A 111,426-nucleotide genomic window follows, 5' to 3' on the forward strand; every position below is an offset into this window, starting at 1 on the left:
CGCCTTGCCAACGTTGTCGACGAGCCCGACGATCTGCTGTGACGAAACTCCCAGCTCTTTCTGGGAAAGGGCAACACGACTGTACAGCGTGGCGAGGCCTTCAAGCGGCGCGGCGTTACGCTGGGCAGCCTCATACAGCGCGCCATAGGTCTTCGTCAGGTCTTCGCCGGCAAGGCCGGTGACCTTCAGGGCATTTTGAATTTTGGTGCCACTATCAAGCAGCGTTTTAACGCCCTGAGCGGAGAAGCCGGCTGCGACCGCACCACCGAAACCACGAATGAACGACCCGCCAGCCTGCTTGCCGATTACGTCGAGGTTTCTGTTCAGCTTACGGGCTCGAGCCTCGATCGCACCGAACTGACGGTTTGATACACCCTGTGCTCGAGCCAGGCCGCGCTCGAATGCCTTGAAGTCGGCCGAAAGGGAAACAACCAGCCTCTCCAGATCAGTGGCTGGCATCGGCGTCCCTCACTGCCGCCCAGGTGGCCAAAAGCGCCTTGGCGTCTGACAGACGGTCCGTAGCCGCAGCCCAACCGGCCAACGCCTGCGTGATCAGCGCATCAGCGACGTCATCGGCCGGAATGCCGGTGTCGAGCAGTTCGCGCACGAGCGCGTTCGCCGCAGAAGTCGCGGTGTCGAAGTTGTTCATTTTGTCTCCGTGAAAAGGAAAATGGCCGCGCAGGTGAAATTCTTGCAGCTTAGAATTATATGTGTTCGCGGGTGGTGGTGAGGGTTGGATGGCAGACTTCGTAGCGGTTCTGAAGAAGACGCTGGCCGGCATGGGCGACACCACGCCGGCCATGCGCGCGCGCGTCTACGACAAGGCGCGTTCAACTATTGCAGCGAAGCTCGCCGCGCTAAAACCGCAGCCGCCAGTCGCGATTGCCGAACGTCAGACATTGCTACTTGAAGAAGCCATCACGGCTGTCGAAGCGGAGTTCAATCCGCGGGTGGAAGACGATCTGCTGGCCGACCTGGAAACCGCCTTCGCGACGATCGACCGCGACACCGACCAGACTACATGGAGTCGGACTGCGGCTGAGCTAGACAAAGCTCTTTCTGAAATCGACGGGCGTGGCAAACTCCGGATCACATATCCTTCATCCAGGGTGGACACATTTGGCGGAACCACCCCGCGCGCATGGTTACTGACAGCGTCGGGAGCTAAGCCCCCCGAGCCAACCATCACCGAAGGCCCCAATTTCGAACTCAAAGGCAGTAAGCTTGCGGGCTCACATAGCTTTCCCAAGGCAAATGAGATCGAGAGGCAATCAAGGCTCCATGAGCAATTGAAACGGGCTGTTGTCGCCGCCGAGCCGATGCTGGCCAAGGTAGAGAACAAATTCCCCGAAATTGTTGGGGCCTACCGTGAGTACGCTGCAATACTCGATGAAAACACCGACGAGATAGATGTGGTCGCATTGTGGTCTGTTGGTGGAGCTCTACTGAGTTTTGCAGATTCCTATCGCGAGCAAAACCGAGACCGCACACTCGCTGAACCACTCGAACCCCAAACTGCCGGTGCGCTGCAAAGCATTACTCGTTTGCATGGTGCCTTCGTCATGGGCTTCGATGAGGGCCGCGATCTTGTTCTGAAGGCGGATGAGTTTCTGTTGAACACCGCCACTGTGGAAGCTGTCTCGGATCCAGGCAACGCTCTCCTAGAGGTATTTGCCGGCGACAAACGCCTGATCGAGTCACGGACGCTCAAGCAGAACAAGCCCGTCCGTGACTATGTTCACGAGTACGGGTGGACCACGACCCGAGTTGGGTACTCGGCTTACATTATTGTCAGAAATGGCGTTGTCTCCTTGCTAAAGCTTGTTGTCGGGACGGAAATCAACGTCACGACCGTCACGGGAGCTGCGTTGGCCGCCTCGGCAGTGAGCGGTGACCCGAACGCCGAATTCATTCGCGCGGCCTTGCCTGTCATTCATCAGAATGCAGCAAATATGCTTGCCTTCTTTGGGCATTCCCCCGAGTTCCGAGCATATATTGAGTGGGCGTTGGGTGTCCTGGGTGAAGACGACAAGGCGCGGGACTGACCCCCATATTTTGAATTGGGGAAATGCGCGCGTTGGGGGGCTGCCGGTCCGAGGAAAGGCACTCGGTTAGAGTCCGAAGTACCCCCCGGGGGCTATGCCTTGCCGAACACCCTGGCGCATTCCTCAAGCGCCGCAGAATCGACCACGCGCACGTTGACCGCTCGGGGCCGTCCATGGATCACGTCTATGTCATAGCGGACGTTTTCACCATGAACAGGCGTCCCATCTGCATCGCGCATGCGAAAGTAGATGGCTGGCTCGCCCTTGATGAACCCAAAGCCTTTCGGTGACGTCATCAGCACTTGACCAACCGGCATCAGGAGATACCCCGCAGGCGATGGGCTGCCTGGGCCTTCGAGCGAAGTCGTCGGGCCGCGTTGTCGGCATTGCGCAGGCTGGCGGAGGTGGTCGGGTATGCAGGGAAGGCTGTGAGGGTTACCTCCCACAAATCTACGTCTTCGATGATGCGCAGTGGCAATCTATCGCCGCCATCTTCCCATCGCTCGACGCGAACGTTGAAGCCAAAACTGCAGCCCTTTATGTCTTGCCGCCGCACCGTCCCCAGTGCCGTTTGCCCTTCAGGTGTCGTGGTGTCGACATCCAGGCTGAACCAGAGTCCAATGCGGTCTTCGCGGAGTGTCAGCGTGCCGGCAGACGCTCGGCCGATAACTCGACCACTATCGTGGTCGAGTAGGGCCACAACGTCCCGCTCCTTGAGCGTCCGGGCAAAAGTACCCGGAGCCAGCTTTTCGCGAAATGAATTGGCAATGATTGTCTCGTCGCCAAAGCGCGCCGCGTACCCAGATATCGTGTTATCGGGCATGCTTTCGTTCAGCCTCCGCCAGCTTCGCTTCACGCCTGCCCAGCCGTGAGCCGGCCCGAAGTTCGTTGGCTATCTCGACCGGATCGCGCGAACTGTACTGTGCGGTCCGGCCTGGCATCTGAATTCGCCTTGGGGCCTTCGTTCGCCGTTCGGTCGCCTTTTCCAGATCAGACATAGCCGGCCTCCGTGGCAGATCGGATGTAGCGGTCAATATGGCCGTCGCCGATGGTCCCCAGGAAGGTTGGCCGCAACGGTGGTAGGTACCCATATTGAACGTCTTCGCGTTCGAGGCCGTCCAGTATCTGCTCCGCATCAGCGCGAGCTGCTGCGACCGCCTCCAGGGCGGTGATGATGGCGCGAACGCGGCGACCGTATTCATCACGCACTGCCTTGCAAGCCGCGACCGACGCAATGGAGCGCCGATCAGCCATGCGCCTGCGGATGATTTCGATGGCAGCCTCAATGTCCGATGCCTTGCGACGCAGATCTTGGAGTCGTGCAGGCCGTCCATGAAGGCTGATGTCGACGGCGTCACCCAGAAGCTCAGCGACGCCGCTCCGGATTCCCGGTGCTGGTCGAGCGAGGATGTCCCGTTCCAATGACCGGTCTTCGGCCTTGGTTGCGGCAAGCTGGGCGTTCAACTCAGCCAGCTTCGCCTCCATGGCCGCATAGTCAGCATCAGCCTCGGCCAGCGTGGGGATGCGAAACGGTTCGGTCGCCGGGACAGATTTCTTCAGAAGGGCCATGTTCATTCCTTGGTGAAAAGTTCGCGAATGGCTTCGACTAGGGCCGCGCCATTGAGTGTGGTGGATTTACGGTGACCGGACGCCTGCCAGTGGCTTGCATTGGACCCGACCGGGACAAAGCGGCGGATGCCGTCTGGCGTGTGGATCGATATTTCGCTCCACGAGGAAACGATCTCGATCCTGTCCCAGCGCAACACGTCAGCATCGCCGTGGACAGCAATGGCCGCCCAGATTTCGAGCGCCATGCCGGCGGTGTCGATTGATCCTGGCGCGTTGGTCAGGTCGGCACCACCAGGTGTCAGAGCACGGTAGCCGCGTACGGCCGCAGGGACCAGCCGCAACGGCGCGTCGATAGCGACACCGATCAGCAGGTCAATGAAGTGCCTGATGTCGAGGGCTGGCGATTTGCCTGGGCCGCCGGACGGTAGCGTGCCTGCATCAGTAAGTGATCGCGCGACCGCTTTGGCGCGGCCAGGGTCGAAACCAAGACGCACGACGGCGCCAATGGCCTCATTGGTGGATGGCATTTTCAAACCTCGTTTTTGGGATTTGGCGAATTGAGGGGGCAAAAAGAAAAGCCCGGCCAAAGCCGGGCTGAGACGCGCGAGCGAACAGAGCGGAACTCTCGCGCGAATTGTCGGTGGATACTGCCCTTGGGTGTGTCCACCGTCATAGGCTAGCTCTGAAACAGAAAGGACAGCCTAAGCTGCCCTTGTTTATCTCTCTCCCCTACCCGTTGGGATTTGGAATTGGGTATACCCTACGATGCGCGGCGGGCTGGATTGGTCCAGAACGCGTCCACCGCTTGCAGGCCAAGATAGACGAGCGCTCGACCGCCGCCCTTTGCTCCAGCCTCGTTGCCAACACCGTGACGCCTGCCGATGGCCTCAAGGGTCTCGCCGTGGCAAACCGCGTCTTCAAAAGCTTCCCGTAAGAAGCCAAGCGCCGACTGGGCAGCGGCAAGCTCACGGCATGCGTCAATCTTGTTGAGCAGCGGCCAGTCGCCATTCCACTTTTTCGGCACAGGTGCGGCGCGCTTCTTTGTCTTGTCGGGGTCTGCCTTGACAGAGCGGGTGGCCGGCTCATCCAGCCTCGCCTTCTTCCCTGCGACCTTCTTGGTGCCTTTGTCGACAAGCTTCCCGGTGGACTCATCGAGGCGAAGGTCAGCCATGACATAAACGTTGTCGCTAGCATCGCGGCCGACAAGCTCTGTCGGGTCGGTGGCTGCGTCGAACAAGGCCCGGTAACGTTCGGCAAGGGCGAGGCAATGGTCGTTGCTCTCGGCACGTAGGAGCTTGGCGAGCGGCCAGTCCTTATTGTCGTTGGCCAGTTGCCCGCGATAATAGTGCGAAGAATACCATGCCTTTGCGGCTTCTTCTTGGCGGCTCTTGCCGCGTGGCTCAGTACATAAAAATCGGCTCGCCCCATTTCAGCAAGCGCGGAAGGCAATTTTTTCTGGCGGGTGGCCCTCGCGCGCTTGCGCGCGCACGCGAGGGATTCCTGTATTTGCACTAACGCGATGAGAGGGCGCCGGTCCGGGCAGCAGAGCGGCCTAGAGTGTGAGATACCCCTACGCCATGATCGTTGCTTCACGACATCTTGGCTGGCATGGTGGATTGGCGAGGGGCAAAATGCTGCAGACTTCATACCGCACCTGGTTTTTACGCGGCCTTCGTCTGGCCGTCCTTGTCGGCGTTGCCGCATCTGCTTGGCACGCTTGGGGTGTATACTCGAGGTATTTGGACGACCTCACACGGACTGCTGAGATGCAGTTGGGTTATGAATGTGCTGCCCGCGAAAGCGACGAACTTCTCCGCGCCCGAACGAACGAGTTCGGCAACATTAACATAAAGGATATCTGCTTCACCGGCCGCGACTTCTGGGTCTCTCCGCGAGAGATATCGGAGGTTCGCAGTGGCTCAATGAAATTTGAACCTAGCTTCCGCCCGTTTGATCTACCCAACTCATTGGTTGTCGGCACCCTGTGGGGACTAGCAACCGTGCTCGCCACGTTAGCATGCCTCGGCACAATTCGACTGACGCGATGGGTGTGGGGTTAGGCCGTCTACCTTCTCATTGTCGTTCCCAGCCTTAGGTGGCTTCCGATCGGTCAAGCGGTAGAACTCCTCCCAGGACATGCGTCGGCCGCGGTGGGGGCGGTTGGTGTCTGACGGGGCGGTGGTGGTCATGCTGCTTCCTCCGTATCGTCATCATCATCGTAGGCTGTCCCAATTTTTGACGCCCAGCCCTCGAACTTGGTCCGCGCCACAATGTCGGCGAAACGAGGCATGACGGGGCGTACCTTGGGTTTTGATGGCGCGTCGTCGACAATGACTGTGTCATTGAAAGGCCCGTTGTCATTGGCGGCAACCCGCTCGTATTCGAACTCAGCAAACTTGCTGCGCAGGACGCGGACGAACTTTGCGCCGACGAGATCGCCCGTGTCGTCGACGGTTGGTAGACCTGTTGCCGATACGATCCGGTCAAGCAGGTTTTGCCCTTTTTGTTGAGCGTTCTCATTGTGCGACTCGATGCAGATAGACATGTCGTCTTCGACGCCATTTTCACCGGTGAGGACAAGGTCGAGCCACTGCGATCCATCCTCACTGCTCACAGAAGCCTCGATGATTGTGAACGTCTCGCGTCGCTCGGTGAAGGCGCCAGGCTGGGAAGGTTTGTCATTCTTGATGGGCTCGTTCTGTTTGCGCTCGCCCTTTGGATCTTCCCGATAGCGCTCCTCGCGAATCCATCGCGCGAGGTGCATCCGCTCGATGCCACCTCCAGCCTGACGCCAGGACATGGCTGCCTTAACCATTTCGCGATGCAGTTCGTCAGAAGGTGCAAGTTTTTCGTATGCGGCCCGCGCAGCTGCGAATTCCTTGCGGACACCATAGGCGGTGTAGAGTTCGTCTATCCCACCTTGCACCGCCGCGGTGGCCGGCAGGCCATCCGCAGGCGGGGGGCAATCTTGTTCCTCCTTCCCTGTAACCGCGCCTGTCGGCGGGTACAGGTAGTCGGGTCTTTGTCCCGGCAGGTGGGACGCTAAATCGCTTTGTGTCCCGGTAGCGTGGGACAGTGCTGTCCCGGTAGCGTGGGACGCTACGGAATCGTCATTAGTGTCCCGGTGACGCGGGACGCTACCGGGTAAATGCCCCATCGCGGCAAGCTCAAGAACGTTTGCAACCGGCACATACCGAGAGCCGCGCCGGCCCTTCCCAAGTTCCTTGCGCGTAAGCCAATTGTTGTCGACGAGAAGGATAATCGCACGCTGGACGGCCGACCGCGACAGGTGCTTTGCACCTTCTGGTGCACGGCCGCGCATCGCGGCGACGATATGCCGGACCGACGCGAGCGCGTCGCCCTGGCTATTCATGTACCAGCCGACAAGAAATCTGTAGACCGTGCGGGCAGGTTCAGTCAGGCGGGGGTCGTAGTCGATAAGTTGGGACATTCGAAATTGCGCAACCGGATGCGGAAACGCATCCACCTTGTGCGTCCAATACTTCAGAGTGTCGGCAATCTTTTCAGGCTGGGTCACGGGCGACAGCCTCCCTGGCGAGTGCGGCGAGTTGGTCTGCGACGGCCGGCGGGAAGGTCACCGCAGCGCCTCCGAAATGCTGAGGGCCGAATACCCGCAAGCCGCCTTTGGTCCTTGACAGCTTGAGGTCGTAAAGCCGGATTCCGTTGTCGAGTTCGGCGTCAAATCGGGCGCAAACGCTCCCGCCACCCGGCGACGCCGGGCGAATACTGAGGATCTGCAATGGAAAAGATTCCCGTGGGTGGATTGGTGGCGGCCCTTGGCAGGCTCTTGTTACGTAACTAGCGGTGGGAGATGGCGGCCGAGGGATGGGTTACAAAAAATCGGGGTGTATCTCACCGACTATGCTGTGCGCCGCATAGACCGCTACTCTGACGCGCTTCTTGTATTCCTCCCATGTGACCGCCGCGTCCTGGCCGCTGATCTCCATTCGATATGCCTCAACCGCAAGAGGATAAGCGCCATCAGTACGGACTCACTTGGATTCATCGCGCTTACCCCGCCAATACGTTCCGGTATCCTCGCCGAGCAGCATGGCAATAGCGCGGTCCTCATCGAGTACGGCACTGCGGTGTATCGTCTTGGTTTCAGACCACTCTTTAACGCCCAGTGCGCGCCGATACACATTCACTTTCCGGCGAGACTCGATGTCATCGAACGGCTTCTCAGTGACGATGGTCTCTCCATATTCATGCGCCCGCGTACGCCCGACCGCGAAGGAGCGCAGGTCGAGCAGATTGTAGAAGATGACTGACCCTGTACTGCCGCTGATGAATGCTTCGCCCCAATGGAGCTTGGGGGCCACCTTTTTCACTGCCCGCAGTGCCGAGACGCGGTGCTTTTTCTCTGGTCTATTGATGCCCTGGTAGCACGCGAGCGTGACTTCTTCCCCGGTGAACGAGCGCCGTGGGTTCTCATGAAATAGAGCCTCCACGGCTCGCTCTATCTTGCCGGGCCCTCGGCTCATAAGTGTTTCCTCTTGGTCAAGTTGACCGACCGGAAACAGTTAAATTGTTTAACTGCTTCCCCTCTGCAATTATTGCGCACCGGAAACACTTACGCCGCCCTCATCTCAAACGCATCCGCGACGGCGATCTCTTCTGCGATCTCGAAAGCCCGGAAGAACTCCTCATTCGGGATGCCGGGGAAGCGATCACGGATCACTGAAAGCCGATGTTGAGTGGGGATGGCCCGGTATTCTTCGACGAGGAACCGGGCGAACTGTCCGGAGCGGTCGGTCATGCGGCCGCCCTCGCCGCGATGCGCTGGTTATCGTTGGATGGGACGACACGCCTGGAAGCGACCCATGTGTCTAGGTCATCAGTGGAGTAGACCACGCTCGCGCCAAGCTTTGCGAAGACCGGACCTGTGCCGGTGAGGCGAGCTTTGTCTAGGAATGACTTCGACAGGCCGATGTATTCGGCAGCCTGCCTGACTCTTAAATTTGCCATGGTAACTCCTCTGTGATGGTGGTGTTGCATGGCGTACTTAACTGTTTCACCGGCGGCGATTTAGGCAAACAAAACCCATTTATTCGCGGGGCGCATCTTCTTGAGCACTCTCGTATGTCGCGAGGCACGTGCGAACATGCGATTCAGACCGGCCGAACTTTTCAGCGGTGATGCGAAGAGCGTCCTCGTAGAGGAGGCCATCTTCTTCCCTCATTCGACGGAACTGGTCGGCTATGTCGAGCCAACGCCATGGCAATGCCTTCTGCCGACCGCGACTGCGCTTTGCGGGCTTGAGCAGATCTGCAGCCAGACCCTGCACGACAGCGTCGGCCTTACCGGTTCGCAGTATTTCGCAGATCATGGTCTTCGCGTCCTCTTTGCGATCCTCGGAGATAGCGGCACGAATTGGAATGGCTTGTAGGCTGAAACTCTTCGGAAGAGGTGCCATCACTTGCCCCCGATTGCGTCGGCGATCTGCCCCGCGATGGCGTCGGCCGCCCGGCGCGACGAATCGACATCGATGTGCGCGTACCGCTGCGTCGTCTTCGCATCAGTGTGGCCGAGCAACTTGCCTATAACGGGCAGTCCCAGACCAGACCACGCGCCAACGCTGGCAAACGAGTGGCGTAAATCATGTATGCGCAGCCCGTCGAGACCAGCCCGCTTCGTGATTGCCGCCCAGGGACGCTTGAGGTCGGCCCTCGGCTTCTCGTCCTCTAAGCCTGCGCTTTCGCCGGCGATTACGTAGACGCCAATGCGGGGCAGGGCGGTCAGCACCTCAACTGCCGCTGCGGACAGCACGACCGTCTTCCGTCCCGTCTTAGAGTCAGGAAGGAAAAGGAGACCGCGATCAAGGTCCACTTCCGTCCAGCGAAGATGCAGTATCTCGCGCAATCTGCAGCCGGTCAGCATGATCAAGCGAATGGCGCCTGTGACGCTAGGGTGCATTTTTACACGCTGCCCTTTCGGAGCGTGTTTCGCGTCACCCGCGTTCACCTTCAAGCCGACGGTCTCGGCCTCAACCATGGCCTCGCCCAGGCGCTTCATTTCGTCGATCGATAGGAATCGCTCGCGACCTTCTTCACGGTTTAGGTCAACACCGGATGCCGGGTTCATCCCATCCGGCACGTATCCGTTTTTCGCGCCCCATCCGTATGCGGCCGACAGCAGCTTCATTGCCCGGTTCGCCGATATGCGGGCAGTCTTGGACATTGCCGCATGCGCGCGCTGTACTTCGACGCGGGTGAGCGCAACCGCCTTTATGGTTCCGATCAGAGGATCAATGTGCTTGCGCAGCATGGTGCGGTAAAACTCGGCGGACGACTCCTTTTTGTTCATCGCGACAAAGTCTTCGATGTAAGTGTCGACCAGCGTCCTGACAGTGACGCTTGCTCTTTCGTCGGCGCGGTCCTTGGACAGATCCTTGCCGAGCCCGGCATGAGCGATCGCTTTGCGCGCGGCCTCGCGTGCCTCGTTTGCCTTTAGCGTTCCTACGCGCCCCAGCTTCAGTCGTTTTTTGGACCCGCCAGCGACGGGTCGGAATTCGGCGAAATAGGTGCCGGTGCCTGCCGTAGTTCGATAGAAGCCAAAGCCCGGCAAATCCGCATCGAAATAGTAGGTGGTTCGGTTCGGCTTGGCCGATGCCATGACCTCCGATACGCCCCCGGCTGTGATCTTGATTATAGCCACCCCAACCTCATTTATAGCCACAATATAGCCAGCATTTAGGTATGTGCATGAATTCAGTCAAGCGGGCATCGGTTTCAAGGCGTTGCATTTCTGCGGTTGTGATCGGTCGTGTGCATCGCAAGGAATGGCTATAAAACAGGTATAACAAGACTGGGGGTCAAGGGGTCGTCGGTTCGAATCCGGCCACTCCGACCATTAGAACAAAGACTTAACCGCCATCCCCCAGGTTGCGGTTTGCCGATTTCCCCAAGGTTTACATTACCATCTCGCTTCGATCTTTTCGGCGGCGTCGAGAATGGTTTGTCCGAGCCGTGCTGTCAGGCGCCGGGCCGTTGCAGCGGACGGTATTGCCGTCGACTGCGGTGGTGTAGGTGGTCGGCGATCAGGATTGGCTCTCGGCGTCTGTCAGCATTTGAAGTGCTTCGCGGTAGCGATCGAGATGTTGCTCCCCAAGCCCAGCGGCCCGCACGCGGTCGGGGTTGGTGTTGTCAAGGATGTCGGCGATCTTGACGCGTCGCGCGATCTCGTTGGCGCGCGCCCGCTTGATGAAGTCGACATAGGGCTCATCATCCCGGCGTGTGAGCGCGTCGACCGCTTGGACAACCACAACACCGAACCCCTTGCTCCGCAGTTCGTCCAAAGTGACATCAGTGTCTTCGACGACGTCATGCAGGATGGCGGCTATCCGTTCTTCGTCGCTGTTGACCGCAAGCATCACCCGGAGCGGATGCAGGATATAGGGCTGCCCCGCCTTGTCGACCTGGCCATGATGCGCGTTTGCCGCAACAAGGATCGCAGTAGTCAGGTCGCTCATGGCTTCTCCTGCCGGCGGGAATGGCGGTACCTTTGACCGTATCAGAGGGCGTGTGGGATTGCAGCAGGCCCCGGACTGGGCGGTTCGAATCCAGACACTGTGCCCATTTTTCGCTGCCCTGGATGGCACCTGAGGTTCGAATTGCCGATCGCGGCAAGGGCGGTGGCCCTTGATTCGTGGTCCGCACCTCTTGTCGAAAGGAAGAACGCCACGGACGCTGGCTGGCGTCCATGGCGTTGTCTGCTACCTGCGGGGTGGGAGGATGGGCCGGACGCTAGCTTGCCGCGCCCACCATGACGGATTCGATCTTGGCGCCGTTGTCATGTTGGTCGATGGCCACCCGCTTGCCGGGAGCCAGCTGCGGCGGGATCGCGACGTCGCGCGGGATGGTGAAGCTCTCGCCATTGGTGAGCGTGATGACGCGGACCGCCGGGTTGAACTTGGCAACGGTGCCATCGACCTCGGTGGCAAGGGCTGCGCCCGACATGAGGGCGAGGGCGGAGGCGGCAAGGATGAGCTTTCTCATTGTACTTCTCCTGTTGCTTGATGACCAAAGCTTGGATCCGGGAGGGAGACGCCAATTGCTTTGTGCAGAGAAGAAACGGCCTGCCGTTGGTTTGGTTCGGTAAACAACTAACACGAATAGCTCACGCGCTTTTGTCGCTGTCACGGTGTCGCACCGGCTTGAAGTTCCGATCGCCCGAGAACTTTCGGGCAGAGGTCGGCCGCGGCCGGGCCGGGCGCAACAGGCGTGACCGGGTGCAACAAAAAGCCATGGGCGTGGAGTGCGCCCATGGCTTCACTGTCGTCTTGCCGTGGCGGGCTTACATCATGTCAGGGCCGGCCAGCACGTTGCGGATCTGGTCGCCTTCGTCGTTGAAGAGGATCGAGATCTTGTCGCCGACCTTGACCGAGGGCAGGGCGACATCGCGCGGGATGGTGTAGCTGTCGCCGCCCTGGAGCGTGATGACGCGGGTGTCGGCGTTGAAGCGGGTGACGATGCCGCTGGCGTCGGAGGCGAGAGCCGAGCCGGAGAAGAGTGCGAATGCGGCGGCAGCCAAGATGAGCTTGTTCATGATCGTTCTCCTGATGGGGTTGTGCGAGGTGCTGCTTTTGCTGCGGGGCACCTTGCTGATACCGTCAACTACGATCAGCTGGCCGTGCTTGTTACACGCTGACAGGTAAACTCGAGACACGTTTCGATCACGCGAACGTGCCGCGGGATCGTTGAAACTCCGATGGCGAACGGCCGTTCGCGCGATTGTTTTCGCCTACGGACCCCGTGTCAGGCATGTCTTGAAGCGCAAAAAAAGCCATGGGTGGGAGGACCCATGGCTTTTTGCAGAAGTGGCCAGCTTGTGGGGCAAGTCAGGCCGTCAAGGCTGTTCCGCCTTAGCGGAGAACGGCATTGACCTTGTCGCCTTCGTCGTTGAGCTGGATCGATACCTTTTCGCCAGCCTGGATCGCCGGGATGGCGACGTCGCGCGGGACGGTGTAGCTCTGGCCGCTCTCGAGCGTAATGACGCGCGCCTGCTCGTTGAACTGAGAAACAACGCCGTTCGCGGAGGAAGCAAATGCGGCGCCTGACATCATTGCGACAGCCGAAGCGGCGAGGATGATCTTCTTCATTGTTTTAGTCCTTTCAATGTTCGGTAGCGGATCGACGGTTCGTTGTTTTGTCGTTTCGCTTACCACTGATAGATAGGCACCTAACTTTTGGATTTCCATAGCTGGAGCGGTCACTCTCGGTCACAAAGCAGTCACGCCGAGTTGAGCCGGCAAACCGGTGCCGGACCGTTCACAAATCGGCGCAGTTGTGCGCAACGACCCTGGGGCAACATCGAGTCTGGTTGCGCCGTTGTGCGGATGGCTGTGGTCGCAGCCAGGCCCTGCGTGTCCGGATTGTCGTGCGTGTGTGGATTGTGGAGGCTTGCGGAGCGAAACTGTGCGTCCGTGTATGCTGTGTGAGGCAAGGTAGCGGTCGATGGGGCGGACCTGCGCTTCGTGCCGCGAGCCAAGCGTCGCAAACGAAAAAAAGCCACGGGTGGGAGGGCCCGTGGCTTTTTCGGTGGTATCGGCAGTTCAGGGATATCGCGGTTTCCGCTTAGCGGAGCACGCCCTGTACCTTGTCGCCTTCGTCGTTGAGCTGGATCGAAACCTTCTCGCCGGTCTGGATCGACGGGATAGCAACGTCACGCGGAACCGAGTAGCTCTGGCCGCTTTCGAGCGTAATGACGCGAACGGCCGGGTCGAACTTGGCAACAACACCGTCTGCGGATGAAGCAAATGCCGAACCAGACATCAGAGTGATTGCCGAAGCGGCGAGGATGATCTTCTTCATGTGGGTATTCCTTTCTTTTTCGGTAGCAAAGCGGCGGTTGTTGTTTTTGCCGTCTCGCTGACCACTGTGAGATAGGCGCCTACCTTTCCGATTGCCATAGGCTGATCGGTCACTCTGATTCACAAAGCGGTCACGCTGAGTTGAGCCGGCAAAGCGGTGCCGGACCGTTCACAAAACGCGAATCTTGTGTGCAACGGGGCCCGTCGCCGGCGAGTCAGAAACCGGGCGAGGCGTCAGCAGGCGGGCGAGGTCTGGGCACGCTGGTGGCGGGCTTCGAGCGCGATCGAGCCCCAGATCAGGCCGAGCAGCAGGTAGAAGTGGCGCCAATGGTCGGTGTCGATGACGGTGCCGAGCGCGATATGGCCGAGGAAGACGACATAGGCCGACAGCAGATAGGGCTGCCAGGGCCGGTTGCGCAGCAGGATGCGGAACCCAGCGGCGACGGTCCAGACGATCAGCGAGAGGTAACTGGCAAAGCCGAGCCAGCCATAGTCCATCAGCGTCTTGAGCCAGATGTTGTGGGTGTCCTCGCCATAGATCTGGCCGAACACCAGCGGTCCGATGCCGAAGGGTTTCTCCGTCGCCAGGAGGAAGCCTATTGCGTAGCGGGCGAAGCGGCCGAGCCGCGCGCCGTCATAATCCTGGACGAGCTGGGCGCGCGTGGTGAACAGTTCTGCGATGCTGGGGATCTGCAGCACGATCAGCAGTGCGACGGTCAGCAGCGCGATGGCGGCAATGCTCATCACCACGATCCGCAGCCGGAACCTGCCGCTGTCGCTTTGCAGGAACAGGAAGCCGGTGAGCAGGATGGCCGAGGCGCCGAACAGCCCCCAGGCGCCGCGCGAGAACGACAGGAAGATGCCGCCGGTGACGATGAGCAGCGGCACCGCATAGATCGCCATCTTGAGCGGATTGCCGGTCAGCACGCGGTAGAGCAGGTAGATGCCGGGCAAGGTGAGGAAGGGCCCGAAGACGTTCGGGTCCTGGAAGGCGCCGGCGGCGCGGCCATATTTGGTGAACATCTCCGCCCCGGGCACGGCGCCGAAATAGCCGAGCATGCCGAGCACCGAGGTAACCACTGCCGACGCCACCCAGGACAGGAAGATCACCCTGAACAGCCTCGGATCGGCTTCGGTGACCGCGGCGAAGAAGATGGCGGTGAAGCCGAGGAACAGCGACACGGCGAGATAGAGCGGCGTGTTCATCAGCTCCGCCATCTGCGTCATCGCAATCATGCCGCCGATGTTGAAGGTCACGATCAGCACCAGCAACGGGGTGATGGCACGCGAAATGCGCAGGCCAAACAGCGACCACACCGCGATCAGCCCGGCCATGTAGAGTTCGTAAGGCGCCGGCTCGCGGATGACGAAACCTGACAGCAATACGCCCAGCGCAATGGCGCCGGTGGAGATGAGCCCGATCAGCTTGGCGTTGATCGCGGCCCGCGGCAGATCATAGCTGATCGCGCTCAATAGGCGTTTTCCGTGTCGAGCAGGCGGATCGGCGTCAGGAACAGGATCTTGATGTCGAACCAGAGCGACCAGTTCTCGATGTAGTAGAGGTCGAACTCGGTGCGCTTGCGGATCTTCTCGTCGGTGTCCATCTCGCCGCGCCAGCCATTGATCTGGGCCCAGCCTGTGACGCCGGGCTTGACCTTGTGGCGGGCGAAGTAGCCGTCGACCACTTCATTGTAGAGAAGGTTGTGCGACTGCGCCGCAATCGCATGCGGGCGCGGGCCGACCAGGGACAGGCTGCCGAACAGCGAATTGAAGAACTGTGGCAGCTCGTCGATCGAGGTCTTGCGGATGATGCGGCCGACGCGGGTGACGCGCGGGTCGTTCTTGGTCACCGTCTTTTTCGCCGAGGGGTCGGACAGCTCGGTGAACATCGAGCGGAACTTGTAGACCTCGATCACCTCGTTGTTGAAGCCGTGGCGCTTCTGCTTGAACAGCACCGGGCCCTTGCTGTCGAGCTTGATGGCGATCGCGGTTGCCAGCATGACGGGCGAAAAGACGACGATGCCGAACAGGCTGAAGATGATGTCGAAGGCGCGCTTGGCGACCGAATCCCAGTCGTTGATCGGCTTGTCGAAAATGTCGAGCATCGGCACCGCGCCGATATAGGAATAGGAGCGCGGCCGGAACTGCAACTGGTTGGAGTGCGCCGACAGGCGGATGTCGACGGGCAGCACCCAGAGCTTCTTGAGCAGCTGCAGAACCCGGGTTTCGGCCGTCAGCGGCAGCGACACGATCAGCATGTCGATGCGCGCGATGCGGGCGAATTCCAACAGTTCCGAGACGGTGCCGAGCTTGGGATAGCCGGCGACGATCGGCGGCGAGCGCCGGTCGTCGCGGTCGTCGAAGATGCCGCAAATGCGGATGTCGTTGTAGGGGTGCTGCTCGATCGAGCGGATCAGCACTTCGGCTGCCTTGCCGCCGCCGACGATGACTGCCCGCCGCTCCATGCGGCCGTTGCGGGCCCAGCGCCGGATGACCCGTGCCATGATCAGGCGTTGGACGACGAGCAGCGCCAGCCCGATGACGAACCAGCTGCCGAACAGCAGGCGCGAAAACTCCGCCGAAACCTTCATGAAGAAGGCGGTGACCGCCATCAGGGCGAAGGTGGTGGCCCAGCACAGCGCCATCCGTCCCAGCGAGACGCCCGGCCGCATCAGCGACTGCAGCTGGTAGCAGTCCATGATCTCGAAAAGGACGATCGCGGCCAGCGAGGCGGCGAGGATGACCAGCGGATATTGCCAGCTCAGATGGCCGAGGAATCCGACGTGATAGGCATAGAGTGCCAAGCCCGTGACGAAAAGCATGCCGAATTCGGTCAGGCGCAGGATGCCGCTGAGCATGACCGGGGACATGGTGTCGCGACGGTACTGCGCTGCCACCTCTTGCGCGACATTGCTCAGCTTGGCCTTGTCGGTCGATTTGCCGTCGCCGTCAGCCGCCTTCACGGCTTCCGGGGTGAAGCGGCGCTTTGGGTCGAAGTTGTTCATCGTCGTCGATCTGTTGGCCGGTCGCCCGTTTGCCAGATTGACATATCAAAGATGAGCTAAGAAACCCTTGAGCAACAAAATTGTCTTGTAGCGTATTTCAGGCGCGTTTTTTCGGCAGCGCGGAGAAGTAGGCTTTCTCGACTTCGCGGGCCATCACGTCGACGCCGAAACGGGCCTTGAGCTCGGCGGTGTCGGGCATCGCGGCGGCATAGGCAGCAGGCGACCGGAAGGCCTCGATCATCTTCAGGCTGATTTCGCCAGCGTCCGGATTGACCAGCGCCGGCGACCGGGCTCCGAGAATCTCCGGAATGCCGCCCACGGCGGTCGCCACGATCGGCTTTGCGGCGGCAAGTGTCTCGAGCACGATGTAAGGCATCGCCTCGGCGCGCGACGGCACGACGACGAAGCGGGCAAGCGCAAATGCCTGGCGCGCCGGCATCGGCGCAAGGAAGCGGATCTTGCCGTCGAGCTCAAGCCTTTCGACCTGCGCGTGGTAGCGCGGCAGATCCTCGCCGTCGCCGACCATGACAGCGGTGACGTCCTTGTCGAGTTCCTGCCTTGCCGCCTTCACCGCGTCGATGAACATGTCGGGACCCTTCAGGTCGCGCATCATGCCGATGTAGAGAAAGTCGGCGGCATCGGGCTGAGCCGCTACCGGTTCGAATTCCGCGTCGCGCAGGCCGTTATAGACCAGGCTGTTGGGCACGCGCGGCTCACCGACCTTGCGGATGAAGGTGCGGCGTTCGTAGTCGGAGACGAACAGCAGATGATCGGTGAAACGCTCCATCAGGCGTTCGAGCCCGAAGAACAGCTTTCCGGTCATCGTCCTTTCGTCATAGTGCAGAGTGCCGCCATGCGGCGAATAGAGGCGGGCCACGCAATACCTTGAAACCCGCAACAGTGAGCCGAACGCACGCGCATAGGCACCACCCTTGGCGCCATGCCCGTGCAGCACGTCCGGCCGCAATTCCTTGATGATCTTGTAGGTGCGCCAGCCCGCCGCGATGTCGCCTGGCCCGATATGACGCTGCATCGACGTGCGCCTGATGCCGAGCGCCAGCATCGGCCGGATCGCCTCGAACAGGCGCTCCTCATGCTCGCCGCCGGTGGTCGAGTCGCAGATGATGCCGACCTGGTGGCCGGCGGCCACCTGGGCTTCGGTCAGATCACGCACATGCCTGAAGATGCCGCCGACCGGCGACCTGAAGCAATGGACGATCCTGAGCTGGCGGGGCGGGGTCTGCTGCACGGCGGCTTAGAACAGCCGCTCGCGCACGTAGATCGTGTCGCCGGGCAGAAGCGGGTCCGTGGTCAGCACGCGGCCGGTCATCACCTTGCCGTTGATGTCGCGGGTGATGTCGACATTGCCCTGGTTGGCGCGGGCGCTGTAGCCGCCGGCCATGGCCACGGCCTTCTGGACGGTCAGGCCGGGAACATAGGAGTACTGGCCGGCCGCACCCACTTCGCCCATGACGAAGATCGGCCGGTAGCGATCGACCTCGACGGAAACGTCGGGATCGCGCAGATAGCCCTGGCGCAGCTTGGCGGCCAGCGCCTTTTCGACCTCTTGCGCAGTATAGCCGCGCGCCGGGACGCCGCCGACGAGCGGGAAGGAGATGTAGCCCGACTGGTCGACGCTGTAGGTGTTGGTCAGGCTTTCCTGCTCGAAGACGGTGACGCGGATGCGGTCGCCGGCGCCGAGACGGTAAGGCTGGTCGAGCACTTCATGAAAGGCAGCAGGCGCGGGGCGGTAGCTCGAGCAGCCGCTGACGACCAGCATGGCTGCGAGAAGCGCATGGCAAATGGGAAGGGAGCTTTTCATTTCTGCAGACACACCTTCGACGGCTTGCCGCCATGCAGCGGAGTATTGGTTCGCGCCAGTTATCGACTTGTTAGGGTTAATGCCCGGTAAAGGACGTGGCCCATCTTGCATGGCCTGGGTTGTATTTGAGGTTGCGCCGTTAACGCATGGGTTACCATGTTTGTTTACCGTGCAGTCTGCTCAGCCTCGGAGTAGGAACTGCATGTCTGGCGTCCAATCCACTGCCGGTGATGTCGATGTCGATCTGCGTCAGCTCTTCGCCAGTCTTGCGAGGAACTGGCTGCGCCTGCTGCTGTTTTCGGTTGCCGTCACTGCTCTTGCCTTCGTGCTGACTTCGCTGGCGACGCCGAAATACCGCGCCGAGACCCGACTTCTGATCGAAACGCGCGAGTCCGTCTTCACCCGGCCCGACGGCAGCGGCGACAACGAACGTCCGATCCTCGACGAGGAGGGGGTGACGAGCCAGGTCGAGGTCATCGGTTCGACCGACATCCTCAAGCAGGTTGCCAGGAAGCTCGACCTCGCCAGCCTGCCGGAGTTCGACGCCGCTTCGGAGATGTCGACGATATCGCGCCTGCTGGTCATTGCCGGGCTGACGAGCGATCCCAGCGAGCTGCCGCCCGAAGAGCGCGTGCTCAAGGCATTCCGCGAACAGCTGACCGTCTATCGCGTCGAAAAATCGCGCGTCATCGTCATCCAGTTCTCTTCGGCCGATCCCAAGCTTGCGGCAGCGGTGCCCAATGCGATCGCAGAGGCCTATCTCGAATTCCAGCGCGGCTCGAAGCTCGAGTCGAGCACCGAGGCGACCGATTGGCTGAAGCCGGAGATCGCCGACCTCAACAAGCGCGTCAAGGATGCCGAGGCCAAGGTCGCCAGCTTCCGCTCGCAATCCGACCTGCTCGTCGGGCAGAACAATTCCGCACTTGCCACCCAGCAGCTGTCCGAACTTTCGAGCGAACTGTCGCGTGTCCGTGCCGGCCGTTCGGCCGCCGAGGCCACGGCGCAGAGCGTGCGCCAGGCCTTGAAGGGCGGCGGGTCGATCGACGCCATCCCGGAGGTGCTGTCATCTGGCCTGATCCAGCGCCTGCGCGAGCGCCAGATTCAGCTGCGCGCCGATATCGCCGATCTTTCGACATCGCTTTTGCCCAATCATCCGCGCATCCGGGCGCTGAATTCCCAGCTTTCGGACCTCGACGCGCAGATCCGCTCGCAGGCTGAAAAGGTGCTTGTCGGACTGGTCAACGAGGCCAGCAGCGCCGACCTGCGCGAAAAGCAGCTTGTCGCCGACCTCAACCGGCTGAAGGTCGAGTCGGCCCGCGTCTCCGAGGAGGAGGTCGAACTGCGCGCCTTGGAGCGCGAGGCCGCGGCCCAGCGCGCGCTGCTCGAATCCTATCTCACCCGCTATCGCGAGGCCGCATCGCGTCAGGACCGCAACTATCTGCCGGTCGACGCGCGCGTGTTTTCGACAGCGATCGTTCCGTCCGAATCCTACTTTCCCAAGGTCGTCCCGATCGTCGGCGCCGCCTTCGTCGGTTCGCTGCTGCTGATGGCGATCTTCACCCTGCTGCAGGAGTTGTTCTCCGGTCGCGCCATGCGCCCCGCCGCCGGCGCCCGCGTTACACCTGTGACGGTGGCGATGCCGGCGCGCCACGCCGCCGAGCTGCCGGAAGATGACGCGCCCAGGGCCTGGGTTGAAGCAGAAGAACCGGCGGCTGCAGCCCTGCTTGCCGACGTCGACGGCGAGCCGCAGGAGATGGTCGATACGCAGGACGATCTTGCCGTCGCCGATGAGCCCGCCGGGGAACCCATGCAAGCGCCGACCCATGGCGGCATCAGCATCGAGACGGCGGCGGAAAGGCTGATTGCCGGGGGTGCCGCGCGTGCCATCTTCGTTTCACCCGAGGGCGACGATGCGGCAGCAACGGCGGTACTGGTTGCCCGCGAAGTCGCCGATTCCGGCCTGCGCGTGCTGCTGCTCGATTTGACCGCTTCGGGTGCCGCGGCAGGGCCGATGCTCGATGGTGGCCGTTATCCCGGTATCACCAACCTGCTCGCCTCCGAAGCCCAGTTCACCGAAGTCATCCGCGCCGACCATTATTCCGATTGCGATGTCATGCCGGTCGGCACAGCCGATCCGGCGCGCGCCATGCGTGCCGCCGACCGTCTGCCGATCATCATGGACTCGCTGACGACCGCCTATGACCTCGTCGTCGTCGAATGCGGCCCGGCCGACGCCGGCGAAATCACGCGGCTGGTCGGCGACGGCACCGAGGTGCTGGTCAGCTTCCTCCGCCATGACGATGAGATTGCCTATGTCGCCGACGGCCTGCGCGCCGGCGGCTACGAGGACGTCATCCTGGTGACCCCGGTCGGCCATCACTTGCCGACGACGCCGCAGCCGACGCGGACGGCTGCCTGAGCTAATCTTCTTCGGGGGGCGCCGCCGCGGCCGGCTTGCCGCGCACGCCTGAACGCAAGCGTTTGATCAGCGCCCACATCCTGTCGTTGTTCTTGACGACGCTTTTGGCGCGCGACAGCGACCTCAGGCCAAGCGCATAGACGCGGCCCTTGGCCGTCAGCGGCGCCAGCACATCGGCATGCTGGATCTCGAGGTCGCACCACTGCCGCTTGTAAGGCTCGTCGCCGACGCTGAAATCGTAGACACCGAAGCCCTGGCCGCAGGCTTCTGATATGTTGTCGAAGAACAGGTATTCGCCTGGGCTGGCATGGGCCAGTTCGTCGTCTGATATGGCGCCGAACTCGCAGATCAGTCGATTTCCGGCACGGCTCGAGCCGGTCACCGCGCGATACTTGCCGCCGACCTCGAGCCCGTGCAGGACGAAGGATGGATGTTCGCTTGCCAGCGCGTCGACGAACAGCTTGCGGAAGAATGTGCGTACGTTGGTCTCGGCAAACACGTCGGTGATGCCCATCGCGCCAAAGCGCTGCTCTTTCATGGCGAAGAACGCGTCGAGCATGGCATTGGCCTCGACGGTCGTCGTTGCCATTGTGCGCCGTGCGCCGCCGAGAGCTTCGTATTTTCGCTCCTGGCTGCGATGCCGCTTGCGCTTCTTCTTGCCGCTGGTTCGCGTCAGCACGCGCTCGAAGCCGCCGTCGAGATCGACGGCAAGTGCGAGATTCGGGCTCGGCGCCGACGGCAGCCTCAGCAATGGATTGGGCAGGCCATCGAGGTCGCTGAACAGGCGGTCGAAGGCAACGAGGTCGATATCCGGCCGGGCCGTGCCGATTGCGCGGACGAGGACGCTGATGTCATCGGCACTGGCCGCCGCAAGCCAGTTCCTGTCGGCAGCCGGAAAGTTGCCGTTGGCATGTTTGCCGCCCAGGAACCTGGCAATGCGAAACGGCCCTTCGCGGACGACTTCAAGGGCAAGCGACATGACCGGCCGGCCATTGGCGTTCAAAGTGGCCAGGATGGCGTCGGGTTTGCTGGTCTCGATCCAGGCGGCAACCCATTCCGGGCTCTGGGCCGGCGCATGGATATTGGTGAACTTGCCGTAGGCGCTCAACGCATCGCACGAAGCCGCCAGCACAACTGCCGTCGTCGCGTTGCCGGTGGCGGCAGCATGACGGAGCAAGGCATTGTTTTCGCTGGGGGCAGTAGCGTCAACCATACTTCAATCCTTGCCGGCTATTGGTCGGCATATATGGAGCATTCCTCGGTATGCTCGACGCCACCGAGCCTAGGCGCCAAAGGTGAAGGAATGATCGACATAGCCAGAAAGCTGGCTTTCCTGCTGATCGGATATGGTGGGCTTGGCGCTCTGGCCAAGCCGCTGGTGGGCGGCGTCGGCGTTATCCTCATGCTGCACCGGGTCAGTGCGCTGCTCGACCGGCCCGACGGCCCCAATCGTCATCTGACCATAACGCCCGGCTTTCTCGACGTGCTTATCGGCGAGATGAAGCGGCTCGGTTATGCCTTCGTCTCCATGGATGAGGTTGTCGGCCGCCTGAGCTCCGGCCGCACGAAGGGGCCCTTCGCAGCGCTCACTGCCGACGACGCCTATCGCGACAATCTCATCGAGGCCTTGCCGGTTCTCGAGAGCCATGGCGCGCCCATCACCATCTATGTCGCGCCGGGGCTCACCTCGGGTGCTGCCGACCTGTGGTGGGAGGTTCTCGACGACATCGTCGAAGCCGGCAAGCCGGTGACGGCCACGGTCATGGGCGAGCAACGCACATTCGAATGCACCACGCCGCGTGACCGCAAAGGCGCTTTCCTTGAACTGTCCGACTGGCTGACGTCGGAAGTGTCGGAAGAAGATCAGCGGCAGGTGCTGCGCGGCCTGGCCGAGCAGGTTGGCGTCGACGCCTCGGCGCCGAACCGCGACCTGTTGATGGATTGGACCGAGATCAGGCGAGCCGCCAGCCACAAGCTGGTCACGATCGGGGCCCACACGGTCCATCACTGCAATCTCAAGCGCCTCGAAGCCGGCAAGGCGCTGCGCGAGATGCACCGCTCGCGCAGTCTGATCGAGGCCGAATTGGGCGAGGCACCGCAGCATTTCGCCTATCCTTACGGCTATGCGGCGGCGGCTGGCATGCGCGAGACCCATCTGGCGCGCCAGGCCGGCTTCGTGTCGGCGGTCACGACCCGGCACGGCGTTCTTGTACCCGGCCATGCCGCGCATATGCATGCTTTGCCGCGGATTTCGGTCAACGGCCGCTACCAGGATCTCGCATCGATGCGCGCCATGCTGTCGGGCGCGACGACATTGATCACCAATGGCGGTCGCAAGCTCGTGACTGTGTAGGTTCAGTGACCGGCGGTCTTGGATGGCTTGACCATCCATTTGATGATCAGCATCGCAGGCAGGATCCAGAGCAGGCCGCTGAGGAAGAAGAACAGCAGGTGGGTGACAGGGCCTGATTGCGACAGCTGGGCAACAGCCACCATGGTCGCGATCAGCGCGTAGACGACGACCAGCAGCACCAGCAGCACGGTTCCGATCAGCTTCTTGACGCGCACGGGCATTTCTTCATCCTTTGTCCAGGCTTCGCATAGTCGCTCTGGCCAGCCGGTGCAACCGGGTAGGGTGGCCGGCGCGACTGCGTGTCGCGTGGGCCGAACTTGCCAGCGGGGCCATCATGGTCCACCAGTCCCGCGGTTTCGATGAGCCGGGAACGATTGCCGGGAACGATTGCCGGGAAAGATTGTAATGTCAGCCATGACCAACACTGCCGCACCGCTTGCCGAGCGCAACAGGGAGCTGCACAACCGCACGCTGGTTCGCGGCTGGCTTTATCTCGTGCTGCTGGTGCTGTTTGCGCTTGTCATGGTCGGCGGCGCCACCCGCATGACCGGCTCCGGTCTCTCCATCACCGAATGGAAGCCGATCCACGGCGTCATTCCGCCGCTCAACCAGGCCGAATGGCAGGAGGAGTTCGAGAAGTATCAGCAGATCCCGCAATATGAGCAGATCAACAAGGGCATGACCGTTGACGAGTTCAAGGGCATTTTCTGGTGGGAATGGGCCCATCGCCTGCTCGCCCGCGGCGTCGGCTTCCTCGTTGCCATTCCGCTCGCCTTCTTCTGGATCTCGGGCCGCCTCGAGCGGCGGCTGAAACCGCGCCTCGTCGGCCTGCTGGCGCTCGGCGGGTTCCAGGGGTTCATCGGCTGGTGGATGGTCGCCTCGGGGTTGTCGGAGCGTGTCTCGGTCAGCCAGTACCGGCTGGCGATCCATCTCACCTTCGCCTGCATCATCGTCACCGCTGTCGCCTACATCGCGCGCGGCCTTGCGACCTATTCGGAGGCGCCGGCGGACCGGCGCATCCAGCGCTTCGCGGGCATCATGGTGCTGCTGGTGATGTTGCAGATCTATCTCGGCGCCCTGGTTGCCGGCCTGCATGCCGGCTTTTCCTACAACACCTGGCCGCTGATGGACGGCGCCATCATCCCCGGCGACCTTTTGGTCATCGAGCCCGTCTGGCGCAACTTCTTCGAAAGCCCGAAGACCGTGCAGTTCGTCCACCGCATGTTCGCCTATACGGTGCTGGTCGTGGCGTTCTGGCATGCGTTCACGACAATGACACAGGCGCCGCGCACGACCCATTCCCGCCGGGCCTGGGTGCTGGCTTTGCTGATCGTTGCGCAGGCGGCAATCGGCGTCGGCACCTTGCTGATGCAGGCGCATATGCACTGGGCGCTGCTGCATCAGGGTTTTGCGCTGATCGTGCTGATCTTTGCCACGGCGCATTGGCGCGCGACCAAGGGGGCATATCCCCTTGAAAACGACGTCGCGGTCAGAAGCTAGCGCGAACAGCTCTGACGGCTGCGACGACGGCGAGTTCGCTCGCCTCGTCCTCGTCGTTCTTGTCCTCGGCGTGCCAGGACGACGACAGGCAGCCCCAAGCGATGGCGTGATCCAGGATCGTGTCAGGGCGCTGCCCCAGCGTCCTGGCGAAGACCTCGGCCATGTAGGCGATGCGCTGAGGATCGACGCAGAGGTCGTCGTGCCGGTCAAGCGGGTTGTAGAAGAAGTTCGCCGCGTCGAAACCCGGATCGCCAAGGATGCCCTTGGGGTCGATGACCAGCCAGCCGCGCTCGCCGAAAAGGATGTTGTCGTGATGCAGGTCGCCATGCAGCACGCGCAGCTCGTGCGGATCGGACAGCAGACGCTCGGCAATGACTGATGCGTCCCGGTAGGGGCTTGCAAGCCCGGCGTCGCGATCGAGTTCGGCCTTCTTGAACAGGCTGTCGAAGCGCTGCCGCAGCGGCTGCAGATCGGCAGGAGGCGGGACGTCGGACGGCGAAAACAGCTGCGCCATCACCTCGTTGGCGATGTCGGTGGCGTGGCGGTCGCCGTGATCGTTCAGTTCATCGACGAGCAATCGCTCGCCGGCATATTCGAGCAGCATGTCGTGCCCCTCGAAGCCGAGCAGGCGCACGGCGCCGACGCCGTCGCGCCAGCTGAGATAATGTGCGCCGCGCAATTCGTCGGCGACATCGTCGAACGGCTTGAGCGCCTTGACCACGGCCGGTTTGCCGTCGGCCAGCCGCACCTTCCAGATGCGGCTGGAAAACGTCTCGGCAATCAGCTGGGGATCGCTGACATTCCAGTTCTTTGGCCACCGTTCCGGCCCGCGATCGGAAATGCCAGCCTGATCCATTCCTAGTGCTTGAGCCCGAGCATCAGGTCCATGTTCTGGACAGCGGCACCGGAAGCGCCCTTGCCGAGATTGTCGAGCAGCGCCACGAGGTTGACCTGGCCCTGGCCTTCGGTGCCGAAGACATAGAGCTTCATGCCGTCGGTGTCGGCAAGCTCGGTCGGGTCAAGCCGGTCGAGCTTGGCGCTGACCTCAAGCGGCACGACCTCGACGATTTCCTGTCCGGCATAGTGCGCGGCAAGCGTTGCGTGGATGTCGGCGATCGAGGCCGAGCCATTGAGGTCGGCGAGGTGCAGCGGCACCTGGACGATCATGCCCTGGGCAAAGCGGCCGACCGAGGGCGCAAAGATCGGGCGGCGCTCGAGCAGGCCATGCTGCTTCATCTCGGCAACGTGTTTGTGCATCAGCGGCAGGCCGTAGAGGAAGTGCGGCGCAGCGATGTGGTCGGGGCGCGAGGCGTCCTCCATCTGGCCGATCATCTGCTTGCCGCCGCCGGTGTAGCCGGAAACGGCGTTGACGCTGACAGGGTAGTCGGCCGGCAGGGTGCCGGCCGCGACCAGCGGACGGATCAGCGAGATCGCGCCGGTCGGATAGCAGCCCGGGTTGGCGACGAGCCGTGCATCGGCGATGCGCTTGCGCTGGGCAGCGTCCATCTCGGCAAAGCCATAGGCCCAGTCGGGGTGGACGCGATGCGCCGTCGACGTATCGATGATGCGGGTCGAGTTGTTGCCTTCGAGAATGCGGACGGCTTCCTTCGAGGCATCGTCGGGCAGGCACAGGATGGCGACATCCGCCTCGTGCAGGCGCTCGGCCCTGAGGTCGACGTTGCGGCGTTCGGCTTCCGGGATCGACAGCACGGCGAGGTCGTCGCGGGCGGCGAGGCGCGTGCGTATCTGGAGGCCCGTGGTGCCGTGTTCGCCGTCGATGAAGATTTTCGGTTTCATTGTCTGCCGTCCGTCGAAAAATTCGTTATTTCAGGTGGTTATGGCCAAATTCGGACTCTCGTCCGCAAGCCGTTGATTCAATGCCTCAGGCCTTGTCGCGCGCCTTCTTCTCGGCCAACAGGCCGAGATAATGCATGGCGACCGTCGAGCCGGCGATAGCCGTAATATCGGCATGGTCATAGGCCGGTGCAACCTCGACGATGTCGGCGCCGACGATGTCGATCTGGGTCATCTGGCGCAGCACCGACAGGATCTTGGCCGACGACGGGCCGCCGGCCACCGGCGTGCCGGTTCCGGGCGCAAAGGCCGGGTCGAGGCAGTCGATGTCGAAGGTGACATAGGTCTTCTTGCCGCCGGTGCGTTCGGCGATCGCATAGGCGATGTCGGCAGCGCGCATCTCCTCGACCTCGTGGCCGTAGAGGATCTTGATGCCGCAATCGTCGGGCGCGTGCGTACGGATGCCGATCTGGATCGAGCGATCGGGGTCGATGATGCCGTCCTTGACGGCGCGCGCCACGAACGATCCGTGATCGATGCGCTTGCCGTCGTCAGGCCAGGTGTCCTGGTGGGCATCGAACTGCACCAGCGCCATCGGGCCGTGGATCGCCGCATGCGCCTTCAGCACCGGCCAGGTGACGAAATGGTCGCCGCCGAGCGTCAAAAGGAAGGCGCCCGATCTCAGGATCTTGGCTGCTTCGCGCTCGATTGCAACAGGGGTCTTCTGGTGGTTGCCGCTGTCGAGCAGGCAGTCGCCATAGTCGATGACGGCGAGGTCGTCGAACAGGTCGCGGTTGAACGGGTATTGCGGGTCGCAATCGAAGATCGCCGAGGCGCGACGGATGGCCTGCGGGCCGAAGCGTGCGCCCGGCCGATTTGTGACGGCGGCGTCGAAGGGGATGCCCCAGACCACCGCCTCGGCCCCAGTGACATTCTTCGAATACTTGCGGCGCATGAAGGACAATGCCCCTGCATAGGTCGGATCACCCGAGCGACCCTTGGGGCCGCGTGCGGTAAAGGCGTGATCGATCGACGAAGAGGGCATGGGCAGTTTCCTTATTCGGTCTTTCGGAATTCGGTCGTTCAGAATTGCGAGGCGCAAGAACTACAGAAGCCTGAACCAACATGCCAGCCCCATGGCGAATTGCGTGTGACAGCTGCATTCATCGCCCTGTCATCTGTCTTTCACGCCCATGTCATCGCCGCCTTTTAGGTCGCTCCAGGCATATCAAGCCATGGAGCGATTCCCATGCGGACAGTTCTGGCAGGCGCAGTCTCGGTCTTGCTGACCCTCGCTCTGGCGACGTCTGGCCATGCCGGTTCTCGTTCCGAAGAGATCCTCGCGCGCTTCGAAAATGCCAATCAGTGGCGTGACCATGTGATGGTCGTGGCGCACAGGGCAGGCGGCCTGCAGGACGGCAAGCGGCGCTTTGCCGAAAACTCCATCGCCGCCCTGCGCGATGCGATCTCTCTCGGCGCCGAAATGGTCGAGATCGACATCCGCCGCTCCGCCGACGGCGAACTGATCGTCATGCATGACAGCTGGCTCGACCGTACCACCGACTGCACGGGCGAGGTCGTAACCCGCGCCATGGACGAGCTCAGGACATGCCGGCTCGTCGTCGAGGGCACCGGCACTGTCACCGCCGAAACAGTGCCGACGCTGCGGGAATATCTGTCGGTCGCCAAGGGCAGGATCCTGGTCAATCTCGACAACAAGCTCGACACCGCCGACCTCATCGACATGGTTGCGCTGGCGCGCGCCATGGAGATGGAAGAGCAGGTGGTGGTCAAGGCGAACCTGTGGAATGCCGAGCGTGTCGCCGCCGTGAAGGCGGTGATGGCGCGGGTGGGGCAAGGCTTCCAGTTCATGCCGATCATGGCTGACGACGCCGTGCGCGACCCCGCTTTCGTCGAGGCATCGGGCAAGGCTTTCGCCGCAAATGCCGTGGAGATGATTGCCTGGCGCGGCGACACCGAAACCATGACCGTATCTGGCGGGCCGCTGTTTTCGGCCAGGGTCAAGGCAGCGGCCATTCGCGGCAACTGGCACATCTGGGTCGACACTCATGCCATCGTCAACAAGCCGGGTGGCTATCTCGCCGGCGGCCGCGGCGACGAACTGGCGGTGGCCGCCGGGTTTCCCAACGAAGTGTTCGGCTTCTGGGCCGAACGCGGCGCGACGATGATCCAGACCGACGAGCCGCGTGCAGCCATCAACTGGCTGGCCGCCAATGGCTATCGTGTGCCTTATGCCGAATTGGAAAAACCCGTGGCCTCTGTCGCAGGCCAGGCGGGCGCGTCCCAGCCGCCGACCAACTGATGCCGCGGGAAGGGGCTAATACGCACTCGAGCCCCGAAGCGCCTTGCGCCGGTCCTTGAGCGAATATTTCGAGCCGCCCTCCTTGAGAAGCCTCTTGCCCTTTTTCTTGCAGTGGCTGTCGGCCTTGCCGGCGGCCTTTCGCGCGTCGGCACCCTTTTCGATCGCCTTGTCATAGGCGCGCATCCAGCAACTGTCGAACGAGGTTGCCCGCTTGAGAAACTTGTTCGACGCGGCCTCTGCTGGGCCAGCGGCAAAGGCTATGGCGACTGCCAGTGCGAGCATGCGGACCATGGTGATTTCCACCGGCGGCTTGAAGTTGCGCTTCCAAGCATAAGCCAGGCCGGCCGGAACAGCATGCGGAAAAGAAAAAGGCCGCCCGAAGGCGGCCTTTCCGAAATCCGGACTGCGAAACGCTTAGCGCTTCGAGAACTGGAACGAACGGCGGGCCTTGGCCTTGCCGTACTTCTTACGCTCGACGACACGGCTGTCGCGGGTCAGGAAGCCGCCCTTCTTGAGCACGCCGCGCAGCGTCGGCTCGTAGTAGGTCAGCGCCTTGGAGACGCCGTGACGAACAGCACCGGCCTGGCCCGACAGACCGCCGCCGACGACGGTGGCGATGACGTCGTACTGGCCGACGCGAGCAGCCGCGACGATCGGCTGGTTCAGGATCATCTGCAGCACCGGACGGGCGAAATAGGTCGCGAATTCCTTGCCGTTGACGATGATCTTGCCGGTGCCCGGCTTGATCCAGACGCGAGCAATGGCGTTCTTGCGCTTGCCGGTGGCATAGGCGCGGCCGCTCTTGTCGAGCTTCTGGACGTGGACCGGAGCTGCCGGCTGTGCGGCTGCAGCGACGGTGCCGAGTTCTGCGAGCGAGCTGAGATCAGCCATGATTACGAGGCCTTCTTGTTCTTGGCGTTCAGCGCGCCGACGTCGAGCGTCACAGGCTGCTGGGCGACATGCGGATGGTCGGCGCCTGCATAGACGCGGAGATTCTTCATCTGGCGACGACCGAGCGGGCCACGCGGGATCATGCGCTCAACGGCCTTCTCGAGCACGCGCTCAGGGAAACGGCCTTCGAGCAGCTGGCGCGCGGTGCGCTCCTTGATGCCGCCGGGGTGGCCGGTGTGCCAGTAGTACACCTTGTCGGTGAACTTCTTGCCGGTGAACGCGACCTTGTCGGCGTTGATGATGATGACATTGTCACCGTCGTCGACGTGCGGGGTGAAGGTCGGCTTGTTCTTGCCGCGGAGGATGTTGGCGACGATGGTGGCGAGACGGCCGACGACGAGACCTTCGGCGTCGATCAGCACCCACTTCTTCACCACGTCCGCAGGCTTCTGCGAAAAGGTTGTCATGGTCTTATGCTTTCGGTTCGGACCTTCAAGAGAAGGCGTTTCTTGTTGCTTTCATTGGCGTTCGGCCAGGGCCTGCCGCCAATAACAAAACGGCGGCCTTTGCGGACCGCTGCTTTGGATGGGCTTATAGGCGAGGGCTGATGGCCCGTCAAGCGAGCCAAAAAAGGCAGTCGTCTTGTAATATGAAGCAAAAACAATATGTTATGAGTGTGGTAATATTTTACCGCGTCGTTTGGCGCTTCGGCGGGATCGAATAGGTGCCGGTTGCGTGCGCCACCGTCTGCCGGTCCGGGCCGGCGACGATGTCGATGTCGAACACCATCAGGCTCTTGCCGAGCTTCAGAATTCGGCAGTGGCCGTCGATCGGGCCGGCTTCGGCCTTGCGCATGAAGCTGATGTTGAGATTCGTCGTCACCGACAAGGCGTCTGGTCCGGCGTGGCTCAGCACGCAGACATAGCCGCCGATGTCGGCAAGCGTGAACAGCGACGGGCCCGAGACGGTGCCGCCGGGCCGGAGATGGCGTTCGTCGGCGTTGAGGCGCACGGTGCATCCACCCGGGAAAACCTCCGTCACCCGGTAAAAGTCGTACTGTTCGTTGAGCTGAGGGTAGACCTGCTTGAGGAGATCGTTGACCTCGTTCGCCGTCATCGTCGGCGTCAGTCCGTGCTGCTCGGGCATATAGCTCTTTCCATCGACTTTCCCACCATGCGCCCCGGCCCCATTTCTAGGCTTGCCGGATGAACCGTCGAGTTCGCCACGTTCACATGGTTGGGAACCAAGTTTGTGTGCAAACGTATATGGCTGAGGCTCGACTTTGGCGATTCGTCTTTCGCCGCACTGAACTCGCTCAGGGGACACCATGGCAGAAATCGTCGCCATCAAACGTAGCACACCGGAAGGTCCGGTTTGGGCCAGTCTGGATAAGGGCGTGCTGCGTCTGGTGCTCTCCAATCCGCCGGCTAACGTGCTCTCGGTCGCGACCATGGCAGCACTTCAGGCCCAGCTGGATGGCGCCATGGACGACAAGGCGATCCGGGTGATCGTCATCGCCGCCCAGGGCGGCGTGTTTTCAGCCGGCCATGACCTCAAGGAACTGACGGCGCACCGAAGCGATGCCGATCGCGGCCGCGCCTTCTTCGAGCTCACAATGTCGCGCTGCTCGGCGCTGATGCAGTCGATCGTGCGCCACCCCAAGCCTGTCATCGCCGAGGTCGACGGCCTCGCCACCGCGGCCGGCCTGCAGCTCGTCGCCAGTTGCGATCTCGCCATTGCCTCCGAGCAGTCGACCTTCTGCACGCCCGGCGTCAATATCGGCCTGTTCTGCTCGACGCCGATGGTCGCGCTCTCGCGCAACGTCTCGCGCAAGCAGGCGATGGAGATGCTTTTGACCGGTGAGACCATCGACGCCACGACAGCGCGCGACTTCGGGCTGGTCAACCGTGTCGTGCCGCGTGAATACCTGAATCACATTGTTGGCAAATATACGCAAACCATTGTTTCGAAATCGCCTTTGACGCTGAAGATCGGCAAGGAGGCGTTCTACGCCCAGGCCGAGATGAGCCTTGCCGAAGCCTATGACCATGCGGCGAAGGTGATGGTCGACAACATGCTGGCAAAGGATGCCGAGGAGGGGATTGGCGCATTCATCGACAAGCGCCAGGCCGACTGGACAGGAGAATAGGTTTGGAACAACGCCTTTCGCTTGTGACACTTGGAGTGGACGATCTCGGCCGCGCCGTGCGCTTCTATGAAGCAATGGGGCTCAGGCGGAACCAGTCGATCACCGAGGGTGTCGCCTTCTTCCAGATGGGGGGCATCGTGCTCGGTCTCTGGAGCCGCGACCAGTTGGCTGCCGACGCCGGCGTTCCCGGCGGCAAGGGCGGTTTCTCCGGTGTGTCGATTGCCTACAACACGCGCTCCGAGGCGGAGGTCGACGAGATCCTGGCGACGGCCGAAAGGGCAGGCGGCCGCATCGTCAAGCCGGCGCAGCGCGCCTTCTGGGGCGGCTGGTACGGCTATTTCGCCGATACCGAAGGCCATTTGTGGGAAGTGGCCCACAATCCCGATTTCCCGATCGCCGAGGATGGCTCGATCTCGCTGCCGTGACGTTTGCGCTCGCTTTCGAAAGCCGGTATCCAGTGCCGTCGAACGAGGCGGCCATGAACAACGACAGATGAACCACGACAGCTACGACAACGCCTACATCGCCGGAATTCTGAATGCGGTGAAGACGATCGCCGTCGTCGGCGCGTCGGCCAATGACGTCAGGCCGAGCTACTTCGTCACCAAATATCTGATCGACAAGGGCTACGAGGTCTTTCCGGTCAATCCCGGACATGCCGGCAAGGACATCCTTGGCCGCATGACATATGCCAGCCTTGCCGACATCCCCGCGCCGATCGACATGGTCGATGTTTTCAGGGCGTCGCCTGCCGTGCCAGGCATCGTCGACGAGGTGCTCAAGCTCGATCCGCTGCCCAAGGTGATCTGGACGCAGTTGACCGTTCGCCATGACGAGGCCGCCGCGCGCGCTGAGGCCGCGGGCATCAAGGTCGTCATGAACCGCTGCCCCAAGATCGAATATGCGCGGCTTGCCGGCGAAATCGGCTGGAACGGCGTCAATTCCGGCGTGCTCTCCTCGAAGCGCCCTGTCATGCGCGAGGGTTTCCAGAGTTTCGGCATCCGCGCAAAATAGTCCGGCATTCGTCCGGGTTTTTGCAATGCCGCGCAAATAATCTCTGCCTGCCGCGGCAGATGTGAAATTTTCGTCTTTGCTTTCCGCCGCGGCCTTGGCCAAAGATGCCAGCTGATTTGACGAACCTATTCTTTGGAGGAAAAAGATGTCCCAGCGCGCACCTGGTTTCAACACGCTTGCCGTCCACGCCGGCGCCAAGCCCGATCCGGCAACCGGCGCACGCGCCACGCCGATCTACCAGACGACGTCCTATGTCTTCGACGATGCCGACCACGCAGCCTCGCTGTTCGGGCTCAAGGCCTTCGGCAACATCTACACCCGCATCATGAACCCGACCCAGGCCGTGCTCGAGGAGCGCATCGCAGCGCTTGAAGGCGGCACGGCGGCGCTTGCCACCGCCTCCGGTCACGCCGCCCAGCTTTTGGTGTTCCACAACCTGATGCGCCCGGGCGACAATTTCGTCGCCGCGACCCGCCTCTATGGCGGCTCGATCAACCAGTTCGGCCATGCCTTCAAGAATTTCGGCTGGGAAGCGCGCTGGGCCGACACCAACGACATCTCGAGCTTCGACAAGCAGATCGACGGCAAGACCAAGGCGATCTTCATCGAGAGCCTGGCCAATCCCGGCGGCACCTTCGTCGACATCGAGAAGATCGCCGACATCGCCCGCAAGCACGGCCTGCCGCTGATCGTCGACAACACGCTGGCAAGCCCCTACCTCATCCGCCCGATCGAGCATGGCGCCGACATCGTCGTCCATTCGCTGACCAAGTTCATCGGCGGCCATGGCAACTCGATCGGCGGCGTCATCGTCGACGGCGGCACCTTCGACTGGTCGAAGTCGGGCAAGTATCCGATGCTGTCGGAACCGCGGCCCGAATATGGCGGCGTCGTGCTGCACGAGACCTTTGGCAACTTCGCCTTCGCCATTGCCGCCCGCGTGCTCGGCCTGCGCGACCTCGGCCCCGCCATTTCGCCGTTCAACTCGTTCCTGATCCTCACCGGCCTCGAGACCCTGCCGCTGCGCATGCAGCGCCATTGCGACAATGCGCTGACCGTCGCCGGCTGGCTGTCCGACCACCCCAAGGTCGAATGGGTGGCCTATCCCGGCCTCAAGAGCGACAAGAACCATGCGTTGATGAAGAAGTATTCGCCCAATGGCGCCGGCGCGGTCTTCACCTTCGGCCTCAAGGGCGGCTACGAAGCGGGCGTCAAGTTCGTCGAGGGCCTGGAGCTGTTCTCGCACCTCGCCAATATCGGCGACACCAAGTCGCTGGTCATCCATCCCGCCTCGACAACCCATCGCCAGCTCTCCGACGAGCAGAAGATCGCCGCAGGCGCCGGACCCGACGTCGTCCGCCTCTCGGTCGGCATCGAGGATGTCAGCGACATCATCGCCGACCTCGAGCAGGCGCTGGCCAAGGCCTGACCGGCCGTGCAAGACTTGGCCCCGGCAGCGTGTGCTGCCGGGGTCTTTTGCTTTTTGCCGGGGCCCTTTGCTGTTTGGGAGTGCGATCTTGCCGCTGTTTCTGACCATCGACGTCAATGGCATCGAGCCGGAAGCAGGCGCGCCGGCAAGCGGCCGTCTGATTTCGGGAGACCCGAAATTCACCACCTGGAATGCCGAGGAGGCCGATGGCGGGCTCTATGCCGGCATCTGGCAGTCGACGCCGGGCAAATGGCGCATCGAATATGACGAATGGGAGTTCTGCCACATCCTATCGGGTGTCTCCGTCATCTCGGAGGAGGGCGGCGAGGCCCGCACGGTGCGGGCCGGCGACAGCTTCGTCCTCAGGCCCGGCTTCAAAGGAAGCTGGGAAGTGCTTGAAACGACTCGCAAGGAGTACGTGATCCGGCTCTGAGCGTCAGCTTCGCCCCGCATCGAATTTTTCCGACGCCGATGCCAGCGCGTCGATCTCGTTGGCGCATAGCAGCGGCTTCAGCGCCTCGAACTTCTCCGCGGGCCATTCGTAGACCTTGAGCGCCAGCAATCTGTCGACAACGGCCTGCGCAAAACGCGTCTTGATCGGCACGGCCGGATTTCCGGCAACGATCGTGTAGGGCGCCACGTCCTTGGTCACGATCGCGCCCGAGGCGATGATGGCGCCTTCACCGACGGTCACGCCCGGCATGATCATGGCGCGCATGCCGATCCAGGCGCCATCGCCGATGATCGTGTCGCCCTTGCCGGCATAGGCATCCAGAATGAACTCCGGGAACGGATAGAGACTGAACCAGTCGGTGCGGTGCGTGTGGTTGCCGCCCAGCAGGATCACCGCTTCTGCGCCGATGCAGACATAGTCGCCGATGTGGAACTGGTCGATCGGCCAGGCCGGCTGCCATGCCTTGAGGCTGTAGGCGTCGCCATAGAGATACCGCACCACGCTGTCCTCGAACGATCCCGACCAGGCATCGCTGTAGTAGCTGTGCGTGCCGCGAACATGGATGTTCGGATTGGTGACGGTCTCGTGCAGCAGTTCCACCTTGGACCAGTGCCTGGCGTCGTTTTTCATTGCTTTAGATCCTCGGGCGCACCCCAGCCACTCAGGCTTTGGTGGCGAATACATGAAGCCAGTCGGTTGGCTGGCGGTCGTAGCCGCTGCCTCTGCGGCTGGTGATTTCGATTTGCCCGTTCCAGCCGCGGTCGCCATATGCGCCTGCCAGCCATTCCGGGGAAGGGTAGTTATAGTACCTTCCGAAGCGGTCACGCCCCTCGGCCTCGCCCGCCTTGAAGCTTGCGTAAAACACCCCTCCGCGGACCAGTGCCCGCTGAACACGGGAAATGATTGCCGGTAGATGTTCGCGCGGCACATGCAGAAGGCAGGCATTGGCCCACACGCCGTCATAGGCGTTGATTTCGTCGATGTCGTCAAACAGAAGGACCTTGACGGTTCGGCCAAGGCGTCTCGCGGCCGCCGCCGCGATTGCCTCCGTACCATCTGACGGCGTTACGTCGAAGCCCTCGGCAAGCATGGCCTCGCTGTCTTGTCCCGCGCCGCATCCGAGTTCCAGCACGCGGCCGCCGGCGGGCAGGCGGGCCATGAAGTCGTGGAGGCGGTGCCTGCTCGCCGGCTGGCCCCTTGCCGTGTAGGTTTCTGCCTCGTTGGAGTAGAACCGGATCGTTTCCTGGTCGTTGGCTTCCCTCACGATCGCTCCGATAGCTGGTGTCCGCAAAACAGGCCATCGAGATCGTCATCAAGGCCGGATATCCGCTCAACCGACAGCCGAGCGTCATTTGAGAGGAGCCACTACCGCAGCAGGCATGGAAAGTTCCAGTGCCGAGCATTGAGCCAGCTGTCGCAGCGAAAGTTAGCAATAGCTGAAATCACGGGTGTTCACCGGCCTTGCGCAATGGTGAGGCGGCATCCTATTTACAGGGCAAAGCCTCTGAACCGATTCTGCCCGTCCGGCGCCGGAATCCCCTCACGATAAAGGGACAGTCGATGAAGAACCCCGTCGAAACATACATGAACCTCGTTCCGATGGTGGTCGAGCAGACCAATCGCGGCGAGCGCGCCTACGATATCTTCTCGCGCCTGCTCAAGGAGCGCATCATCTTCATCACCGGTCCGGTCGAGGACGGCATGGCGACGCTTGTCTGCGCGCAGTTGCTGTTCCTCGAGGCCGAGAACCCGAAGAAAGAGATCAACCTCTACATCAACTCGCCGGGCGGCGTGGTGACCTCGGGCATGGCGATCTACGACACCATGCAGTTCATCAAGCCGGCAGTATCGACGCTGTGCATCGGCCAGGCCGCCTCGATGGGCTCGCTGCTGCTCTGCGCCGGCCACAAGGACATGCGCTTCGCAACCCCGAACGCCCGCATCATGGTGCACCAGCCCTCCGGCGGTTTCTCCGGCCAGGCTTCGGACATCGAGCGCCACGCCCAGGACATCATCAAGCTCAAGCGTCGCCTCAACGAGGTCTACGTCAAGCACACCGGCAAGGACTATGACACCATTGAACGGACGCTCGACCGCGACCATTTCATGACTGCCGACGAGGCGCGTGACTTCGGTTTGATCGACAAGGTCATCGAAAGCCGCGACGTCGCTGAGGGTGCCACGGCTTCGTGATTGGACGCTGCGACCTGCCTGCAGGGCCACATCTCGCATTTTTGAGGTGCCCTGCGGCATTTCGGACACATTTTGCTGTTCCCTCGATGGAAGCGTCGGCCTACGTTAAGGTGGCGTTGAGCTTCGACGGCTTAGCGTTGTTCAAGGGTGCCGCGACTCGTTGCAGCGACTTCTGGAATGTGAGTGTACGGAAATCGTTGCGGCGGCCAGGGAATGGCGGTGGCGGCGTCCGTCGTTAGATTGCATATGCGCCCCGGAGCCAGACCTTCGGCCGGGCGGCAGTGAAAGGACTTGGACAAGATGAGCAAGGTCAGCAACGGCGGCGGCGACTCCAAGAACACGCTCTATTGCTCGTTCTGCGGCAAGAGCCAGCATGAGGTACGCAAACTCATCGCCGGCCCGACCGTCTTCATCTGCGACGAATGCGTCGAACTGTGCATGGACATCATCCGCGAGGAGAACAAGACCTCGATGGTGAAGTCGCGCGAGGGCGTGCCGACACCGCAGGAAATCCTCAAGGTTCTTGACGACTACGTCATTGGCCAGCCCCACGCCAAGCGCGTGCTGTCGGTGGCCGTCCACAATCACTACAAGCGTCTCGCGCACGCTTCGAAGAGCAACGACGTCGAATTGGCGAAGTCCAACATCCTGCTGATCGGCCCGACCGGCTGCGGCAAGACGCTGTTGGCCCAAACGCTCGCCCGCATCATCGACGTGCCGTTCACCATGGCGGATGCGACGACGCTGACCGAAGCCGGTTATGTCGGTGAGGACGTCGAGAACATCATTCTCAAGCTGCTGCAGTCGGCCGACTACAATGTCGAGCGCGCCCAGCGCGGCATCGTCTACATCGACGAAATCGACAAGATCAGCCGCAAGTCGGACAATCCCTCGATCACCCGCGACGTCTCGGGCGAGGGCGTCCAGCAGGCACTGCTGAAGATCATGGAAGGCACAGTCGCTTCCGTGCCGCCCCAGGGTGGCCGCAAGCACCCGCAGCAGGAGTTCCTGCAGGTCGACACCGCCAACATCCTGTTCATCTGCGGCGGCGCCTTCGCCGGCCTCGACCGCATCATCTCGGATCGCGGCCGCAAGACATCGATCGGCTTCGGCGCCAATGTCGCTTCGCCTGAGGACCGCCGCACCGGCGACCTGTTCCGCCAGGTTGAACCAGAGGATCTGCTGAAGTTCGGCCTGATCCCCGAATTCGTCGGCCGTCTGCCCGTGCTGGCGACGCTCGAGGACCTCGACGAGCCGGCGCTGATCCAGATCCTGACCGAGCCGAAGAACGCCCTGGTCAAGCAGTACCAGCGCCTGTTCGAGATGGAAAATGTCGACCTGACGTTCCACGAGAACGCACTCTCGGCGATCGCCAAGCGCGCCATCGAGCGCAAGACGGGCGCCCGCGGCCTGCGTTCGATCATGGAAGCGATCCTGCTCGACACCATGTTCGAGCTTCCGGCGCTGGAAGGCGTCCAGGAAGTCGTGATATCGGAAGAGGTGGTGACCGGCAGCGCGAGGCCGCTCTACATCTACTCCGAACAGAAGGAAAAGAAGGGCAGCGTCAGCGCCTGAGGCTTGGCGACCCAAGGCTTGGCGACCCAAGGCTTGGCGAATTGCCTGCCGCATGATGCGGCGATACGAACTACCGCTCCAGCGAACGGCGCCCCAGCGGCGCCGTTCCGCATTCTGGGGCTTCATTTTGGGACTTCAGGGAAACGTGTGCCATACCTGTTGGGGATTGGCCTTGATGTTTACCCGGCGAAGCTCCAACTAACGGAGAAGAGGCGATGGGTAGGTTTTCGTGCTGTAATGCCGCGCGGTAATCGGCGGTAGGCGGAACCGTCCATGGTCGTTAATATGAGATTCGCGGTTGGCGCTCGCGCGGCTGCGAAATGAAAGGTTGGACAATGGCCAAAATATCCCGCTCTTCCAGCGAAGGTACCTTCGCAGTCCTGCCGTTGCGCGACATCGTCGTGTTCCCGCACATGATCGTCCCGCTGTTCGTGGGCCGTGAAAAGTCGATCAAGGCCCTGGAAGAGGTGATGGGTCAGGAAAAGCAGATCCTGCTTGCGACCCAGATGAATGCCGCCGACGACGATCCCGAGCCCGATGCGATCTATGACATCGGCACGCTCGCCAATGTGCTGCAGCTGCTCAAGCTGCCGGACGGCACCGTCAAGGTGCTGGTCGAAGGCACGACGCGCGCCAAGATTCAGTCCTTCACCGACAAGTCCGACTTTCACGAGGCCCACGCGCTCATCCTGAGCGAGCCCGAGGAGGAAGAGGTCGAGGTCGAGGCGCTGGCGCGTTCGGTGGTTTCCGACTTCGAAAACTACGTCAAGCTGAACAAGAAGATTTCGCCCGAAGTGGTTGGCGCCGCCAGCCAGATCGAGGACTATTCCAAGCTCGCCGACACGGTGGCGTCGCACCTTGCGATCAAGATCACCGAGAAGCAGGAGATGCTCGGCACGCTGTCCGTCAAGGAGCGGCTCGAGAAGGCGATGGGCTTCATGGAAGCCGAAATCTCCGTCCTGCAGGTGGAAAAGCGCATCCGCAGCCGCGTCAAGCGGCAGATGGAGAAGACCCAGCGCGAGTACTATCTCAACGAGCAGATGAAGGCGATCCAGAAGGAGCTCGGCGAGGGCGAGGACGGCCGCGACGAGGCCGCCGAGATCGAGGCGCGCATCAAGAAGACCAAGCTGACGAAGGAGGCCCGCGAAAAGGCGGATGCCGAGCTCAAGAAGCTGCGGTCGATGTCGCCGATGTCGGCTGAGGCCACCGTCGTGCGCAACTATCTCGACTGGATCCTGTCGATCCCGTGGGGCAAGAACTCCAAGGTCAAGCAGGACCTGCACTTTGCCCAGGAGGTGCTCGACACCGACCACTACGGCCTCGACAAGGTCAAGGACCGCATCGTCGAGTATCTCGCCGTGCAGAGCCGCCAGAAGAAGCTGAAGGGGCCGATCCTGTGCCTCGTCGGTCCTCCCGGCGTCGGCAAGACCTCGCTCGGCAAGTCGATCGCCAAGGCGACCGGCCGTGAGTTCGTGCGCATGGCACTCGGCGGCGTGCGTGACGAGGCCGAGATCCGCGGCCACCGCCGCACCTATATCGGCTCGATGCCCGGCAAGGTCATCCAGTCGATGAAGAAGGCGAAGAAGTCCAACCCGCTCTTCCTGCTCGACGAGATCGACAAGATGGGCCAGGACTTCCGCGGCGATCCGTCGTCGGCGCTGCTCGAGGTGCTCGATCCGGAACAGAACGCAACGTTCATGGACCATTACCTCGAGGTCGAATACGACCTGTCGAGCGTGATGTTCGTGACGACGGCGAACACGCTGAACATCCCTGCGCCCTTGATGGACCGCATGGAGATCATCCGTATCGCCGGTTACACCGAGGACGAGAAGGTCGAGATCGCCAAGCGGCACCTGATGCCGAAGGTTGTCCGCGACCACGCGCTCCAGCCCAAGGAGTTCTCGGTCTCGGAAGATGCGATCCGTGCCGTGATCCAGCTCTACACCCGTGAAGCCGGCGTGCGCAGCCTCGAGCGCGAGCTGATGAAGCTCGGGCGCAAGGCCGTCACCGAGATCATCAAGACCAAGAAGAAGTCGGTGAAGGTCACCGCTGCCAATCTGGACGATTATCTCGGCGTGCAGCGCTATCGCTTCGGCCAGGTCGAAGGCGAGGATCAGGTCGGCGTGGTCACCGGGCTTGCCTGGACCGAGGTCGGCGGCGAACTGCTGACGATCGAAGGCGTGATGATGCCCGGCAAGGGCAAGATGACGGTCACCGGCAATCTGCGCGACGTCATGAAGGAGTCGATCTCGGCTGCGGCATCCTATGTCCGTAGCCGTGCCCTCGACTTCGGCGTCGAGCCGCCGCTGTTCGACAAGCGCGACATCCACGTGCACCTGCCCGAGGGCGCCACGCCTAAGGACGGTCCGTCCGCAGGTGCCGCCATGGCCACCGCGATCATTTCGATCCTGACCGGCATTCCTGTCAGGGCTGACGTCGCGATGACCGGCGAGATTACGCTGCGCGGCCGCATCCTGCCGATCGGCGGGCTGAAGGAGAAGCTGCTTGCAGCCCTGCGCGGCGGCATCAAGAAGGTGCTGATCCCGGAAGACAATGCCAAGGATCTGGCGGAGATTCCGGAAAACGTGAAGAGCGGCATGGAGATCATCCCGGTTTCGCGGGTTGGCGAAGTGTTGCGTCACGCACTCGTCAGGATGCCGGAGCCGATCGAGTGGACCGAACCGGTCGATGTTCCCGCGGCCAAGTCGGATGCCGGCGAGGATGCCGGCAAGGGCTTCGCTCATTAGTTGTATCTAAAGTCGCCGTCAAAACAAAAAGCCGGGCTCGCGCCCGGCTTTTTCATGTGAAAAAACCCCGGAATTCCGGGCTTTTTGCCCCTTTTCGACTTGGTTGTGCTCGAAGTTTTTCCTAAAGTCCGTGTCCTACCGGCTGAGTCTAATGTCCCGGTTTTCTCATGGAAGGGAATTTGAATGAACAAGAACGAACTAGTGTCCGCCGTCGCCGAAGCTTCCAAGCTTTCCAAGGGCGATGCGCAGTCCGCAGTTGATGCGGTGTTCTCCGTCATCACCGGCGAACTGAAGAATGGCGGCGATGTCCGGCTTGTCGGTTTCGGAAATTTCACCGTGTCAAAACGCGCGGAGTCGACCGGCCGCAACCCGCAGACCGGCGCAGAAGTGAAGATCCCGGCTCGCACCGTGCCGAAGTTCTCGGCCGGCAAGGGCCTCAAGGACGCGGTCAACTGATCGCTTTCCAGCCAAGATACTGATCGAAAAGCCGGGCTTGCCCGGCTTTTCTTTTGCCTGAAGCCAGGCGCGCAGCGGGTGGTCTCGCGCTTCAGTAGACCTGGGTTTTCGACCGGCTGATGAAGAAGCCATGGCCGTCATTGCGGCTGCAGCGCAGCCCGGATCTGTCCGACGTGCAGTTGAAGGGGCCCTTCCTCCAGCTGTTGCCATAGTCGAGCGTGTGCGAGCCGTCGCAGCATCCGCTGTCGCCAACATTCTGATAACGCTTGGCTTTTCCAGAATTCCCGAGGATGAACCTGAGATAGGTCGGCTCGATGCGGTCGCAGCCGAGTTCCGGCCCGCCGTCCTCTGGCTTGTAGACGTCCGAGCCGCCGGCCGGCGTGTACTGGCAGCCGACATTGCCAGAGGGCATGTTGAAGTAGACAAGGCCGCCGTCGGCCGGGAAGCTCTGTTCCGCAGCCTTTGCATCGATCGAGATCAGGGCGATCACCGCCACCAGCACAGAACGCATCGCCCCTCCAGCGCAACTCCAACGTCCCAAGGCGCAAGATTGCACCGGAACGCGGCAGGTCGACAATGGGGCGTTGATGGGGGGGCCGGGTTCAACAAAAAAGGGCCGCTGCGGCGGCCCTTTGCGAGTTCGGCTGTATTGGCAAGCGCTCAGGCCTTGACCAGGAATGCCTCGCGCGGCAGGTCCGACAGCACCTCGGCGCGGTTGCCGCGCAGGATGACGATCTCTTCCAGGCGCAGTCCGAAGCGGCCCTGCAGATAGATGCCGGGCTCGATCGAGAACACGTTGCCCTCCTGCAGGATCGTTTCCGACGTGCCGGTGATATAGGGCTGCTCGTGAATGTCGATGCCCAGGCCGTGGCCGGTGCGGTGCAGGAAGTTCGGGCCGTAGCCGGCGGCGGTGATGACGTCGCGGGCGGCCTTGTCGACCTCCTTGGCGGCAACGCCGGGCTTTGCGGCGGCGATTGCTGCCTGTACGGCACGCTCAAGCACGCCGTGCACCTCGTCAAAACCTTCCGGCTTGTCGCCGAACACGCCGACGCGGGTCATGTCGGAGGGATAACCGTCCTTGCGGCCGCCGATATCGATCAGCACGGCCTCGTTCGCCTTGAGCTTGCGGTCGCCGGTGTGATGGTGCGGGAAGGCGCCGTTCTCGCCGAAGCAGACGCTGACGAATTCTCCGGTCGCACCATTGGCTGCGTAGAAGTCACGGATGGCCTTGCCGACTTCGAGTTCGGTCACGCCTTCCCTGAGCGCGGCGAAGCCTGCCTTCATGGCACCGTCATTGAGCACTGCGTTCATCTTGAGCAGCGCATATTCGGCCTCGTCCTTCTTGCCGCGCAGGAAGCTCACCGTGTCGTTCAGGAAGCTGCGCGCAGCACCGGGCAGGGCATCGAGCGCAAGCAGCGCAAAATCGGCGCGCATGGTCTCGTCGAGGGCAACCGAGACGGTGGCGCCCCCAACGCCGCAATCGGCGAGAAGCTGCACCAGGGCCGCCTGCGGACCATCGGCATCGGCCCAGGGATAGAAGGGCAATTTGGTGAAGGGGCGCTGGCTGTCGGCATTCAGCGCCGGCATCAGGAAGCCGGCATGCGTCTGCGACACGATCAAAAGCACCGGGCGTTCGTCGCCATGCGGCGACATGCCTGCGAGCCAGACAAGGTGCGAGGAGGGACCAACGACCACCAGGTCGGTTCCCGTCTCAGCCATGCGCTCGCGCAGCCGCGCCATCCGCTCTTCGTACATCGTCTCTGCCTTCTTCGGATTTGGGGAGGGGGAATGTGAGGTGAGGGCGATGGGACCGCCCGCAATGGGCGGTCCCTGCCAGGCCGGCTCGTCAGTTCTTCTTGACGAGGCGGTAATAGACGAAGTCGGAGGTTGCGCCGTTGACATAGCCTTCGACGTTCTTGGCACGCGCCACCTGGGTCGCGGCCTGGAACATGACGACGATCGGCGACTTCTCCTGCACCTTCTTCTGCAGGTCGACATACATTGCGCTGCGCTTGGCCGGATCGGCCTCGGCGAGAGCTGCCTTGGTCTCGTTGTTCAGCTCTTCCGGAACCGCCCAGCTGTTACGCCAGGTGGTGGTCGACTGGTAGTTTCCGTCGGAGTTGTCGGTGTTGTAGGCAAAAGCCTTGGCGTTGGAGTGCGGGTCCATGAAATCGGGACCCCAGTACAGCAGCATCGCCTCATGTGTGCGTGCGCGGTACTTGGTGATCACCTGCGAGCCGGTGCCCGGCACGATGTCGAAGTTGATGCCGGCTTCGGCGAAGCTTGCCTGCAGCGACTGCGCCATGTCGGTGAACGGCGTCGAATTGATGACGTCGAGCGTCACCTTGATCGGCGTCTTGATGCCGGCGTCAGCCAGGATCTGCTTCGCCTTGGCCGGATCGTAGCTGTAGGGCGTCTCGTCGAGCGAACCCGGGAAGCCCTTCGGCCAGAAGGCCTGGTGCGTCTGCATCTGGCCCTTCAGGAACGTGTCGGTCATGCCCTTGTAGTTGACCAGGTAGCGGGCGGCGTCCCAGACGGCCGGCGGTGTCAGCGATTCCGTCTTCTGGTTGAACGACAGGAAGTGCACGGCCGCCTGCGGATAGGTCTCGGTGGTTACCTTGTCGCTGCCGGCAAGCGTTGCGATCTGGTCCGAGGTCAGGTTCTTGGCCATGTCGACGTCGCCCGACTGCAGCAGCAGTTGCTGGGTCGCGGCTTCGGCGACGTGGCGGATGATGACGCCCTTGATGGCTGGCGCGCCGTTGAAATAGTCGGGGTTGGCGGTCAGGTTGATCAGCTCGCCGGGGCGGAACGCCTTGAGCACGAACGGGCCGGTGCCGGCCGAGTTCGACTTCAGCCAGGCGTTGCCCATGTCGCCATTGGCCTCGTTGGCCTGCAGCGTCACCGCGTCGACGATCGAACCTGGACGGGCGGCCAGCACGTTGAGCACGAAGGCCGAAGCGAAGTCGCCGGCATATTTGATGACGACCTTGTTGCCGTCGGCCTTGACCATCGAATCGAAATTCTCGGGCGTCCAGCCGAGCTGGGTCAGGATGAAGGCCGGTGCCTTGTTCAGCACGATGACACGCTTGAACGAATAGACCACGTCCTCGGCGCGCAGCGGGTTGCCCGAGGTGAACTTGACGCCGTCGCGCAGCGTGAATGTGATGGTCTTGTTGGCGTCGTCGACGGCCCATTCCTTGGCGAGGCCGGCGGCAAGCGTCTTGGTGTCGGCAGCGTCGTATTGGACGAGGCGGTCATAGGTCTGGGAGACATATTCGCCCGACGAGAACTCGTAGGCCTCGGCCGGGTCGATGCTGACGATGTCGTCGATGTTCTGCGCCACCACGAGCACGCCTGCGGGCGTGGCTGCAAGGCTGATGGCGGGCGTCATCGGCATCGCCAGCGCCGCGGCGAGCAGCGCGGCTTTGAACAGTTTCATCATTTTCTCTCCTTTTTGGTTCCCGTTGTCTTCTCTTCGGCCCGCGAACCGCGCAGGGCCGGATGCTCCGTGCGCGACCTGAACATCGGCAAGGTGCCGGTCCACAGCATGCGCGCGAACTGTTGGGTGTCGTTCGACCAGGAATGCGGACGATTGCCGCGGAAATGCAGGCTGTCGCCGGCCGAAAGCACCATCTCTTCGTCCTCGAGGCGCTGGGTGATCGAGCCTTCGAGGATGAACAGGATTTCCTCGCCTTCATGGCTGACCGTCTCGGAGCGGTAACCCGGCGGGACATTGAGGACGAAGGACGAGAGCACGTTGCCGGTGAAGTCGGCGGCGATGCGCTCATAGACGATCGACGAGCCGTCGACCGAGAATCGGTTGCGCTCGGCCGCGCGGGTCAATCCGTCCTCGGCGCTGGGCGTGGCGATGAAATAATCCACACCCACGTCGAGGCTGCGGGCGATCTGGGCGAGGGTGCCGAGCGAGGGGGTGGCATGATCGCGTTCGACCTGACTGAGGTAACCGACCGAAATGCCTGCGGCGTCACACAATTCCTGCAATGTCATCGACAGCTGGCGGCGGCGGGCACGGATCAGCGCGCCAACCTTGGGCTGGCTCGACGGCGTGTTTTTGCTGGCCTCCGAGGACACGCTTTTTTGCTCCCATCAAAATTTTTTTGATCTAACCAAAATTTTTTGTATAGTCCAAGCAGAATTTTGCTCGACAGAAAACATCCGTGCCGCATCCGCGACGCGGCCAATGTGGTAGGAACAAAGACCGCGTGGCATCAGAAACCTCTACCGCCGCCAAGGCGCTTCCAACTGGGCCTGGCGGCTCGTCGCGCAATGCGCGGCACGCCTGGAAAACGGTGAAGGGCCTGCTCGGCGTCATCGTCGCCGTTGCCTTCACCTTCCTCGGCCTCCTTGCCATCACCTTCTTCATCGGCCGCGTCGTGCCGATCGACCCGGTTCTCGCCGTCGTCGGCGACCGCGCCCCGCGCGCCGTCTACGAGGCTGTGCGCATTGAGATGGGGCTGGACAAGCCGCTGATCGTCCAGTTCTTCCACTATGTCGGCAATGTGCTGACAGGTGATCTCGGCATGTCGGTGTCGACGGGCCGACCGGTCGCCGAGGATCTGGCCCGCGTCTTCCCGGCAACGCTGGAGATGGCGACGATCGGCATCATCATCGGCGTGCTGATGGGCGTGCCGATGGGCGTTTATGCCGCCAGCCGCCAGGGCAGCCTGCTCGACCAGGTCATCCGTGTCGTCGGCCTGCTCGGCTATTCGGTGCCGGCGTTCTGGCTCGGCCTCGTTGGTCTCGCGCTGTTCTATGCCAAGCTGCAATGGGTCGGCGGTCCCGGCCGCATCGACATCTTCTACGATGGCCTCGTCGAGCCGGTCACCGGCCTGCTTCTGATCGACAGCCTCATTGCCGGCGACACCGAGATCTTCGTCAACGCGCTGACCCATATCGCGCTGCCGGCTGCGGTGCTCGGCTTCTTCAGCCTGGCCTACATCGCCCGTATGACGCGCTCCTTCATGCTCGACCAGCTGGCGCAGGAATATGTCACCACCGCCCGCGTCAAGGGCGTGTCGGAGCGGCTGGTGCTGTGGCGCCATGCCTTCCGGCCGATCCTCGTGCCGCTGATCACCGTCATCGGCCTGTCCTATGCCGGCCTGCTCGAGGGCTCGGTCATGATCGAGACCGTGTTCTCGTGGCCGGGCATCGGCAACTACCTGACGACGGCGCTGCTCAATGCCGACATGAACGCCGTTCTGGGCGCGACGCTGGTCATCGGCGCCGTCTTCATCGGCATCAACAAGATTTCGGACGTGCTCTACCGCGTCCTCGACCCGAGGGCACGCTGATGGCTACTGGACGTGACTGGCTTCTCGACGATTCGCCGTCCTCGCGCCTGCAGGCCCGGCTTGGCCGCAGCTACCGGCTGAGCCGCGCGCTGGCGCGCAATCCGCTCGCCATGGTCGGCGCGGTCATCGTGCTGACGCTGATCCTGGTGGCGCTGTTCGCACCCTGGATCGCCACCCATTCGCCTGTCGGCCAGGATCTCGCCATGCGGCTCAAGCCGCCGAGCTGGGACAACTGGATGGGCACCGACGAGCTTGGCCGCGACATCTGGAGCCGTGTCGTCTACGGCGCGCGCATCACGCTGATGATCGTGGCGCTGGTGGCCGTGCTTGCCGCGCCCGTCGGGCTGATCATCGGCGCCGTCGCCGGCTATTTCGGCGGCTGGGTCGATCGCATCCTGATGGGCATCACCGACATCTTCCTGTCGATGCCGAAGCTGATCCTGGCACTGGCATTCGTCGCAGCCCTCGGGCCCGGCATCCAGAACGCCATCATCGCCATCGCGATTGCGACCTGGCCCGGCTATGCCCGCATCGCCCGCGCCGAAACCCTGACCATCCGCAATTCGGAGTTCGTTGCGGCCGTCGAGCTGCAGGGCGCTTCGTCGTTCCGCGTCATCGTCAACCACATCCTGCCGCTGTGCACCTCCTCGATGATCATCCGCGTCACGCTCGACATGGCCGGCATCATCCTGACCGCCGCCGGCCTCGGCTTCATCGGTCTCGGCGCCCAGCCGCCGCTGCCGGAATGGGGCGCGATGATCTCGCGCGGCCGCTCCTTCATCCTCGACCAGTGGTGGGTGGCGACGATGCCCGGCTTTGCCATCGTCATCGTCAGTCTCGGCTTCTGTTTCCTCGGCGACGGCCTGCGCGATGTGCTCGACCCCAAGCATGGAGATCGGCAATGAACGCGCTGCTTGAAATCCGCAACCTGAAGGTCACGTTCCCGACGGCGCGTGGTCCTGTCGACGTGGTCAAGGGCCTGTCGCTGACGCTCGGCCGTGAGCGCCTCGGCATCGTCGGCGAGAGCGGCTCCGGCAAGTCGATGACCGGCCGCTCGATCCTGCGGCTGATCCGCTCGCCCGGCCGGGTCACCGCAGATGAGATGACCTTCAACGGCACCGACCTCCTGTCGCTGTCGGAAAAGCAGATGCGCTCGATCCGCGGCGCGCGCATTTCTATGGTGATGCAGGACCCGAAATTCTCGCTCAACCCGGTCATGACCATCGGCGATCAGATCGCCGAGGCATTGCTGACCCACCAGAAGCTGGCGCGCAGCGACATCCGCAGCCGCACGCTTGCGATGCTGGAAGCGGTGCGCATCAACGATCCGGAGCGGGTGCTCGGCCTCTACCCGCACGAGGTCTCGGGCGGCATGGGCCAGCGCGTCATGATCGCGATGATGCTCATCCCGGAGCCCGATCTTCTGATTGCCGACGAGCCGACCTCGGCGCTCGACGTCTCGGTCCAGGCCCAGGTGCTCGAAATCATCGACGACCTGGTCAAGCGCAAGGGCATGGGGCTGATCCTGATCAGCCACGACCTCGACCTCGTCTCGGCCTATTGCGACCGCATCCTGGTGATGCGGAGCGGCGAGGTGGTCGAGGAGTGCGATGCCGGCGAGCTCAGGAACGCCAGGCATCCCTATACGCAGGGCTTGCTCGCCTCGATCCCGCGCCTCGACGAGAGCCGCGACGAGCTTCCTGTCCTCGAACGTACTGGGGCTTCGACATGACGGCGCTGGCCATCGACAATCTCGACATCTCCTATGGCGATTCGAAGGTCACCCACGGCATCGGCTTCGAAGTCGCCGAGGGCGAGAGCTTTGCGCTTGTCGGCGAGAGCGGCTCGGGCAAGACCACCGTGCTCAAGGCCATTGCCGGCATGGCCAAAAGCTGGACCGGCTCGATCTCGGTCTTTGGCGAGCCGCGCACCCATGGCATCGACCGTGCTTTTGCCAGGCAATGCCAGATGGTGTTCCAGGACCCCTATGGTTCGCTGCATCCGCGCAAGACTGTCGATGCGACGCTGAGCGAGCCGCTGACCATCCACGGCATCGGCAACAGCGGCGAGCGCGTCGACGAGGTGATGCAGTCGGTCGGCCTCGACCGCCGCTTCCGCTTCCGTTTTCCGCACCAGCTCTCGGGCGGCCAGCGCCAGCGCGTGGCGATTGCCCGTGCGCTGATCCTCAAGCCGAGGATGCTGTTGCTGGACGAGCCGACCTCGGCGCTCGACGTCTCGGTGCAGGCGGAAATCCTCAATTTGCTCAAGCGCCTGCGCCGCGAGCAGGGGCTGACCTATCTGATGGTCACGCACAATCTGCCCGTCGTGTCGTTCCTGTGCGACCGCCTTGCCGTGATGCGCCATGGCCGGGTCGTCGAGGTAGCTGATGTCGACCAGCTCAAGCGCGGCGAACTCGTCGATCCCTATTCGCGCGAACTGACCAGGTTCAGCGCGTCTCTTCCCAAGACTTGAAATAGAGGTACACCATGACAGAGACCAATTTCGCCGGGGCGCTGGCCGCCTTCGATGCCGCCATTGCGACCACATCAGAGGTCGAGGGCGTGTGGGCGGCGCTGCAGGCTCTGGCCGACGTGATCGTCGGCGCCAAGCTGTTCACCGTGATGAAGCTCGACTGGGCGACCGAAGTTTCGGGCCGCACCTACACCAGCCATCCCGATGCCTATCCCGTCTCGGGCACCAAGCCGATCAACCGCACCCACTGGTTCGAGACGATCCACGTCCAGCGTAAGCCCTTCGTCGCCAACACCATCAAGGACATTGCCGACGTCTTCCCCGATCACGAGCTGATCTGGTCGCTCGGCTGCGGTTCGGTGCTCAACTGGCCGGTCTTTGTCGGCGACGTCATGCTGGGCACCGTCAACATGCTGCATGAAGAGCATTATTACACGCCGGCGCGCGTCGAGGCCGCGAGGCAGCTGTCGCTGGCCGCCAAGGCTGCCTTCCTCGCCGTCGAGCATCTCGAACGCCGCTAGAACCAGATTGATGCCGGGCCGTCTGTCGGCCCGGCTCCAAGGCATGATCCCGAAGAGCGGGACCGGTTTTCGGAAAAGATCATGCGACGGCAAGAAGACAGAGCCCCGTTCCGGTTCATCGGAATGGAACAGGCTCTAATGACTGCTGACCAGTGCCGGGATCGGAAGCCTGGCACTGGCTTCGTCAAGGATCGAGAAGCTGTAGCGGCCGGCCTGGTCGCGCTCGACCGAATAGGTCAGCCGGTCGGCGATGCGGTTGTCCTTGTCGAAGGTCAGGACGCGCGGCTTGAGCGCGGTGATCTCGCTTTCGTTCAGATAGACGGAATTGCAGATGATGACCTGGTCGCCAGCCTGGCATGTGCGGGCGGCAGCGCCATTGAGGATGCAGCAGCGTGAGCCGCGCTCGCCGAGGATGACATAGGTCGAGATCCGCGCGCCGGAGCTCTTGTTCCAGATCTCGACGAACTCCATCGGCAGAATGCCGGCTTCTTCGCAATGATCGGGGTCGAGCGTGATCGAGCCGTGATAATTGAGGTTGGCTTCTGTTACATGGATGCCGTGCAGCTTGCCGGCGACGATCTTGCGCATTGTTCCTCCCTGATCCGCCAGCCGGCGCGACGCTACATTCCAACCACCAACGCACCGCCGGTCATGCCAGCGCCTGCCGCCGAGAGCAAAAGCGTCTCGCCCGGCCGGAACGGCATTGTCCGATGCGCCACCGCCAGCGACAGCGGGATCGTCGCCGCCGACGAATTGCCGTAGTCGGCGATCGTCTTGACGATCCTGTCGTCGGCGATGCCGAGCGACTTGCCCACCGCATTGAAGATGCGGGCATTGGCCTGGTGCGGCACGAAGCGGCTGACGGCTGATGTCTCCAGGCCTGCCGCAGCAAGCGCCTCCGTGGAGCAACGGCTCATCATCTCGACCGCCTTGGCGAACACCGCGCGTCCATCTGCGATGGTCATGCGCGTCTCTGTGATGTCGAGTTCGTCCGAGAAGGGCCGGTTGCTGCCGCCGGCGGGGATCTGGATCAAGCCGTAGCCGCCGCCATCGGCGGAAACGGACGCACCCAGAATGCCGTGGCCCGCGTCGTCGGAAGGCGTCAGCACGACCGCTCCGGCAGCGTCCGCAAACAGCACGCTACTTGCCCGCTCGGCCGGATTGATGCGGCGGCTCAGGATGTTGGCGGCGATGACGATCGCCGGCTTGTTATGCAGCCGCACGAAACCGTCGGCGAAGGTCAGCGCATAGATGAAACCGGCGCAGGCGCCGGCGAGGTCGATGCCGCCCGACCTGGCGAGGCCAAGCTTATGCGCCACCAGAGGTGCGCTCGGCGGCAACAGGTGGTCGGGCGTCGAGGTGGCGAGCAAAAGCAGGCCGACATCCTCGCGCGCGATTTCAGCCTGCTGCAGCGCCATCTCCCCGGCATGTGCCGCGAGGTCGGACAAAGTGTCCCCAGGCTCGGCCCAGTAGCGCGAGCGGATGCCGGTGCGGCCTTCGATCCAGCCGGCATCGAGGCCGAGGCTCGCCTCGATTTCGGCGTTCTCGACCTTGCGGCCCGGCACATGGTGGCCGAAGGCTGAAATGCGCGCGGTCCGGCTCATCCGCTCTTCGCCAGCTCGGCGGCCTCGTCGACGGCGTCATAGAGCCGGTCGAGCTCGGCTGCGGTGACGCAATAGGGCGGCAGTACGTAGATGACGTTGCCGAGCGGGCGGACCAGGTGGCCGCGCTCGAGGAAGAATGCGCGCAGCTTCGGCCCGACTTCGGCGAGATAACCTGCCTTGCCGACAAGCAGGTCGACGGCGGCGATGGTGCCGGCCGTCCGAACATTCTCAAAACGTGCATCGCCGTTGAAGCGCGCGATCTTCTCCGCCTGCATCTTCGACAAGGCCGCCACACGCTCAGTCACCGGCTCGTCGCGCCAGATCCCGACATTGGCGAGGGCCGCAGCACAGGCGATGGGGTTCGCGGTGTAGGAGCTCGAATGAAAGAAGGTCTTGGCGCGATCGGTGGAGAAATGCGCCCGGAAGATCGCGTCAGTGGCGAGCGTCGCCGCCAGCGGCACCGAGCCGCCGGTCAGGCCCTTCGATGTGCAGAGAATGTCGGGCGAGATGCCAGCCTGTTCGCAGGCGAACATGGTTCCGGTGCGGCCCCATCCGGTCATCACCTCGTCGGCGATGAACAGCGTGCCGGACTTTTCGGCGATGCGCTTGAGCTCGGTCAGCACCCGGGCCGGATAGATCAGCATGCCGCCGGCGCCGAGCACCAGGGGTTCGACGATGACGGCAGCAGCCTTGCCGTCGCGGGTCAAAGCTTCGAAGCGGTCGAGCGTCTCCTGTTCGCGGCCGGCTGCGGGGAAGGGGATGGTGTCGACCTCGAACAGCAGCGGGTCGTAGGCGGCGTTGAACACGCCGCGTTCGCCGACGCTCATCGTGCCGATGGTGTCGCCATGATAGCTGTGCTCCATCACGACGAGGCGCGAGCGCGGAGAACCATTGTTGCGGTGGAAACCGAGCGCCATCTTCAGCGCCACCTCGACGCTGGTCGAGCCGCTGTCGGAAAAAAACACCCAGTCGAGGCCTGAGGGCGCCATCTCGACAAGTGCCGAGGCCAATTTTTCCGCTGGCTCGTGGGTCAGGCCGGCGAAGATGACCTGATCGAGTGTTTCGGTGGCATTTCGGATCGCCTCGACGATTTTCGGATGGCGGTGGCCATGGGTGATGACCCACCAGGAGGAGATCGCGTCGAGGATGCGCTTGCCCTCTGTCGTTTCGACATAGGCGCCCTCGGTGCGCGCGATGACGGGCGGCACGGGCTCGGCGGCGTGCTGGGTGAAGGGATGCCAGACGGCGGAACGGCTCATGGCTTTGCCTGCAAGAACTGGGCCTCCAGGAAGTCGGCCGCGTTGAAGCTCGTCCGCATGGCCTCGGCGAGCGTTTCATTTGTCAGCGGGTCGAGCCGGGGCAGGCGGCCAAGCACACGCACATTGCCCATCTCGGCGATGGTGCGCTGGGTGTCTGCCATCTCGTCGCCGATGAAGGCTATGCCCAGCAGCGGCACCGAGCGGGCGCGCAACGCCTCGATGGACAAAAGCGTGTGGTTGATGGTGCCGAGGCCGGTGCGGGCGCAGAGCACCACAGGTGCCGCCCAGCGCGCGAAGACGTCGATGTAGAGCGTGCGCCGGTTGACCGGCACCATCAGCCCGCCGGCGCCTTCAACGACCAGTGGCCGTGCGGTGGCGGGCAGGGCGAGCGCGTCGGTGTCGATCTCGACGCCGTCGAGTTCGGCAGCGCGGTGCGGCGACAGCGGCTCCTTCAGCCGCCACGCCTCAGGCAGCACCCGTTCAGGCGCAAGGCCGGCGAGGCGGGTCACGATCTCGCTGTCGGTCTCTTCCTTGATGCCCGACTGCACCGGCTTCCAGTAGACGCCGTCGAGCAGGGCGGTCAGGCCCGCGGCGAACACGGTCTTGCCGATGCCGGTGTCGGTGCCGGTGACCACGATCGTGGGCTGCGCCGTCATTGCGAGCATTCCTCTTGAAGGGCTGCAAACAGCGAGGAAACATCGTCCTCGCCGATATTGAGCGTCAGCGAGATCCTCAGCCGCGCCGTGCCCTCGGGCACTGTCGGCGGGCGTATGCCGCGGACGTCGAAGCCGCGCGCCTGCAGCGCTTCGGCAAGCTGCATGGCGCGCGCGTTGTCGCCGATGAGGATGGGCAGAATCTGCGATCCGCTCGGCACAAAGCCAAGCGTCTCCGCCTTGTCGCCGGCGAGCTTCACCAGCCGGGCCAGCCGCTCGCGCCGCTCTGGTTCGTCGGCGACGATGTCGAGTGCCGTGGCAGACGCCACCGCCATCAACGGCGAGGGCGCCGTGGCATAGATGAAGGGCCGGCAGCGGTTGACGAGATAGTCGCACAAAACCGCCGAGGCCGTGACCAGCGCGCCCGATGCGCCCAGCGCCTTGCCGCATGTGTGCAGCACGACGACACTGTCGCGGCCTTCGAGATGGTGCGCCAGCCCGCGCCCCTCGGGGCCATAGACGCCCGTCGCATGCGCCTCGTCGACGAACAGGAAGGCCTCGTGCCGGTCGGCGACGGCGGCGAGGTCGTCGAGCGGGGCGAAATCGCCATCCATCGAATAAAGGCTTTCGGTGACGATCCAGGCACGTCCGCTGCCGCCGCCCGTGCGCCAGCTCCGGATGGCGTCGTCCACAGCGCTGGCGTCATTGTGCTTTGCTTCCACCACCTCGGCGCGGCCGGCGCGCGCGCCTTCATGGGCGCTGGCATGGATCAGCTCGTCGAGCACGATCAGATCGCCTTTTTGCGGCAAGGTGGTGAGCACGGCGAAATTGGCGACATAACCGCCGCCGAAGAACAGCGCCCGTTCGGCGCCGAAGAAGCTCGCGGCCTTCTCTTCCAGTGCCTCATGCTCGGGGTCGTTGCCGCGCAACAGCCGCGAGCCGGTGGCGCCGACCGATGTACCGTTGGCGAGGGCAGTGGCAACCGCATCGGCCATGCGCTTGCTGCCGGCCAGCCCGAGATAGTCGTTGGAAGCGAAATCGAGCCCGGCTCGGCCGCTCAGCGCACGCAGCCGACTCTTGCGGGCCAGCCCGCGCAGGCTGGCCTCGTAGCGGTCGAGCAAAGCCCGCCCTGTCACCCCGCGTCGAGCTCCATCGGCTGGATGCCGAGACGACGGAACAACGCCGTGTCCTTGTCTTCGCCGGGGTTTTCGGCGGTCAAAAGCGTGTCGCCGACGAAGATCGAGTTGGCACCGGCAAAGAAACACAGCGCCTGCATCTCGTCGCTCATCGCCGTGCGGCCGGCCGACAGGCGCACATGCGACTTCGGCATCATGATGCGGGCAAGTGCGATGGTGCGGACGAATTCGATCGGCTCGATCGGATCAGCTTCGCCGAGCGGCGTGCCCTCGATCGGGATCAGCATGTTGATCGGCACCGAGTCGGGATGCTCGGGCAGGTTGGCGAGCGTCAACAGCATGTCGACGCGGTCGGCCTTCTCTTCGCCCATGCCGACGATGCCGCCGCAGCAGACCTTGATGCCGCTGTCGCGGACATTGGCCAGCGTATCCAGCCGGTCGGCGAAGGTGCGGGTGGTGATGATCTCGTTGTAGTAGCGCTCGGAGGTGTCGATGTTGTGGTTGTAATAGTCGAGTCCGGCCTGCTTCAGGCGCTGGGCCTGGCCGAGATCGAGCATGCCGAGCGTCATGCAGGTCTCCATGCCGAGTTCCTTGACGCCTTCGATCATGGCGACGACGGCATCCATGTCGCGCTCCTTGGGGCTGCGCCAGGCTGCACCCATGCAATAGCGCGTGGCGCCGCCGTCCTTGGCCTTCTTCGCCTCGGCCAAAACACGCTGCACCTCCATCAGCTTGGAGGCCTTGAGGCCGGATTCATGCCGCGACGACTGGCTGCAATAGCCGCAATCCTCGGGGCAGCCGCCTGTCTTGATCGACAGCAGGCGCGACATCTGCACCCGGTTGGGGTCGAAATTCTCGCGATGGACGGTCTGTGCCCGAAACAGCAGGTCGTTGAAGGGCGAATCGTAGATCGCCTGGGCTTCCGCGCGGCTCCACTGCGGACGCGCGGCATTGATCTCGGTTGCGGCTGCGTTCAGGTGCAAATCGGCGTTCATGCGCTCTCCATTGCCAAGACGTATCCTTGCCATCCCCACCCGGGGCGGGACCTTTGCCCCGGTCAGGGTGCCGTGTCCAGTCCTATATCGAGGATCGGTGCGCTGTGGGTCAGCCAACCTACGGAAATCAGGTCGACACCACTGGCGGCGATGGCGGGGGCGGTGGCGAGGTTGACCCGGCCCGAGGCTTCGGTGATCGCCCGTCCGGCGACCATCCTGACTGCCGTCGTCAGGGTTTCCGGTGACATGTTGTCGAGCAGAACGGCGTCGACACCGAGTTTCAGCACGTCGTCCAGCTGTTCCAGCGTGTCGACCTCGACCTCGATCTTCACCAGGTGGCCGACATTGGCCCGGGCGCGCTCGATGGCCGGGCGAACACCGCCCGAAATGGCGATGTGGTTGTCCTTGATCAGCACCGCGTCGTCGAGGCCGAAGCGATGGTTGGAGCCGCCGCCGCAGCGCACGGCGTATTTCTCCAGCGGGCGCAGGCCGGGCGTGGTTTTCCGGGTGCAGACGATGCGCGCTCTGTGGCCGGCAACCGCATCGACGATGCCTGCCGTGGCGGTGGCGATGCCGCTGAGATGGGACAGGAAGTTCAGCGCCACGCGTTCGCCGGTCAGCAAGCCACGCGCAGGCCCGCTGAGTGTGGCGATGACGTCGCCCGGAACCAGGCGGCTGCCGTCGGGTTTCTCGACCTTCATCTCGATTGCGGGCTCGATCAGGCTGAAGGCAAGCGCTGCCAGGTCGAGACCAGCCACGACGCCCTGCTGGCGCGAGGCGAGCACGACTGTCGCCCGGTGGTCCGCCGGCACGATGGCATCTGTGGTGATGTCGCCGGCGCGGCCGAGGTCTTCCAGCAGGGCGTCGCGCACCAGTGGCTCGAGCATGATCCGGGGCAGGGGGGTGAGGTGCATCGTCAGGCGCTCCGGGCAATGGGCAAGAAATCGAGCGAGGCCGCGGCCTGCTGTGCCGCGTCGAGCGTGATGCGCGATCGGCGCGCCGCGGCGCTGCGCAGGGGGAAGTCGCTGCGGCTATGGGCGCCGCGGCTTTCCTCGCGGCCGAGCGCCGAGACGGCCATCATCAGCGCCACGGCGGCGGGATCGGCTGCCGGCGAATTGCCGCTGGCAATCGGTAGCAGTGCCGCAACTGCCTCGCGCAGGCTTTCGCCGTCGCGCAAGACGCCCAGCGAGGACGAGACGATGTCGCATGCAAAAGCCGGATCGGGGCGTACAGGCACCGGCGGCAAGGCGTTTGCCACATGGTGCGTATCGGCGGAGGCGGCGACGCTGCGTGCCACCCAGCCGGCCACGACGACGGCTTCGGTCAGCGAGTTGCTGGCCAGCCGGTTGGCGCCATGCAGCCCGGATGAGGCGACCTCGCCGCAGGCCCACAGGCCAGGCACGGTGCTGCGGCCTTCGCGGTCCACCGCCACGCCGCCCATGTGATAATGCGCGGCGGGACGCACCGGGATCGGCTCGCGCGCGGGGTTGATCCCGGCGTCGTTGCAGTAGCCCGCAATCGTCGGAAAGCGGTCGGCAAAACCTGCGCCGAGGCATGCCCGGGCGTCGAGAAACACCCGGTGGCCGCGGGCGAGATGGCGATGGACGCCGCGCGCAACCGCATCGCGCGTGGCAAGCTCGGCGCCCGGCAGCTCGGCGAGGAAGCGCCGTCCGGTTTCGTCGATCAGTACAGCGCCTTCGCCGCGCACCGCCTCGCTGACCAGCCGCATCGGCCGCAGCACGCCGTCGAGCGCGGTCGGGTGGAACTGGACGAATTCGAGGTCGGCAAATGCCGCGCCGGCGCGCGCGGCGAGCGCCAGGCCCTGGCCGAAGCAGCCGAGCGGGTTCGTCGTGTCGCGAAACAATGCGCCGACCCCGCCCGTGGCGAGCACGACGCGGCCGGTGGCGAGCGCCATGCTGCCGGTGCCGCCGGCGGCGAGAACGCCTGCGATGACACCGTTTTCGACGAGCAGCCGGCGCGCCGCGAAGCCTTCGACGACTGATATCGACGCGGTGTTGCGGACAGCAGCCACAAGCGCGCGCATCAGTTCGCGTCCGGTCGCGGCCCCTGCAGCGTGCACGATGCGCCTGCGCGCGTGGGCGGCTTCGAGCCCAAGCTGCAGGGTGCCGCCGGCATCGCGATCGAAGGCGACGCCCAGCGCGGCGAGCCTGTCGATGGCCCGTGGCGCCGCCTCGACGATGCTGCGGACGATTGCCTCGTCGCACAGGCCGTCGCCGGCAGCCAGCGTGTCGGCGAGATGCAACTCCGGCGAGTCGTCGTCGCCCATCGCCGCCGCGAGCCCGCCTTGCGCGATCGCGCTCGAGGCGTCGCTGCCCAGTGGCGCGGCAGAGAGCAACACGACCGGCTCCGGCGCCAGCTCGAGCGCCGTCATCAGGCCGGCGAGCCCGCCGCCGATGATGACGGGGCGTCCGGCCAGGCGGGCGACGTCGGTCATACCGCAAGCATCCGTTCGACGGCGAGGCGGGCGCGCTCGGCGACGGCCGGGTCGATGGTCACGGCGTGTTCGTTGCGTTCGAGGGCGGAGCGGATATTGCCGAGCGTGATCAGCTTCATGTGCGGGCACAGATTGCACGGCCGGATGAACTCGACGTCGGGATGGTCGACGGCGACGTTGTCGCTCATCGAGCATTCCGTCACCAGGACGACGCGAGCCGGCTTCTCACGGCCGACATAGTCGGACATCGCGGCCGTCGAGCCGGCGAAATCGGCTTCGGCAACGACCTCGGGCGGGCATTCCGGGTGGGCCAGCACGGTAACGCCGGGATGGGCGGCGCGCATCTCGCGGATGTCTTCGGGCGTGAAGCGCTCATGCACCTCGCAATGGCCTTTCCAGGCAATGATCTCGACGTCGGTCTGGGCGGCGATGTTCTGCGCCAGATATTCGTCGGGCAGCATCAGCACGCGCGGCACGCCGAGCGATTCCACTACCGCTTTGGCATTGCCCGAAGTGCAGCAGATGTCCGACTCCGCCTTCACCGCGGCCGACGTGTTGACATAGGTGACAACAGGCACGCCGGGATAGCGCTGGCGCAGCAGGCGGATGTCTTCGGGCGTGATCGAATCGGCCAGCGAGCAGCCGGCGCCCATGTCGGGGATCAGCACCGTCTTGGACGGGTTCAGCAGCTTGGCGGTCTCGGCCATGAAATGCACGCCGGCGAGCACGATGACGTCGGCCTCGACCTCCATCGCCTTGCGCGCAAGCGCCAGGCTGTCGCCGACGATGTCAGCGACACAATGGAAAATTTCCGGTGTCTGGTAGTTGTGCGCCAGGATGACGGCGTTGCGCTCGCGTTTGAGGCGCAGGATGGCGTCGATGTCATCGGAAAAGACCGGCCACTCGATGGCGGGAATGACGCGCTGGACGCGGTCATAGAGCGAGGCGGCGGAAGGGGTCATGCCAGACATCGTTGCTCCTATTATGCTCGAACTGAGTATAATTGGGGCATATGCTTAGCATGAGCATAAGCTCTGTCAAGCCGCGAATTGGCTATTTGGTGCCGGCGACCAGACGTTCGTCGAGCACGGCGTGGCGGAAACGGAACAGTTTCGCCGGGCGTCCACCGGTGTCGGCGCTCATTTCGCCGGTTTCCTCGACCAGGTCCTGCTGCTCGATAAGGCGGCGGAAATTCTGCTTGTGCACGGTAACGCCTGCCAATGCTTCGACCGCGCGCTGCAACTGCAGCAGCGTGAAGGCCGGCGGCATCAGCTCGAACACGACGGGGCGATATTTGATCTTGGTCCGGAGGCGGCCGATGCCGGTGGCGAGGATTCGCCTGTGATCGCCGGTCATGGTCCGGCCCGGCACGGCAGGGGCATTCGTGTCGCCTTTCGCGCGCACCGCCTCTTCGACCAGACCTGCCTCGAACAGCAACTCGTAGCGCTGCAGCACCAGCTCTTCGTTCCAGTGACGGTCGTCGAAGCCGAAAGCGCCGGCGGCGCGGCGCAGCCGGTTCTGCCGCTTGTCCTGTTGCTCGGCAGCATCAGCCCACTGACGCAGGCGCGGCACGATGATGTCGTCGATAATTGCGGGCGCGCCCGTACGGTGGTCTTCCCAGGGGAAGAATTCGTACCAGTTGCGCCAGCTGCCCGGCGGCGTGCGGTGCGAGGGCTCTTCGCGCGTCAGGCCGAGATAGCTGATCGAAATCACCCGACGGGTGGCTTCCTCGATGCTGCGGTCGCGGTCGGCGAAGGTGTAGAGCTGCTCGATGTATCCAAGCGGGTGGCCGGTCTGCTGCTCCACCCAGTCGCGCAGTCCCGATTGCAGCGAACGATGGCCAAGCGCGAATGGGCCCGAGGGCAGGGTGGTGCCCTCCTTGACGGTGAGCACGACAGGATTTCCGTTGGGGGCCGCGACGAGCACCGCAATCAGATCCGCGCTGATCGCACGACGCTCAGCTGCACCTTCCTTGTCCGCCCCTGGTGTCTTCAGCATCTTGCCCTTCGTCGATTTCCGGCTGCAATCGGAAAGCCAGATGGACCAAAGGTCAACACCCAATTGCCTGCCGCCGACCTTCATCACATCAAGTGTTTGATGGTTATTGGCCTGCAAAGCCAAGAAAATCCACATGCCGAAGGGGATTACCGCGTGACGATGGGTAAAGCTGTCTCGCCGGGCTGACAAGAAGCTGACGCGTGTGTGGGGAAATGCTGAACAGCCCCGAAAGCAGCATCGATACCAAGGACATCGCTTTGCTTGGCCGAGAGGTCTTCTACGTCGGCAGCCACGCTGCAACTGCCTGAGGCCAGTCGCTCAGCGGAGAGCCTGGCCACTGCTGCCGGGGCTGCAGGCCCCGTCGCGCATCTTGGTCGAGTGCGCGTCCCGGGACCACCCGCCCCGGGACGCGTGTCTCCTTTGTCGATCAGTCCGTCGGCATCTTGCAGTCGGCGGCGTAGCTGTCGCTGTGCGCCGTCAGCACCTTGCTCTCGGTCTTGAGCACCATCTTGCCGTCAGCGCCCTTTTCCGCCTTGAGCGAATACCAGTCCTGCACCGGATGCTGGTTGGGGCCGAACTTGAACGAACCGCGGACCGACGGGATTTCAGACGTCAGCAGCGCCTTGCGGAAGGCCGGCAGGTCGTCGACATCAGACTTTTCCAGGCCGGTGCCGATCAGAAGTGCCGCGTCATAGCCCTGGGCGGCGTAGTAGGTGATCGGACGGTCGCCGAACTTGGCCTTCCAGGCCGTGACGAAGTCCTTGTTCACAGGATTGTCGAAGTCGTCGTTCCAGTGGCTGGTGACCTTCACGCCGAGCGCGGCGTCGCCGACGGCACCGACGATGACCTGGTCGAGGGACGCCGGATGGACGACCATCGGGATGTCCTTGAGCAGGCCGGCCTGCTGGTACTGGCGCATGAAGGCGATGCCGAGGCCGCCCGGCTCGAACTCGTAGACGACGTCGGGTTTGGCGGCTCGGATCTGCGCCATCTCGGCGGCGAAGTCGGTCTGGTCGAGGCCGGTGTAGGTCTCGCCGACGACCTCGCCCTTGTAGAAGCGCTTGAAGGCGCCCATCGTTTCCTTGCCGGCCTGGTAGTTCGGCGCGATCAGGAAGGCCTTCTTGTAACCGAGCGACTGGGCAAGGGCGCCGGCGCTTTCGCCCTGGCTGTCGTCCTGCCACGAACTGACGAAATAGTTCGGGTGGCATTCCTTGCCGGCGAAGGTGGCGGATGCGGTGTTGGCGCTGACATAGATCGCGTCGCCGTCGAGAATGTCGGGCAGGGCGGCGAAGGCGACGTTGGCGAACACCATGCCGGTGAACAGCTTGATGCCCTGCTCGGACAGCATCTTGTCGGCGATCTGCTTGGCATTGCCCGGCTTCAGGCTGTCGTCCTCGACCACCAGTTCGACCGCCTTGCCGCCGAGCTGGCCCTGGTTGGCATCGATGGCGAGCTGGAAGCCGTCGCGGATGTCCTGGCCGAGATAGCCGGCGGGACCCGAAAGCGTCGTGATCATGCCGATCTTGAGCGGGTCCTCGGCATAGGCCGCACTGACCGACAAAGCCAGGACGGCGGCCGACAAGATTCCCTTGAAATGCATCAGATTATTCCTCTTCCCCAAAATTCCCGACCGCTCGGGCAAAGCCTCCGCAATCCTCGATCGCGGGCTGTGCCGGCCGTCGCAGTGGACGCTTCAAAGGGAGGGGCAGCAGGGCAGGCGGACGCTGCCCGTCGCCGGCGCATCAGCTCGCCGGTCGTCGTCGGGCAGAAACCGCAGGCAACAGCTGCTCCTCCGCAGTGTTGTCCAATCGCCCAAGCTTGGCCCAACCAGCATTCCGGTAAATGGAAAACTCGTCATCCAGCCATGACGTCTGGGAATATCAATCGTCCAGCGATTACTTATACGTCATGGCGCGCCAGGTCGGCGGCGGTGCGGCGCAGCGTCTCCACCAGCACTTCGGCCGCCGGCGACAGCCGCGCATTGGTCCGGGTGGTGATGCCCATCGGCATGGCCGTGGCGCGCAAGGTCACCGGCAGGATGACGATGGCGCCGGCGGCAGCCTCGCGGCGCGCCACCTGGGCGGGGAACACGCCGAGATAGTCGGCATCGATCAAAAGCGCCCGATTGGTCAGAAGCGAAACGGAATCCACCGCATGCGACGGCGGCTCGAGGCCTTCCTCGCGAAAGGCGATGTCGATCTGGCGGCGCAGGCTGGTTTCCTGTGGCGGCAGGATCCACTCCCAGCCAATCAGGTCGGCGAGGCTGAGCGCGCTGCGCTCGGCCAGCGGATGACCGCGGCGCGCGACGACACAGGCAATGTCGTCCATCAGCGTCTCCTGCACGACATTCAGCCGGTCGCGCTGCTCGGACAGGCGCCCGACCACCATGTCCAGCTCGCCGGCGCGCAAGGCCGGGATCAGCACGTCGTTGGTGCCCTCGACGATCTTGACCACCAGCTTGGGCCGTTCCTTGCGCAGCCGGGCGATGGCCGTCGGCAGCAATTCGGCCGAGGCCGACAGCAAGGTGCCGATGGCGACGCGGCCGCCGGTGCCGTCGCGCAGGTCGGCGAGATGCTCTTCGGCATGCGCCAACTGGGTGATGACGAGGCGCGCGTGCTCGGCCAGCGTGTCGCCGAACATCGTTGGCACGACGCCGCGATTGGTGCGGTCGAACAGCCTCGCCTTGGTCAGCGCCTCGATTTCCTGCAGCGCCTTGGTCACCGCCGACTGGGTCATGTTCAGCCGCTTGGCGGCGCGCACCAGATTGCCCTCTTCGACGATCGCCACGACCATGCGCAAATGGCGGATGGTGAGACGGCTGGTGACGAGTTTCATCGGAGCCTCACTTTCAAGTCGTTATGCCAGATTGATATTCCAAATCCTCATAGGAATTTCCAGAGAATTCACTTGTCTGAATGTCCAATCGCTGGAAACTTGGCTGGAGGAGGCGTTGGCGGCGCAAGGCGTTGCCAGCGCGCGGAGGCATTTTCGGCCTGAGGCGCCCCATTGCGGCCAGGCCCCAGACGTCGGCAGGATCTGCCGCACGGGGAGGACAATCCAGACATGACCGACAAAACCGGAACCAGGCGCCATGCGGAGATCGCAGGCGCTGGAATTGGCGGGCTCACCACGGCTGCCGCACTCGCCCAGCGCGGCTGGTCGGTGACGGTGCACGAGCGCGCGCCGAACCTGCGCACCTTTGGCGCCGGCATCTACATCTGGAGCAACGGCCTGCGCGTGTTGAAGGCCATCGGCGCTTATGACCAGGCCGTCGTCGGCGCCCATATCGGCCCGCAGTTCCACACCCGTGACCATGACAACACGACGATGGAGGAAATCCCCATCAACGGCCAGGGCGACGCCAGGCTGATCACCATCCTGCGCGAGCAGCTCATCAATTCACTGGTCGATACCTGCCGCCGCAGCGGCGTCGAGATCCTGACCAATTCGGAAGCGGTCGGCGCGACGCCGGAGGGCGAGCTGCTGCTCGCCGACGGCACGCGACGCAAGGCCGACCTCGTCGTCGGCGCCGACGGCATCAACTCGAAGCTGCGCGACTCGCTCGACCTGATGATGTACCGCAAGCATCTCGGCTATGGCGCCATCCGCATGCTGATCGGCCGCGACGACGCCGACGTGCCGGCAGAGGACCGCGACCGCTACATCGAATATTTCACCGGCACCCGCCGCATACTCTACACGCCGGCCAGCGCCACCGATCTCTATGTCGCGCTGTGCTGCGCCGCCGACGATGCGGCAGCGCTCAAGGTTCCGGCCGACCGCGCGCTGTGGACCCAATCCTTCCCGCATCTCGCCCATCTGGTCTCGCGCTTCGGCGATGCCGGCCGCTGGGACGCCTTCGAGGTGGTCAAGCTCAAGAAGTGGAGCAAGGGCCGCACGGCGATCCTGGGTGACGCAGCACACGCCATGCCGCCATATCTCGGCCAGGGCGGCGGTTGCGCCCTGATGAACGGCCTCGGGCTTGCCGCCGCCGTGGCCGATGCGCCCGACATCGAGCAGGCGCTTGCTGCCTGGGAAGAGCGCGAACGCCCGATCACCGAACATACGCAAGACACCGCCGAGCGGCTCGGCGACATGAATTTCTGGCCCGACGAATTGCGCTCCGAGGTGATGAAGATCACCGGCAAGAGCCGCGAACTCGGCGCCGAGCGCATGAAGACGGCGCGGTATCAGCCGACCGCCACCGAGCCGCTCGCCTGACCAGCAAACATCGGGTGCTGTGCGCCCCAGACTTCGGAGACTTCAGATGAAATCCATCCAGATCGGCGCCAACACGCTGTCCTACGACGAGGCAGGCGAGGGCGAGGTTCTCTTGTTGCTGTCGGGCTGGTGCCAGGACCACCGCCTGTTCAAGACGCTGGCGCCCGAACTCGCCAAGACCCATCGCGTCATCCGCCTGGACTGGCGCGGCCATGGCGAGCATCGCGAGCATGACGGCGACTTCACCGTCGACGACCAGGCGTCCGACGTCGCAGCCTTCCTCGACAAGATGAACATCGACAGGCTGGTGCCGGTGTCGACCTCGCATGGCGGCTGGGCCAATATCGAGGTGACCGATCGTCTTGATGTGGCGCGCATCCCGCGCACCGTCGTCATCGACTGGATCCAGACCACGCCGAACGAAGACTTCTTCCGTATGATCGACCACATCCAGGATCGCACCAACTGGGAAAACGGCCGCGGCGATTTCTTCAACTACTGGATCGGCGACACCGAGAACCAGGACATCGTCAATCACGTCAACAACGAGATGGCCAAATACAGCTTCGAAATGTGGGCGCGGTCCGGCCGCGAGATCGGCAAGGCCTACCGCAAATGGGGCAACCCGATGCAGCGCATGGCGGCACTGAAGGACAAGCGTCCGATCACCCACATCTATTCGCAGCCTTTCGAGCCGGAATATGCTGAGGCGCAGCTCGATTTCGCTGCCGGCAACGACTGGTACAAGCCCAACAAGCTGCCCGGGAGAACGCACTTCCCTACGCTCGAGCAGCCCAAGGTGGTGGCCGACACCATCCGTGCCTTCGTCGCCTGACAGGAGGTGTGCATGAGCGTGCTTGCCGAAGAAGCCAACTGGCCGCGTGACGTCCTCGACCGCGACTATGGCGCGCGGGCGTCCGTGACGCCCGAGGTCTTCGGGGCGGCAATGCGTGACTACCGAAGCCGTTCCGAGGAGATGCGGGACCATGCCACGCATCTCGACGTCGTCTACGACGAAGAGAGCGGCCAGACGATCGACATCTACGGCACCTCAGGCGAGGCGCGGCCGGTGTTCGTGTTCATCCATGGCGGCTACTGGCGCATGCTCTCCAAGCACGATTCCGCCTTCATGGCTGATATGCTGGCGACGAACGGCATCGCCACCGCCGTGGTCGATTACCGGCTGGCGCCCGAGGCGTCGCTCGACGAGATCGTGCGCGAGGTCAGGGCGGCGATCAGCTTCCTGTGGAAGAATGGCCGTGCGTTCGGCATCGATCCTGCACGCATCCATGTCGGCGGCAGCTCGGCCGGCGGACATCTGACCGGAGCGGTGCTCTCGCGCGGCTGGCATGACGAGGCAGGTGTGCCGGAGAACGTCATCAAGGGCGCGCTGCCGATCAGCGGCCTGTTCCAGCTCGCGCCGATCTCGAGATCCTTCGTGCAGGACTGGATCAAGCTGGACGACGCGGCGGTGAAACGGCTGAGCCCCGCCGCCAACCTGCCCAGGGTCGGCTGCCCGATCGTCGTTGCCTATGCCGATGGCGAGCCCGACGGCTTCCGGCGGCAATCGACCGCATATGACCAGATGTGGCGCGAGGCTGGTTTTGCCTCCGAGCTGATGGAAATCCCCGGCCGAAATCATTTCGATGTCCTGCTCGACCTTGCCTCGGAGGACACGGTCCTGTCTCAGGCCTTGCTCCGCCTGATCAAGGGCTGAGCCTTAGCTGGCGTCGCGCGGCGTCAATTGCTGCGCGTAGCGGCGCACGACACTGGCAAAGGCCGAGACGGCAGGCGACACCGAGCGCCCGGTGGCGTGGATCAGCGACACCTCGCGCGAGATGGTCGGTTCGGCCAAGGGCTTGCCGGCGACCTTCCTGAACCGCGCCGCCGCCAGCGCATAGGTGGGCAGAACGGCGATGCCGAGGCCGGCTTCGACAAGCGCGATGGCCGTCGTCACCTGCGTCACCTCGAAGGCCGGCTTGAACGGCATCTGCGCCATCTCGAAGCCGACCTCGACCAAGAGCCGGATGCCGCTGTCGCGCGTCAGCGTGATCAGCGGCTGGTCCGCCAGGGCCGCCCATCTGACCGTCTCCGCGCCAAAGAACGGACTGCGGTGGTCGCAGAACAGCATCAGGCTGTCGCGCACCAAAGACAGCCTTTCTATGCCGTCCTCGGCCGGAGAAAAGGTGCCGAGGCCGCAATCGGCCTGGCCGCTGCGCACGCTGTCGACAATCTGCTCGGTGCCGACGTCGGCAAGTTGCACCGATATGCCGGGATAGCTCTTCTGGAACTCGGCAATCGCCTGCGGCAGCACCACCGAGGCGAGCAGCGGCGGCGCGGCAATGCGCAGGCGTCCGCGCCGGCGTTCGGCCAGCATGTGCACGCCTTCCACCGCATGCTCCAGTTCCTCGATCACCTTGGTTGCAGAGTTCTGGAACTCGCGGCCGGCATCGGTCAGCTCGACCCGCCGCGTGGTGCGGTCGAACAGGCGCACCGACAGTTCCGCCTCGAGATCGCGGATTGCCTGCGACAGCGCCGGCTGCGCCGTGCCCAGCCGCTTCGAGGCGCGCGAAAAGCTGCCGAGCTCGGCGACCGCCAGGAACTGCTGGATCTGCTTGATGGTGATCTTCACTGATGTCTCCGCGCACGGCTCCGGCGGCCGGCCTCTTGCGTCGCAAACTTATACAGAAAACAGTCTTAATTTATCAGATAAATCCATCTTGTCGATATAATGGTTTCCGTCGATGTTGGCACCAAGACGCACGGGCCGCTGCCCGGAACCGTCGAACTGATGCCAATTGCGAAGCCGAGGCGCCCGATGTCCAACTACCCCGATCTCCAGCTTTACATCGGCGGCGCCTGGCGGCGGACGGCGGAAACGCTGCCTGTCATCAACCCGGCTGACGAGAGCGTGATCGGCGCTGTTCCCGTCGCATCCACCGGAGATCTCGACGCTGCGCTCGAAGCCGCCGAGCGCGGTTTTGCCGTCTGGCGCAAGACCTCGCCCGCCCGCCGCGCCGAGGTGCTGCGCAAGGCGGCTGCACTTCTGCGCGAGCGCATCAACGAGGTTGCCACCGACATCACCCGCGAGCACGGCAAGCCGTTCCAGCAGGCGCGCCTCGAAGTCATTCGCGGCGCCGAGTTCTTCGAATGGGATGCCGGCGAAGCGCAGCGCACCTATGGTCGCGTTATCCCGAGCGAACCGGGCATCCGCTACATCGTCCATCACCAGCCGATCGGCACTGTGGCGGCGTTCTCGCCATGGAATTTCCCGATGAGCCAGCCGGCGCGCAAGATCGCCGGCGCCCTGGCCGCCGGCTGCTCGATCATCATCAAGGCCGCCGAGGAGACCCCGGCAGGCTGCCTGCACATCGCACGCGCCTTCCATGATGCTGGCCTGCCGGCTGGCGTGCTCAACCTCGTCTTCGGCATTCCGGCGCAGATTTCCGAATATCTCATCCCGCAGGAGCAGGTGCGCCTGATTGCCTTCACCGGCTCGACCGCCGTCGGCAGGACGCTGACCGGCCTTGCGTCCCGTTATGTCAAGCCGACGCTGATGGAGCTCGGCGGCCACGCCCCTGTCATCGTCTGCGACGACGCCGATCCGGTGAAGGCCGGCATTGCCTCGGCCATCCGAAAGGTGCGCAATTCCGGCCAGGTCTGCACCTCGCCGACGCGGTTCTTCGTCCATGAGAGCGTCTACAAGCCGTTCACCGAGGCCTTCATCGAGCGCGCCCGCGCCGTCAAGGTCGGCAACGGACTGGAAGAGGGTGTCGAAATGGGCCCGGTGGCCAACCATCGCCGCGTCGAGGCGATGGAAATGCTGGTCGCCGACGCCGTCTCGAAGGGCGCCAAGCTTCTGCTCGGCGGCGAGCGGCCGCGCAACAGCGGTTATTTCTATCCGCCGACGGTCCTCGCCGATCTGCCCGGCGAAGCCCGCGTCATGCGCGAGGAGCCGTTCGGCCCGCTGGCGGTGATCAATCCCGTCTCCTCGCTCGAAGAGGCGATCGAGAAGGCCAATGGCGTGCCTTTCGGCCTCGCCGCCTACGCCTTCACCAATTCGGCCGCCAATGTCGACCAGATCACCGACGATCTGGAAGCCGGCAACGTCTCGATCAACACGCTGGAGGCCTCGGTCGCCGAGACGCCGTTCGGCGGTGTCAAGGAGAGCGGTTTCGGTCGCGAAGGCGGCGCCGAAGGCATCCTGCACTACACCGTGATCAAGAACGTTTCGCACCGCATGGCAATCTAGCCGAAGCCCGCAATCGCCTCGTAAAGGTTCGCATTCGATGAAGTACGACAAGAAGACCGCCAAGGCCCATTCGAGGGCGACGATGAAGGGCATCTGGGCTGCCGCCCTGATGCCGTTCAAGGACGACCTCTCGATCGACGAGGACGGTTTCCGCAGCAATGTCGATCACTGGATCGGCGACCTCGGTATTGACGGCTTCTTCATTGCCGGCAAGCAGGGCGAGTTCTTCTCGATGTCGCTCGACGAGCGCAAGCGTTGCTTCGACCTCGCCGTCGACGCCTGCGCCGGCCGCGCCCAGACCATCATGTCCTGCTCCGACCAGAACATGGACGTCGTCATCGACCTCGCCAAGCACGCCCAGAAATGCGGCGCCGACTACATCGTCGTGCACGCGCCGATCCTGCATTTCTTCAAGGAGCAGGACGAGACGCTGCTCAACTACTATCGCACCATCGCCGACAAGGTGGACATCGGCATAGCCCTCTGGAGCCATCCCGACAGCGGCTATCTGATGAGCCCCGAACTGTGCAACAAGCTCGCCGACATCGAGAACGTGGTCGCCATCAAGTATTCGGTGCCGCGGCCGATGTATTCCGAACTGACCCGGCTTGCCGGCGACCGCATCCTCGTCAGCACCGCCTCAGAGGAGGAGTGGCTGGACAACATCCTCGAGCTCAACTGGCAGCTCTATCTCTGCTCGTCGCCGCCTTATCTGATCCAGACCAAGCACGACAGGCGCATGCGCGAATACACCGACCTTGCCTTGTCAGGCAAAGCCGAGGAAGCACGCCGCATCCGCGACAGCCTCGACCCGGTGCGCGCAGCACTCAAGAACACGCGCCCGGCCGAGAAGCCGCATTCGCACCAGAAGTACTGGCAGGAGCTTCTGGGGCAGGCAGGTGGATGCGTGCGCCCGCCGCTGCTCGAACTGACCGAGGACGAAAAGCGCGCCACCCGCGCCGCCTTCGAGGCATGTGGGCTGAAGACTTCAGCCTGACCGATCATTCCGACGCTCGCGCGCCGACCCAAAGGAGGAACGACAATGACCAGACGCCTTTCGGCCTTCAGCTTCTCGAAGTGGATCGACGAGCACGCCCACCTGCTCAAGCCGCCGGTCGGCAACCAGCAGATCTGGGAAGACGCCGACCTGATGGTTACTGTCGTCGGCGGCCCCAACAAGCGCACCGACTATCACGACGATCCGGTCGAGGAGTTCTTCTACCAGCTCAAGGGCGACATGATGCTCAAGGTGGTGGACAACGGCAATTTCTACGACGTGCCGATCCGCGAGGGCGAGATTTTCCTGCTGCCGCCGCATGTGCGCCACTCGCCGCAGCGTCCGCAGGAAGGCTCCATCGGCCTGGTCGTCGAGCCCAAGCGCAATGACGGCCTGCTCGACGCCTTCGAATGGTACTGCTTCGAGTGCAACGGGCTGGTCAAGCGCGTCGAGGTCACGCTGAAGAGCATCGTCCGCGACCTGCCGCCGATCTATCAGGCGTTCTACGCCGACGAGAAGGCGCGCACCTGCCCGCAATGCGGCGCGCTGCATCCGGGCAAGACCCCGCCGGAAGGCTGGGTGAAGCTCTAATCCGACAGCATTGTCACAACGGTTCGCCCAGGAGTGGGCCGCTCCAGCTCAGGATCCAGGCATGAAACTGAAGTCTTCGCTCATGGCCTTCGCGGCTGCGTCACTTTTCGCCCCGGGGGCACTTGCACAAGACCCGGTCAAGATCGGTATGATCACGACGCTTTCCGGACCGGCTGGCTATCTCGGCCAGGACGTGCGCGACGGTTTTCAGCTGGCGATCGACATGGAAGGCGGCAAGCTTGGTGGTGTGCCTGTCACCGTGCTGGTGGAGGACGACGGCCTCAAGCCAGGCAATGGCCGGCAGATCGCCGACAAGTTTCTGAACGACGAGGGCGTGAGGCTGTTCACCGGCATCGTCTTCTCGAACGTAGCTGGTGCGACGGTGCCCGAGATCGTCGACGCTGACGCGATCTTCGTCAGCCCCAATGCGGGCCCGTCCGAATTCGCCGGCAAGGGATGCCACCCCAACTACTTCGTTCTCTCGTGGCTGACCGACACGATGCAGGGCAGTGCAGGCCAGAATGCCACCGATCTCGGCTACACCAAGGCCTTCGTGCTGGCACCCAACTATCAGGCCGGCAAGGACGCCATCGCCGGTTTCAAGCGCTACTTCAAGGGCGAGATTTCGGGTGAGATCTATACGCGTCTCGACCAGACTGACTTTGCCGCCGAGATGGCGCAGATCAAGGCGGTTAATCCGGACGTTGTGTTCCAGTTCCAGCCTGGCGGCCTGGGTATCGCCTTCCTGCGTCAATACCAGCAGTCGGGTTTGCTCGGTGCCGTGCCAATGGTCATTGCCGAGCCGTCGATGGACCACGCCATCCTCAAGGCCGTGGGTGAGGCGGCTGCAGGTTTGAACGTATCGGGTTCATGGAACACCGACTTGGACAACGAGACCAATCGCGAGTTCGTCGCCAAGTTCGCAGACACCTACAAGCGCACGCCGACCATGTATGCGGCGCAGGGCTACGATACGGCGCTCGCCATCGCCTCGGCGCTCAAGCAGACGGAAGGCGATGTCGAGGACATCGAGGCCTTCCGTGCGGCGCTGCTCAAGACCGAGTTCAAAACTACACGCGGCAGCTTCAGCTTCGGCAAGAACCAGCATCCGGTTCAGGACTGGTACGCCATGCAGGTGGTCAAGGACGCCGCCGGCGAGATGACTCTCAAGACCCGCAAGAAGCTGATGAGCGCGCATGGCGATCCGTTCGCCGGCGAATGCGACCTTTGAGGCGGCTTGCGGCATGAAGGTCACGCGTCAGCGCATAGGTGAACTTGGCATCGAACTGGAACAGCTTCACGCTGGTCCAGTCACGGTGACCTGCATTCCCGACATGGCCAATGTCGCCTGGCCGGCAAAGGCGATCTTCGCGGGGCTTTCCCGCGAGGATCTGGAAGCCGCTGCCAGGCGCTCGCCCGCAGGCACTGTCGATCCGGAAGCCGAGACAGTGGCGCTCAGCTTCAACTGCTATGTCGTCGAGACGTCTGATTACGTCGCGCTGATCGACGGCGGCATCGGTGACGGCAAGGAGCGGCCGCACCGGCCGGCCTGGCATCGCCGCGAAACCCAGTTCCTCCAGACCTTGTCTGCGCTCGGCATTTCGCCCGAGCGCGTCGACATCGTCATCAACACGCATCTGCACGCCGACCATGTCGGCTGGAACACGAGGCGGGAAGGCGAAACCTGGCGGCCGACCTTTCCAAATGCGCGCTACGTCGTCGCCCAGACCGAACTAACCCACTGGACCAAGGTCCACGAGGCCTCGGTCGACGGCAATACGCTGCATGGCGCCTTCGCGGATAGCGTGTTGCCCATCATCCGGTCGGTCGGCTTCGAGGCGGTGGCTTCGGACGCCGAGGTGGCGGCAGGCCTGCGGCTGAAGCCGGCGCCGGGACATTCGCCCGGCATGGTGGTGGTCGCGCTCGACACTGAAGAGTGCGAGGTGCTGTTCCTGGCCGACGCCGTGCATCATCCGTTGCAGCTCGGTGACGACGGCATCGTCTGCAACTTCTGTGAGGATCCGGTCGAGGCGCGGACGACGCGGATCGGCCTGCTCACCGAGGCCGCCGCCAACGCGACCGTGCTTGCGCCCTACCACTTTCCCGCCCCTGTCTTCGGCCGGCTCAAGGCAGAGGCGGCTTCGTTCCTGTTCGTGCCTCTCGACATCGAGGCAACCGACCGGCTTGCGACCGACCTGGCAATCAACAATGCGCGCTGAAATGCGCCGATCAGAGGAGAACTGAGGATGAACGTGAGGACAACACTTCTTGCCGCATCGATCGCAGCCTTTGCGACGTTTCCGGCAATGGCTGCCGATCCCGTCAAGATTGGCATGATCACCACGCTGTCAGGCCCTGCCGGTTATCTCGGCCAGGACATCCGCGACGGCTTCATGCTGGCGCTGGAGGAGGGCAAGCTTGGTGGCGTGCCGGTCGAGCTGGTTGTCGAGGATGACGGGCTGAAGCCCGGCCAGGGCAAGCAGATCGCCGAGCGCTTCATGGGCGAGCAAGGCATCAAGCTGTTCACCGGCATCGTCTTCTCCAATGTCGCCGGCGCCACCGTTCCCGACATCGTCGACAACGACGCCTTCTATGTCAGCCCCAACGCCGCGCCGTCGAACATGGCCGGCAAGGAGTGCAACCCGAACTATTTCGTCGTCTCCTGGCAGAACGACAGCCTGCATGAGAGCGCCGGCCAGAACGCCACCAATCTCGGCTACAAGAAGGCCTTCGTGCTGGCCCCGAACTACCAGGCCGGCAAGGATGCCATCGCCGGCTTCAAGCGTTACTTCAAGGGCGAGATCGCGGGCGAAATCTACACCCGCCTCGACCAGACCGATTTCGCCGCTGAACTCGCGCAGGTTCGCGCCGCCAAGCCGGACGTGGTGTTCCAGTTCCACCCCGGCGGCCTCGGCATCACCTTCCTGCGCCAGTACGAGCAGTCGGGCCTGATGAAGGAAATCCCGATGGTCGTGGCCGAGCCGTCGATGGATGGCGTCACTCTTGCCGCCGTTGGCGATGCCGCCATCGGCCTCAACGTGACCAGCCACTGGAACGCGGACTTCGACAACGCCGCCAACAAGAAGTTCATGGACGCCTGGAACAAGGCCTACGACCGTCCCGTCACCTATTACGCATCGCAAGGCTACGATGCCGCCCTGGCTTACGCCTCGGCGCTGAAGGCCACCGGCGGCAGCCTCGATGATGCCGACGCCTTCCGCGATGCCCTGCGCAAGGCCGACTTCGAATCCGTGCGCGGCAAGTTCGCCTTCGGCCCCAACCAGCACCCGGTGCAGAACTGGTACGCGCTGAAGGTCGAGAAGGGCGATGACGGCAAGCCGATGCTGAAGACCGTCGGCGAGGTCCTCAAGGACCATGGCGACGCCTATGCCGCCGAGTGCAAGTTGTAACCTCTATCGGCTCGCGACGGCGGGCGGCAGCAGTGCCGTCCGCCAGTTTCCCCGTTTTTCCAATCGAAGCGACAGGCGATGACGCTCTTCCTCGAACAAATGCTGAATGGCGTGCAATTCGGCGTCATGCTTTTCCTGCTGGCAGCCGGCCTGACGCTGATCTTCGGCATCATGGGCGTGATCAATCTGGCGCATGGCTCGATCTACATGATCGGCGCCTATGCCGGCACATGGGCGGCCGCAGAGACCGGCTCATTCTGGCTCGGCATTCCGGCAGCGCTTGCGGCCGCAGCCGTCACCGGTGCCGCGATCGAATTCCTCGTCGTGCGCAGGCTTTACCAGCGCGACCATCTCGACCAGGTGCTGGCGACCTTCGGCCTGATCCTGATCTTCAACCAGACCATCACCATCCTGTTCGGGCGCCAGCCGCTGTTCGTGTCGATGCCCGAAATGCTCGGCGGGTCGGTCGAGCTTCTGCCCGGGCTGGTCTATCCGGTGTACCGCCTGGCGATCATCGCCGTCGGCCTGCTGGTGGCGCTCGGGCTCTATCTGCTGATCAACAAGACCCGCATCGGCATGCTGGTCCGCGCCGGCTCGACCAATCGCGAGATGGTGCGCGCGCTCGGCGTCGACATCCGTCTGCTCTACACGCTGGTCTTTGGCCTTGGCGCGCTTCTGGCCGGTCTCGCCGGCTTCATGGCCGGTCCGATCCTCGCCGTCCAGGTCGGCATGGGTGAGCAGATACTGATCACCACCTTCGTCGTCGTCGTCATCGGCGGTGTCGGCTCGATCCGCGGCGCCTTTTTCGCCAGCCTCATCCTCGGCGTCGTCGACACCGGCCTGCGCGCCTATCTGCCGGGCCTTTTGCGCCAGGTCATGGTCGGCCCGGAAGCCGATGCGCTCGGCGCGGGCATCTCGTCGATGGGCATCTATCTCTTGATGGCGATCGTCCTCCTCATCAGGCCGAAGGGCCTGTTCATCCGAAATTCCTGAACCAGGCGCCGACATGCCCATGGAAAAGTCACTCAAGCGACCCGCCTTGCTTGCCGGCGTGCTGATCGCACTGATCGCACTGCCCGCGGTCGCCGACGCAACCGGCTATGCCGCGCTGACGTCGCTCGCAACCCGCGTGCTGATCTACGGCATTGCCGCCGCCAGCCTCAATTTCGTGCTCGGCTATGGCGGTATGGTCAGCTTCGGCCACGCCGCGTTCTTCGGCATCGGCGGCTATGTCGTCGGCATCCTCTACCAGCATTATTCGCTGGGCGAGCCGCTGTTCGGCTTCATCCCCGGCACCAACCAGCTGTTGATCACCATTCCGGTCGCGCTGGTGATATCAGGCCTGATGGCAGCGCTCATCGGCGCACTTTCTCTGCGCACCGGCGGCGTGCAGTTCATCATGATCACGCTCGCCTTCGCGCAGATGCTGTTCTTCCTGTTCGTCTCGCTGAAAACCTATGGCGGCGACGACGGCCTGATCATCCGCCGGGCCAACGAACTGCCGGGCCTCAACATGCGCGACAAGCAGACCGTCTATTATGTCTGCCTTACGGTCACGGTGGCGTTCTTCTTCGTCCTGTGGCGCATCGTCAATTCGCGCTTCGGCAACGTCATCGTCGGCCTGCGCCAGAGCGAAAAGCGCATGGCCGCGATCGGCCTGCCGGCCTACCGCTACAAGCTGATGGCCTTCGTCATCTCGGGCATGGGCTGCGGCCTTGCCGGCGCGCTGATGGCCAATTTCCTGCGTTATGCCAGCCCCGACATGATTCACTGGACCAAGTCGGGCGAACTGATGGTGATGGTCATCCTCGGCGGCGTCGGCACGCTGTTCGGCCCGCTGCTCGGCGCCGCCGTGTTCATCGTGCTCGAATCGATCCTCGCCTCATGGACGGAGAACTGGCAGCTCGGCCTCGGCCTGATCCTGTTGTTCGTCGTGCTCTACACACAAGGCGGCGTCCAGGGGCTGGGCACCAGGCTTTTCGGGAGGCGCGCATGACTCCGGTCCTCAACGTCCAGGGCATGGTCAAGCGTTTCGGCGGCCTGCTTGCCACCGATCACGTCGACCTGACCGTCAAGCCGGGCGAGATCCACGCCCTGATCGGCCCCAATGGCGCCGGCAAGACGACGCTGATCTCGCAGCTGATGGGCGAGCTCAGGCAGAACGAGGGCACGATCGAGCTCGATGGTGTGCCGATCACCACGCTGCCGACTGCCAGGCGCGTGTCGATGGGCCTGGCGCGCACCTTCCAGATCACCTGCCTGCTGCCCGACTACACCGTGCTCGACAATGTCGCCATTGCCGTCCAGGTGCGGCAGGGCCACAGCTTCCGCTTCTGGGGCAACGTCCGCCACGAGCACCAGCTCGGTGAAAGCGCCCGCGGCTTCCTCGATGCTGCCGGTCTTGGCGACCGGGCCGGCGAACTTGTCGCAAACCTGTCGCATGGAGAGCAGAAGCAGCTCGAGCTTGCCGTGGCGCTGGCCACAAAGCCGCGCCTGTTGCTGCTCGACGAGCCGATGGCAGGCCTTGGCCATGTCGAGAGCCAGCAGATGATCGAGATGCTGCGGGGTCTCAGGAGCCAGGTCTCGATGCTGCTCGTCGAGCATGACATGGAGGCGGTGTTCGCGCTGGCCGACCGCATCTCGGTGCTGGTCTATGGCCGCATCATCGCCACCGGCACCGTCGACGAAATCAGGGACAATCCCGAGGTTCGCACTGCCTATCTGGGGGAGGGAGACGAGTTATGCTGAGCGTCGCCGGACTGCAGTCGGCCTATGGCCGCAGCCAGGTGCTTTTCGACGTCGCGCTCGAGATCGGCGATGGCGAGGTGGTGACGCTGCTCGGCCGCAACGGCATGGGCAAGACCACCACCGTCAAGTCGATCATGGGGCTGCTCAAGCCGCTGTCGGGCGAAGTACGATTCACCGGTCGCGACGTCTGCGGCGCCACGCCCGAGACGGTCGCCCGGCTCGGCGTCGGCCTGGTGCCCGAGGGGCGACAGACCTTCTCGACACTGACGGTCCGTGAAAATCTCGTTGCCACCGCCGCCAATCGTCTCGGCCGCAAGGACCCGTGGACGCTGGAACGCGTCTATGCGCTGTTTCCAAGGCTGAAGGAGCGCGCCGGGCAGGCTGCCGGAACCCTGTCGGGTGGCGAGCAGCAGATGCTTGTCGTCGGCCGCGCGCTGATGACCAATCCCAAGCTGCTCATCCTCGACGAGGCGACCGAGGGCCTGGCGCCGGTCATCCGTGCCGAAATCTGGGGCTGCATCGAGGCGCTCAAGGCGGAAGGGCAGTCGATCCTTTTGATCGACAAGAACCTCAACGTGCTGAAGCGCCTGGCCGACCGCCACTATATCCTCGAAAAGGGCCGCACCGTCTGGTCCGGCACCGGCGAGGACCTGACCAACAATGCCGAGCTGGTGCAGAGCTATGTCGGTCTCTGAGTCTCGCCGGTTGCGGCTGTGCTTCGTCGGTTGGGGGGCGATCGCCTCGCGGGTGGGCGAGCTGCTCGCCGAGCGGCAGCCGGCGGGCGTGGAGATCGTGGCGGTTGCCGTGCGCGATCCCCAGCGCCAGCGCACCGCGCTGCCGCAAGGTGCGCGCCTGATCGGCGGGCCGGACGAGCTCGCCGGGCTCGACGTCGACATGGTGATCGAGGTGGCCGGCCGCCCGGCGGTCGCCATCTGGGGCGAGGCGGCCTTGCGCCATGCGTCAAGTTTCGTCGTGTCCTCGGCAAGCGCATTCACCGATGACGCGCTGCTTGGCCTTCTCCTGGCTGTCGCCGAGAAAACGGGCAGCCGCATCGTCGTTCCCTCGGGCGCGCTCGGCGACCTTGGCGCGCTCGCTGCTGCCTCGGCGCTGCCGCTGGACGAGGTCAGGCACACGATCGTCAAGCCGCCGCTTGCCTGGAAGGGCACCCGGGCCGCCGAGATGATCGACCTGGACAGGCTGGCCAGACGCACCGAGTTCTTTGCCGGCACGGCGCGCCAGGCTGCGGAGGCATTTCCGCAGAATGCAAACGTCGCCGTCATCTCGGCCTTGTCGGGCATCGGCCTGGACCGTACGCGCGTCGTGCTGGTCGCCGATCCCTCGGCCGCGCGCAACATCCACGAGATCAGTGCCGCCGGCGCCTTCGGCAAGCTCGATCTGAGACTGGAGAACGAGCCGCTGAGGACCAATCCGAAGTCCTCCGAGATGACTGCGCTCAGCCTTGTGCGCCTGATCGAAAACGCGGTTGCGCCGTTGGTGCGCTGAGCGCCAAGCCAGGGTTCTGCCCGCGCGCCGAGGCGACGATTTCCTCTGCTGGTTGCCTTCTACCTGATGATGAGCGTGTTGCGCACCGGGATGGTGTCATCGAACGACATCTGGACGCCGGTGCCGGAGCCCGCATCGACGGCGTGGACGTGCAGATGCGGTTCGGTGCTGTTGCCGGAATTTCCGACCTGGCCGATCGGAGCGCCGGCAACGACCCTGTCGCCGGCCGCGACCGCAACGCTGCCCTTGCGCAGATGGGCAAGCTCGACATTGAGATCGCCGCAGGACACCACGACATGGTTGCCGGCGGCATTGTCGCGGTCGGCCGCCGGTGGTGCAAGGTCGGGTAGCCTGTCCACCGCGGCAAGGATCGTGCCTTCGCACGGGCTGACCACCGTCTTGCCGAAGACGACATAACGCGCGGGATCGTCCGGCAGCAGCCCCGACGCCCGGAACCCCAGTGCGTTGACGGCGGTGATGTCGAGGGCATGCCGTTGTGCGGCGTGATCGCTGTGATGGTTGAGCACGCCGATCGTGCCGCCGTGCGCGACCACGAAGTGCCCGCCCTCGAGCGGAAAAGTGAAGTCGCGCGGATCGTGCTGGTCGAAAACACCGATCATGACATAGGCGAGTGCGGTGCCGAAAACCACCACTGAGGCCAATGCCGGGATATGCCTGCTGGAGATCGGGGAGCCGTCCGCGGGCAGCCAGGGCTTGCGCAGGTGTCGCCAGGCCGAGACCGCAGCCACTGTCGCGAACAGGCCGACCAGCGCGATGCGGCTCCACATCCCGGCAATGTCCCATCGCGCCACGATCACGACCAAGGTCACCAGCACAGCACTTTCAACCAGCACCAGCAGCCAGCCCAGTCGGCTGGGCTCGTCGAGCCGCCACAATCGCCAGCAAAAGGCGAGCGGCACGGCGAGGGAGACGAAGGACATCACGGCGACGACAGCAAACATCGCCTAGAGATAGGAAGCGGGGGCAGCGTTGCGAGGGTGCATTGTGGGCGCGCGATCACGGCTATATGCGCGCTGGTTCCTGGGTCGCAGCAGTCATCAGGGCTCTGATGTCGCCTTGCTACAGGGCAACTGGTGCTGAAGTTCTAGCAAAGAACGCAACCAGCAGATCGCTGACCTCGCGAGGCTTGTCCACTGTCAGCGTATGTCCGGCCTGTGCCAGCAGCGAAACTTTGCAGGCTGGAGCATTGGCGCGGATACGCGCCGCTGCTTTGTTGACGTCGTAGAGCGCATCATCTTGCCCCAGCAGGAACAGGGTTCGCGCCGGCAAACGTTGCAGATCCTCTGCTGACAGCCTTGGCGGCGGCGGTGGGCTCTGCCGCTGCGACTGCCAGCGCGTGACGCGAAATCCTGCATGACCAGCCCAGTCGGTTGCGGCGCGTGCGGCGATGAGATCAGGCGATAAAAGCTGCGAATCCTGGAGTCTGTTGGAGCAATGGTCGCCACAACCGCCCTCAGCATGAAGCTCAAACGCAGCGGCTCGATATGGGGCGGCGCGAGCAATGCCAGTCCTGACACGCGTTCGGGGTGTTTGAGCGCAAAATCGGCGGCCAACCATGAGCCGAAAGACGCACCCGCCAGCGCCGTTTGTCCAAGACCGATGCCGTCGAGCACTTGCGCCAGCCAGCGGACATGGCCGCCCGATGCATAGGCTGGTCGCGCGCCTGTGCTCCTGCCGACGTCGCCGATGATGTCGAGAGCATAGACGCGGAACGTCGCAGCGAGCGCAGTGATGTTGTGAAACCACATCGTCGCGTTGCCACCCCCGCCATGCAGCAGCACCAGCGGAGACGCCGTCGGATTGCCGGAAGCGATGAGATGGGCCTTGCCGAATTCGGTATCGATGAAACGGCTTTCATAAGATACCGGCCATCGCGCCAGCAGTGCATCATAGTCATCAAGAACCCTGTCCCTGGCCGCGTCGGATTTGAAGGGCGACTGAACTGGCATCAGAAATTCTCCCAAAGCTTGCGGCGGCAGCCAAAGCTGCTTCATGCTGTCGAGTTGTTCGAGGGTGTAAAACAGCGTCAATTTGCTCATATGGCGCCATCAACATTGCGAGTTCATTGCGGTTCTTGCCTTGCCAACTGCCGATGCACACACCGTGGATTGTGAAATGCACCGTTCCGCGGACGAGGCGAATGCGCCCGGCCAAAATCAAGGATCTGCAGGGGCTATTGCGGAAGGCTGATTAATCAGACAGGCAGTCGCTTGGCAGACAAAGCCGCATTTCGAAGAGACGCGGCCTGTCTTTCCAATGTCGCGTCAACGGCTTTCGCTTCCGGCTATGACGCTGCCTTGCCCAGGGCCTTGCGTGCGTCCTCGACCAGCCAGGCCGGGGCGCTGACGCCGGGCTTTGCGGGCAGGTAGACAAGCTGGATCGGCCCACCTTCCTCAAGCTCTGCCCATTTGCTGCTGGCCACCGTGGCCGCCCGGCGATGCTCGACCCCGTCGGCTCCGACATAGGAAAAGGCGATCCGCCGCCCCATTGATCCGGCCTTGCCCGTCCCGGTGCGGAATTTCCTGACCACAATGCCTGTCACCGGCAGGCCATGACGCGCCAGCTCGCCAAACTGCATGCCGCGCCACACCAGCGCGCCGACAATGGCAAGCGTGATGATGATGACCGGCAGGAAGGCATAGAGTAGAAAGCCCATGGCGGCAGTCTAGCGCCGAGTTTGGGGGAGGCAACGTGGAGATGCCGATGTCGCCTGGGCGATGCCATGCCGGCAGTTGCCGCCTAGTCAGGTCCGGCACTTCGCACATTCAGCCGCGAGGCCAGAAATCATCGCAATATCAGAAGGAGAATGGTGGGCGATGACGGGCTCGAACCGCCGACATCTTCGGTGTAAACGAAGCGCTCTACCAACTGAGCTAATCGCCCCAACCGGGCGGACCAATAAGCGGTTCGCCTGTGATCCGCAAGTTCAAATGCATGCCGTTGCGGCAGGTCGAGGCGTCGGAAAGCCCGGCTTTGTGGACATCGAAAAATAGACGACAAAGTTTGTCGATTATCTCTTCGATGTCGCTTGACACTCCCCATCGAACCCCGTAATTCACCGCCAACGACGCGGCGCCCAGCGCCAACGTCCAGAGCGCGGGTGTAGCTCAGTCGGTTAGAGTGCCGGCCTGTCACGCCGGAGGTCGCGGGTTCGAGCCCCGTCACTCGCGCCAGTTTTTCAAAGGCTTAGCCTTTGCCGACTGATCCTCTAGATCAAGGTTTCAATGCCTTCCCTGAAGGTGCCGGGAACCGAGGATCCATCCCAATCTCCACACATATCCGCGCAGCCGCATGTCGTCGATATGCAGCTGCGAATCGCTTCGATGGAACGGTCCATCGCCGGCGATTCGTGCCGGCAGGAGAATCACCCTGTGGGCTGTTTTTTCGCTCGCGCCTTTTTGGGGAATGATTCTCTGCTTCGGGCAGATTCGCCGAGCACACCGCACGGGATGCACGAAGCGCGACAGGGGGATGCCTGAGCCCGGCGGCTGCCTCGGCTCAGAGATACTGGCCGAGCTTCTTGCCGATCTTGATGAAGCGCAGCGGGTCGACCGCCTCGCCGTCGCGCCGCACTTCGTAGTGCAGATGCGGGCCTGTCGAGCGGCCGCTGCTGCCGACCTCACCGATTTCGTCGCCAACCGCGATCTTTTGGTCGGGGGCGACGAGGATCTTGCTGAGATGGGCGTAGCGTGTGGTGAAGCCGCCGCCATGGTCGATCTCGACCATGCGGCCGTAGCCGCCGTTCCAGCCCGCCTTGGTGACGATACCTGCGGCCGTGGCGCGCGCGGGCGAGCCGTAGGGGGCGCGGAAGTCCATGCCGGAATGGAGGGCGGGCGTGCCGATCAGCGGGTCGGTGCGGACCCCGAAGGTGCTCGAGATCGAGCGGCCGGCGGCCGGATTGGCGAGCGGCAGCTTGCGTGCTTCCGTCTTGAGGCGGTCCAGCATGTCGAGCGCTGCGTCGAGCTCCTTGACCTTGCTTTCGAAGGCGATTGGGCTGTCGAAGGCCATCGGATTGTCGAGTGGCACCAGCGGGCCACCCACGCCCGTTTTGCCGAGTTCCCCCGATTTTTCCGTGGAGACGGGCAGGCCGGCATTCTCCAGTGCGTCGGTGATCGCACCTGCGGTCTGGTAGGCGTTTTCGGCAAGTGCGCCGATGCGCTTTGCCTGATCGTCCTCGATGCTGCGCAGCGACTTGTTGATGGCGACGAACAATTTGTCGGCCCGGTCGGCCCGGCTTTCGCCATCGGGCTCGGCGGTCCGTGTCGACCAGAACGAGAACGGGCGCACCGCAGCAGTGTCGGCCGCCGCGTAGGCGAGGGGGTGATCGATCGTGGGCGTGATGTCGGCGCGTTCGTCTGTCTTGCCGGCGGGCGCGGCGTCGGTCACCTCTGAGGCTGCCGCCTTGTCGAGGACCGGCCCAAGCCTGACATCGCGCTGGCTGAGCTGCGATTGTCGTTCGAGCAGCTCGCTGACCTTGGTTTCCATCAATTGCTGGTCGAGCAACTGGCGGCTGGTGATGCGGTCGACCTGGGCGCGCAGGGCCGAGATACGGTCTTCGTAAGCGTGCTGCATGCGCGCCTGGCGGGCGGTCGCGGCACCGATCAGGTCGTCGCGCAGCACGAGATAGGACGTGGCCGTGAGGTAGCCGATGGCGATCGCGGCGAGTGCCGAACCGGCTGCTGCGGCCACCCATGGGCGTATTGTGAAGTGCCGGATCTCGTTGCCGCGTGCAATGATGACGGTATGGGGCTCTTTGCGCCTGCCGAAAACGGCGGCCTGATTTGCTGCTTTCACCGGACCGAACTCTCATCACGAACAGCGACGATCCGATTACACATTATTAGGGTTAACAAAGCTTTGCCCGCATCGGCCCGGCGGCCTGCTTTCCGGATGGGCAAAGACAAGAAAAACCCGCCACAACAAGATATGGCGGGTTCCTGTCTGTCCAAGTCATGCGATGATAATCTTGCGCCGGATTTGATAAGGCGAGACTATACGCGACCGGACTTTATTCTGATATTGTCGACTGGCCCCGATCTAACGTAGGAAAAGCCAGAGCAGGATGATGATGGGGATGGGAATGCCAAGCATCCAGAGGATGACGCTGCGGAACATCTTTCTTCTCCCGTTGATGGTCGTCTGGATGAGAACGTCGGGAGCGGGCATCGGTTCCGCAGCGCGCGATTTTCGCTAGAGCGCCTTCACCGCCTCCAGCACTTCGGCGGCATGGCCTGATACCTTCACCTTGCGCCAGATCCTCGCGATCTTGCCGTCGGCACCGATCAGGAAGGTTGAGCGTTCGACGCCCATATACTTTCGGCCATACATGGATTTTTCGGTCCACACGCCATAGGCCTCGAGCGCCTTTCGCTCTTCGTCGGCAACCAGATCGATGCCAATTTGGTGCTTGGCCTTGAATTTGTCGTGTTTCTTGGCGCTGTCGGGCGAAACACCGATGACCACCGCTCCAGCCTTTTCGAACTGAGGCTTGAGTTGGGTGAAGTCGATCGCCTGGGCGGTGCAGCCCGAGGTATCGTCCTTGGGATAGAAATAGAGGACAACAGGTTTGCCGCCGAAGTCGGAAAGCGTCAGAATGCCCCCGCCGTCGCGCGGCAGCGTGAATTGCGGGGCGGTTAGGCCTGTCTCGAGTTCAGACATATCGATACCCTTGTTTGAAGTTACGGGGTGAGCCGGCAAGGATGTCAGGTTAAGAATGCCGGACTTGGATTCGTCCACGACCGAAACGACTACGGGACATAGCGTGGATCAGGAAGTGCCCCGGCACGAGAAAATCCGGTTCAGGCGCGATGAGATTACCGATCTCGGCGCCATGCCGTCGGCTGCGGGCCAGGAACCGCCGCGTCCACGTATCTCCGTGCGGCGGCGTGCCGGCCATTGCGTGCTTGCCGCGGTGGCTGTCCTTGGCTCGCTTGTGCTTCTGGCAATCATCGCCATCGAAGCGCTCGGCTACTCCGGTTTCGGCCAGGACAGGCTGCGTGCAGAGGCTGAACATGCCATCGAGGGCCTTGCCGGCGTCGATGTTGACGTCTCGATGGGGCAGGCGCGGCTGACGCTCGATGGCCTCAGGCTGATCGCGGTCGAGGTTCCCGACGTCAGGCTCACCCGCGCGGATGGCTCGCCCATGGCCGAAGCCGGCCTGATGCGCTTCGGCATCCGGCTCGTGCCGTTGCTCACCGGCAATGTCCGCCTCGGCAATGCCAGCATTTCCGATGCAAGGATCGTCGTCGATGCGATGCCGGCCGCCGGCGGTTCGGACTGGAGTTCCGTGCTGCGCAACGAACAGGGCCTCGTCGATCCGCAGAAGCTGCTGGACGAGACGTTCCGGGGCATTCGCCGCGGCTTTGACGCGGTCCAGTTCGATGCGATGCGCGAAATCGCGCTCGGCAATGTCGATTTCGTCCTGCCTTCCGGCGGTGAGGTCAAGGTCGTGCGCGTCATCGACGCTTCGCTCGCCAAGACCCGCTCTGGCGAGCTGCGTATCGCTGCCAATTTCGACGTCGATGGCCGCGATGTCGAATTGACCGCCGCGGCCCGGCGCGACAGCGCCGCCAATCGGGTCGCAGCCCTCGATGCGACCGTGTCGATGAGCGACCCCTTCGCCGGCAAGGCCGACATTCCGGCAGCCAAGGCAAGCCGCATCGGCTCTGCCGAACTGACGATCACCGGACAGGAGGGCATCGGCGGCGACGGTTCCGAACTGATCGCCAAAGGTTCGATCGGCAAATCCACATTGGATCTGCACGAACGCGGCCAGCTTGTCGGCGACGTCACCGTCGACCTTCGCCTTGCCGGTGGCGAAAACAAGCTCGACATCCGCAAGCTGCTGGTCTCGACCGGCCGCTCGACATTCGATTTCACCGGCGGCTTCGGCCCGCGCCCGGCGACCGGCAATGCTTCCGACAATCCAGCCTATCGCTTCGAGCTGATCAGCCGCGACTCGCGCCTGGCGCCTGATGAATCGCCCGAGCCGGCGCTCAGTTTCCTGGCGCGGATCGCCGGCACCTACGACGTGGTCACCAACACGCTCGCTGCCGAGCAGATCGGCCTGAAATCAGGACCGGGCGGCGAGGCGCTCGGCAAGGCGTCGGTGCAGTTCGTCGACGGCAAGGCGCCCGGCATCTTTGTCGCCTTCACCATCCATGACATGTCGGTCGCGCATGTGAAGCAGCTGTGGCCGTGGTTTTCGGCCCGCAATGCCCGGCTCTGGGTGCTGCACAATCTCTATGGCGGCCGTGTCGTCGACGGCAACGTGCAGTTCGACGTCAGGCCCGACCGTCTCGGCAACGGCGTGCCGCTCAACGCCCAGGAAGTGTTCGGTCGTTTCGAGATCGACGGCTCGCGCTTCGACGTCGCCGGCCGCATTCCGCCCATTCGCGATGCCAGGGGCATCGTCGAATTCCACGGCAACGACGTCGACGTGTCCTTGTCCCAGGGCACCGTCTTCATGCCCAGCGGCCGCACCGTCGCCGCCAGCAACGGCACGCTGAAGGTCGTCAAGGCCAATGTCATGCCGGTCATCGGCTCGCTCGATATCGATGTCGATGGCAGCGCCGATGCAATCGCGGAACTCGCTTCCTATGAGCCGATCAATGCCATGCGCCACGTCGGCATCCTGCCGGAGGAGCTGACGGGCGACGTCACCGGCAACGTCAAGGCCGACATTCCGCTCACCAGCGGCATCGACACCGACAAGCTCGATTGGAAGGTGGCGCTCGATTATGACGGCCTGGCTGTGGCCAAGGAGTTCGACGGCCAGAAGCTGTCCGACGCCGACGGCAACATCACCGTCACACCAGACAAGGCCGTCATCGTTGCCAAGGGCAAGCTCAATGGTGTTCCGGCGGAACTCGACCTTGTCGAGCCGCTGCGCGACAATGGCATCGATAAGCAACGCAATGTCCAGTTCGTGCTCGACGACAAGGCACGCAACGCGCTTGTTCCCGGCCTGTCCGACATGCTCTCGGGAACCATCAAGGTCGATGTCGAACAGCCCGAACCCGGCAAGCGCCACATCGTGGCCGACCTGACCGCGGCCAGGCTCGATCTGCCATGGGTCGGCTGGAGCAAGGGGCCGGGCATATCAGCCGAGGTGTCGTTCACCATGACGTCGGATGGCGACAGGTCGACGCTGTCCGACTTCAACCTCGACGGAAAGACATTCACCATCACGGGCGACGTCGCGCTCGCCAATGGCAGCCTGTCTTCGGCGCGCTTCAACAAGGTGCAGCTCAACCGCGGCGACGACGTCGCGGTCAACATCAAGCGCTCGGGCAAGGGTTTTGCGGTCCAGGTCAAGGGCAACTCGCTCGATGCGCGCGCGCTGATCAAGCAGTTCATGTCCGACGTCGACAGTGCGACGAAATCAGCCGGTTCAAACTCCATTTCGGTCACTGCCAATGTCGACACTCTGGTCGGCTTCAGCGGCGAGAAGCTTTCGGGCGTTACGCTCGAGTATTCGGGCTCCGGCTCAAAGGTCGGCGGGCTCAAGGTCGACGCGACAGCCAGTTCCGGTGGCCAGATCACCGTCAGCAACGTGCTTCAGGGCGGTGGCCGCCGCCTCGACGTGCGATCCGCTGACGCCGGCGCCATCCTGCGCTTCCTTGACGTCTATGCCCGCATGCAGGGCGGATCGCTGGCGCTCGCGCTGGAATCCTCAGGCGACGGGCCACTCAAGGGCCAGGTCGATGTGCGCGAATTCGTCGTCGTCGATGAACCGAGGCTGGCCTCGATCGTCGCCAGCAAGCCGGCCGGCGACAATCGCAGCCTTAACCAGGCGATGCGTAAGGACATCGACGTCTCCAAGGTGAGGTTCGAACGCGGTTTCGCCCAGATCGACAAGCGCTCGAAGTACCTGGCATTGGACAAAGGCGTCCTGCGCGGGCCGCTGATCGGGACGACGTTCCAGGGCACGCTCTACGACCAGCAGGGCCAGATGAACATGACCGGCACCTTCATGCCGGCCTATGGCCTCAACCGCATCTTTGGCGAGCTGCCGCTTGTCGGGGTCATTTTGGGCAACGGACGCGACGGCGGCCTGATTGGCGTTACCTACAAACTCTCGGGCGATGCCAACGCGCCCAAGCTGCACGTCAATCCGCTGTCCGCGATCGCGCCCGGTATCTTCCGGTCGATCTTCGAATACTGAGCACGCAGGCGGCACCTGTCCCCAGACATGAAAATGGCCGGCATTGCCGGCCATCTCGGTTCCTGCGGGGGGCGTTACGCCGGGCGTTGATTACGCCAGGCGTTGATTACGCCGGGCGCACCAGAATGTGCTTCTTCTTGCCGAGCGACAGCTTGACCACGCCTTCCGGCGTCAGGTCGGCGGTCGTCACCGCGCGACGCTCGTCGCTGACCGACTGGTCGTTGATGCGCACAGCACCGCCCTGGACGTGACGGCGTGCTTCGCCGTTCGAAGCGGCCAACCCGGCGCGAACGACAAGCGACAGCAGCCCGATGCCGGCCTTCAGCTCGTCGCCTGGCACCTCGACCGTCGGCAGCGTATCGGCGAGCGCGCCTTCCTCGAAGGTCTTCCGCGCCGTCTCGGCCGACTGTTCGGCTGCCGCGCGGCCGTGCAGCATCGCGGTCACCTCGGTCGCCAGCACCTTCTTGGCGTCGTTGATCTCCGAGCCGCCAAGGGCTGCCAGGCGCGCGATCTCGTCGAGCGGCATCGCCGTGTATAGCTTCAGGAAGCGCTCGACATCGGCGTCCTCGGTGTTGCGCCAGTACTGCCAGAAATCATAAGGCGACAGCATGTCGGCATTGAGCCAGACGGCTCCGTTCATCGACTTGCCCATCTTGGCGCCGGACGAGGTCGTCAAGAGCGGCGAGGTCAGCGCGTAGAGCTGCGGCGTACCGAGGCGGTGGCCCAGGTCGATGCCGTTGACGATGTTGCCCCACTGGTCGGAGCCGCCCATCTGCAGGCGCAGGCCGTAGCGCTTGTTGAGCTCGACGAAGTCGTAAGCCTGCAGGATCATGTAGTTGAATTCGAGGAACGACAGCGACTGCTCGCGGTCGAGGCGCTGCTTGACGGAATCGAAGCTCAGCATGCGGTTGACCGAGAAATGCTGGCCGACATCGCGCAGGAATTCGAGATAGTTGAGCGGCAGCAGCCACTCGGCGTTGTTGACCATCATCGCATCGCGCGGACCGTCGCCGAAGGTCAGGTAGTTCGAAAACACCTGCTTGATGCCGTCGATGTTGGACTGGATCAATTCGGGCGTCATCAGCTTGCGCGCCTCGTCCTTGAAGGACGGGTCGCCGACCATGCCGGTGCCGCCGCCCATCAGCGGCACGGGGCGATGGCCGGTCTTCTGCATCCAGTACAGCATCATGATCTGGATCAGGCCGCCGGCATGCAGGCTCGACGCCGTCGGATCGAAGCCGATATAGGCCGACACGGTTTCCTTGCGGAACAGATCGTCGAGGCCGGCGTCATCCGAGGTCTGGTGGATGAAGCCGCGCTCGGAAAGGGTGCGCAGGAAATCGGACTTGAAGGCGGACATGGTTTCTCTCTCGGCGGACGATTGGTACGGCAGATCCGGCTTTGGATCGGCGACGCCAGCGCTTTAGCATCTGAAGTGCCAGAATCACAAGGATTGCCAACCGTCAGCGGCGTCCCTTGTGGTGCCGGAAACGACTGCGGTGCATGGATGGACGCCAACATGACGGATGAAACGGTTCTCGAGACACCACGGCTGTTGCTCCGGACGTGGCGCGACACCGACCTGGACGATCTCGTCTGGCTGCATTCGCAGGTGCAGGCGTCGCGCTATCTGTCGATCACCGGCCAGCCCTGGACACGCGACGAGGCTGCCGGCCGCATGAGGGGCTGGGCCGAGGAATACCGGCTGCACGGCATCACCAAACTCAAGCTGCAGCGGCGCGAGGACGCGCGCTTCGTCGGTCGCGCCGGTTTCTCCATGTTCGCCGCTACCGGCCAGTTCGAACTCGGTTATGCCATTGCCCCGCAATTCTGGGGCAATGGCTACGCCACCGAGATAGCCGCAGCCCTGGCCAACTTCTTCTTCGACCGCAGGATAGGCGATCACTTCATCGCCTTTGCCCATGTCGACAACGCGACGTCGCTGAACGTGCTGGAAAAGATCGGCATGCGCTTCCAGCACACCGGACCGATGAACGGGCTTGAGGCCCACGTCTACACCATGAGCAGCACCGACCCGCGGAAGCGCTAGGCGGTCCTGCCGCCAGCGTCAGGGGACTTCATCAAAGTTTCACCGAGGCGTCACCTGCCCGACATGGCCCGGACCTAGCTGGAGGGCGTTCCTTCAACCAATCGGGGTCCAACATGCGACGCTCTCTCTATCTGGCTGCGGCTGTTCTCGCGCTTACCACCGCCTCCGCCTTCGCGGAGGAGACGGAATTCAAGGCAACGCTTGCCGGTCACGCCATCCTGCCGGCGAACACGATCATTGCTTCACCCGAAAACGCGCCGGAGCACCTGCGCAGCTCGGGCAAGTTCACCACGCCCGACCGCAAGCGCGCCGAAGGCCTCGGCACTGTGCCGGGCAAGGACGGCGTGCGCCCGACCGGCTTGTCGCTGCCTTTCGACGGCCAGCCCGTCCAGGGCTTCTCCGGCATCAAGGCCGTCGGCGACGGCACGTTCTGGTCGCTGTCGGACAACGGCTTCGGCAACAAGCTGAACTCCACCGACGCTGCTCTGATGCTGCACCACGTCTCATTCGATTGGGACAAGGGCACGATGAACCGCATCAAGACCCTGTTCCTGACCGATCCCGACCGCAAGGCGCCGTTCCCGATCGTGCTCGAAGGCTCCGACACCCGCTTCCTCACCGGTGGTGATTTCGACGTCGAATCGATCCAGCCGGTCGCTGATGGCTTCTGGGTCGGCGAGGAGTTCGGCCCGTATCTGCTGAAGTTCGATCTCGACGGCAAGCTGACCGACGTCATCGACACCGTTGCCGAAGGCGAGCCCGTCCGTTCGCCCGACCATCCGACGCTGACCCTGCCGGGCAATCCGGTCGCCAAGAATCCGGTCTTCAACCTCAAGCGTTCGGGTGGTTATGAAGGCCTTGCCATGTCCAAGGACGGCTCCAGGCTTTTCGGCATGCTCGAAGGGCCGCGCTACATGGCCGACGGCGAAGTCGAGAAGGTCGACGGCAAGACGGCGCTGCGCGTCATCGAGTTCGATGCCGCCAAGAAGGAATGGACCGGCCGTAGCTGGCTCTATCCGCTGGCCGACGGCGGCGAGGCGATCGGCGATTTCAACATGATCAGCGCCACCGACGCACTCGTCATCGAGCGCGACAACGGCGCCGGCACCGCCGACAAGGCCTGCGCAGACGCCAACGCCCCTAAGCCCGACTGCTTCGCTCGCGCGGCCAAGGTCAAGCGCATCTACAAGATCGAGATGACTGACGACAATGTCGGCAAGGCCGTGCGCAAGGTCGGCTACATCGACCTCATGAAGATTGCCGACCCCGACAACAAGAAGCGCCAGGGCGGCGGCGAGGGCTTTTATGATATGCCCTTCGTCACCATCGAGAATGTCGATCTCGTCGACGAGAGCCACATCGTCGTCGGCAACGACAACAACCTGCCGTTCTCGGCCGGCCGCTCGCTCGACAAGGCTGACGACAACGAATTCGTCCTGCTTGAAGTTGGCGACTTCCTGAAGGCCAAGTAAGGCAACATCCGGGCCGCCTTGGCGGCCCGGATTCATTCTATGAGATTCCGACCCCAAGTGGCTTTCGGTACAACAGGAATCCGTCGTCCGGCTTCTCGGCCTGACGGACAAAGCCGCAGCTTTCGACGCAGGCGATGGAGGCGAGATTGTCGTTTTCGATTTGGCCGTCGATATGGGTGTAACGGCCGCTGACATGCGCGACCAAGGCCGCCAGCACACGTTTGCCAAGCCCTCGGCCGCGTTGGCTGGGGTCGAGCACGATCAGCAGGCTGATGCCGCCGTCGTCCTGCTCGTCATATTGCAACACGGCAAGCGGAGTGTCGCTCGCACCATGCGTGGCCACGACAAGATGGGCCGGACTTGCCGGATCCGTGACATAGGCGAACCAGTCCGTGCCGGGGAAGTCGACGCGCCGTGCCACCTCGGCATCATCGAACCACGCCACATAAGCTGCTAGCTCGTAGCTGCGAAACGGCCGGAAGCTGATCCCGTTCATGCCTCAGGACGCCTGCGCCAGGTGCAGCAGAGGAAATGGCTTTCCCTGGCCGTCGCGTTCGGAGCGCCCGACCTGCCTGAAGCCGCATTTCAGATAGAAGGCGACGCCACCCGGGTTCTGCTCGTTCACGTCGACCGCAAGCGGCCCCTTCAGCCGGCCGACATGCTCGATCAGCGCCTTGCCGATGCCTTTGCCATGCTGGCTGGTGCTGACGAACAGCATTTCGACCTTTGGGCCGTCCAGGCCGATGAAGCCGACGGGCTTGCCATCGCTGTCCTCCGCCACCAGCATCTCGACGGCGGGCAGATAGTCGTCGCGGACGAGCGGACGGAAGAACTGAATGTCGTCTTCGCCGAGGAAGTGATGTGTGGCACGCACGGCATCCTCCCAGATGGCGACGAGCACGGCATTGTCGGCCGCGACGCGGGGACGGATGTTCATGAGAGGCTCCAGGTCGAAAGGGCTATTCGCCCGCGAGCCCGCCATACTGGCGGACCAGTTGCGCCATGCCGCCGGCCGGCTTCTGCTCGGCCTCTATGCCTTCAGCGACGCCGATGCGGTCGCCGACGGGCCGGTTCTGGCTGACCTTCCATTTGCCGTCGATGGCGGTGATGTCGATTTCGAGCCCGATGATGCCCTTCAGTTGGGCTGCGATGTAGGCATCAGGCGCGTCGGAGACCTGCCAGGGCTCGGTCCGCCCGGCTTCCTGGCTGGCGGTGAGCGCGGCGATCTGCCCGGCAAGCCAGTCCTTGTCGTCGATGACACGCGCCATGCCGCGCACCTGCACGGTCGCATAGTTCCAGGTCGGAACGACCTTGCCGGTTTCGCGCTTGGTTTCGTACCAGGATGGGGTGACGTATGCGTCCTCGCCCTGGAACACCACCAGCACCGGCATGTCAGGCGTTTCAGCCAACAACTGCCATTGCGGGTTGGCGCGGGCGAGATGCGCTCGCAGCCGTCCATTCGGGCCGATGTCGGCGTCGAGCAGAAATGGCAGCGGATTTGCCACCGGGCCTTCCGATCCGTTGCAGATCAGAAGGCCGAGCGGATGGTTGCGGATCAGCGCATGCAAAACGTCCAGCCTGGTCTCGCGAAACAGCGGCGGCTGGTACATGCGCGGAACTCCTCTTAGCGCAGGCGCTTCGGACGCGGGTCCGAAAGCTCGCCGGCGAGACGGCGGTCGAGATACTCGGCGCACTCGTCGATCACCAGTTCCGGGTCGTTGCCGAAGAAGTGGTTGGCGCCGGGGAGCGTCTTCTGGGTGATGGTGATGCCCTTCTGCGTGTGCAGCTTGTCGACAAGGCCCTGCACGTCCTTCGGCGGCGCCACCTTGTCGGCGTCGCCATGGATGATCAGGCCCGACGATGGGCAGGGTGCCAGGAACGAGAAATCATAGGTGTTGGGCTGCGGCGCCACCGAGATGAAACCTTCGATCTCCGGGCGGCGCATCAGAAGCTGCATGCCGATCCAGGCGCCGAAAGAATAACCGGCGACCCAGCAGCTCTTCGAGTCAGGATGCAGCGACTGCACCCAATCGAGTGCGGCAGCCGCATCCGACAGTTCGCCGGTGCCGTGGTCGAATTCGCCCTGGCTGCGGCCGATGCCGCGGAAGTTGAAGCGCAGCGTGGTGAAATCGCGCTTCTGGAACATGTAGAAGAGGTCGTACACGATCTTGTTGTTCATCGTGCCGCCAAACTGCGGGTGCGGATGCAGTATGATGGCAATCGGCGCGTTCTTTTCCTTGGACGGCTGATAGCGACCTTCCAGGCGACCCGCCGGACCGGTAAAAATGACCTCTGGCATAAACTACTCCACTTGACGCAAGGCCGATGAAACAATCCTGTGCCCAGCCTTGACGCGAGGGACGCGTCTTCTTAGAAGCTAGTTTAGAACTGTTCAAAACTGGGTGGCGAAACCGCCCATTTGGCAAAGCGGGTAGATAGGACGGCTGGCCTTGGAATTTCAAGGAAATTGCGCGTCCTCCCATCCGAACATGATTTGACAGGGCAAAAACCAGGAAAATGGCCGGACCGCGCGCCTATCTCGACTACAATGCCAGTGCGCCGCTGTTGCCCGCAGCGCGTGCGGCCGTGGTCGCGGCGCTCGAAGTCGGGGCCAACCCGTCGTCGGTTCACAGCGAGGGCAGGGCCGCCCGCAAGATCATCGAGGATGCCAGGCGCGATGTCGCCGCCCTCGTTGGCGCCAGGCCTGAACATGTCGTCTTTACCTCCGGTGCCACCGAAGCCGCGACAACGCTTTTGTCGCCCGACTGGCGCATGGGGCGCGGCGCAGTGCGCATGTCGCGTCTCTATGTCACCGAGGCCGATCATCCTTGCGTCCTGAATGGCGGCCGTTTCCCGGCGGAGCGGCTCACGCGACTTGGCGTGGATGGCGACGGCATCGTCGACCTCGTTGGCCTGGAAGCCGCACTCGCCGCCCACGACAAGTCGGAAGGCCTGCCACTGGTGGCGATCCACGCCGCCAACAACGAGACCGGCGTCATTCAGCCCATCCGCGCCATTGCTGAACTGGTGAAGGTGGCTGGCGGGGTGCTGGTGCTCGACGCCGTCCAGGCTGCGGGCCGCATTCCTCTCGATATGTCAGAGGGTTATGCCGACTATCTGATTCTTTCCTCGCACAAGATCGGCGGCCCCAAGGGTGCCGGCGCGATCGTCGCCCAAGCCGATCTGATGATGCCGGCACCTCTGGTGACGGGCGGCGGTCAGGAAAAGGGCCATCGCGGCGGCACCGAGAACCTGCCAGCGATATCTGGATTTGGCGCTGCCGCGCGCACCGCTCTGGACGGGCTGGCCGGGATCGGCGAGGTCCGGGCCCTGCGTGATCGCCTCGAAGAGACGGTTCTGCGGCTTGTTTCCGATGCGGAAATCTTCGGAAAGGCAGTCGAACGGCTTGCCAACACGACATTCTTCGCTATTCCGGGCGTCAAGGCTGAGACGGCACAGATCGCCTTCGATCTCGCAGGCGTTGCGCTCTCGGCAGGTTCCGCGTGCTCGTCGGGCAAGGTCGGCCCCAGCCATGTGCTGAAGGCGATGGGCTTTGCCGACAATCTGGGTGCGCTGCGCGTGTCGATTGGCCGGCAGACGTCCGAGGCGGACGTGGAGAAATTCGAAACGGCCCTGGCGGCGCTTCTTTCGCGCCGCACGGACCGTACCAAGGCCGCCTGATCGGCGGAAATTTGGCCCAACGGCCAGTGAACGGGTGTGTCAGGGACGCCAAAGGCATCCTTCCGGGTGAATTCCGGGCAAAAACACACTATATGGAACTTACGCCGCTCCAGCGGTGCCATAGTTTGAAAACTGTCGGGCCTTGACCCCGGCGTGGATGGAGAACGCTTATGCCTGCTGTGCAGGAAACGATCGAGCAGGTCCGCAAGATCGACGTCGACCAATACAAATACGGCTTCGAATCGTTCATCGAGATGGACAAGGCCCCCAAGGGCCTGAGCGAAGACATTGTCCGCTTCATCTCGGCCAAGAAGGGCGAACCGGAATGGATGCTCGAATGGCGCCTCGGTGCCTATCGCCGCTGGCTGACGCTTGAAGAGCCGAACTGGGCGCGCGTCGACTATCCCAAGATCGACTTCCAGGACATCTACTTCTATGCCGCTCCCAAGAGCACGCCCGGACCGACCTCGCTGGACGAAGTCGATCCCGAGATTCTGAAGGTCTACGAAAAGCTCGGCATTCCGCTCCGCGAGCAGGAAATCCTCGCCGGCGTGCAGAAGCAAGCGGCCCCGGTCGACGAACTGGCGGATGAAGAGGCTGGCGACAACGTCTACAAATCGGGCCGCGTCGCCGTCGACGCCGTGTTCGATTCGGTTTCCGTCGTCACCACCTTCAAGGACGAGTTGGCCAAGGCCGGCGTCATCTTCTGCTCGATCTCGGAAGCCATCCGCGAGCACCCGGAACTGGTGAAGAAGTATCTCGGTTCGGTCGTTCCGACCTCCGACAACTATTATGCGACGCTGAATTCGGCCGTCTTCACCGACGGATCGTTTGTGTTCGTGCCCAAGGGCGTGCGTTGCCCGATGGAGCTGTCGACCTATTTTCGCATCAACGAGAAGAACACCGGCCAGTTCGAGCGCACGCTGATCATTGCCGAGGAAGGGGCTTATGTCTCCTATCTCGAGGGCTGCACCGCACCCCAGCGCGACGAGAACCAGCTTCACGCCGCCGTGGTCGAACTGGTTGCGCTCGACGATGCCGAGATCAAATATTCGACCGTGCAGAACTGGTACCCGGGCGACGCCCAGGGCAAGGGCGGCATCTACAACTTCGTCACCAAGCGCGGCGACTGCCGTGGCGACCGTTCGAAGATCTCGTGGACCCAGGTCGAAACCGGTTCGGCCATCACCTGGAAGTACCCGTCCTGCATCCTGCGCGGCGATGACTCCCGCGGCGAGTTCTATTCGATCGCGGTGTCGAACGGCTACCAGCAGGTCGACAGCGGCACCAAGATGATTCATCTCGGCAAGAACACGTCGAGCCGCATCATCTCCAAGGGCATTGCCGCCGGTTTCTCGCAGAATACCTATCGCGGCCAGGTTTCGGCCCACCGCAAGGCGACCAACGCGCGCAACTTCACCCAGTGCGACAGCTTGCTGATCGGCAATCAGTGCGGCGCGCATACCGTGCCCTATATCGAGGCGAAGAACTCGTCGGCGCAGTTCGAGCACGAAGCGACCACCTCGAAGATTTCCGACGACCAGAAGTTCTACGTCATGCAGCGCGGCATTCCCGAGGAGGAGGCCATCGCGCTGATCGTCAACGGCTTCGTCAAGGAAGTCATCCAGGAACTGCCGATGGAATTCGCCGTCGAGGCGCAGAAGCTCATCGGCATCAGCTTGGAAGGAAGCGTCGGCTGATGGATCCGGTGTCGACGGTCTTCTACGCAGTTGTTTGCGGCGGGCTCGCCGCAATGGCACCGTCGTTCCAGTCGCGCGCCGCGCGGCTGGTCGTAGGCACCGTCACCGGCATCATCGCTGCAACTCTCTTGCCGTTGCTGCGGCGCGCATTCGGAATCTGACCGGCGCGCCGGCAACGTCTTTGACAGGAATTGCGCCGCCCGCCCGGCGCCTGAAGTGAAGAAAGCTGAACGAAATGCTTGAGATCAAGAACCTGCATGCCCGTATCGCCGACAGCGGCATCGAGATCATCCGCGGCCTGAACCTGACGGTGAAGGCAGGCGAAGTCGCAGCCATAATGGGCCCCAATGGCTCGGGCAAGTCGACACTGTCCTACATCCTCGCCGGCCGCGAGGACTATGAGGTGACCGAGGGCGAGATCCTCTACAACGGCGAGTCGATCCTGGAGATGGACCCGGCCGAGCGCGCCGCCAAGGGCATCTTCCTGGCCTTCCAGTATCCGATGGAGATACCGGGCGTTGCCACGATGGAGTTCCTCAAGGTGGCGATGAACTCGCAGCGCAAGGCGCGTGGCGAAGAGCCGCTGAAGATCCCGGACTTTCTCAAGCGCGTGAAGGAAGCCGCTGCCTCGCTCGACATGGACATCAACATGCTCAAGCGTCCGGTCAATGTCGGCTTCTCCGGCGGTGAGAAGAAGCGCGCCGAGATTCTGCAGATGAAGTTGCTCGAGCCGCAGCTCTGCGTGCTCGACGAGACCGACTCCGGGCTCGACATCGATGCGCTGAAGATCGTCTCCGACGGCGTCAACGCACTGCGTTCGCCCGACCGCGCGGTGGTCGTCATAACCCACTACCAGCGCCTGCTCGACCACATCGTTCCCGATACCGTCCATGTGCTCTACAAGGGCCAGGTCATCAAGTCGGGCGACAAGTCGCTGGCGCTCGAACTCGAAGAGAACGGCTACGCCGGGATCATCGAAGAGGCGGCTTGAGGTGTCGACCATGAACATGCGTGCTGAAATCCAGCGCACCCCCGCGGAGGCGGCGCTTGTCGACGCCTTCGGCGAGCGGCTGTCGCTGCTTCCCGGCGATGGCGCCATTATGGTCAAGCGCGACGACGCCATCGAGCAGGTCAAGGCCGGCCTGCCGACGCGCCGCGTCGAATCCTGGCACTACACCGATCTGCGCCGCCTTCTGGCTACCGTTCCCGCCTTCGACGCCAGCGTCAAGGCCAAGTCGGTCGCCCCGCTGATCGAAGGTTCGACCGTGCTGTCGCTTGCCAATGGCGTGTCGCAGGCGGTGTCGAGCATCGAGGGCGTTACCCTCCAGCGTCTTGCCGACAAGCTCACCGACGGCAGCTATGCCGCGGCGCTCGTCACCTACGGTACCGATGACGCCATCGGCGCCATCAACACCGCCTTTGTCGCTGACGGCTATTTCGTCGACATCGAAGCAGGCGTCCAGCTGGACAAGCCGGTCGAACTGCAGAACCTCCAGGCCGGCGGCCAGAGCCATGTGCGTCTACCGGTGCGTGTCGGTGCCGGCGCCAAGGCGACCATCGTCGAGCGCCAGACGGGCGAGGGCGCTGGCCTCGTCAGCTCCGTCAGCCAGCTTCTGGTCGGCGACGATGCCGAGGTGCTGTGGCTGATCGTCCAGGACCAGCCGGAGACGGCGACCCATCTCGCCCAGTTCAAGGCCGAACTCGGCAAGAACGCCAAGCTGACCCTGTTCGTGATGAATGCCGGCGGCAAGCTCGTCCGCCAGGAGGTCATCGTCAAGGCGTCAGGTGAAGGCGCCGACTTCAAGCTGCGCGGCGTCAACCTGCTCGCCGGCGACAGCCATGTCGACGTCACCATGGTGCTCGACCACGCCGTGCCGCACACCTCCTCGACCGAAGTGGTGCGCAATGTCGTCACCGGCCGCGCCAAGGGCGTGTTCCAGGGCCGTATCAACGTGCACCAGATCGCCCAGAAGACCGACGCCCGCATGGCCTGCAACACGCTGTTGTTGTCCGACGACGGCGAGTTTTCGACCAAGCCGGAGCTGGAGATCTTCGCCGACGACGTCGCCTGCGGTCATGGCGCCACCGTCACCGAGATCGACCACAACCATCTGTTCTATCTGATGGCGCGCGGCATCGACGAGAAGTCGGCCCGGGGCCTGCTGATCCGCGCCTTCCTGGCCGAGGTCATCGAGGAACTCGAGGACGAAAGCGTCGTCGATCCGCTGGAAGAGCTGCTGAGCAACTGGTTTGCGACGCATGGCTGAGGCCTGATCCTTCTCCCCTTGCCAGGGGAGAAGGTCCGGCACAGCTGATGACGGCAAGGGCATGAAGATGGACAACAAAGTCGAAGCCAGCACCTATGACGTAGAGGCGATCCGCCGGGACTTCCCGATCCTGTCGCGCGAAGTCTATGGCAAGCCGCTCGTCTATCTCGACAATGGTGCTTCGGCCCAGAAACCGCAGGTCGTCATCGACGCCATCACCCACGCCTATTCCAACGAATACGCCAACGTCCATCGCGGCCTGCATTTCCTCTCCAATGCCGCGACCGATGCCTATGAGAAGGCGCGCGAGAGCGTTCGCCGCTACCTCAACGCGCCCAATGTCGACCAGATCGTCTTCACCTCCAACGCCACCTCGGCGATCAACACCGTTGCCTATGGCTACGGCATGCCCAATATCGGTGAGGGCGACGAGATCGTGCTGTCGATCATGGAGCACCACTCCAACATCGTGCCCTGGCATTTCATCAGGGAACGCCAGGGCGCCAAGCTGGTTTGGGTGCCGGTCGACGACCTCGGCGCGTTCCATGTCGAGGAATTCGAGAAGCGCCTGACCGACCGGACCAAGCTGGTTGCGATCACCCATATGTCGAACGCGCTCGGCACGGTGACGCCGATCAAGGAGATCTGCCGCATCGCGCATGCGCGCGGCATCCCGGTTCTTGTCGACGGCAGCCAGAGTGCCGTCCACATGCCGATCGACGTGCAGGATCTCGACTGCGACTTCTTCGTCATGACTGGCCACAAGCTCTACGGCCCCTCTGGCATTGGCGTGCTCTACGGCAAGCGCGAGCTGCTCGAGCGCATGCGCCCGTTCCATGGCGGCGGCGAAATGATCGTCGAAGTGACCGAGGACATAGTTACCTACAACGAGCCGCCGCATCGCTTCGAGGCCGGCACGCCGCCGATCGTCCAGGCGATCGGCCTCGGTGCCGCGCTCGACTACATCGGCGGCATCGGCCGCGAGCGCATCGCAGCACACGAGGCGATGCTGCGCGATTACGCCCATGAGCGGCTGCGCTCGATCAACTCGCTGCGCATCTTCGGCGACGCGCCCGGCAAGGGCGCCATCGTTTCCTTCGAGCTGCAGGGCATCCACGCCCATGACGTGTCGATGGTCATCGACCGCCAGGGCGTTGCCGTGCGCGCCGGCACCCACTGCGCCCAGCCGCTGTTGAAACGCTTCGGCGTCACCTCCACATGCAGGGCATCCTTTGGCATGTACAACACCAAGGCCGAGATCGACGTCCTGGCCGAGGCGCTTGAAAAAGCACGGAAATTCTTCGGATGAGCACCATGGAAGACGTTATCGCAGCGACCACCGACGGGACCGCTCCCGAAACCGGCGGCAACGGCGTCGTGTCGGCCTCGGCCATTCCGGCGGACGAACTGGCGCGGCTGACCGACGACATCGTCTCGGCGCTGAAGACGGTCTATGACCCCGAAATCCCTGCCGACATCTACGAACTCGGCCTCGTCTACAAGATCGACATCGAGGACGACCGCACCGTCAAGATCGACATGACGCTGACCGCTCCGGGCTGCCCGGTGGCAGGCGAAATGCCCGGCTGGGTGCAGAACGCCGTCGGCGCCGTCGAGGGCGTGTCGGGCGTCGAGGTCAATATGACCTTCGATCCGCCATGGACGCCCGACCGCATGTCGGAGGAAGCCCAGGTCGCGGTGGGCTGGTATTGATGAGCGAGTTGGCAGCCGCGAACGGCGTGTTCGTCGGCTGCTATGTTCGTGTCTTGTCGCTGCCTGCTGACGGAATCCGCTATGGCTCTGACGAGGAAGCCTTTCGGAAAACTGCGATCGGTCGCATATGTCGAATCGTGGAGCCGTACGAAGGTACGTCGGACGATGGGCTTCGCATCCGTACGGGAGAGTTTCGCGCTCACTACGCCATTCTGTCTCGCCACGGGATAGAGGGGTACTCGCTCTATCTGGGCGCAGGCGACGTGCAAGTCGTCGCTCCGACCGAGGAGATGCTGCTCCTGTACAGCGATGACATTTGGCAGCTCGTCGCTCCACACGGCGAAACGCAAGACACGCATACTTACGACAAGCTGGTCGCCGCTTTCGGATTGGTGGACCTGTGACCTATGCCCGCAAGATCGTCTTGCAGCTGCCGGTCAGCCGACCACAGGCAATTGGGCCCTTTGTGGAGCAGTGCTTGCGAGACGGCGTCTCCCTCATCGCGGTCGTGGGAGAGAATGCAAAAGACGTAGAAGATCAGATCGACGCACTCGTTGTCGGCGATGGTTCAGATTCAAGTCGTTTCGTTGTGACCACGGCGCATCAGGGCGAAGCGGTAGAGGATGTGTTGGAGTTCGCATCACATTTTGGAACCGACGCCGATAAGGTGCAGCTTGTCAGAATCTAGCCGAACAACTGGAAATTGGATGCCTTGCATCACGCGAGACATTTCACCATCTTAAGGAAGAATCATCCGGCAGGCCTTGAACCTGCAAGGAATGGAGCAGGAAGAAACATGGGACGCTTCGCCGTCATCTCAATGACCGACCGGGCCGCCGACCGCGTGCGCGAGATCATGGCCACCCGTGAGAATGCCAAGGGCATCCGCCTCGGCATCAAGAAGGGCGGCTGCGCCGGCATGGAATATACGGTCGACCTAGTGACCGAGCCGAACCCCAAGGACGACCACATCGAGCGCGACGGCGCCCATGTCTATGTCGCTCCTGAAGCCGCGCTCTTCCTGTTCGGCACGCAGATGGACTTCGAGGTGACCACCCTGCGCACCGGCTTCACCTTCAACAATCCGAACCAGAGCTCGGCCTGCGGCTGCGGTGAGTCGGTCGAGCTGAAGCCCGCCGACCTGAAGGCGCTCGCCGAAGCGCGCGCGCAGGCCTGATCCGGGAGGTCTGCCGCCAATCCGAGAGGGCTGCGCCCAATCCGAGAGGTTTGCCAATGAGCGACGAAGCCATCCGCGAGACCTTCTCCGGCCTTGGCGATGTCACCATCCGCAAGATGTTCGGCGGCAAGGGCATCTATCACGACGGCCTGATCGTCGGCGTAGAGGTGCGTGGCGAAATCCTGCTCAAGGCCGATGCGGTGAGCGCGCCCGATTTCGAGGCGGCGGGGGCAACGCGCTGGACCGATGCCGGCGGGCGACCGGTCAATATGCCCTATTGGACAATCCCCGAAAGCGCCATCGACGATCCTGATGAAATGACCGTGTGGGCGCGCAAGGCGTTCGAGGCGGCACTGCGCAGCAAGAAATAACTTCACATCTCGCCGGGCGGCACGAAGAAGCAGTTCTCGTGCTCTTCGGTCGGATGCAGGCAGATGTGATAGTTGCCGTCGCTCGAGGGGATTTCCGAGCCATAGGGTACGAAATAGCGGTTATGGTGCGTCACCTTGCGGTGATCGCCGGGTTCCAGCACGATCGACCAGCCGCCGCCATTCTCCTTGACTGACTTCTCGGGAATGGCCTGGCACTCGCCATGTTCGATGTCGCCATGGCAGCAGGCCGGCGGATAGTTCCAGCCTGAAGCCGCCCGATGCGCCGAAGCCGGGGCGGTCATGACAGACAATGCCAGCAACGCAAACGCTACGGCAGCGCAGCAGCGCGCGAATGCCTGCATGCTGAGAAGTCGGCAACGCCCGCCACTGTCGGACATCACGCAAACCCCGATGATGCCGCCGGGCAATCCCGGACGGCAGGCTGGCCGCGCCGCATCTTAAGCCTGCTTGTTCGGAATGTATATTATGAAGCGCTAATATTGGCGTGGATGCGGTTCACGCCTTGGCCAGCGCGATCGCCACCTTGGCCGCCAGCCGCGCATTGTTCTCGACCAAGGCGACGTTGGTCTTCAAGCTGGCGCCGTTGGTCAGTTCGAGAATCTTGGCCAGCAGGAACGGCGTCACCGCCTTGCCCGAGATGTTTTGCGCCTCGGCCGCCTTCTGGGCCGCTTCGATGTAGCCGGCCATCGTTTCAGTCGGGATCTCGTCGCTCTCCGGCACCGGGTTGGCGACCAAAAGGCCGCCGTCGAGGCCGAGTGCTGCGCGCGTCGCATGCAGGCGGGCGATCTTGTCAGCTGTGTCGAGGCGCAGCGGTGCCGCATAGGGCGACTTGCGCGACCAGAAGGCCGGCACGATGTCGGAGCCGTAGGCGACAACAGGCACGCCGCGCGTCTCCAGCACTTCCAACGTCTTTTCGATGTCGAGGATCGCCTTGGCGCCGGCCGAGACCACGATGACAGGCGTGCGCGCCAGCTCGTCGAGGTCGGCCGAGATGTCAAAGCTCTTCTCGGCGCCCTTGTGCACGCCGCCGATGCCGCCGGTCGCGAACACCTTGATGCCGGCGAGATGGGCCGCGATCATCGTCGCCGCCACGGTCGTGCCGCCGGTGCGGCCTTCGGCAACCGCATAGGCGATGTCGGCGCGCGACAGCTTCATTGCGCCGCCGGTCATGGCCAGCGATTCGCGCTCGCCGTCCGACAGGCCGATCTTGATGCGGCCGCCGATGACGGCGATCGTTGCGGGCACCGCACCTTCGTCCGAGATGATCTTCTCGACATTGGCCGCCATAGCCGAATTGTCGGGATAGGGCATGCCGTGGGTGATGATGGTGCTTTCGAGCGCGACAACCGGCTTGCCGGCGGCAAGAGCTGCGGCGACGGGCGCGTGGATGTCGATGAAGGGGCGGGCGGTTTCAGGCGTCATGTTGGTCTCCTTGGTCCGCGTCATGCCATTTCCCGGGCTTGCGGCACAAGGGCCAGCGCCGCGTCAAAGTCTGCCTGGGCGAGATCGGGCACCGCCGAGGCACTCTCTATGGCCAGCACGGCTGCAGCAATGCCCTCGCGCAGCGCCCGCTCGAGCGGCAGGCCGCGCAGAAGCGCCACCGTCGTTGCCCCCGCCAGCGCGTCGCCGGCGCCGGTCACGTCGACGATCCAGCGTGGGGCAGGCGGTGTGATCTCGATCAGGCCGGCGGCGTCATAGGCAAAGACCGAGCTGCCGCCTGCCGTGACGACGCCGCGCATGAGCCCCGTGGCGCGCAGGCCGCGGGCGAAGGCGTCGGGCGTGGAATCGGCAGCGACATCAGCCAGCACCGCCGCCTCGCGCCGGTTCATGTAGAGGCAGGAGAGCTTGCCGAGGATCGGCGCCAGCCGCACCGCCTTGGCGGGCGAAATCGCAATGGCAAACAGCGGCTTGTCGGCAATCTCGCCGAGCCTGGCCAGCGCTGCTTCGGGCAGGTTGGCGTCGCACAGCACGGCATCCGTGCCGGCGACCGCCTCACGCGTCTTGGCGCGCCTGAGCTGCTTGGCGAAGGCAAGTTCGTAGAGGCTCATGTCTGCCAGTGCCGCGACCACGTCGCCGTCGCGGTCGAGCAGGGCGGTGTAGCTCGGCGTCGCCCGGTCGAGGAAGATGGCCGACAGGTCCTCGATGCCGTTGGCCGCGATCTCCGACGCCACGGCGTCGCCGGCCGCGTCGCCGCCGCGCACCGACATCAAGGCGCCGGTCGCCCCGCGACGCACTGCACCCCGCAACGCATTGAAAGCGCCGCCGCCAACCTCCTCGCTCATCGAGCCGGGGATCGAGGCGCCCGCCACGAACGGTGCCGTCATGCGGCCGCGCCGGTCGACATGTGCGCCTCCGATGGCAAGGATCTTGGGTGACGTCATGATGCAGGTGTCCGGCAGAGGTTTCGGGCGTGGAACTTAGTGTCTGGCGAGGCGGGCGGCAACCGAATCGCGGCGCGGGCGGATTTTCACGGCGGCGTGTCGCGCCATATGCGACATCGCATCACGTGCAGCTTTAAAACAAAAAAAGAACACGCATGTGATTAAACATAAATATCAGTAAGTTGACTGCTCTTGCCAAATGAGAACAAAACAGATACAAAATTATATCGGTACCGGATCTGCCGGCCTTCATTGACGACCACGGGGTGATGTATCATGGCTCAGAATTCATTGCGGCTTGTAGAGGATAATTCGGTGGACAAATCCAAGGCTCTGGACGCGGCGCTGTCGCAGATCGAACGCGCCTTCGGCAAGGGCTCGATCATGCGCCTGGGCGCCAATGAGCAGGTTGTCGAGATCGGAACGGTCTCCACCGGCTCGCTCGGCCTCGACATCGCTCTTGGCGTCGGCGGCCTGCCGCGCGGACGCATCATCGAAATCTACGGGCCGGAAAGCTCGGGCAAGACGACGCTCGCTTTGCACACCGTGGCCGAAGCCCAGAAGAAGGGCGGCATCTGCGCCTTCGTCGACGCCGAACACGCGCTCGACCCGGTCTATGCCCGCAAGCTCGGTGTCGATCTCGAGAACCTGCTGATCTCGCAGCCCGACACGGGCGAGCAGGCGCTGGAGATCTGCGATACGCTGGTGCGTTCCGGCGCCATCGACGTGCTGGTCGTCGACTCGGTTGCAGCGCTGACGCCGCGCGCCGAGATCGAGGGTGAAATGGGCGAGTCGCTGCCCGGCCTGCAGGCCCGCCTGATGAGCCAGGCGCTGCGCAAGCTGACGGCCTCGATCTCGCGCTCCAACACCATGGTCATCTTCATCAACCAGATCCGCATGAAGATCGGCGTCATGTACGGCTCGCCGGAGACCACCACCGGCGGCAACGCGCTCAAGTTCTATGCTTCGGTCCGCCTCGACATCCGCCGCATCGGCTCGGTCAAGGACCGCGACGAGGTCGTCGGCAACCAGACCCGCGTCAAGGTGGTCAAGAACAAGCTGGCCCCGCCCTTCAAGCAGGTCGAGTTTGACATCATGTATGGCGAAGGCGTGTCCAAGACCGGCGAGCTCGTCGATCTCGGCGTCAAGGCCGGCGTGGTTGAGAAGTCGGGTGCCTGGTTCTCCTACAATTCGCAGCGGCTCGGCCAGGGACGCGAGAACGCCAAGCTGTTCCTGCGCAACAATCCCGACGCGGCGCGTGAGATCGAACAGCTGCTCAGGCAGAATGCCGGACTGATCGCCGAGAAGTTCCTTGAGAACGGCTCGCGCGAGGAAGACGACGGCGACGAAGCTGGCGCGATGTAGGCGCATTCGGGGCCGGTCCGGCGAACGCTGGACCAGTCCCAAGACAGACGATCTGAGCGACCGCCGGCCATTGTGCCGGCGGTTTGCGTTTGTGAAGACGGCTTCGCTGATCGGGCGGCGGAATTGCGGGCTATTGCCGGTCCGGTGTTTCTGGACAGGGTTAAGGTGGGCGGCTAAAAGGCCAGTTCCAATTTCCGCCTGCAAAGGGCGGGGTGCATCTGTTCAGGGCGGCGATCAAAGGCGGCAATATGAGTGGCGTGAACGAGATCAGGTCGACATTTCTCGACTACTTCAAGAAGAACGGACACGAGGTCGTAGCCTCCAGTCCGCTCGTCCCGCGCAATGACCCGACCTTGATGTTCACCAATGCCGGCATGGTGCAGTTCAAGAATGTCTTCACCGGGCTCGAGACGCGCTCCTATTCGCGCGCCGCAACCGCGCAGAAGAGCGTGCGCGCCGGCGGCAAGCACAACGACCTCGACAATGTCGGCTACACCGCGCGCCATCTCACCTTCTTCGAGATGCTCGGCAACTTCTCCTTTGGCGACTATTTCAAGGAGCAGGCGATCGAGCTTGCCTGGAACCTGATCACCAAGGAGTACGGGCTCAAGAAGGACAAGCTGCTCGTCACCGTCTATCACACCGACGACGAGGCGGCCGACCACTGGAAGAAGATCGCCGGCTTCACCGACGACCGCATCATTCGCATCGCCACCTCGGACAATTTCTGGGCGATGGGCGATACCGGCCCGTGCGGCCCGTGCTCGGAAATCTTCATCGACCGCGGCGAGCACATCTGGGGCGGCCCTCCCGGCAGCCCCGAGGAGGATGGCGACCGCTTCCTCGAATTCTGGAACCTCGTCTTCATGCAATATGAGCAGGTGACGAAGGAAGAGCGCATCTCGCTGCCGCGCCCGTCCATCGACACCGGCATGGGCCTCGAGCGCATGGCCTCGATCCTGCAGGGCGTCGAGACCGTGTTCGAGACAGACCTGTTCCGCACCTTGATCGATGCCGCGTCCTCGGCGATCGGCCGTGGCCCGGATGACAGCAATGTCGCCTCCTACCGCGTCATGGCCGATCACCTGCGTTCGTCCTGCTTCCTCGTCGCCGATGGCGTGCTGCCCTCGAATGAGGGCCGTGGCTATGTGCTGCGCCGCATCATGCGCCGCGCCATGCGTCATGCGCAGCTTCTCGGCGCGCAGGAGCCGATGATGTGGAAACTGGTGCCCGCACTCATCCGCGAGATGGGGCAGGCCTATCCCGAGCTCGTCCGTGGCGAAGCACTCATCACCGAGACGCTCAAGCTCGAAGAGACCCGCTTCCGCAAGACGCTCGCCCGCGGCCTGGGCCTGCTGGCGGACGCCACCGAGACGCTGGGCTCGGGCGACATGCTCGACGGCGAAACCGCCTTCAAGCTTTACGACACCTACGGCTTCCCGCTCGACCTGACGCAGGACGCATTGCGCCAGCGCAGCATTTCGGTGGATCTCGCCGGCTTCACCGATGCGATGGAGCGGCAGAAGGCCGAGGCGCGCGCCAACTGGGCGGGCTCCGGCGAGGCTGCGACCGAGGTCGTCTGGTTCTCCGTCCGCGAAAAGACCGGCGCCACCGAATTCCTCGGCTATGAGACCGAGCAGGCCGAAGGCGTGATCCTGTCGCTGCTCAAGGACGGCGCCGTTGTCGATGCCGTGAACGAGGGCGACATCGTCGCCATCGTCGTCAACCAGACGCCGTTCTACGGCGAGTCGGGCGGCCAGATGGGCGACACCGGCACCATTTCAGGCGAAGGCTTCGCCGTCGAGGTGACCGACACCCAGAAGAAGGCCGACGGCCTGTTCGTTCATTACGGCAAGGTCACCAAGGGCAAGCTCAAGACGGGCGCTGCCGTCGAGCTCAAGGTCGACCACAACAGGCGGACGCGTTTGCGGTCGAACCACTCGGCAACCCACTTGATCCACGAGGCGCTGCGCGAGGTGCTCGGCACTCATGTCGCGCAGAAGGGCTCGCTGGTTGCGCCTGAGCGCCTGCGCTTCGACATCTCGCACAACAAGCCGATCTCGGCCGAGGAGCTCGAGGAAGTCGAGCGCATGTCGAACGAGATCGTGGTCCAGAACAGCCCCGTCACCACGCGCCTGATGAGCGTCGACGATGCCATTGCCGAGGGCGCGATGGCGCTGTTCGGCGAAAAATATGGCGACGAGGTTCGGGTCGTCTCGATGGGCACCGGCCTGCATGGTGCCAAGGCCAACCGTCCCTATTCGGTCGAGCTGTGCGGCGGCACCCATGTCCGCTCCACCGGCGACATCGGCCTGGTGCGCATCGTCTCCGACAGCGCCGTCGCTGCCGGCGTGCGTCGCATCGAGGCGCTGACCGGCGAGGCGGCGCGTCGTCACCTCGACGAGCAGGACCGCCGCCTGAAGACGGTCGCAGCAGCACTGAAGGTGTCGCCCGCCGACGTGCTGTCGCGTGTCGAAGCCCTGGTCGATGAACGCAAGAAGCTTGAACGCGAGCTGACCGAAGCGCGCAAGCGGCTCGCCATGGGTGGCGGGCAGGGCGGTTCCGCCGATGCGGTGCGCGAGATATCTGGCGTGAAGTATCTCGGCAAAGTTGTGTCAGGCGTCGACCCCAAGGACCTCAAGGGCTTGGCCGACGAAAGCAAGGCCGGCCTCGGTTCGGGCGTGGTGACGCTGATCGGCGTGTCGGAAGATGGCAAGGCCAGCGCTGTCGTGGCTGTCACGGCCGATCTCGTCGACCGCCTCAGTGCCGTCGACCTGGTTCGCGTCGCATCCGCAGCCCTTGGCGGCAAGGGCGGCGGCGGCCGTCCGGACATGGCCCAGGCCGGTGGCCCCGACGCCACCAAGGCCGACGAGGCTGTCGAGGCTGTCGCCCAGGCAATGGCCGGCTGATCCTGGATCAGGCTTAGGAATCGACAGGGCGGGAGCTTCGGCACCCGCCCTTTTCATTTGGCCGTCTCGACGTCCAGGTCGCTGGCCGGCGGATCAGTCTTCAAAAGCAGCGACAAATTCGACCTTGATCCGGTCGGGGTCCTCTATGAACAGTGCGTAATAGTCGCTGCCGCCATTGGCGAAGGGATAACGCTCGTCATAGAGGCAGGGAATGCCGTTGTCCCGGCAGACCTGCCTGAGCCTATCGACGGTCGTCCTGTCTTCCACGCGAAAGGCCAGATGATTGAGGCCAACGCCTGACCGGTGATAGGGCCGATGGGCGTGTTTCTCGGCCACCTGCACGAAGGTCAGATAGGCATGGTTGCCGTGGGCGAGCGTGAAGCCATCGTTCCAGCGCCCGGTTTCCTCATAGCCGATCTGCGCGAGAAGAGACGTCCAGAAGGCATGCGATCTCTCCAGGTTCGACACATAGATTTCGACGTGATGCAGCATCGGCTTGGCCCCTGAACGCTGTTTGCCTGCAATCTCAAGCTGTATCGCTTCCAGTCCTCATCCGCTATCCCACTGGCCTGGGGGATTGTCATGCGGCAGGCGTGCGGGACCTCCGGTTTGAACTCAGCAGGATTTGTCAAATCGGGCTATGTTTCTGTCCGGCCGATCGATTTGCAAAGGGTTTGGCATGAACGGTGAAACGGCATGGGCAGTCTACGAAACCCGCCTGAGAAGGGTCTCGGCTCACATCCACGCGCATCTCGACGAGGAGCTGGATATGGACTGCCTGGCCGACATCGCCTGCATGTCGAGCTACCACTGGCACAGGATCTACCGCGCCATCTACGGTGAAACGGCTGCCGCCACGGTCAAGCGCCTCAGGCTGCACCGCGCCGCCGGCGACATCGTGGGGACGGATCTGACTGTCCTGGAGATTGCGAAACGGTCCGGCTATCCCAACGTCCAGTCGTTCAACCGCATCTTCAAGGCCGTCTACGGCATGCCGCCGGCGCGCTACCGGAGGGAGGGAAGCCACAGGCTCTTTGAAACCCACAGAGGAAAGGCTTCCAACATGTTCGACGTTCAGATCCGTACCATATCCGACACCAGCCTCGTCGGCGTTCCCCATCAGGGCTCCTACATGCAGATCGGCAAGGCCTTCGAGCAGCTGTTCGGCACGCTCTACGCCCGCGGCCAGGCGCGGCCCGACATGCGCATGATCGGTATCTATCTCGACGACCCCGATCTCGTTGCCGAGGACAGACTGCGCTCGGTCGCCTGCGTCAGCGCCGATGCGTCGGCACCTGCCGCCGCACCGCTCGAGCGCCGCGCCATCCAGGGCGGCGAATACGCCGTGCTGCGCCACAAGGGGCCGTATGCCGAGATGCACATGGCCTACAAATGGCTCTATGCCGAATGGTTGCCGAAATCGGGTCGCCAACTGCGCGACGCGCTGATGTTCGAGGAATACCTCAACAACCCGCGCGACGTGGCGCCATCAGAGCTCCTGACCGACATCCACCTGCCGTTGGCCTGAGTTGGGGGCGCAGGGAAATCCGGCGGTCGTCAGATAAACTCGCGGCCACCGGTATATTGACGGCGAAGCCGCCGGATCACCCACTTGTGGAGTGGCAGGTTCCGCCGGCGATGGAGAAAGACTGTCTCGCCGAATGGCTGTTCGCCTGGCTCGTTCTGCCATGGACCAAACTGCGACGGATCGGGAAACAGCGCTGCGTTGTGTCTCTTCGCAAGGATCGTCAGCACCGACTGGTCATGTCGATGGTCGACGAAGCCAGGCAGGTTCGGAAGCCCGTGTATGTTCGGGGCATCAGTGAGACATGCCTCGCTTGTCATGGCTTCGGACAGGCGTGACACAAACTGCCTTGCTTCCGGCCCAGCCCGGTAAAGCTGAATGCCGCCTACGAGTTGCGGCAGCGACCAGAAATCATCGGTGTCGGCGTTCAGCTCGACAAAGCAATCGCGCTTTGTCCATGTCGACTGCAGCATCGCGCTGCCCATCTGGAAGAGACAAACAGGGTGTTTTTCAGCCAGCGCGATGAGCGGCGCGGGGTCGGCGATGAATGTCATGGCGATGTCGGTGTAGAGAACCAGCGTGCCATCCGGCACGCTGTTCAGTACATCCATGATGACAAATGGCTTCCAGAGCCAATAGCCCGCACCGCGTCGTGCGCTCATTATGGCCGGGTAACGTTGCGCCAAATCGCGCAGCACCGGATGGTCCGGTGTGTAGACAACGGTATCAAGGCCGAACCGGCATGCCGTCTTTGCTAGCAATTTGCTGGCCTGCGAATAGTTCGCGGTCGCAAACGTCACATGAACGGCATGCACTGGGTTCGGCCTGTCGTGTTGCAGATCAGCCCATCGCCTTCTGGAGGTTCTCGTCGATCTTGTCGAGGAAACCGGTGGTCGACAGCCAGGGCTGGTCGGGGCCAATCAGCAGCGACAGGTCTTTGGTCATGAAGCCGCTTTCAACCGTCTGGATGCAGACGCGTTCCAGCGTCTCGGAGAAACGCTTCAGATCGGCGTTGTCGTCGAGCTTGGCGCGGTGGGCGAGGCCACGGGTCCAGGCGAAGATCGAGGCGATCGAGTTGGTCGAGGTTTCCTCGCCCTTCTGGTGCTGACGGTAGTGGCGGGTGACGGTGCCGTGGGCAGCTTCAGCTTCCACCGTCTTGCCATCCGGGGTCATCAGCACCGAAGTCATCAGGCCGAGCGAGCCGAAGCCCTGGGCCACGGTGTCGGATTGCACGTCGCCGTCATAGTTCTTGCACGCCCAGACATAACCGCCCGACCACTTCAGGCTCGAAGCCACCATGTCGTCGATGAGGCGGTGTTCGTACCAGAGCTTGCGCGCCTTGAACTCGGTCTCGAATTCCTTCTCGTAGACCTCCTGGAAGATGTCCTTGAAGCGGCCGTCATAGGCCTTGAGAATGGTGTTCTTGGTCGACAGATAGACCGGATAGTTGCGCAGCAGGCCGTAGTTCAGCGAGGCGCGGGCGAATTCGCGGATCGACTCGTCGAGGTTGTACATGGCCATCGCCACGCCGGCGCCCGGGGCGTCGAACACGTCGTGCTCGATCACCTGGCCGTCGTCGCCGACGAATTTGATCGACAGCTTGCCCTTGCCCGGGAACTTGAAGTCGGTTGCCTTGTACTGGTCGCCGAAGGCATGACGGCCGACGATGATCGGCTTGGTCCAGCCCGGAACCAGGCGCGGCACGTTCTTCATGATGATCGGCTCGCGGAAGATCGTGCCGCCGAGGATGTTGCGGATCGTGCCGTTGGGCGACTTCCACATCTTCTTGAGCTTGAACTCCTCGACGCGCTGCTCGTCAGGCGTGATGGTGGCGCACTTCACGCCGACGCCGTGCTTGTTGATGGCGTTGGCAGCGTCGATGGTCACCTGGTCGTTGGTGGCGTCGC

Annotated in this window: 115 protein-coding genes and 2 tRNA genes (2 of these 117 only partly in view); 51 read left to right on the plus strand and 66 right to left on the minus strand. The window is 63.4% G+C overall.

The window, feature by feature from the left end; genetic code table 11:
* Positions 1-459 carry the 5' portion of a tape measure protein gene (locus tag Amn_RS12265; RefSeq protein WP_286297331.1) on the minus strand. The gene continues 1,281 nt to the left of window position 1, outside the view, so 459 of the gene's 1,740 nt are visible here — the first part of the coding sequence; the start codon lies at positions 457-459; its stop codon lies off the left edge, out of view.
* Positions 446-649, minus strand: coding sequence for a hypothetical protein (locus Amn_RS12270; RefSeq protein WP_286297335.1), 204 nt, complete (start codon positions 647-649; stop codon positions 446-448). The genes Amn_RS12265 and Amn_RS12270 overlap by 14 nt, the downstream gene beginning before the upstream one ends.
* 88 nt (positions 650-737) lie before the next feature.
* Here Amn_RS12270 and Amn_RS12275 point away from each other — a divergent pair, with 88 nt between their 5' ends.
* Positions 738-2,045: a hypothetical protein gene (locus Amn_RS12275; RefSeq protein ID WP_286297337.1), complete on the plus strand. Its 1,308-nt coding sequence runs from the start codon at positions 738-740 to the stop codon at positions 2,043-2,045.
* Between the two features lie 92 nt (positions 2,046-2,137).
* Here Amn_RS12275 and Amn_RS12280 read toward each other — a convergent pair whose 3' ends face one another.
* From Amn_RS12280 to Amn_RS12370, 19 genes are all read right to left on the minus strand, one after another.
* Positions 2,138-2,362: a S1 domain-containing protein gene (locus Amn_RS12280; protein WP_286297338.1), complete on the minus strand. Its 225-nt coding sequence runs from the start codon at positions 2,360-2,362 to the stop codon at positions 2,138-2,140.
* Positions 2,362-2,868 carry an HK97 family phage prohead protease gene (locus tag Amn_RS12285; protein WP_286297340.1) on the minus strand — a complete coding sequence of 169 codons (507 nt, stop codon included), beginning with the start codon at positions 2,866-2,868 and terminating at the stop codon, positions 2,362-2,364. The genes Amn_RS12280 and Amn_RS12285 overlap by 1 nt, the downstream gene beginning before the upstream one ends.
* A 167-nt stretch (positions 2,869-3,035) precedes the next feature.
* A complete protein-coding gene (locus Amn_RS12290; RefSeq protein WP_286297341.1) occupies positions 3,036-3,614 on the minus strand; it encodes a hypothetical protein in 579 nt (192 codons plus the stop codon).
* Between the two features lie 2 nt (positions 3,615-3,616).
* On the minus strand, positions 3,617-4,201 hold the full coding sequence (locus tag Amn_RS12295; protein ID WP_286297342.1) for a hypothetical protein: 585 nt from the start codon (positions 4,199-4,201) through the stop codon (positions 3,617-3,619).
* 173 nt (positions 4,202-4,374) lie between these two features.
* Positions 4,375-4,851, minus strand: a complete 477-nt coding sequence (locus tag Amn_RS12300) for a hypothetical protein (protein WP_286297344.1) — start codon at positions 4,849-4,851, stop codon at positions 4,375-4,377.
* A 948-nt stretch (positions 4,852-5,799) separates the two neighbouring features.
* Complete coding sequence (locus Amn_RS12305) at positions 5,800-7,152, minus strand: hypothetical protein (protein ID WP_286297346.1); 1,353 nt, start codon at positions 7,150-7,152, stop codon at positions 5,800-5,802.
* A gap of 475 nt (positions 7,153-7,627) precedes the next feature.
* Entirely contained in the window at positions 7,628-8,119 is a 492-nt protein-coding gene (locus Amn_RS12310) for a hypothetical protein (RefSeq protein ID WP_286297348.1), read from the minus strand.
* Positions 8,120-8,208: 89 nt separating this feature from the next.
* A complete protein-coding gene (locus tag Amn_RS12315) occupies positions 8,209-8,394 on the minus strand; it encodes a hypothetical protein (RefSeq protein ID WP_286297350.1) in 186 nt (61 codons plus the stop codon).
* Positions 8,395-8,682: 288 nt separating this feature from the next.
* On the minus strand, positions 8,683-9,051 hold the full coding sequence (locus Amn_RS12320) for a hypothetical protein (RefSeq protein ID WP_286297353.1): 369 nt from the start codon (positions 9,049-9,051) through the stop codon (positions 8,683-8,685).
* On the minus strand, positions 9,051-10,250 hold the full coding sequence (locus Amn_RS12325) for a tyrosine-type recombinase/integrase (protein WP_286297355.1): 1,200 nt from the start codon (positions 10,248-10,250) through the stop codon (positions 9,051-9,053). Before Amn_RS12325 ends, Amn_RS12320 begins: the two co-directional genes overlap by 1 nt.
* A gap of 424 nt (positions 10,251-10,674) precedes the next feature.
* Positions 10,675-11,106: an HD domain-containing protein gene (locus Amn_RS12330; RefSeq protein WP_286297358.1), complete on the minus strand. Its 432-nt coding sequence runs from the start codon at positions 11,104-11,106 to the stop codon at positions 10,675-10,677.
* A gap of 274 nt (positions 11,107-11,380) precedes the next feature.
* The gene (locus Amn_RS12335) at positions 11,381-11,632 is read right to left on the minus strand and encodes a hypothetical protein (RefSeq protein WP_182575610.1); all 252 of its coding nucleotides are present in this window, start codon (positions 11,630-11,632) and stop codon (positions 11,381-11,383) included.
* A 298-nt stretch (positions 11,633-11,930) separates the two neighbouring features.
* Positions 11,931-12,182: a DUF1344 domain-containing protein gene (locus Amn_RS12340; RefSeq protein ID WP_286297363.1), complete on the minus strand. Its 252-nt coding sequence runs from the start codon at positions 12,180-12,182 to the stop codon at positions 11,931-11,933.
* Between the two features lie 316 nt (positions 12,183-12,498).
* On the minus strand, positions 12,499-12,735 hold the full coding sequence (locus Amn_RS12345) for a DUF1344 domain-containing protein (protein ID WP_067962929.1): 237 nt from the start codon (positions 12,733-12,735) through the stop codon (positions 12,499-12,501).
* A 475-nt stretch (positions 12,736-13,210) separates the two neighbouring features.
* A complete protein-coding gene (locus tag Amn_RS12350) occupies positions 13,211-13,447 on the minus strand; it encodes a DUF1344 domain-containing protein (RefSeq protein WP_286297364.1) in 237 nt (78 codons plus the stop codon).
* A 233-nt stretch (positions 13,448-13,680) separates the two neighbouring features.
* Entirely contained in the window at positions 13,681-14,919 is a 1,239-nt protein-coding gene (locus tag Amn_RS12355) for an O-antigen ligase family protein (protein WP_286297366.1), read from the minus strand.
* Positions 14,916-16,451 (minus strand): undecaprenyl-phosphate glucose phosphotransferase, encoded by a 1,536-nt coding sequence (locus Amn_RS12360; RefSeq protein ID WP_067962920.1) that lies wholly within the window; start codon positions 16,449-16,451, stop codon positions 14,916-14,918. The genes Amn_RS12355 and Amn_RS12360 overlap by 4 nt, the downstream gene beginning before the upstream one ends.
* Before the next feature lie 97 nt (positions 16,452-16,548).
* Positions 16,549-17,700, minus strand: coding sequence for a glycosyltransferase family 4 protein (locus tag Amn_RS12365; RefSeq protein WP_067962917.1), 1,152 nt, complete (start codon positions 17,698-17,700; stop codon positions 16,549-16,551).
* Positions 17,701-17,706: 6 nt separating this feature from the next.
* The gene (locus tag Amn_RS12370; protein WP_067962914.1) at positions 17,707-18,273 is read right to left on the minus strand and encodes a polysaccharide biosynthesis/export family protein; all 567 of its coding nucleotides are present in this window, start codon (positions 18,271-18,273) and stop codon (positions 17,707-17,709) included.
* A 202-nt stretch (positions 18,274-18,475) separates the two neighbouring features.
* On the opposite strand from Amn_RS12370, the gene Amn_RS12375 reads away from it, so the two are divergent.
* On the plus strand, positions 18,476-20,692 hold the full coding sequence (locus Amn_RS12375) for a GumC family protein (protein WP_286297376.1): 2,217 nt from the start codon (positions 18,476-18,478) through the stop codon (positions 20,690-20,692).
* Between the two features lies 1 nt (position 20,693).
* Here the strand turns inward: Amn_RS12375 and Amn_RS12380 are convergent, their stop codons facing one another.
* On the minus strand, positions 20,694-21,905 hold the full coding sequence (locus Amn_RS12380; RefSeq protein ID WP_263007369.1) for a GNAT family N-acetyltransferase: 1,212 nt from the start codon (positions 21,903-21,905) through the stop codon (positions 20,694-20,696).
* Positions 21,906-21,995: 90 nt separating this feature from the next.
* Between Amn_RS12380 and Amn_RS12385 the strand changes: the two genes are divergently transcribed.
* Positions 21,996-23,045 (plus strand): polysaccharide deacetylase family protein, encoded by a 1,050-nt coding sequence (locus tag Amn_RS12385; protein WP_154385566.1) that lies wholly within the window; start codon positions 21,996-21,998, stop codon positions 23,043-23,045.
* A 2-nt stretch (positions 23,046-23,047) separates the two neighbouring features.
* Here the strand turns inward: Amn_RS12385 and Amn_RS12390 are convergent, their stop codons facing one another.
* Complete coding sequence (locus Amn_RS12390; protein ID WP_067962901.1) at positions 23,048-23,266, minus strand: DUF2842 domain-containing protein; 219 nt, start codon at positions 23,264-23,266, stop codon at positions 23,048-23,050.
* 184 nt (positions 23,267-23,450) lie between these two features.
* On the opposite strand from Amn_RS12390, the gene Amn_RS12395 reads away from it, so the two are divergent.
* Positions 23,451-24,545: a COX15/CtaA family protein gene (locus tag Amn_RS12395; protein WP_286297382.1), complete on the plus strand. Its 1,095-nt coding sequence runs from the start codon at positions 23,451-23,453 to the stop codon at positions 24,543-24,545.
* On the opposite strand, the gene Amn_RS12400 is transcribed toward Amn_RS12395, so the two are convergent.
* The 3 genes from Amn_RS12400 to speB all read right to left on the minus strand — a co-directional run bounded on the left by Amn_RS12400 (position 24,535) and on the right by speB (position 27,384).
* Positions 24,535-25,401, minus strand: a complete 867-nt coding sequence (locus tag Amn_RS12400; RefSeq protein ID WP_154385564.1) for an aminoglycoside phosphotransferase family protein — start codon at positions 25,399-25,401, stop codon at positions 24,535-24,537. The two genes, Amn_RS12395 and Amn_RS12400, sit on opposite strands and share 11 nt — an antisense overlap.
* A gap of 2 nt (positions 25,402-25,403) precedes the next feature.
* Positions 25,404-26,342: an N-acetyl-gamma-glutamyl-phosphate reductase gene (gene argC / locus Amn_RS12405; RefSeq protein ID WP_067962895.1), complete on the minus strand. Its 939-nt coding sequence runs from the start codon at positions 26,340-26,342 to the stop codon at positions 25,404-25,406.
* Positions 26,343-26,427: 85 nt separating this feature from the next.
* The gene (speB, locus tag Amn_RS12410) at positions 26,428-27,384 is read right to left on the minus strand and encodes an agmatinase (RefSeq protein ID WP_154385563.1); all 957 of its coding nucleotides are present in this window, start codon (positions 27,382-27,384) and stop codon (positions 26,428-26,430) included.
* Between the two features lie 204 nt (positions 27,385-27,588).
* Here speB and Amn_RS12415 point away from each other — a divergent pair, with 204 nt between their 5' ends.
* Positions 27,589-28,662 carry a glycerophosphodiester phosphodiesterase family protein gene (locus Amn_RS12415; protein ID WP_067962889.1) on the plus strand — a complete coding sequence of 358 codons (1,074 nt, stop codon included), beginning with the start codon at positions 27,589-27,591 and terminating at the stop codon, positions 28,660-28,662.
* 15 nt (positions 28,663-28,677) lie between these two features.
* Here the strand turns inward: Amn_RS12415 and Amn_RS12420 are convergent, their stop codons facing one another.
* The 4 genes from Amn_RS12420 to Amn_RS12435 form a co-directional block, all read right to left on the minus strand.
* Entirely contained in the window at positions 28,678-28,953 is a 276-nt protein-coding gene (locus Amn_RS12420) for a hypothetical protein (protein WP_067962885.1), read from the minus strand.
* Between the two features lie 123 nt (positions 28,954-29,076).
* Positions 29,077-29,553 carry a 30S ribosomal protein S9 gene (gene rpsI, locus Amn_RS12425; RefSeq protein WP_067962883.1) on the minus strand — a complete coding sequence of 159 codons (477 nt, stop codon included), beginning with the start codon at positions 29,551-29,553 and terminating at the stop codon, positions 29,077-29,079.
* A gap of 2 nt (positions 29,554-29,555) precedes the next feature.
* A complete protein-coding gene (gene rplM / locus Amn_RS12430; RefSeq protein ID WP_067962880.1) occupies positions 29,556-30,020 on the minus strand; it encodes a 50S ribosomal protein L13 in 465 nt (154 codons plus the stop codon).
* A 220-nt stretch (positions 30,021-30,240) separates the two neighbouring features.
* The gene (locus Amn_RS12435; protein ID WP_067962876.1) at positions 30,241-30,699 is read right to left on the minus strand and encodes a PaaI family thioesterase; all 459 of its coding nucleotides are present in this window, start codon (positions 30,697-30,699) and stop codon (positions 30,241-30,243) included.
* 181 nt (positions 30,700-30,880) lie between these two features.
* On the opposite strand from Amn_RS12435, the gene Amn_RS12440 reads away from it, so the two are divergent.
* The 5 genes from Amn_RS12440 (at position 30,881) to Amn_RS12460 (ending at position 34,578) form a co-directional block, all read left to right on the plus strand.
* Positions 30,881-31,702, plus strand: a complete 822-nt coding sequence (locus Amn_RS12440) for an enoyl-CoA hydratase (protein WP_182573821.1) — start codon at positions 30,881-30,883, stop codon at positions 31,700-31,702.
* A gap of 2 nt (positions 31,703-31,704) precedes the next feature.
* Entirely contained in the window at positions 31,705-32,127 is a 423-nt protein-coding gene (locus Amn_RS12445) for a VOC family protein (RefSeq protein ID WP_067962870.1), read from the plus strand.
* A gap of 67 nt (positions 32,128-32,194) precedes the next feature.
* A complete protein-coding gene (locus tag Amn_RS12450; RefSeq protein ID WP_067962867.1) occupies positions 32,195-32,716 on the plus strand; it encodes a CoA-binding protein in 522 nt (173 codons plus the stop codon).
* A gap of 145 nt (positions 32,717-32,861) precedes the next feature.
* A complete protein-coding gene (locus Amn_RS12455) occupies positions 32,862-34,145 on the plus strand; it encodes an O-acetylhomoserine aminocarboxypropyltransferase (RefSeq protein ID WP_067962865.1) in 1,284 nt (427 codons plus the stop codon).
* An 88-nt stretch (positions 34,146-34,233) separates the two neighbouring features.
* Complete coding sequence (locus Amn_RS12460; protein WP_154385561.1) at positions 34,234-34,578, plus strand: cupin domain-containing protein; 345 nt, start codon at positions 34,234-34,236, stop codon at positions 34,576-34,578.
* 3 nt (positions 34,579-34,581) lie between these two features.
* On the opposite strand, the gene Amn_RS12465 is transcribed toward Amn_RS12460, so the two are convergent.
* Both Amn_RS12465 and Amn_RS12470 read right to left on the minus strand, forming a co-directional pair.
* Positions 34,582-35,229, minus strand: a complete 648-nt coding sequence (locus tag Amn_RS12465; protein ID WP_286297400.1) for a CatB-related O-acetyltransferase — start codon at positions 35,227-35,229, stop codon at positions 34,582-34,584.
* A 31-nt stretch (positions 35,230-35,260) separates the two neighbouring features.
* Entirely contained in the window at positions 35,261-35,863 is a 603-nt protein-coding gene (locus tag Amn_RS12470) for a class I SAM-dependent methyltransferase (protein WP_263007361.1), read from the minus strand.
* 296 nt (positions 35,864-36,159) lie between these two features.
* On the opposite strand from Amn_RS12470, the gene Amn_RS12475 reads away from it, so the two are divergent.
* From Amn_RS12475 to Amn_RS12490, 4 genes are all read left to right on the plus strand, one after another.
* The gene (locus Amn_RS12475; protein WP_067962859.1) at positions 36,160-36,792 is read left to right on the plus strand and encodes an ATP-dependent Clp protease proteolytic subunit; all 633 of its coding nucleotides are present in this window, start codon (positions 36,160-36,162) and stop codon (positions 36,790-36,792) included.
* A gap of 300 nt (positions 36,793-37,092) precedes the next feature.
* Positions 37,093-38,367: an ATP-dependent Clp protease ATP-binding subunit ClpX gene (gene clpX, locus Amn_RS12480; RefSeq protein ID WP_067966693.1), complete on the plus strand. Its 1,275-nt coding sequence runs from the start codon at positions 37,093-37,095 to the stop codon at positions 38,365-38,367.
* A 335-nt stretch (positions 38,368-38,702) separates the two neighbouring features.
* On the plus strand, positions 38,703-41,117 hold the full coding sequence (gene lon / locus Amn_RS12485) for an endopeptidase La (protein ID WP_286297410.1): 2,415 nt from the start codon (positions 38,703-38,705) through the stop codon (positions 41,115-41,117).
* 183 nt (positions 41,118-41,300) lie between these two features.
* Positions 41,301-41,573 (plus strand): HU family DNA-binding protein, encoded by a 273-nt coding sequence (locus tag Amn_RS12490; protein ID WP_018427423.1) that lies wholly within the window; start codon positions 41,301-41,303, stop codon positions 41,571-41,573.
* A gap of 91 nt (positions 41,574-41,664) precedes the next feature.
* Here Amn_RS12490 and Amn_RS12495 read toward each other — a convergent pair whose 3' ends face one another.
* From Amn_RS12495 to Amn_RS12510, 4 genes are all read right to left on the minus strand, one after another.
* Positions 41,665-42,084: a DUF6636 domain-containing protein gene (locus Amn_RS12495; RefSeq protein WP_286297415.1), complete on the minus strand. Its 420-nt coding sequence runs from the start codon at positions 42,082-42,084 to the stop codon at positions 41,665-41,667.
* A gap of 149 nt (positions 42,085-42,233) precedes the next feature.
* Entirely contained in the window at positions 42,234-43,328 is a 1,095-nt protein-coding gene (locus Amn_RS12500; protein ID WP_263007359.1) for a M24 family metallopeptidase, read from the minus strand.
* A 91-nt stretch (positions 43,329-43,419) separates the two neighbouring features.
* On the minus strand, positions 43,420-45,012 hold the full coding sequence (locus Amn_RS12505) for an ABC transporter substrate-binding protein (protein ID WP_192319549.1): 1,593 nt from the start codon (positions 45,010-45,012) through the stop codon (positions 43,420-43,422).
* Positions 45,012-45,665, minus strand: coding sequence for a helix-turn-helix domain-containing protein (locus Amn_RS12510; protein WP_067962845.1), 654 nt, complete (start codon positions 45,663-45,665; stop codon positions 45,012-45,014). The genes Amn_RS12505 and Amn_RS12510 overlap by 1 nt, the downstream gene beginning before the upstream one ends.
* Before the next feature lie 227 nt (positions 45,666-45,892).
* Here Amn_RS12510 and Amn_RS12515 point away from each other — a divergent pair, with 227 nt between their 5' ends.
* The 5 genes from Amn_RS12515 to Amn_RS12535 are packed head-to-tail and all read left to right on the plus strand — an operon-like array spanning position 45,893 to position 49,878.
* A complete protein-coding gene (locus tag Amn_RS12515; RefSeq protein WP_067966690.1) occupies positions 45,893-46,885 on the plus strand; it encodes an ABC transporter permease in 993 nt (330 codons plus the stop codon).
* Complete coding sequence (locus Amn_RS12520; protein WP_067962843.1) at positions 46,885-47,790, plus strand: ABC transporter permease; 906 nt, start codon at positions 46,885-46,887, stop codon at positions 47,788-47,790. The genes Amn_RS12515 and Amn_RS12520 overlap by 1 nt, the downstream gene beginning before the upstream one ends.
* On the plus strand, positions 47,787-48,617 hold the full coding sequence (locus tag Amn_RS12525) for an ABC transporter ATP-binding protein (protein ID WP_263007358.1): 831 nt from the start codon (positions 47,787-47,789) through the stop codon (positions 48,615-48,617). Before Amn_RS12520 ends, Amn_RS12525 begins: the two co-directional genes overlap by 4 nt.
* On the plus strand, positions 48,614-49,357 hold the full coding sequence (locus tag Amn_RS12530) for an ABC transporter ATP-binding protein (protein WP_067962836.1): 744 nt from the start codon (positions 48,614-48,616) through the stop codon (positions 49,355-49,357). Before Amn_RS12525 ends, Amn_RS12530 begins: the two co-directional genes overlap by 4 nt.
* A gap of 14 nt (positions 49,358-49,371) precedes the next feature.
* A complete protein-coding gene (locus Amn_RS12535; RefSeq protein WP_286297425.1) occupies positions 49,372-49,878 on the plus strand; it encodes a GAF domain-containing protein in 507 nt (168 codons plus the stop codon).
* A gap of 135 nt (positions 49,879-50,013) precedes the next feature.
* On the opposite strand, the gene panD is transcribed toward Amn_RS12535, so the two are convergent.
* The 12 genes from panD to Amn_RS12595 form a co-directional block, all read right to left on the minus strand.
* Positions 50,014-50,466, minus strand: coding sequence for an aspartate 1-decarboxylase (gene panD, locus Amn_RS12540; RefSeq protein WP_067962830.1), 453 nt, complete (start codon positions 50,464-50,466; stop codon positions 50,014-50,016).
* Between the two features lie 32 nt (positions 50,467-50,498).
* Positions 50,499-51,482 (minus strand): 3-oxopimeloyl-[acyl-carrier-protein] synthase BioZ, encoded by a 984-nt coding sequence (gene bioZ / locus Amn_RS12545; protein WP_286297430.1) that lies wholly within the window; start codon positions 51,480-51,482, stop codon positions 50,499-50,501.
* Entirely contained in the window at positions 51,479-52,741 is a 1,263-nt protein-coding gene (locus Amn_RS12550) for an adenosylmethionine--8-amino-7-oxononanoate transaminase (RefSeq protein ID WP_067962824.1), read from the minus strand. Before Amn_RS12550 ends, bioZ begins: the two co-directional genes overlap by 4 nt.
* On the minus strand, positions 52,738-53,397 hold the full coding sequence (bioD, locus tag Amn_RS12555) for a dethiobiotin synthase (protein ID WP_286297435.1): 660 nt from the start codon (positions 53,395-53,397) through the stop codon (positions 52,738-52,740). The genes Amn_RS12550 and bioD overlap by 4 nt, the downstream gene beginning before the upstream one ends.
* Positions 53,394-54,530, minus strand: a complete 1,137-nt coding sequence (locus tag Amn_RS12560) for an 8-amino-7-oxononanoate synthase (RefSeq protein WP_286297438.1) — start codon at positions 54,528-54,530, stop codon at positions 53,394-53,396. Before Amn_RS12560 ends, bioD begins: the two co-directional genes overlap by 4 nt.
* Entirely contained in the window at positions 54,527-55,525 is a 999-nt protein-coding gene (gene bioB, locus Amn_RS12565) for a biotin synthase BioB (RefSeq protein ID WP_067962815.1), read from the minus strand. The genes Amn_RS12560 and bioB overlap by 4 nt, the downstream gene beginning before the upstream one ends.
* Positions 55,526-55,587: 62 nt before the next feature.
* Positions 55,588-56,439, minus strand: a complete 852-nt coding sequence (gene nadC / locus Amn_RS12570; protein ID WP_286297441.1) for a carboxylating nicotinate-nucleotide diphosphorylase — start codon at positions 56,437-56,439, stop codon at positions 55,588-55,590.
* A 2-nt stretch (positions 56,440-56,441) separates the two neighbouring features.
* Positions 56,442-57,980 (minus strand): L-aspartate oxidase, encoded by a 1,539-nt coding sequence (locus Amn_RS12575; protein ID WP_286297444.1) that lies wholly within the window; start codon positions 57,978-57,980, stop codon positions 56,442-56,444.
* Positions 57,977-58,951 (minus strand): quinolinate synthase NadA, encoded by a 975-nt coding sequence (gene nadA, locus Amn_RS12580; RefSeq protein ID WP_192316942.1) that lies wholly within the window; start codon positions 58,949-58,951, stop codon positions 57,977-57,979. Before nadA ends, Amn_RS12575 begins: the two co-directional genes overlap by 4 nt.
* 82 nt (positions 58,952-59,033) lie before the next feature.
* Positions 59,034-59,978, minus strand: coding sequence for an NUDIX hydrolase (locus Amn_RS12585; RefSeq protein ID WP_067966686.1), 945 nt, complete (start codon positions 59,976-59,978; stop codon positions 59,034-59,036).
* A 427-nt stretch (positions 59,979-60,405) separates the two neighbouring features.
* Entirely contained in the window at positions 60,406-61,578 is a 1,173-nt protein-coding gene (locus Amn_RS12590; protein WP_067962802.1) for an ABC transporter substrate-binding protein, read from the minus strand.
* Between the two features lie 299 nt (positions 61,579-61,877).
* A complete protein-coding gene (locus tag Amn_RS12595) occupies positions 61,878-62,813 on the minus strand; it encodes a LysR family transcriptional regulator (RefSeq protein WP_067962799.1) in 936 nt (311 codons plus the stop codon).
* A gap of 228 nt (positions 62,814-63,041) precedes the next feature.
* On the opposite strand from Amn_RS12595, the gene Amn_RS12600 reads away from it, so the two are divergent.
* The 3 genes from Amn_RS12600 to Amn_RS12610 are packed head-to-tail and all read left to right on the plus strand — an operon-like array spanning position 63,042 to position 65,916.
* Positions 63,042-64,199 (plus strand): FAD-dependent oxidoreductase, encoded by a 1,158-nt coding sequence (locus Amn_RS12600; RefSeq protein ID WP_154385556.1) that lies wholly within the window; start codon positions 63,042-63,044, stop codon positions 64,197-64,199.
* 46 nt (positions 64,200-64,245) lie between these two features.
* Positions 64,246-65,034 carry an alpha/beta fold hydrolase gene (locus Amn_RS12605; protein ID WP_182573826.1) on the plus strand — a complete coding sequence of 263 codons (789 nt, stop codon included), beginning with the start codon at positions 64,246-64,248 and terminating at the stop codon, positions 65,032-65,034.
* Between the two features lie 12 nt (positions 65,035-65,046).
* The gene (locus Amn_RS12610; RefSeq protein ID WP_286297451.1) at positions 65,047-65,916 is read left to right on the plus strand and encodes an alpha/beta hydrolase; all 870 of its coding nucleotides are present in this window, start codon (positions 65,047-65,049) and stop codon (positions 65,914-65,916) included.
* Positions 65,917-65,919: 3 nt separating this feature from the next.
* On the opposite strand, the gene Amn_RS12615 is transcribed toward Amn_RS12610, so the two are convergent.
* A complete protein-coding gene (locus Amn_RS12615) occupies positions 65,920-66,831 on the minus strand; it encodes a LysR family transcriptional regulator (RefSeq protein WP_067962785.1) in 912 nt (303 codons plus the stop codon).
* A 186-nt stretch (positions 66,832-67,017) separates the two neighbouring features.
* Between Amn_RS12615 and Amn_RS12620 the strand changes: the two genes are divergently transcribed.
* From Amn_RS12620 to Amn_RS12670, 11 genes are all read left to right on the plus strand, one after another.
* Positions 67,018-68,451: an NAD-dependent succinate-semialdehyde dehydrogenase gene (locus Amn_RS12620; RefSeq protein ID WP_286297456.1), complete on the plus strand. Its 1,434-nt coding sequence runs from the start codon at positions 67,018-67,020 to the stop codon at positions 68,449-68,451.
* Between the two features lie 37 nt (positions 68,452-68,488).
* The gene (locus Amn_RS12625; protein WP_067962782.1) at positions 68,489-69,448 is read left to right on the plus strand and encodes a dihydrodipicolinate synthase family protein; all 960 of its coding nucleotides are present in this window, start codon (positions 68,489-68,491) and stop codon (positions 69,446-69,448) included.
* A gap of 45 nt (positions 69,449-69,493) precedes the next feature.
* A complete protein-coding gene (locus Amn_RS12630) occupies positions 69,494-70,039 on the plus strand; it encodes a 3-hydroxyanthranilate 3,4-dioxygenase (RefSeq protein WP_067962779.1) in 546 nt (181 codons plus the stop codon).
* 61 nt (positions 70,040-70,100) lie between these two features.
* Complete coding sequence (locus Amn_RS12635; RefSeq protein WP_286297460.1) at positions 70,101-71,270, plus strand: ABC transporter substrate-binding protein; 1,170 nt, start codon at positions 70,101-70,103, stop codon at positions 71,268-71,270.
* Positions 71,271-71,283: 13 nt separating this feature from the next.
* A complete protein-coding gene (locus Amn_RS12640; protein WP_185910151.1) occupies positions 71,284-72,258 on the plus strand; it encodes an MBL fold metallo-hydrolase in 975 nt (324 codons plus the stop codon).
* 27 nt (positions 72,259-72,285) lie between these two features.
* Positions 72,286-73,449: an ABC transporter substrate-binding protein gene (locus Amn_RS12645; RefSeq protein ID WP_154385550.1), complete on the plus strand. Its 1,164-nt coding sequence runs from the start codon at positions 72,286-72,288 to the stop codon at positions 73,447-73,449.
* Positions 73,450-73,527: 78 nt separating this feature from the next.
* Positions 73,528-74,442, plus strand: a complete 915-nt coding sequence (locus Amn_RS12650; RefSeq protein WP_067962766.1) for a branched-chain amino acid ABC transporter permease — start codon at positions 73,528-73,530, stop codon at positions 74,440-74,442.
* 19 nt (positions 74,443-74,461) lie between these two features.
* Entirely contained in the window at positions 74,462-75,445 is a 984-nt protein-coding gene (locus Amn_RS12655) for a branched-chain amino acid ABC transporter permease (protein ID WP_182573828.1), read from the plus strand.
* Positions 75,442-76,197, plus strand: a complete 756-nt coding sequence (locus tag Amn_RS12660) for an ABC transporter ATP-binding protein (RefSeq protein ID WP_154385548.1) — start codon at positions 75,442-75,444, stop codon at positions 76,195-76,197. The genes Amn_RS12655 and Amn_RS12660 overlap by 4 nt, the downstream gene beginning before the upstream one ends.
* On the plus strand, positions 76,191-76,892 hold the full coding sequence (locus Amn_RS12665; protein ID WP_154385547.1) for an ABC transporter ATP-binding protein: 702 nt from the start codon (positions 76,191-76,193) through the stop codon (positions 76,890-76,892). Before Amn_RS12660 ends, Amn_RS12665 begins: the two co-directional genes overlap by 7 nt.
* The gene (locus tag Amn_RS12670; protein WP_286297472.1) at positions 76,879-77,700 is read left to right on the plus strand and encodes an aspartate dehydrogenase; all 822 of its coding nucleotides are present in this window, start codon (positions 76,879-76,881) and stop codon (positions 77,698-77,700) included. The genes Amn_RS12665 and Amn_RS12670 overlap by 14 nt, the downstream gene beginning before the upstream one ends.
* 59 nt (positions 77,701-77,759) lie before the next feature.
* Here the strand turns inward: Amn_RS12670 and Amn_RS12675 are convergent, their stop codons facing one another.
* From Amn_RS12675 to Amn_RS12690, 4 genes are all read right to left on the minus strand, one after another.
* A complete protein-coding gene (locus Amn_RS12675) occupies positions 77,760-78,641 on the minus strand; it encodes a M23 family metallopeptidase (protein ID WP_185910150.1) in 882 nt (293 codons plus the stop codon).
* A gap of 216 nt (positions 78,642-78,857) precedes the next feature.
* Positions 78,858-79,751 (minus strand): alpha/beta fold hydrolase, encoded by an 894-nt coding sequence (locus Amn_RS12680; RefSeq protein ID WP_286297477.1) that lies wholly within the window; start codon positions 79,749-79,751, stop codon positions 78,858-78,860.
* 254 nt (positions 79,752-80,005) lie between these two features.
* Positions 80,006-80,377, minus strand: a complete 372-nt coding sequence (locus tag Amn_RS12685; RefSeq protein ID WP_182573833.1) for a DUF3592 domain-containing protein — start codon at positions 80,375-80,377, stop codon at positions 80,006-80,008.
* A 151-nt stretch (positions 80,378-80,528) separates the two neighbouring features.
* A tRNA-Val gene (locus Amn_RS12690) sits at positions 80,529-80,604 on the minus strand.
* A 213-nt stretch (positions 80,605-80,817) separates the two neighbouring features.
* Between Amn_RS12690 and Amn_RS12695 the strand changes: the two genes are divergently transcribed.
* Positions 80,818-80,894, plus strand: a tRNA-Asp gene (locus tag Amn_RS12695).
* A 325-nt stretch (positions 80,895-81,219) separates the two neighbouring features.
* Here Amn_RS12695 and Amn_RS12700 read toward each other — a convergent pair.
* Positions 81,220-82,515: a M23 family metallopeptidase gene (locus Amn_RS12700; RefSeq protein WP_286297481.1), complete on the minus strand. Its 1,296-nt coding sequence runs from the start codon at positions 82,513-82,515 to the stop codon at positions 81,220-81,222.
* A gap of 396 nt (positions 82,516-82,911) precedes the next feature.
* A complete protein-coding gene (bcp, locus tag Amn_RS12705; protein ID WP_154385541.1) occupies positions 82,912-83,379 on the minus strand; it encodes a thioredoxin-dependent thiol peroxidase in 468 nt (155 codons plus the stop codon).
* Positions 83,380-83,482: 103 nt separating this feature from the next.
* Here bcp and Amn_RS12710 point away from each other — a divergent pair, with 103 nt between their 5' ends.
* On the plus strand, positions 83,483-86,887 hold the full coding sequence (locus Amn_RS12710; RefSeq protein ID WP_185910147.1) for a YhdP family protein: 3,405 nt from the start codon (positions 83,483-83,485) through the stop codon (positions 86,885-86,887).
* A 106-nt stretch (positions 86,888-86,993) separates the two neighbouring features.
* Here Amn_RS12710 and tyrS read toward each other — a convergent pair whose 3' ends face one another.
* The gene (gene tyrS, locus Amn_RS12715) at positions 86,994-88,247 is read right to left on the minus strand and encodes a tyrosine--tRNA ligase (RefSeq protein ID WP_154385539.1); all 1,254 of its coding nucleotides are present in this window, start codon (positions 88,245-88,247) and stop codon (positions 86,994-86,996) included.
* Between the two features lie 159 nt (positions 88,248-88,406).
* On the opposite strand from tyrS, the gene Amn_RS12720 reads away from it, so the two are divergent.
* Both Amn_RS12720 and Amn_RS12725 read left to right on the plus strand, forming a co-directional pair.
* On the plus strand, positions 88,407-88,937 hold the full coding sequence (locus Amn_RS12720; RefSeq protein ID WP_154385538.1) for a GNAT family N-acetyltransferase: 531 nt from the start codon (positions 88,407-88,409) through the stop codon (positions 88,935-88,937).
* Between the two features lie 113 nt (positions 88,938-89,050).
* Complete coding sequence (locus Amn_RS12725) at positions 89,051-90,409, plus strand: esterase-like activity of phytase family protein (RefSeq protein ID WP_154385537.1); 1,359 nt, start codon at positions 89,051-89,053, stop codon at positions 90,407-90,409.
* A gap of 37 nt (positions 90,410-90,446) precedes the next feature.
* On the opposite strand, the gene Amn_RS12730 is transcribed toward Amn_RS12725, so the two are convergent.
* The 4 genes from Amn_RS12730 to Amn_RS12745 are packed head-to-tail and all read right to left on the minus strand — an operon-like array spanning position 90,447 to position 92,708.
* Positions 90,447-90,905, minus strand: coding sequence for a GNAT family N-acetyltransferase (locus tag Amn_RS12730; protein WP_067962701.1), 459 nt, complete (start codon positions 90,903-90,905; stop codon positions 90,447-90,449).
* A gap of 3 nt (positions 90,906-90,908) precedes the next feature.
* Positions 90,909-91,346, minus strand: a complete 438-nt coding sequence (locus Amn_RS12735) for an acetyltransferase (RefSeq protein ID WP_286297489.1) — start codon at positions 91,344-91,346, stop codon at positions 90,909-90,911.
* 22 nt (positions 91,347-91,368) lie between these two features.
* Positions 91,369-92,019, minus strand: coding sequence for an FMN-binding negative transcriptional regulator (locus Amn_RS12740; protein WP_067962699.1), 651 nt, complete (start codon positions 92,017-92,019; stop codon positions 91,369-91,371).
* A gap of 14 nt (positions 92,020-92,033) precedes the next feature.
* Positions 92,034-92,708, minus strand: a complete 675-nt coding sequence (locus Amn_RS12745) for an alpha/beta hydrolase (protein ID WP_067962698.1) — start codon at positions 92,706-92,708, stop codon at positions 92,034-92,036.
* 218 nt (positions 92,709-92,926) lie between these two features.
* Here Amn_RS12745 and Amn_RS12750 point away from each other — a divergent pair, with 218 nt between their 5' ends.
* From Amn_RS12750 to Amn_RS12800, 11 genes are all read left to right on the plus strand, one after another.
* Complete coding sequence (locus Amn_RS12750; RefSeq protein ID WP_067962695.1) at positions 92,927-94,090, plus strand: cysteine desulfurase family protein; 1,164 nt, start codon at positions 92,927-92,929, stop codon at positions 94,088-94,090.
* Between the two features lie 170 nt (positions 94,091-94,260).
* Positions 94,261-95,790, plus strand: a complete 1,530-nt coding sequence (gene sufB / locus Amn_RS12755; protein WP_067962692.1) for a Fe-S cluster assembly protein SufB — start codon at positions 94,261-94,263, stop codon at positions 95,788-95,790.
* Positions 95,790-95,951, plus strand: a complete 162-nt coding sequence (locus Amn_RS12760) for a hypothetical protein (protein ID WP_154385534.1) — start codon at positions 95,790-95,792, stop codon at positions 95,949-95,951. The genes sufB and Amn_RS12760 overlap by 1 nt, the downstream gene beginning before the upstream one ends.
* Before the next feature lie 74 nt (positions 95,952-96,025).
* The gene (gene sufC, locus Amn_RS12765) at positions 96,026-96,781 is read left to right on the plus strand and encodes a Fe-S cluster assembly ATPase SufC (protein WP_154385533.1); all 756 of its coding nucleotides are present in this window, start codon (positions 96,026-96,028) and stop codon (positions 96,779-96,781) included.
* Positions 96,782-96,791: 10 nt separating this feature from the next.
* On the plus strand, positions 96,792-98,057 hold the full coding sequence (gene sufD, locus Amn_RS12770) for a Fe-S cluster assembly protein SufD (RefSeq protein ID WP_154385532.1): 1,266 nt from the start codon (positions 96,792-96,794) through the stop codon (positions 98,055-98,057).
* Positions 98,058-98,124: 67 nt separating this feature from the next.
* The gene (locus Amn_RS12775; RefSeq protein WP_067966665.1) at positions 98,125-99,366 is read left to right on the plus strand and encodes a cysteine desulfurase; all 1,242 of its coding nucleotides are present in this window, start codon (positions 98,125-98,127) and stop codon (positions 99,364-99,366) included.
* 5 nt (positions 99,367-99,371) lie between these two features.
* Entirely contained in the window at positions 99,372-99,770 is a 399-nt protein-coding gene (locus Amn_RS12780; RefSeq protein WP_067966668.1) for an SUF system Fe-S cluster assembly protein, read from the plus strand.
* On the plus strand, positions 99,770-100,174 hold the full coding sequence (locus tag Amn_RS12785) for a hypothetical protein (RefSeq protein WP_067962688.1): 405 nt from the start codon (positions 99,770-99,772) through the stop codon (positions 100,172-100,174). The genes Amn_RS12780 and Amn_RS12785 overlap by 1 nt, the downstream gene beginning before the upstream one ends.
* The gene (locus Amn_RS12790; RefSeq protein WP_157097096.1) at positions 100,171-100,458 is read left to right on the plus strand and encodes a DUF7684 family protein; all 288 of its coding nucleotides are present in this window, start codon (positions 100,171-100,173) and stop codon (positions 100,456-100,458) included. The genes Amn_RS12785 and Amn_RS12790 overlap by 4 nt, the downstream gene beginning before the upstream one ends.
* A 108-nt stretch (positions 100,459-100,566) precedes the next feature.
* Positions 100,567-100,947, plus strand: coding sequence for a Fe-S cluster assembly scaffold SufA (sufA, locus tag Amn_RS12795; protein ID WP_067962685.1), 381 nt, complete (start codon positions 100,567-100,569; stop codon positions 100,945-100,947).
* Positions 100,948-101,003: 56 nt separating this feature from the next.
* Complete coding sequence (locus tag Amn_RS12800; RefSeq protein WP_067962681.1) at positions 101,004-101,318, plus strand: TfoX/Sxy family protein; 315 nt, start codon at positions 101,004-101,006, stop codon at positions 101,316-101,318.
* A gap of 2 nt (positions 101,319-101,320) precedes the next feature.
* Here Amn_RS12800 and Amn_RS12805 read toward each other — a convergent pair whose 3' ends face one another.
* The 3 genes from Amn_RS12805 to Amn_RS12815 form a co-directional block, all read right to left on the minus strand.
* Positions 101,321-101,620, minus strand: a complete 300-nt coding sequence (locus Amn_RS12805; protein WP_157097095.1) for a hypothetical protein — start codon at positions 101,618-101,620, stop codon at positions 101,321-101,323.
* A gap of 214 nt (positions 101,621-101,834) precedes the next feature.
* Positions 101,835-102,761, minus strand: a complete 927-nt coding sequence (locus tag Amn_RS12810) for a pseudouridine-5'-phosphate glycosidase (protein WP_067966659.1) — start codon at positions 102,759-102,761, stop codon at positions 101,835-101,837.
* Between the two features lie 20 nt (positions 102,762-102,781).
* Positions 102,782-103,720 (minus strand): carbohydrate kinase family protein, encoded by a 939-nt coding sequence (locus Amn_RS12815; RefSeq protein ID WP_286297506.1) that lies wholly within the window; start codon positions 103,718-103,720, stop codon positions 102,782-102,784.
* Between the two features lie 276 nt (positions 103,721-103,996).
* On the opposite strand from Amn_RS12815, the gene recA reads away from it, so the two are divergent.
* On the plus strand, positions 103,997-105,085 hold the full coding sequence (gene recA / locus Amn_RS12820) for a recombinase RecA (protein ID WP_067962672.1): 1,089 nt from the start codon (positions 103,997-103,999) through the stop codon (positions 105,083-105,085).
* A gap of 248 nt (positions 105,086-105,333) precedes the next feature.
* Positions 105,334-107,994 (plus strand): alanine--tRNA ligase, encoded by a 2,661-nt coding sequence (gene alaS / locus Amn_RS12825; protein WP_286297509.1) that lies wholly within the window; start codon positions 105,334-105,336, stop codon positions 107,992-107,994.
* 93 nt (positions 107,995-108,087) lie between these two features.
* Here the strand turns inward: alaS and Amn_RS12830 are convergent, their stop codons facing one another.
* Positions 108,088-108,486 (minus strand): VOC family protein, encoded by a 399-nt coding sequence (locus Amn_RS12830; protein ID WP_286297511.1) that lies wholly within the window; start codon positions 108,484-108,486, stop codon positions 108,088-108,090.
* A 187-nt stretch (positions 108,487-108,673) separates the two neighbouring features.
* Between Amn_RS12830 and Amn_RS12835 the strand changes: the two genes are divergently transcribed.
* On the plus strand, positions 108,674-109,522 hold the full coding sequence (locus tag Amn_RS12835; RefSeq protein ID WP_286297512.1) for an AraC family transcriptional regulator: 849 nt from the start codon (positions 108,674-108,676) through the stop codon (positions 109,520-109,522).
* A gap of 29 nt (positions 109,523-109,551) precedes the next feature.
* Here Amn_RS12835 and Amn_RS12840 read toward each other — a convergent pair whose 3' ends face one another.
* Positions 109,552-110,334, minus strand: coding sequence for a hypothetical protein (locus Amn_RS12840; protein ID WP_286297514.1), 783 nt, complete (start codon positions 110,332-110,334; stop codon positions 109,552-109,554).
* Between the two features lie 25 nt (positions 110,335-110,359).
* Positions 110,360-111,426: the 3' portion of an NADP-dependent isocitrate dehydrogenase gene (locus Amn_RS12845; protein WP_192316852.1), read on the minus strand. The gene runs 145 nt beyond the window's last position; 1,067 of the gene's 1,212 nt are visible here — the last part of the coding sequence; its start codon lies beyond the right edge, outside the window; its stop codon occupies positions 110,360-110,362.

Source organism: Aminobacter sp. Y103A, from assembly GCF_030294925.1.
Taxonomy (GTDB): domain Bacteria; phylum Pseudomonadota; class Alphaproteobacteria; order Rhizobiales; family Rhizobiaceae; genus Aminobacter; species Aminobacter ciceronei.

Bases quoted from the DNA above. Each gene is read 5' to 3' on its own strand.
- Amn_RS12440 (WP_182573821.1), top strand. From the start codon at position 30,881: ATGGCAGAAATCGTCGCCATCAAACGTAGCACACCGGAAGGTCCGGTT.
- Amn_RS12280 (WP_286297338.1), bottom strand. From the start codon at position 2,362: ATGCCGGTTGGTCAAGTGCTGATGACGTCACCGAAAGGCTTTGGGTTC.
- sufA (WP_067962685.1), top strand. From the start codon at position 100,567: ATGGGACGCTTCGCCGTCATCTCAATGACCGACCGGGCCGCCGACCGC.
- Amn_RS12375 (WP_286297376.1), top strand. From the start codon at position 18,476: ATGTCTGGCGTCCAATCCACTGCCGGTGATGTCGATGTCGATCTGCGT.
- Amn_RS12785 (WP_067962688.1), top strand. From the start codon at position 99,770: ATGAGCGAGTTGGCAGCCGCGAACGGCGTGTTCGTCGGCTGCTATGTT.
- Amn_RS12645 (WP_154385550.1), top strand. From the start codon at position 72,286: ATGAACGTGAGGACAACACTTCTTGCCGCATCGATCGCAGCCTTTGCG.
- sufD (WP_154385532.1), top strand. From the start codon at position 96,792: ATGAACATGCGTGCTGAAATCCAGCGCACCCCCGCGGAGGCGGCGCTT.
- Amn_RS12635 (WP_286297460.1), top strand. From the start codon at position 70,101: ATGAAACTGAAGTCTTCGCTCATGGCCTTCGCGGCTGCGTCACTTTTC.
- speB (WP_154385563.1), bottom strand. From the start codon at position 27,384: ATGCCCTCTTCGTCGATCGATCACGCCTTTACCGCACGCGGCCCCAAG.
- Amn_RS12490 (WP_018427423.1), top strand. From the start codon at position 41,301: ATGAACAAGAACGAACTAGTGTCCGCCGTCGCCGAAGCTTCCAAGCTT.
- Amn_RS12725 (WP_154385537.1), top strand. From the start codon at position 89,051: ATGCGACGCTCTCTCTATCTGGCTGCGGCTGTTCTCGCGCTTACCACC.
- Amn_RS12730 (WP_067962701.1), bottom strand. From the start codon at position 90,905: ATGAACGGGATCAGCTTCCGGCCGTTTCGCAGCTACGAGCTAGCAGCT.
- Amn_RS12315 (WP_286297350.1), bottom strand. From the start codon at position 8,394: ATGACCGACCGCTCCGGACAGTTCGCCCGGTTCCTCGTCGAAGAATAC.
- Amn_RS12310 (WP_286297348.1), bottom strand. From the start codon at position 8,119: ATGAGCCGAGGGCCCGGCAAGATAGAGCGAGCCGTGGAGGCTCTATTT.
- Amn_RS12500 (WP_263007359.1), bottom strand. From the start codon at position 43,328: ATGTACGAAGAGCGGATGGCGCGGCTGCGCGAGCGCATGGCTGAGACG.
- Amn_RS12385 (WP_154385566.1), top strand. From the start codon at position 21,996: ATGATCGACATAGCCAGAAAGCTGGCTTTCCTGCTGATCGGATATGGT.
- Amn_RS12535 (WP_286297425.1), top strand. From the start codon at position 49,372: ATGACAGAGACCAATTTCGCCGGGGCGCTGGCCGCCTTCGATGCCGCC.
- Amn_RS12290 (WP_286297341.1), bottom strand. From the start codon at position 3,614: ATGGCCCTTCTGAAGAAATCTGTCCCGGCGACCGAACCGTTTCGCATC.
- Amn_RS12530 (WP_067962836.1), top strand. From the start codon at position 48,614: ATGACGGCGCTGGCCATCGACAATCTCGACATCTCCTATGGCGATTCG.
- lon (WP_286297410.1), top strand. From the start codon at position 38,703: ATGGCCAAAATATCCCGCTCTTCCAGCGAAGGTACCTTCGCAGTCCTG.
- Amn_RS12270 (WP_286297335.1), bottom strand. From the start codon at position 649: ATGAACAACTTCGACACCGCGACTTCTGCGGCGAACGCGCTCGTGCGC.
- Amn_RS12455 (WP_067962865.1), top strand. From the start codon at position 32,862: ATGTCCCAGCGCGCACCTGGTTTCAACACGCTTGCCGTCCACGCCGGC.
- Amn_RS12465 (WP_286297400.1), bottom strand. From the start codon at position 35,229: ATGAAAAACGACGCCAGGCACTGGTCCAAGGTGGAACTGCTGCACGAG.
- Amn_RS12620 (WP_286297456.1), top strand. From the start codon at position 67,018: ATGTCCAACTACCCCGATCTCCAGCTTTACATCGGCGGCGCCTGGCGG.
- Amn_RS12830 (WP_286297511.1), bottom strand. From the start codon at position 108,486: ATGCTGCATCACGTCGAAATCTATGTGTCGAACCTGGAGAGATCGCAT.
- Amn_RS12775 (WP_067966665.1), top strand. From the start codon at position 98,125: ATGGACAACAAAGTCGAAGCCAGCACCTATGACGTAGAGGCGATCCGC.
- Amn_RS12400 (WP_154385564.1), bottom strand. From the start codon at position 25,401: ATGGATCAGGCTGGCATTTCCGATCGCGGGCCGGAACGGTGGCCAAAG.
- Amn_RS12350 (WP_286297364.1), bottom strand. From the start codon at position 13,447: ATGAAGAAGATCATCCTCGCCGCTTCGGCAATCACTCTGATGTCTGGT.
- Amn_RS12800 (WP_067962681.1), top strand. From the start codon at position 101,004: ATGAGCGACGAAGCCATCCGCGAGACCTTCTCCGGCCTTGGCGATGTC.
- panD (WP_067962830.1), bottom strand. From the start codon at position 50,466: ATGCGCAAGATCGTCGCCGGCAAGCTGCACGGCATCCATGTAACAGAA.
- Amn_RS12420 (WP_067962885.1), bottom strand. From the start codon at position 28,953: ATGGTCCGCATGCTCGCACTGGCAGTCGCCATAGCCTTTGCCGCTGGC.
- Amn_RS12585 (WP_067966686.1), bottom strand. From the start codon at position 59,978: ATGCTGAAGACACCAGGGGCGGACAAGGAAGGTGCAGCTGAGCGTCGT.
- Amn_RS12575 (WP_286297444.1), bottom strand. From the start codon at position 57,980: ATGACCGACGTCGCCCGCCTGGCCGGACGCCCCGTCATCATCGGCGGC.
- bioD (WP_286297435.1), bottom strand. From the start codon at position 53,397: ATGACGGCGCAGCCCACGATCGTGGTCACCGGCACCGACACCGGCATC.
- Amn_RS12650 (WP_067962766.1), top strand. From the start codon at position 73,528: ATGACGCTCTTCCTCGAACAAATGCTGAATGGCGTGCAATTCGGCGTC.
- Amn_RS12525 (WP_263007358.1), top strand. From the start codon at position 47,787: ATGAACGCGCTGCTTGAAATCCGCAACCTGAAGGTCACGTTCCCGACG.
- argC (WP_067962895.1), bottom strand. From the start codon at position 26,342: ATGAAACCGAAAATCTTCATCGACGGCGAACACGGCACCACGGGCCTC.
- Amn_RS12285 (WP_286297340.1), bottom strand. From the start codon at position 2,868: ATGCCCGATAACACGATATCTGGGTACGCGGCGCGCTTTGGCGACGAG.
- Amn_RS12325 (WP_286297355.1), bottom strand. From the start codon at position 10,250: ATGGCATCGGCCAAGCCGAACCGAACCACCTACTATTTCGATGCGGAT.
- Amn_RS12360 (WP_067962920.1), bottom strand. From the start codon at position 16,451: ATGAACAACTTCGACCCAAAGCGCCGCTTCACCCCGGAAGCCGTGAAG.
- Amn_RS12550 (WP_067962824.1), bottom strand. From the start codon at position 52,741: ATGAGCCGTTCCGCCGTCTGGCATCCCTTCACCCAGCACGCCGCCGAG.
- Amn_RS12750 (WP_067962695.1), top strand. From the start codon at position 92,927: ATGGCCGGACCGCGCGCCTATCTCGACTACAATGCCAGTGCGCCGCTG.
- Amn_RS12835 (WP_286297512.1), top strand. From the start codon at position 108,674: ATGAACGGTGAAACGGCATGGGCAGTCTACGAAACCCGCCTGAGAAGG.
- Amn_RS12495 (WP_286297415.1), bottom strand. From the start codon at position 42,084: ATGCGTTCTGTGCTGGTGGCGGTGATCGCCCTGATCTCGATCGATGCA.
- Amn_RS12735 (WP_286297489.1), bottom strand. From the start codon at position 91,346: ATGAACATCCGTCCCCGCGTCGCGGCCGACAATGCCGTGCTCGTCGCC.
- Amn_RS12810 (WP_067966659.1), bottom strand. From the start codon at position 102,761: ATGACGCCTGAAACCGCCCGCCCCTTCATCGACATCCACGCGCCCGTC.
- Amn_RS12590 (WP_067962802.1), bottom strand. From the start codon at position 61,578: ATGCATTTCAAGGGAATCTTGTCGGCCGCCGTCCTGGCTTTGTCGGTC.
- clpX (WP_067966693.1), top strand. From the start codon at position 37,093: ATGAGCAAGGTCAGCAACGGCGGCGGCGACTCCAAGAACACGCTCTAT.
- Amn_RS12665 (WP_154385547.1), top strand. From the start codon at position 76,191: ATGCTGAGCGTCGCCGGACTGCAGTCGGCCTATGGCCGCAGCCAGGTG.
- Amn_RS12720 (WP_154385538.1), top strand. From the start codon at position 88,407: ATGACGGATGAAACGGTTCTCGAGACACCACGGCTGTTGCTCCGGACG.
- Amn_RS12335 (WP_182575610.1), bottom strand. From the start codon at position 11,632: ATGAGAAAGCTCATCCTTGCCGCCTCCGCCCTCGCCCTCATGTCGGGC.
- Amn_RS12345 (WP_067962929.1), bottom strand. From the start codon at position 12,735: ATGAAGAAGATCATCCTCGCCGCTTCGGCTGTCGCAATGATGTCAGGC.
- Amn_RS12780 (WP_067966668.1), top strand. From the start codon at position 99,372: ATGGAAGACGTTATCGCAGCGACCACCGACGGGACCGCTCCCGAAACC.
- Amn_RS12435 (WP_067962876.1), bottom strand. From the start codon at position 30,699: ATGCCCGAGCAGCACGGACTGACGCCGACGATGACGGCGAACGAGGTC.
- Amn_RS12395 (WP_286297382.1), top strand. From the start codon at position 23,451: ATGTCAGCCATGACCAACACTGCCGCACCGCTTGCCGAGCGCAACAGG.
- Amn_RS12655 (WP_182573828.1), top strand. From the start codon at position 74,462: ATGGAAAAGTCACTCAAGCGACCCGCCTTGCTTGCCGGCGTGCTGATC.
- Amn_RS12740 (WP_067962699.1), bottom strand. From the start codon at position 92,019: ATGTACCAGCCGCCGCTGTTTCGCGAGACCAGGCTGGACGTTTTGCAT.
- Amn_RS12330 (WP_286297358.1), bottom strand. From the start codon at position 11,106: ATGAGCGACCTGACTACTGCGATCCTTGTTGCGGCAAACGCGCATCAT.
- Amn_RS12660 (WP_154385548.1), top strand. From the start codon at position 75,442: ATGACTCCGGTCCTCAACGTCCAGGGCATGGTCAAGCGTTTCGGCGGC.
- Amn_RS12625 (WP_067962782.1), top strand. From the start codon at position 68,489: ATGAAGTACGACAAGAAGACCGCCAAGGCCCATTCGAGGGCGACGATG.
- Amn_RS12610 (WP_286297451.1), top strand. From the start codon at position 65,047: ATGAGCGTGCTTGCCGAAGAAGCCAACTGGCCGCGTGACGTCCTCGAC.
- nadC (WP_286297441.1), bottom strand. From the start codon at position 56,439: ATGCACCTCACCCCCCTGCCCCGGATCATGCTCGAGCCACTGGTGCGC.
- Amn_RS12675 (WP_185910150.1), bottom strand. From the start codon at position 78,641: ATGTCCTTCGTCTCCCTCGCCGTGCCGCTCGCCTTTTGCTGGCGATTG.
- sufB (WP_067962692.1), top strand. From the start codon at position 94,261: ATGCCTGCTGTGCAGGAAACGATCGAGCAGGTCCGCAAGATCGACGTC.
- sufC (WP_154385533.1), top strand. From the start codon at position 96,026: ATGCTTGAGATCAAGAACCTGCATGCCCGTATCGCCGACAGCGGCATC.
- bioZ (WP_286297430.1), bottom strand. From the start codon at position 51,482: ATGAGCCGGACCGCGCGCATTTCAGCCTTCGGCCACCATGTGCCGGGC.
- Amn_RS12805 (WP_157097095.1), bottom strand. From the start codon at position 101,620: ATGACCGCCCCGGCTTCGGCGCATCGGGCGGCTTCAGGCTGGAACTAT.
- Amn_RS12450 (WP_067962867.1), top strand. From the start codon at position 32,195: ATGAACCACGACAGCTACGACAACGCCTACATCGCCGGAATTCTGAAT.
- Amn_RS12520 (WP_067962843.1), top strand. From the start codon at position 46,885: ATGGCTACTGGACGTGACTGGCTTCTCGACGATTCGCCGTCCTCGCGC.
- Amn_RS12605 (WP_182573826.1), top strand. From the start codon at position 64,246: ATGAAATCCATCCAGATCGGCGCCAACACGCTGTCCTACGACGAGGCA.
- Amn_RS12320 (WP_286297353.1), bottom strand. From the start codon at position 9,051: ATGGCACCTCTTCCGAAGAGTTTCAGCCTACAAGCCATTCCAATTCGT.
- Amn_RS12600 (WP_154385556.1), top strand. From the start codon at position 63,042: ATGACCGACAAAACCGGAACCAGGCGCCATGCGGAGATCGCAGGCGCT.
- Amn_RS12370 (WP_067962914.1), bottom strand. From the start codon at position 18,273: ATGAAAAGCTCCCTTCCCATTTGCCATGCGCTTCTCGCAGCCATGCTG.
- Amn_RS12340 (WP_286297363.1), bottom strand. From the start codon at position 12,182: ATGAACAAGCTCATCTTGGCTGCCGCCGCATTCGCACTCTTCTCCGGC.
- rpsI (WP_067962883.1), bottom strand. From the start codon at position 29,553: ATGGCTGATCTCAGCTCGCTCGCAGAACTCGGCACCGTCGCTGCAGCC.
- alaS (WP_286297509.1), top strand. From the start codon at position 105,334: ATGAGTGGCGTGAACGAGATCAGGTCGACATTTCTCGACTACTTCAAG.
- rplM (WP_067962880.1), bottom strand. From the start codon at position 30,020: ATGACAACCTTTTCGCAGAAGCCTGCGGACGTGGTGAAGAAGTGGGTG.
- bcp (WP_154385541.1), bottom strand. From the start codon at position 83,379: ATGTCTGAACTCGAGACAGGCCTAACCGCCCCGCAATTCACGCTGCCG.
- Amn_RS12640 (WP_185910151.1), top strand. From the start codon at position 71,284: ATGAAGGTCACGCGTCAGCGCATAGGTGAACTTGGCATCGAACTGGAA.
- Amn_RS12505 (WP_192319549.1), bottom strand. From the start codon at position 45,012: ATGAAACTGTTCAAAGCCGCGCTGCTCGCCGCGGCGCTGGCGATGCCG.
- Amn_RS12595 (WP_067962799.1), bottom strand. From the start codon at position 62,813: ATGAAACTCGTCACCAGCCGTCTCACCATCCGCCATTTGCGCATGGTC.
- bioB (WP_067962815.1), bottom strand. From the start codon at position 55,525: ATGAACGCCGATTTGCACCTGAACGCAGCCGCAACCGAGATCAATGCC.
- recA (WP_067962672.1), top strand. From the start codon at position 103,997: ATGGCTCAGAATTCATTGCGGCTTGTAGAGGATAATTCGGTGGACAAA.
- Amn_RS12630 (WP_067962779.1), top strand. From the start codon at position 69,494: ATGACCAGACGCCTTTCGGCCTTCAGCTTCTCGAAGTGGATCGACGAG.
- Amn_RS12685 (WP_182573833.1), bottom strand. From the start codon at position 80,377: ATGGGCTTTCTACTCTATGCCTTCCTGCCGGTCATCATCATCACGCTT.
- nadA (WP_192316942.1), bottom strand. From the start codon at position 58,951: ATGTCTGGCATGACCCCTTCCGCCGCCTCGCTCTATGACCGCGTCCAG.
- Amn_RS12760 (WP_154385534.1), top strand. From the start codon at position 95,790: ATGGATCCGGTGTCGACGGTCTTCTACGCAGTTGTTTGCGGCGGGCTC.
- Amn_RS12415 (WP_067962889.1), top strand. From the start codon at position 27,589: ATGCGGACAGTTCTGGCAGGCGCAGTCTCGGTCTTGCTGACCCTCGCT.
- Amn_RS12745 (WP_067962698.1), bottom strand. From the start codon at position 92,708: ATGCCAGAGGTCATTTTTACCGGTCCGGCGGGTCGCCTGGAAGGTCGC.
- Amn_RS12815 (WP_286297506.1), bottom strand. From the start codon at position 103,720: ATGACGTCACCCAAGATCCTTGCCATCGGAGGCGCACATGTCGACCGG.
- Amn_RS12670 (WP_286297472.1), top strand. From the start codon at position 76,879: ATGTCGGTCTCTGAGTCTCGCCGGTTGCGGCTGTGCTTCGTCGGTTGG.
- Amn_RS12380 (WP_263007369.1), bottom strand. From the start codon at position 21,905: ATGGTTGACGCTACTGCCCCCAGCGAAAACAATGCCTTGCTCCGTCAT.
- Amn_RS12390 (WP_067962901.1), bottom strand. From the start codon at position 23,266: ATGCCCGTGCGCGTCAAGAAGCTGATCGGAACCGTGCTGCTGGTGCTG.
- Amn_RS12275 (WP_286297337.1), top strand. From the start codon at position 738: ATGGCAGACTTCGTAGCGGTTCTGAAGAAGACGCTGGCCGGCATGGGC.
- Amn_RS12475 (WP_067962859.1), top strand. From the start codon at position 36,160: ATGAAGAACCCCGTCGAAACATACATGAACCTCGTTCCGATGGTGGTC.
- tyrS (WP_154385539.1), bottom strand. From the start codon at position 88,247: ATGTCCGCCTTCAAGTCCGATTTCCTGCGCACCCTTTCCGAGCGCGGC.